A 99,720-nucleotide genomic window follows, 5' to 3' on the forward strand; every position below is an offset into this window, starting at 1 on the left:
GTCCGGATGAACGGCATCGAGCTGCTCGACCTGCCGGAGGGCAAGATGCGCAACCTCCGGGGTGCCGACATCGCCCTGATCCCCCAGGATCCGACCGGCGCGCTGGACCCGTTGCAGACCATCGGTTCCCAGATCGCCGAGGTCCTGCGGGTCCACCGGCTGGAGAGCACCAAGAAGGCCGCGGCCGCCCGCACGGAACTGCTCCTGGAGCAGGTCGGCATCCGCGAGCCCGGCCGGGTCGCCCGCAGCTACCCGCACGAACTCTCGGGCGGCATGCGCCAACGGGCGGTCATCGCCATCGCCGTCAGCTGCGACCCGCAGATCCTCATCGCCGACGAGCCGACCACCGCCCTGGACGTCACGGTGCAGGCGCAGATCCTCGACCTCATCGCCGATCTGCGCCGCGACACCGGCACCGCGGTGCTGATGGTCACCCACGATGTGGGGGTGGCGGCCGACTACGGCGACCACGTCGGGGTGATGTACGCGGGTCAGCTGATCGAGTCCGGCGCGGCGCGGGACGTCCTGCGCAACCCGCAGCACGCCTACACCGCCGGCCTGCTGGCCGCCCAGCCCCGCCCGGGGGTGCCCCGCGGCACCCTCCCGACCATGGTCGGCTGGTCCGCTGCCATCGACGGCGACCTGGTCGCGGTCACCCCCGCCACCGCCCACCAGAACGAGCAGGAGGTCGCGTGATGACCGGAACCACCGCACCCAGGATCCCGGCCCAACCCGGGCCGAAGGACACCGTGCTGCTGCGCGCCGACCACCTGGGCAAGACGTTCGGATCCGGCGACCGGGCCTTCAAGGCGGTCGACGACGTCTCCCTGTCCGTCGCCCCGGGCGAGATCCTCGGCATCGTCGGTGAATCCGGCTCGGGCAAGTCGACCACGGCCAAGATGATCCTCGGCCTGCTCACCCCGGACAGCGGCACGGTCACCTTCGAGGGCGCCGATCTGGCCACCCGGAGCAAGCGGGAGATGCGCCGCCTACGGGCCCGGCTGCAGGTGGTCCCGCAGAACCCACAGACCTCGCTGAATCCGCGACTGACGATCGCGTCGTCGATGGAGTTCAACATGCGCGCCCATGGCATCCCGGCCGACGAGCGCAGCCGGCGGGTGCACGACCTGCTCGAGCGGGTGGGCCTCACGGCGGCACACGCCGCCCGGTACCCCCACGAGATGTCCGGCGGCCAGCTGCAACGGGTGGCGATCGCCCGGGCGCTGTCCACCGATCCGCGGCTGGTGATCTGCGACGAAGCCGTCTCGGCGCTCGACAAGAGCGTCCAGGCCCAGGTTCTCAACCTGCTGGCCGACCTGCAGCGGGACACCGGCGTCGCCTTCGTCTTCATCTCCCACGACCTGGCCGTCGTCGAACACATCTCGGACACCGTCGTGGTGCTCTACCGCGGTCAGGTCGTCGAATCGGGCGTGGCCAGCGAGGTCTGGGCCCATCCGCAGCACGAGTACACCGCGGCCCTGCTCGCGGCCACCCCGGGCCGCTCGCTCTTCGCCGCCTGAGCCGCCCACCCCACACCCCACCACCGAACCTGTCGGCGGCCACCGGCCGTCCGACCGTCCCGTCGCACCCTCACCACGACCGACGGGACCCCGGCCGATCGACGGTGCACGGCCACCCCATCCTGCGTTCCCGATCACCCGAGAGGACAACCGCCCCCGATGGACGAGACCATCCGACCGCACGAGACCGCACCGCCACGTTCTCGTTCCACCTTCCGACGACGCACTCTGCTGCGGGTGGCCGCCACCGCCACCGCCGCCGTCGTCCTGACCAGTGGCCTCGCCGCCTGCGGCAAGGGGTCGGCCCAGGTCGCCGGCACCAGCGGCGGCAGTGCCGACAACACCCTGGTGGTCGCCATGACCGCCTCCGACATCCCCCTGCTGGACACCGGTCTGGCCCAGGGCCAGGGCTACGAGGGTCTGCGGTTCGTCGGTAACCAGCTCTACGACGGTCTGACCAGATTCGACCTCACCAAGGGCGACCAGATCCCGCCGATCGTGCCGGACCTGGCCGAGAGCTGGGAAGCGAACGCCGATCTCACCGAGTGGACCTTCAAGCTGCGCCAGGGGGTCACGTTCCACGACGGCACGCCGTGGAACGCCGACGCCGCGATCTTCAACCTCGAGCGCTACATCGACACCGGGACGGACCACTACTACCCCGATCTGAACGCCCAGGGCGGCCTGTCGATCTCGGGCATCGACTCCTTCTCCAAGGTCGACGACTCGACCATCGTCATCAAGACGAAGGGCCCGTGGTCGTACCTGCCCAACGACCTGGCGACCGTCTACTTCGGTAGCCCGACCGCCATCAAGAAACTGGGCAACGAGCAGTTCGGCCAGAACCCGGTCGGCACCGGGCCGTTCCAGTTCGTCTCGCTGGAGCGCGGCCAGCAGTTGACGATGAAGGCCAACGAGAACTACTGGAACGGACGACCGAAGGTCGACGAGGTCATCCTCCGGCCGATCCCGGACGCCACCGCCCGGGTCGCCGCCCTGCGCTCCGGTGAAGTCAACTGGATCGAGGTCCCGCCGCCGGACGACGTCCCCGCCCTGTCCGGTGAGGGTTTCCAGGTCCTCACCAACTCCTACGACCACGTGTGGCCGTGGGTCTACAACACCACCAAGGCGCCGTTCAACGACCCCAAGGTGCGCGAAGCCCTCAACTGGGCCATCGACCGTGACTCGCTGGTCAAGAACATCCTCAACGACACCGCCGAACCGGCCCTGCAGATCGCCCCGCACGCCAACGCCGCCTACCGGGCCGAGAACGACATCTACGGGTTCGACGCGGCCGAGGCGAAGCAGATGCTGGCCGACGCCGGGTACCCGGACGGCTTCACCATGACCTTGTCCTACCCGACCAGCGGCTCGGGCAACATGGTGCCGACCCCGATGAACACGGCCCTGCAGGCCGACCTGGCCAAGATCGGCGTCAAGGTCGAGCTGAAGCCGGTCGAGTGGGCCTCGATGCTGACCGACTTCTTCGCCGGTCGCATCCCCGACGACGCCGACGCCCTCAACATCTCGCTGTCCTTCCAGCAGGAGGGCTTCTGGTCGCTGTGGTTCGGCAGCCAGTCGGGCGTCAACGCCGGCAAGTACTCCAACCCCGAGGTCGACGCCCTGTTCGCCAAAGCCAAGACCGTCCTGGACGACAAGGAACGGTCCGACATCTACGCCCAGGCCGCCGTTCTCATGGGCCAGGACTCCCCGTGGCTGGTCGTCGTCAACGACAAGAACCCCCGGGTGCTCGCCCCGAACGTCACCGGTTTCGTCCAGCCGCAGTCCTGGTTCGCCGACCTGACCCAGCTGTCGGTCTCCTGACGCCCTTCGCAGTCCCCGGTGGGTGGCGGTCGCCGACCGCCACCCACCGGGCCCCACGTTCCATGTCCCCGAAAGGACTGGTCATGTCCCTGCCCCGCGGCCGCATCCGCGGCTTCATCCGGCGACCCACCCCCGACCAGGTCACCACGATCGCCGCCCAGGAGCACCTGACGCTCACGACGGCGGAAGCCCTGGCCTACGCCGAGGTGCTCGACGGCGCCTTCGCCGCCATCGACCGCCTGGACGAGCTCGCCGCCCCGCTCCCCCCGCTGCGTCATCTGACCCGTGACCCCGGTCGCACGCCGACCGACGCCGAGGACCCATTCCACGCCTTCACCCGTACCTGCCGGGTCGAGGGATCCACCGCGGGTCCCCTGGCCGGACTGACCGTCGGGGTCAAGGACAACCTGGCCGTCGCCGGCATCCCCATCACCAACGCCTCGCGCACCCTGTCGTACACGCCGACCACCGACGCGGTCGTCGTCGAGCGTCTGCTGGACGCCGGGGCCACGGTGGTGGGCAAGACCAACCTGGACGACTTCTCGACCTCCGGAACCGGTGAATCGAGCTGGTACGGCCCGGCCCGCAACCCGGTCGACCCGACCCGCTCGGCCGGTGGGTCCTCCGGCGGCTCCGGCTCCGCCGTCCGCTCCGGCGCGGTGGACCTGGCGATCGGGGTGGACGAGGGCGGCTCGGCTCGCATCCCCGCGTCCTTCAACGGGGTCGTCTCCATCAAACCCACCCAGGGTCTGGTGCCCTCGCACGGGCTGACCTACATGGACCACACCATCGACGCGGTCTGCCCCATCGCCCGGACCGTCGAGCAGACCGCCCTGATGCTCGACGTGATGAGCGGTCACTCCGACCGGGACCCGCAGTGGGTCCGCGCCCGTCCCGCGCCGACCAGCGCCGCCGAGACCGTCCACGACGGCATCGCCGGGCTGCGCATCGGCATCGTCACCGAGGGCTGCGATCCGCTCATCTGCGAGCCCGGCGTCCTGCGCGGGTTCGAGAACGCCGCGGAGGCGCTGTCCGCCGCCGGGGCCGAGTTGCGGCCGGTCTCCATCCCGCTCTGGTCGGAGGCCTGGGCGATCGAGACGTCGCTGCTGCTGCACCTGGCCTGGCTGACCGCGCAGAGCGACGGCGCGGGCTACGCCCATCTCGGGGAGGTCGACGTCGAGCGCACCCACGCCTTCGGGCTGGTGCGACGGCTGGAGGCGGACTCCTTCCCGCCCTTCCTCAAGACCTGGCTGATCGGCGGGAGATACCTGTCCGAGCAGTACTTCTCGACCTATTACGCCAAGGCGGCCAACCTCCGTCGCGCGCTGACCGCCCAGATCGACGAGGCGCTGCTCGACGTCGACCTGCTGATTACGCCGACCACTCCGCAGGTTGCCCCCAAGCTCCTGGACCGTCCGGCCGACGATCGGGAACTGCTGTCCCGGGGCACCACCATGGTGGCCAACACCTGTGTGCTCAACCTGTCCGGTCATCCCGGGCTGGCCGTGCCCAGTGGGGTCGATCCGGAGACGTCGATGCCCACGTCGATCCAGATCGCCGGTCGGTACTTCGAGGACGCGGTGACCTTCCGGGCGGGCCAGGTCGTCGAGAACGCCGTGGGTGTCACCCCCGGCGGCGTGGCGATCCGGACGGCTGCACTCGCGTGATCACCATCGCCGGCCGACGGGACAGGACGCGGCCGCCCACGGCCGCGGCCGGTCCCGTCGGCGCCGGCGCCTTCCAGGCCGTGGTGCTGGTCACCGGCATGGGCCTGGGTCTGACCGCCCCGTTCACCGCGGTGCTGGTGCTGGCCCTGGGCGGATCGACCACCGATGCCGCCCTGACGGTCTCGTCGATGGGCCTGTCCCTGCTGATCGTCGACCTGTTCGGTTCCCGGGTCCTGCCCCGGCTCGGTTCCCGGTGGGTGCTGTGCGGATCGTCGCTGATCTTCGGTGTCGGTGCGGTGATGACCGCTCTGTCCACCGTCTGGGTGGTGGCCCTCATCGCCCGGGTGCTGCAGGGTTTCGGCGCCGCGCTGTTCATGGCCGGCGGGATCCACCTGGCCGTCCGGCTCGGTCAGCAGCACCGACGCTCGTCGGCGGCAGCCATCGGCGGCTTCAACGCGGCCTGGTTCGCCGGTATCGCCATCGGGCCGCTGACCGGCGGTGTCGTCGCCGGTTGGGCCGGCAGCGCCGATCCCGCGGACGGCTACCGGCTGCTCTTCGCGGTCTGCGCCGGCGTCAACCTGCTGGCCGCCGGGCTGGCGTTGCTGCTACCGCGGGTGCCCGGGACCGGACGCCCCCGGCTGTCCCTGCCCCGCGGTCTCGGGCTGCGGGGGGCGCGTGTGTGGGCCGTCATGGGTCTGGCCGCCACCGGACAGATCGTCCGGTCCGCCATCGCCATGACGATGGTCCCGCTGGCCGGCGAGGCCGTCGGGATGGACAGCACCGCCCTCGGCGGCACGCTGTTCGCCCTGGCGATCACCGACATCACCGTCATGGCCTGGAGTTCGCGATGGTCGGAGCGGCACGGTCGCCGACCGCTGCTGATCGGCAGCCTGCTCTGGGGCGCCGCGCTGACCACGACATTGGCCCTGGTCGACCCGCCCCCGCTCGTCGTCGCCGCCTGCGCCCTGGGACTCGGGGTGACCGTCGGTGCGACCTGGACCCTGCCCACCGCGATGGCCGTCGACCTGATGGCCGACGCCGAGTCGGCCGTCTCGGCCTACCGCATCGCCAGCGACATCGGCATGGTCGCCGGCGGCGCGATGGCCGCCCTGGCCCTGGCCACCGTCGGGCTGTCCGGTTCGCTGCTCGCGGCCACCGGCGTCCTGCTGCTCGGACTTCTGCTCGCCCTCGTCGTGGGCGAGACCCGCATGCCCTCCACCACCTCCGCGAAAGGAACCCCCGCGCATGCCCCAGCCATCGATTGAGCAGTTCGCGGCGATCGCCGCCGACCTCGAGGTCGACCTGCAGCCGGCCCGCCTGGCCCAGGCCCACGCCACCCACGCCGCGCTGCGGGGCGACCTGGACCGCATCCGGCGACTGCCGCTGCCCTTCCTCGATCCCGTCGACGAGCCCACCCACGCACTGGCCTTCATCCGCTCCGGAGACGTCCGATGACCGACACCCTGCAGACTGCCGTCGATCTCGCCGATCTCAGCGCCACCGAGTTGCTGGCGCTCTTCGCCGACGGTCGGACCACCCCGACCGAGGCGGTGCAGGCCTGTCTGCGCCGGATCGAGTCCACCGACCGAGACGTCAACGCGGTCCTGACGCTGCTGGCCGACCAGGCGCTGGCCGCCGCGGCCGAGTCCGACCGCCGCTGGGCCGACGGCACCGCCCGGCCGCTGGAGGGAGTCCCCTACGGCCTCAAGGACATCGTCGCGACCGCCGGGATCCGTACCACCGGCGGCTCGGCCCTGTTCACCGACCACGTCCCCACCCAGGACGCGGTGCTGGCCGCCCGGCTCGCGCAGGCCGGCGGGATCCTGCTGGCCAAGCTGGGCACGTTCGAGTTCGCCTGCGGCGGGGCGGTCAACCGCACCTTCGGGCCGGTCCGCAACCCCTACGACCACAACCGGACCACCGGCGGATCCTCCAGCGGGTCCGGCGCCTCGGTCGCCCTCGGCCAGCTCCCGCTGGCCATCGGTACCGATACCGGCGGCTCCATCCGGATCCCCAGCGCCTTCTGCGGGCTGTCGGGGCTCAAGCCGACCTACGGCCGGGTGCCCCGGGCCGGGGTGATGGGGCTGTCCTGGAGTCTGGACCACGCCGGACCGATGACCCGTTCGGTGGCCGACTGCGCGGTGATGCTCGACGTCATCGCCGGGGAGTCGGCCGACGACCCGACATCCCTGCCCCTCCCGGAGCGACCGTTCGCCGCAGCCCTGGGCACGCCGGTCGCCGGTATGCGGGTCGGTCGGGCCCCGGCCACCTTCGAGACGCCCATGCACCCCGAGGTCGCCGACGCCTACCAGGCGGCCCTGGCCGAACTGGCCGACCTGGGGGTCGAGATCGTGGAGGTGGAGTTGCCCACCTTCGACCTGGCGGCGACGACGTCGTGGCTGATCATCTACGCCGAGATGCTGTCGCTGCACGGCGATCACGTCCACGACATCGAGAACCGCGACGAGATGGGCGCGACCCTGCTCGGGGCCGGACCGTTCGTCTCGGCGTCGGACTACCTGCGGGCCCTCCGGCTGCGGGTGGGCTTCCAGCGCGAGTTGGCCGCGGCGATGGACGGTCTCGACGCCCTGGTCACCCCGGCGATGACCGCCCTCCCGCCGCTCATCTCGCCGGCCATGGTCAGCGACCTCGGCGATCACGAGGTCGACTGGCTGGTCGCGGCGTGTCAGCCCATGGTGCCGTTCAACCTGACCGGCAACCCCGCGCTCGTGGTGCCGTCCGGCACGGTCCAGGGCCTGCCCGTCAGCCTGCAATTCGTCGGCCATCAGCGTGACGAGGCCACGATTCTCGCCCTGGGCTCGGCCTGGCAGGCCGCCACCGACCACCACCTCGTCCGACCCCCCGCCCTGTCCACCCTGCACGACTGAGAGAAACCGGGAGCACCATGTACACCTCCATCACCGACGCCGCCGCGGCCCTGCGGTCCGGCGAGACCACCTCGGTCGACCTGGTCCGTGCGGGCTACGCGCTGGCCGACGCCCACGATTCCGAACTGGGCGTCTACCTGGCCCGGTTCGACGAGACCGCGCTGGCCGCGGCCGAGAAGGCCGACGCCGAGCTGGCCGGCGGGGTCGATCGCGGCCCGTTGCACGGCATCCCGATCGGGGTGAAGGACATCATCACCACCGAGGAGGGCGAGACCACCGCTCAGAGCCTGGTTCTCGACCGGTCCTGGGGTGTCGGCGACGCCCCGGTGGTCGCCCGGCTGCGCGCCGCCGGCGCGGTCATCACCGGCAAGCTCACCACGATGGAATACGCCATCGGCATGCCCGACGTCACCAAGCCGTTCCCGCTGCCGCGCAACCCGTGGAACACCGCCCACTACTCCGGCGGATCGAGCTCGGGCACCGGCGGCGGCGTCGCGGCCGGGTTCGTGCTGGGTGGGCTGGGCACCGACACCGGCGGGTCGGTCCGTTGGCCGGCCGCGGTCGACGGGATCTCCGGGATGAAGCAGACCTTTGGCCGCGTGCCCAAGGCCGGCTGCGTCCCGCTGGGCTACAGCTACGACAACATCGGTCCGATGGCCCGGTCGGCCGCCGACTGCGCGGCCATGCTCAGCGTCATGGCCGGGCACGACCCGCGCGACGCCTGCAGCGTGGACCGTCCGGTCGACGACTACCTGTCCGGCCTCACCGGCTCGCTGGACGGGATGCGGATCGGTCTGGACACGCTGAAGGCGCACAGCGGCGAGTTCTGGGATCCGGCCCTGGACGGTCTGCTCGCCGACGCGGTGACGGCACTGGAAGCGGCCGGGGCGACCGTGGTGGAGGTGGACCTGCCGCTGTACGAGGAGTTGAAGACCATCACCATGTCCGGCTTCTGCGCCGAGGCCTACGCCTACCACCGCCCCGACCTGCAGTCGCGCTGGCCCGACTTCGCGGCCGGCACCCGGGCGGCGGTCATCGACGGCGCCCTGATCTCGGGCGGCGACTACGTGCAGATGCAGCGCGTCCGGCGGGTCGGCCAGCGGCTGCTCGGCGAGCTCTACGCCGACGCCGGCATCGACCTGATCGTCACGCCGACGACCAGCGAACCCGCTCCCCTGTTCGACGACATGAAGCTGGCCGACCTCATCCCCAGCCTGCACACGCCGTACTGGAACGCGGTCGGCAACCCGGCGATGTCGGTGCCGATGGGGTTCAGCGCCGCCGGGCTGCCGATGGGCCTGCAGCTGTGCGGCAAGCCGTTCGACGAGGCGGCCGTCTTCGCCGCCGGCCACGCCTTCCAGCAGCAGACCGACTGGCACACCCGGGTGCCGGCCATGATCACCGCCTCGTCCGCCCTCGCCGCCTGAGCCACCCCACCGAACCCGCACGTCCGAAGGGAAAGCCCATGTCCGACAACGTCGATCCCGCCGCTTTGGTGGCCGCTCAGCTGGCCGCCGCCGGTATCACCCCGTCCGCGGCGGAGGTGGCCACCATGGTCGCGGCCACCCCGGCCCGGTTGGCCGCCATCGATGCCCTCTACGCCGTCCCCGGCGCGCGTTACGAGGAGCCCTGCCTGGTCTTCTCGGCCGTCACCCCGGCCTGACCCTCCCCCGGCCGGCACCTTGCGGGTGTCGGCCGGGGCCGGGTCACACCACCCGGGCCAGGAACGACCGAGTCCGGTCCTGGGTCGCGTTGTCCAGCACCTGCTCCGGCGGCCCCTGCTCGAGGATCACCCCGTCGTCCAGGAACGCCACCTGGTCGGCCACCTCCCGGGCGAAACCGATCTCGTGAGTGACCACGATCATCGTCATACCGTCGGCGGCGAGATCCCGCATGACGGCGAGGACGTCGCCGACCAGTTCCGGGTCCAGCGCCGACGTCGGCTCGTCGAACAACATCAGATCCGGCTGCATGGCCAGGGCCCGGGCGATGGCCACCCGCTGCTGCTGGCCGCCGGAGAGCTGGCGCGGGTAGGCCGAGGCCCGCCCGGCCAGGCCCACCCGCTCGAGCAGCGTCAGCGAGCGTTCGCGGACGGCCGCCGGCTTCTCGCGGCGCACCCGCAGCGGCGCCTCCATCAGGTTGTCCAGCACCGACAGGTGCGGAAACAGGTTGAACTGCTGGAACACCATCCCGATGCGGCTGCGCTGCCGGGCGATGTCCCGGTCGCGGAGCTCGTACAGCTTGCCGTTACGCCGCCGGTAGCCGACCAGTTCACCGTTGACGCTGATCCAGCCGGCGTCCATGCGTTCGAGGTGGTTGATGCACCGCAGGAACGTGCTCTTGCCCGACCCGGACGCACCGAGCAGGCAGAGCACCTCCCCGGCGTTCACGTCGAGGTCGATCCCCTTGACGACCGGTGTGCCGCCGTACGACTTGCGGACGCCGCGGGCCATCAGCATGGGTGCGTCGCTCATCGGGACCGGTCCTTCGCCAGATCGACTGGCCCATCGATGGAGTCGTCGACGGCGGCCGTCGAATCGGTGCCGGCCGCGACGGGTCGGTTGTGGTCGCCGCGCCGCAGTCGTCGCTCCAGGAACGTCTGCCCGACGGTCAGGACGGTCGTCAGGATCAGGTACCACAGGCTCGCGGTGATGAGCAGCGGGATCACCTGGTAGGTCCGGGAGTAGATGATCTGGACGGCGAACAGCAGCTCCGGCAGGGCGATGACGCTCACCAGCGAGGTGGTCTTGAGCATCGAGATGGTCTGATTGCCGGTGGGCGGGATGATGACCCGCAACGCCTGCGGCAGGACGATGCGGCGGAACACCTGCCGGGCGGTCATCCCGAGCGCCTGAGCGGCCTGGGTCTGGCCGTGGTCGACGGATTGCAGTCCCGCGCGGACGATCTCGGCCATGTAGGCGGCCTCGTTGAGTCCCAGCCCGAGGATGGCCGCCACCAGCGGGGTGATGAGCGCGTTGGTGCTGCCGGAGACGAACGTCGGCCCGAACGGGATGCCCAGCGACAGCACCGGATAGAGCGCCGAGAGGTTGAACCAGAAGATCAACTGCACCAGCAGCGGGGTGCCCCGGAAGAATCCGATGTAGAGCAGCGCGGCGGTGGACACCAGCGGGTTCGCCGAGTCCCGGGCCACCGCCAGGACGATGCCCAGCAGCACCCCGACGACCATCGCGACGACTGTGAGCAGCAGGGTCATCCGCAGCCCCTCCAGCACCGCGGTGCTGGTGAAGTACTGGAAGACGATGTCCCACTGATAGTTCTCGTTGCTGACGAGCGAGGTGACCAACATGGCCACCAGGACCAGGACGACCGCGACGGCGACCCAGCGGCCGGGGTGCCGGAGCTTGACGACCTCGCCGGCCACTTCGACGTCCGCTCCCGGCGCGGTCCGATCAGCCACGGGCGACCGTCGGGTCCGTGATGGCGCCCGTCGACACGTTCCACTTCTGCAGCACCTGCTGGTAGGTGCCGTCGGCGATCAGGGCCTCCACGGCGGCCTCGATGGCCGGGGCGAGCTCGGAACCCTTGGGGACGGCGAACCCGTAGGGCGCCGGGTCGTAGTTGGCGTCCAGCACGGAGAACTGTCCGTTCGACTGCTGGGCGACGTAGGCCAGCGGGCCGTAGTCCGAGACCACGCCCACCGCCCGGCCGCTGCTGACCGCCAGGTTGGTCTGCGCCGCGTCCGGGTAGACGTCGACAGTGATCGCCGGCTGCCCGTTGGCCTCGCACGCCGCGGTGAGCTTCGGGAGCACGTTGTCGACGTAGATGGTGCCCTTCTGGGCGCCGATGGTGCGGCCGCACAGGTTGTCCAGGGTCAGCCCCTCCGGGTTGCCACCCCGGGTCAGCAGGGAAGCCCCGCCCTCGAAGTAGGTGACGAAGTCGACCACCTGGTTGCGTTCGGCGGTGACACCCATGGCCGCGGCGGCCATGTCGAAGCGGCCACCCTGCAGGCCGGGGATGATGCCGTCGAACTTCAGGACCTGCAGTTCCGGTCGCAATCCGAGGGTGCCGGCGATGGCCGCGACCATCTCCGGGTCGACGCCCTGCAGTGTGGTGCCGGCCTCGTCGTAGAACTCGAACGGCGGGTAGCCCTCCCCGGTGGCCACGACCAGGGTTCCGCGGTCGCGGATGTCCTGCGGGACCAGATCCCGGGCGGCCGGGACGACGGTGGCCGAACCGGCCGGCGCGGCGGCCGTGGCGGAGTCGGCGGGCCCGGCACCGGACGCCGAGCCGGCGGCGGAGTCGGAGCCGCCACAACCGGCCATCACGGCGGCCAGCGCGCCGATCAGTACGGCCACGATCACGCCCCGGCGCGCGCGTGCTTCATGGTGACGAACCTGCATGACTACCCTGCTCTCTGCCGCTTCCCCGGTCCGACCCCTGCCTCATTCGGCGATCGGCTCATCGGTGGGGCAGGGTTCCCGCTTCTGCAGGGTCGTAACGACACCGGTACGCCGCGATGCACGTCACGTGCGGCAGCGGTTCCGATGGCTGGCAGACACCGGACTCGTTCGGGCCCAACGGATGTCGGTATACCCGTGTCCGTCGAGGTGGTGCCGGTCCGGGCTACCCGGCGGATTCGGGTCCCACCCCGGCCACCGCGATGACCGGCTCGCCGGCCTCGTCGGAGGCGGCCAGGTCGACGTCCACCCGGATCCCCCAGTCCCGGTCGCCGGCCGGGTCGTCGAACGCCTGCCGCACGTGCCACACGTCCCGTTCCCGGTCGATGACGACGAGGTCGGACGCCCGCGCAGCCGGGCCGATGCCGAGATCGTCGTATTCGGACCAGTAGTCGGCCATCGACTCGCGCCACCGGTCGGCGTCCCACCCGGCCGTCCCGTCCAGTTCGGCGAGTTGGGCGAGTTGGGCGTAGGCCAGCAGTTCGACGCGCCGGAACACCGCGTTGCGGACCATGACGGTGAAAGCGCGCTCGTTGGCGGTGATGCCGCGGTCCGCGGTGGAGGCGCTGGGCGGGCGGACCGCCGTCGACCCGTCGGGTTCCGGATGCGCGAGGGCCTCCCACTCGTCGAGCAGGCTGGAGTCCACACCCCGGACCAGTTCGCCGAGCCAGGCGATGAGGTCGGACACCTCCTCGGTGCGGGCGTCCTGCGGGACGGTGCGGCGCATGGCCCGGTAGGCGTCGGCGAAGTAGCGGAGCACCACGCCCTCGGAGCGGGTGAGCTGGTAGTGGGCGACGTACTCGGAGAACGTCATCGCCCGCTCGTACATGTCGCGCACCACGCTCTTGGGTTCGGGCGTGTACTCGGCGACCCACGGGTGCCCGCGCTTGTAGTTCTCGTAGGCGACCTCGATGAGGTCGGCCAGCGGCTTGGGGTGGTCGATGTCCTCGAGCAGCGCCATCCGCTCCTCGTACTCGATGCCGTCGGCCTTCATCACGGCCACGGCCTCACCCCGGGCGGCGAACCGCTGCGCGGCGAGGACCGGCCCGGGCCCCTCCAGGATCGCCTCGACCAGCGACACCACGTCCAGCGCGTACCCCGGGTCGTCGCGGTCCAGCAGTTCCAGGGCGGCCAGCGCCAGCGGTGAGAGCGGTTGGTCGAGGGCGAAATCGAGTTGCAGTTCGTCGGTGAGCCGGTAGCGCCGGCCGGTCTCGTCCGGTTCGTCGAGCCGTTCGATCACGCCGGCGGCCAGTAGTGCGCGGGTGATGGCGATGGCCCGGCGGGCGTGCCGCAGCTGGCGGTCCCGCGGTTCGTGGCTGTCCTCGATGAGATGCCGCATGGCGACGAACGGGTCGCCGGGCCGGGTGATGACGCCGAGCACCATCGCGTGCGAGACGCGGAAGTGGGAACGCAGCGGCTCCGGTTCGGCGGCGACCAGCCGGTCGAAGGTGGCCTCGGTCCAGTTGACGAAGCCCTCGGGGGGCTTGCGTCGCACCACCTTCCGCTTCTTGGCGGCGTCGTCGCCGGCCTTGGCCAGGGCGCGTTCGTTCTCGATGACGTGTTCGGGCGCCAGCGCGACGACATCACCGGCGATGTCGTACCCGGCCCGTCCGGCGCGACCGGCGATCTGGTGGAATTCGCGCGCGCCGAGCAGGCGGGTCCGTCGGCCGTCGTACTTGCTCAGGCCGGTCAGCAGCACGGTGCGGATCGGCACGTTGATGCCGACGCCCAGGGTGTCGGTCCCGCAGATGACCTTGAGCAGCCCGGACTGGGCGAGCTTCTCGACCAGCCGCCGGTACTTGGGGAGCATGCCGGCGTGGTGCACGCCGATGCCCATCCGGACGAGACGGGAGAGGGTCTTGCCGAACCCGGCGGAGAAGCGGAAATCGGCGATGGTGTCGGCGATCTCGTCCCGCTGCGCCCGGGTGGCCACGTTGATCGACGACAGCGCCTGCGCGCGTTCCAGCGCGGCGGCCTGGGTGAAGTGCACGACGTAGACGGGTGCCCGCTGGGTGGACAGCAGTTCCTCGACCGTCTCGGTGATCGGCACCAGGGTGTACGAGAAGTGCAGTGGCACCGGGCGTTCCACGTCGGTGATGGCGGTGGTCGGACGTCCGGTGCGGCGGGTCAGGTCGTCGACGAAGAAGCGGACGTCACCCAGCGTGGCCGACAGCAGGACGAACTGCGTCTTCGGCAGGTCGAGCAGCGGCACCTGCCAGGCCCACCCTCGCTGCGGGTCGCCGTAGTAATGGAACTCGTCCATGACGACGATGCCGGGATCGGTCGGGTCCTGCTCCGGTCCCCCGGCCCGCAGGGCGACGCCGGCGAGGATCTCGGCCGTGCAGCAGATGATGGGGGCGCTGGCGTTGACGGCGGAGTCGCCGGTGATCATGCCGACCTTGCCGGCCCCGAAGATCTCGACCAGATCGAAGAACTTCTCCGACACCAACGCCTTGATCGGCGCGGTGTAGTACGCCCGGCGGCCGGTGGACAGGCCCGCGAACAGCGCGGCGGTGGCGATCATGCTCTTACCGGAGCCGGTGGGCGTGCCGACGATGACATTGGCGTCGGCGACGATCTCCAGCAGCGCCTCCTCCTGGTGCGGGTACAACTCGAGACCCCGCTCGGTGGCCCACCCGGTGAACGCGTCGAAGATGGCGTCCGGGTCGGCGGTCGCCGGATGGTCCGGCCCGCCCAGCCGCTCCTGCCAGGCCTCGGGGTTCTCGGCCGCCGGGACCAGGTCGGCGAGGGTCACGGCGTCCACCGGATGTCAGTCAGCACTCCCCCAGGGTGTCACGGCGGGGCCGCTCCCCGTGCGGTCCCGCCTGATCAGGTCGACCGACGGACCTCCGGGAGATCCTGGGCGTAGCTTGCCGTGGTGAAACTCGAACTCTGCGTTCTCCTGTGGGCCGTCGAAGACCAGGAGCAGGCGCTGACCGACTACGAGAACCAGGTGCTCGCACTCCTGCCACGACACGGCGGCGTCGTCATCAGCCGGGTCCGCCGTATCGGCGGCGGCAGCGGCCCCACGGAGGTTCAGGTCATCCACCTCCCGGACGACTCGGCCCTGCACGCGTTCATAGCCGACCCCGAACGGCTCGCCCTGGCCGACGAGCATCGCCGGTCGGTCGCCAAGACTGAGGTCCTGACCGTTCGGACGATCGTCTGAGCCGATCTACAGCTCCTTGATCAGCACCGCCTTGCGCCGCTCATACTCGTCGTCGTCGATGAGCCCGGCGTCGTGGACGGCGCGCAGTTCGGCGAGCAGCTTGAGCGGATCGGTCGGTGCGGCACCCGTCTCCGGGGTGGGCGGTGGGGCGGGGGCCCGGTTCGGGTCCTTGGCCGCGCCGACATCGGCGCAGAGCCACTCGGCCTGGGTGCCGAGGATCTGGTCGAAGACCGTCGGCTCCTCCTGGTCGCGGGTGGTGATCCGGACGGTGCCCATGCCGCGCCGCTGCTCCCAGGCCGTGTGGATGACGTCGGCCAGATCGATCTGCAGTTCGCTGTTCTTGATGCCACCGAGCGTGAGGAAGATCAGCCGACGACTGGTCAGCGTCAGCAGCCCGATGGCCTTGCCGTGACGGGCCTCCAGCAGGCGGATCACCCGCTCGTCATCGGTGAGGCGCTCGGCCAGATCGGCCAGCCCGCGGTCGCCCTGCCGACCGAACGCGGTGTTCTCCGCCGCGATCACCAGGTCCTCGCGGACGCCCCACTTGCGCAGCCGATCACCCAGCGACGGCATCTTGAACCACTTGGCGAACGGCGACGTCATGGCGCCAGTATCCCCGGCGGTCACCCGGGTCGGTATTGGCGTGAGGGACCGATCGGACGGCAGGCTGGCCCGATGGACAGTCGCGGGTGGGGTGTACGTACCGGGTGGACCATGCTGATCGCCGCCCTGGCCTGGACCGGTGTACTCCTGGCCATGGACGGCGAGCTCAGTCAGCTGCGGTACTTCTCCCAGGTCAGCACAGCCGTCAGCGCCCTGGTCATGACGGCGGTGGCCATCACGCTGATCGCCCGCCGGCGCCCGGGGCGGGTGCTCGACTGGTGCCGGGGGGCGGCCACGGTCTACGGGATCGTCACCCTGGTCGTCTACCAGGTGCTGCTGTCCGGGAACCTGTCGGAGCTCTACAGCCTGCTGGAACACGCCGTGGTGCCCGTGCTGATGGTGCTCGACTGGCTGCTGTTCCGGGCCCGGCTGCCGTGGTGGTCACCGGTGTCCTGGTTGCTGCCGCCCATCGCCTACCTGGGCGTCTACTACCCGGCCCGCACGTCGTCCGGGCGTTCGCTCTACCCGTTCCTGGACCCGGCCCAGAGCAACTTCTGGACGTGGGTGGTGATCCTGCTCGCCGTGTTCGCGGTGGTCGGCCTGGCCGCGTGCGCGGCCGGCCGGCTCGGCGCGAGCCGGGACCGTCCACGCACCGACCGCCCGACCACCCTCAGCTGAAGATGCGCCGGAAGACGTTGGTGTCGGCCAGGTCCAGGATCTCGTCGCCCCGACCGGACAGCACCGTGCGCATCGCCCACAGCGAGAAGCCCTTGGCCTGAGCCGCGGTCACCGTCGGCGGGATGGACAGCTCGTCGCGGGCCACCACCACGTCCACCAACGCCGGACCGGGGGTGTCGAGCGCGGTGGTCAGGGCGGCCCGCAGGTCGCCGCCCTCGTCGACCCGGATACCGGTCCAGCCCAGCGCGTTCGCGACGTCGGCGAAATTGGGGTTGGCCAGATCAGTGCCGTAGTTGACGATCCCGGCTGCCTTCATCTCGACCTCCACGAATGCGAGGGAAGCGTTGTTGAAGACGATGACGGTGATCGGCAGATCGTTCTGTTTCGCGGAGATCAGGTCGCCCATCAGCATGGTCAGGCCGCCGTCCCCGGCCAGCGCGATGACCTGCCGTCCGGGGTCGACCGCCTGCGCCCCCAGGGCCTGCGGCATGGCGTTGGCCATGGAGCCGTGGGTGAATGACCCCAGCAGCCGCCGGTCCCGGGTCATCGTCAGGTAGCGGGCCGCCCAGATCGTGGGCGTGCCGACATCGCAGGTGAAGACGGCATCATCTGCGGCGATCTCGTCGATCACCCGGGCCACGTACTGCGGGTGCAGCGGACGCTTGCCGTCGTCGTCGGCGAGGCCGTCGAGTTCCCGGCGGGTCTTGGCGTAGTGCTTGAGCGCGTCCTTGAGGTGCTTGTCGGACCGGCCGGTGGCCAACCGTGGGAGCAGCGCAGCAGCGGTCTCCCCGACGTCCCCGACCAGGCCGAGGTCGATCGGCGTGCGCCGACCCAGCTGCTCGCCGCGGATGTCGACCTGGACGATCGTCGCCTTCTCCGGGAAGAACTGTCGGTACGGGAAGTCGGTGCCGAGCATCAGCAACAGGTCGCAGTGCTCCATCGCCCGGTAGCCGGACGAGAACCCCAGCAGCCCGGACATTCCCACGTCGTACGGGTTGTCCCACTCGATGTGCTCCTTGCCGCGCAGGGCATGCACGATCGGCGCCTGCAACCGCTCGGCCAGCGCGATGACCTCGTCGTGGGCGCCGGCCACCCCGGCGCCGGCCAGGATCGTGATCTTCTTGGCGCCGTCCAGCAGCTCGGCCGCGGCCGCCAGCTCTTCGTCGGACGGCAGCACCCGGGGGGCGCTGGCCCGGATCGGCGCCGACGGCCGGCGGTCCGGGGCGTCGGCTCCGAGCACGTCCCCGGGGATGACGACGACGGCGACCCCCTGCCGCTCGACCGCCGCGCGCATCGCCGTCTCCAGCACCCACGGCAGCTGCGCCGGATCGCCCACCATCTCGCAGTACACGCTGCACTCGCGGAACAGCTCCTGCGGGTGGGTCTCCTGGAAGTAGCCGCTGCCGATCTCGGCGGACGGGATGTGCGAGGCGATGGCCAGTACCGGCACCCGGGACCGGTTCGCATCGAACAGACCGTTGATGAAATGCAGGTTGCCAGGCCCGCAGGATCCGGCGACCACGGCCAACTCGCCCGTCATCGCGGCGTCCGCACCGGCGGCGAACGCCGCCGACTCTTCGTGTCGGACGTGCAGCCACCTCAGCTCGCCGTCCTTGCGGAGCGCCTCGGTGAAGGCATTGAGCGAATCGCCGGGCAGCCCCCAGACGCGGCGCACCCCGGCCGCCTTGAGGGTGGCGACGAACAGGTCGGCGATGTTGTGGGCCATGCCCCCCTGGTACCCCTCCGGAGCGGATGCACCGACCCTGCGTGACAGTTCCGACACCGAACCCGGAATGCCAGGCCCCGGGGGTCGGCGTTGACCACTGACATGGGCCCAGCAGCGAACGGATCGACCAGCGTCGCGGTGACCTCGTCCTCGCGGCGGCCCTGGCGACCGCGCCGGGTGCTGGTCACCAGATCGGCCGCCGACCTCCCGCACGGGCAGCGCATTCTGCAGCGGTGCACGGCCGCCGGAGTGCCGGACGTGCAGGTGCTGACCGGTGACCGACTCCCGCCGGTACCCGGCGACAACCCCCGCGCTCGATACGCCGCCGCCAAGTCGACGCTCGCCGTGGTCGTCGCCCCGCCGTCCAAACGCAAGCTGCAGCCCATCCCGCCGAGCGCGGACTGGCGGTTCGATCTGGCCGAGGGCTGCCCGGCGCACTGTCAGTACTGCTACCTGGCCGGGTCGCTGAGTGGGCCACCCATCGTCCAGGCGTACGCCAACCTCGAGGAGATCCTGGCCGGGCTAAACGCGCACGTCGGCCGGGGCGCGGTCACCACCGGCACCGACCGGGACGACGAGGGCACCACGTTCGAGGCGTCCTGCTACACCGACCCGCTCGGCATCGAGGCGGTCACCGGATCGTTGTCGGCGACCATCGAGCATTTCGGGCGCCATGACTGGTCCGGCCCCGTGCAGCTCCGCGCCACCACCAAGTTCGACCAGGTCGAGCCGCTGCTCACGCTCGACCACGGCGGCCGCACCCGCATCCGGCTGTCGGTCAACGCGGCGTCGGTCGACGGCCGCTTCGAGGGCGGCACCGCATCGGTGGATCAACGGTTGACCGCGTTGGGCCGGCTGGCCCGGGCGGGCTACCCGGTGGGCCTGACGATCGCGCCGATCATGCCGGTGGACGGCTGGCCGAGCGAATACGGCGACCTGCTGGACGCCACCGCCCGCGAACTGGACGGCATTCCCGGTCTCGATCTGACGGTCGAACTGATCACCCACCGGTTCACCGCCAAGTCCAAGGACGTGCTGCTCGGCTGGTACCCGCAGACCCGGCTGGAGATGGACGAGGACCGCCGCCGGCAGAAGCGCACCAAGTTCGGCTCGGTGAAGTACGTCTACCCGACGCCGGTGCTGCACGAGCTGCGCGGATGGTTCACCGATGCCCTGACCGAGCGGTTGCCGGCCGCGCGAATCCTGTACTGGACCTGATGCCGCTTCACCTGACCCCGACACCGGGCACACTGGAGAGGTTGCCCACCGGAAGGACCCGCCCGTGACCGACGGCCCGCTGATCGTCCAGTCGGACAAGACGCTGCTGCTGGAGATCGCCCACCCGGATGCCCCCGCGGCCCGGGCGAACATCGCTCCGTTCGCCGAACTGGAGCGTTCCCCGGAGCACATCCACACCTACCGCATCACCCCGCTCGCCCTGTGGAACGCCCGCGCCGCCGGTCATGACGCCGAGCAGGTGGTCGACGCCCTGGTCCGCTGGTCGCGCTTCCCGGTGCCCCAGGCGCTGCTGGTCGACGTCGTCGACACCATGAGCCGGTACGGACGGCTGGTGCTGCAGGCCAACCCGGCGCACGGCCTGGTGCTGACGGCCCGCGATCGGGCGGTGCTGGAGGAGATCCTGCGACACAAGAAGATCTCCCCGATGCTGGGTGCCCGCATCGACAGCGACACGGTCATCGTGCACCCGTCCCAGCGTGGTCACCTCAAGCAGGCGTTGCTCAAGGTCGGCTGGCCGGCCGAGGACGAGGCCGGCTACGTCGACGGCGAGGCCCACGCGATCGACCTCGACACCCACGCCGGCTGGGAGCTGCGCTCCTACCAGGCCGACGCCGTCGAGGGCTTCTGGGCCGGCGGGTCCGGCGTCGTCGTCCTCCCCTGTGGTGCGGGCAAGACGATCGTGGGTGCGGCCGCGATGGCCAGGGCGAAGGCGACCACCCTGATCCTGGTGACCAACACTGTCTCGGGTCGGCAGTGGAAGCGGGAACTGATCGCCCGCACATCGCTCACCGAGGACGAGATCGGCGAGTACTCCGGCGAGCGCAAGGAGATCCGCCCGGTCACCATCGCGACCTATCAGGTGATGACGCGCAAGTCCGGCGGCCAGTACCGGCACCTGGACCTGTTCGACTCCCGCGACTGGGGTCTGGTCATCTATGACGAGGTCCACCTGCTGCCCGCGCCGGTGTTCCGGATGACCGCTGACCTGCAATCCCGCCGCCGGCTCGGCCTGACCGCCACGCTGGTCCGCGAGGACGGCCGGGAGGGTGACGTCTTCTCGCTCATCGGCCCCAAGCGATTCGACGCCCCCTGGAAGGACATCGAGTCGCAGGGCTGGATCGCCCCGGCCGAGTGCACCGAGGTGCGCGTGACCCTGACGGACGCCGAACGTCTCGGCTACGCGACGGCCGAGCCGGAGGAGCGGTACAAGCTGGCCGCCACCGCCCGCACCAAGATCCCCGTCGTGCACACCATCCTCGACCGGCACCCGGGCGAACAGGCCCTGGTCATCGGGGCCTACCTCGACCAGCTCGAGGAGCTGGGCGCCGAACTCGACGCCCCCGTCATCCAGGGGTCGACCCGCAACGCCGAACGCGAGCGGCTGTTCGACGAGTTCCGCAACGGCGAGATCACCACCCTGGTCGTCTCCAAGGTCGCCAACTTCTCGATCGACCTGCCCGAGGCCGCGGTGGCCATTCAGGTGTCGGGCACGTTCGGTTCCCGCCAGGAGGAGGCCCAGCGGCTGGGCCGCCTGCTGCGGCCCAAAGCCGACGGCCGGCAGGCCCACTTCTACACCGTGGTCTCGCGAGACACCCTGGATACCGAGTACGCCGCCCACCGGCAGCGCTTCCTGGCCGAGCAGGGGTACGCGTACCGGATCGTGGACGCCGACGATCTGCTGGGACCCGCCGTTCCCGGTGGCGAGGACTGAGCGCGGCGGAGCCGCCGGCGAGCTGCAGTAGCGTGACCCGGGTGCGGGCGGGCGGACGACGGGTGGGCAGCGCCCGACGGTCAGCGGCCAGCCTGGTACTGGTGGCCGTAGCGCTCGCCGGCTGCACCAGCGGCCTGGACCCGGTCGATCCGACGGTGTCGCCACCGTCCACCGCCACCTCGGTCGTCATCACCCCCGTCACCCCGGACGGGTTGCTGACCGGGCCGGGGGTCACCGACAGCACGATCCGCCTCGGCGTCCTCGTCGACGCCGGCCGCGACCGGGGGCTGGTCGACGGGATGCGTTTGTGGCAAAGGGGTGTCAACGCCTCCGGCGGGATCTGCGGTCGCACCGTCGAACTCGTCGTCAACGGCGCCGACGGTGTGCCCGCCGGAGTCGACGAGGCGTACCAGGAGATCGGACGATCAGTCCTCGGGCTCGTCGTCCTCCCCCCGGGGGACGGCTCGTCGGTCATCAACGCCGCCGTGGTCTCCGATCAGCTGCCCGCACTCACCCCGGCCGGGACGTCGGCGCAACTCGGCCCGCGACTGCCGGTCGTCACCGGCGCCCCGGCCGACATCCAGGCCATCAACGCCGCCGCGTACCTGGCCGAAGCCGGCCGACTGGCCCGCGGCTCCCGTCTGGGGGTTCTCGCGGACGGCACGGCGGTCAACGCGGACGCGCTCGCCGGCCTGCAGTGGTGGGCCGCCCGGAACGGGGTCGAACTGCAGGCCGGCACGATCGCCGAGCTGACGGCCGCAGGCGTCGGTCTCACCGCGATCATGGCCTTCGGTGACCCGGCATCCGTCTCCCAGGTGGTGGCGGCCACCCCCGCCGTGGTGGTCACCGACATCGACGGTTACGACCCGTCCCACTGGTCCCCGGAGGCGCTGGCGCGCACCGATCACGTCCTGGTGTCCGGCCCGACACCGGCGGTCGGCGCCGACGACGCCGCGGTGGGCGCAGTCACGGCGGCGTGGGCAGCAGGCAATTCCGGACCACCGGGTCCGCGCCTGCTGGCCGGTTTCGGCACCGGCACGGTGTGGTCGTCGCTGCTCGCGCCGGCCTGCGGGGACCTGGACCTGACTCGTTCGTCGGTCTCCGCCGTCATCGCCGGGCAGGACGACAACGAGGCGTCGGCCCTGTTGGGACCGCTGGACCTGGCGACCGTCGTGGCCAACGGACTGCCGGCCACCCGCGAGTCGGCGCTGGCGCAGGCCGAACCCGACGTACCCGGCGGTCTGCTGCCGCTGACCGAACTCGCCGCGGCTCCCGACATCGACGCCTACCGGCCCGGCTGAGGGCACGAGGACCCGCGCTGTCGGCAGCGTTCGGGTACCCCATCCGGCCCGGCCGGCGCCGTTGTTACGCCCGAATGCCAGTCCCCTCCGCGCGCTAATTTCGCGTTCTGCACGCTCTCCCACCACCCGGTTCACCCAACCGTTCCACATGCAACTCCACCGCTCTACCTCCTGTTCACCGTCAGTTAAGGTCGGCTGTCCGTTCTCCCCGATTCGGACCACGTCTGGACGACGGGAGCCGAATGTCCACCTCTGTCACGCGCCGCCACGCCACCCCCTCACCCACGCCCCGCCTGCTCGACCGGGCCATCCGCGACGATGCCGCGGCCGACGGCGTTCCGACTGCCGTGGCGTGGTCGGTCTTCTCGATCCCCCTGGTCGGCGCGGCCCTGCTCGCCGGCCTGTACCTGGTCTCCCGCGACGCCTACCACTTCGTGCTGAAGGAGGACCGCCCGGTCGAGTGGGGGCAGTTCGCTCTGCTGCTGCTCTGCACGCTGCTGGCCGCGGGCGGGACCATTGCTGCCGCCCGGCGTCGGAACTACCTGCCAGCGGCCGTGCTCGCCGTCGCCGCACTCTGCTTCCTCGGCCTGGCCGGCGAGGAGATCTCGTGGGCGCAAAGGGTTTTCGCCCTGGTGACGCCGGAGTCGCTGGCGACCGTCAACCAGCAGGCCGAGCTGAACGTGCACAACATCAACGCCGGTGGCCTGCGTCTGCAGGACCTGTTCAAGATCGGTTCAGCGCTGGTCGGCGTGGCCGGAGTGCTGTTGGCGCTGGCGCCACGCGCGCGCCGCTGCCCGCGGCTCCTGCGCACCTCGTTCGCGCGGCTGCTGACAGTCCCCCGCTACGCCGTGCCCGGCTTCGCGATGATGGCCCTGTACTGGCCCGTGCACCTGGTCGTCGACATCGCCCCGGTGTCACGGTTCCAGGAGTGGGTGGAGTTCTCGTTCTACCTCTCGGTCACCGCGACCCTGGCGGTCGTCCTGCTGCGCCTGGCCCCCGCCTCCACCCACTCGCGGGCCGGCCACCGATCCGGGGTCCGCCTGGTCATCGTCGCGTCGGCCGTGGTCGTCGTCGCCGTGACCATCGTCTTCGCCGCCCTCACCGCCTACCACGGCATCATCCCGATCAACGCGCAGTAGCGGCAGCCGCTGGGCTCACACACCGGGCCGCCCGGACGACTACCCGTCACGCGACGACCCACCCCTGCGGCAGGATCGTCCTGACGAAGGGATCACCGGATGACCGCACGCCACACCACCATCGCGACCCCGCTCGGCGATCTCCTGCTGCTGACCGACGGCCCGGCCGTCACCGGTCTGTACTTCCCCCAGCATCGCTACCCGCCGGCCGACGGCTCACTCGGCGCGGCCAGTACCGGCGATGACGTGGCGGCGGCCGTCACCGAACAGCTGGCCGAGTACTTCGACGGACGTCGCTCCCGGTTCGACCTCACGCTGGCGCCGGTGGGGTCCGCCTTCGACCGGGCGGTCTGGGATCTGCTGTGCGCCATCCCGTTCGGTCACACCACGACGTACGGCGACCTCGCCGAGCGGCTGGGCAACCGGAACCTGGCCCAACGAGTCGGCCAGTCCGTCGGCCACAACCCGATCAGCATCGTGGTGCCCTGCCACCGGGTGGTCGGCGCGGACGGCGGGCTCACCGGCTTCGCCGGAGGCCTGCACCGTAAACGCTTCCTGCTCGACCTTGAGACCCCGGTCGGCACGCACCTGTTCTGAATGGCGGATCCCGTCAGCGGATACGGACCACCAGATCGGCCCGGTCGGCCCCCGCGGCGATCAGGTCGGCGTTGCGCTGGTCCGTGCCGAGGGCCCACTGCCGGGCGTCCTGCGGGGACTTCCCGAACGCCTCGTGGCGCCGGATCAACCGGTCGTGCCGCAGGTCCTCGTCCGGCGCCAGGAACCACACCTCGTCGACACAGGCACGGGCCCGCGGCCAGGTGTCGCGGTCCAGGAGCAGGTAGTTGCCCTCGGTGACGACCAACGGGACATCGGGCCGCACCGGCAGCGCCGACCCGATGGGCTCCTCGATCTCCCGCCGGAACTCGGGCGCGTAGACGATCTCGTCGGCGCCGGGTTGCCCGGGGGCGACCCGCGACCGGTGCAGGCGCTCGAGCAGGTGCGTGTAGCCCGCGTCGTCGAAGGTGTCGTGCGCGCCCTTGCGGTCACGACGGCCCAGGGCGTGCAGCACGACATTGGCCAGGTGGTAGCCGTCCATCGGCACCAGCACGGCCAGATCCGGGCCCAGCTGCTCGACGATCGCCGCGGCGAGCGTCGACTTCCCGGCCCCGGGGGCACCGGTGATACCCAGGATGTGGCGGTCACCGGGGATGGCCAGCGCCCGCGCCCGTTCCACCAGTTCCGCCACCGTGTGGTCCACGACCACCGTCTCGGCCGGCACGCTCACTGTGTCGCTCCTTCTCGTTCCAGCTCGTTCCAACTTCGTCGTGATCATCCCGCGCCGCCGTCCGGGACAGGCAGGTCGGCCAGCCAGGCCCGTGGACCGATGCTCGCGCAGCGCCGGGCGGCCACCACGGCGGCCCGGCCCAGGCGGTCGGCGGCGGACCGGCCGGGCTGCGTCCGCCACCAGGCGTAGGCCCCGTGGAAGGCGTCGCCCGCGCCGAGTGTGTCGACCGCGGTCACGGCCGGCACCGCCACCTCACCGGCGTCCTCGCCCTCCCACCACAGGACCGGTGACGGGCCCCGGGTGACGGCGACCAGTCGGGCCCCGGCGGACACCCGAATGGTCTGTGCGGACGTGGACGGGTCCGCGGTGCCCGGCCACCGGAAGTCGGCCGAACACACCACGTCGTCGGCCAGCGGCAGCAGGTCCGCCATCACCGGCTTCCATCGGCCGGCGTCGACGACGACAGGGAGGTTCGCAGCCCTCGCCGCCCGCGCGGTCGCCAGCGCGACCGCGGGGTGGTGCCCGTCGATGAGCACGACATCGGCGTCCCCGACGAGCGGCATCGGGTCCGACGGCGCCGGGACCGTCTCGGTCCCGGCGTCGGGGGACACCACGGATCGCTCGCCGGTCGCATCGACCACGGTGATCGACGAGATCGACACCGGGGCGTCCCGGTGCGGCGTCAGATCGACGATCTCGACGCCGTTGCGTTCCAGATCGGACCGCACCAGGCCGGCCCCCGACGACCGGCCCAGTGCGGTCACCAGCCGGGCGCGCCCACCCAGCGCCGCGAAGACCACCGCGGCATTGGCCGCCGGACCACCGGCGGCGATGTCCTGGCGCAGGGCCGTGACCTTCTCGTTCGGCCCGGGTGGGCGCGAGACCCGTTGCACCACATCGAGAGTGGCCAGCCCGACGAACGTGCCCCGGACCGGCTCAGGAGCCACCGGCCCGTTCCTGCTCGGTCGGCTCGGTGGCGCCGGTCATCAACGCGACGACGTCCGACATGCTGCGTTCACCGGGCCGGACCACTGCGGCGCGCTGGCCCAGCCGGTGCACGTGGATCCGGTCCGCGACCTCGAAGACGTGCGGCATGTCGTGGCTGATCAGCACCACGGGGATGCCGCGGTCGCGGATCTGCTTGATGAGGTCGACCACCATGCCGGACTCCCGGACCCCCAGGGCGGCCGTCGGCTCGTCCATGATGATGACCCGGCGCCCGAACGCGGCCGAACGGACCACGGCCACCCCCTGCCGCTGGCCGCCGGAGAGTGTCTCCACCGCCTGGTTGACCGACTTGATCCCGATCTTGAGATCGGCCAGGTGCTCCGAGGACTGCCGACGCATCTCCGGCATGTCCAGGCGCCGGAAGAGCTTGCCGGCGAGGCCCTTGCGCCGGACCTCGCGGCCGAGAAAGACGTTGCTGGCGATGTCCAGGGCGGGGATGACGGCGAGATCCTGGTAGACGGTCTCGATCCCGTGGGCCCGGGCGTCCCGGGTGTTGCGGAAATGGACCGGTTCGCCACTCATCAGCAGCTGGCCGGAATCCGGGACCACCGCACCGGCGAGCACCTTGATGAGACTGGATTTTCCGGCGCCGTTGTCGCCGATGACGGCCAGCACCTCGGCCGGCCGGAGTTCGAAATCGGCCCCGTTGATGGCGGTGACGCTGCCGTACCGCTTGACCAGGCCGCGGGCCTCGAGCACCGGCGCCTGACCGGCCGTGGGCCGGTCGGCCGGCGGCTGATCGACCGGCGCGTTCATCGGTTCCTCCTGCGCGCCACCTGGTCCAGGGTCACCGCGAGGATGACCAGGACGCCGGTCGCGATGTTCTGGTAGAGGTTGTCGACCCCGGCCTGGGTCAGACCGTTGCGCAGGACCCCGACGATGAGCGTTCCGATCAGGGTCCCGATGACACTGCCCCGGCCACCGAACAGGCTGGTGCCGCCGATGACGACCGCGGTGATCGTCTCGAGATTGGCGTTCTGGTAGGCGTTCGGGTCCGCGTTCGGGATCCGACCCAGAGCCGCCCACGCGGCGATCGCGGCGATGACACCGGTGATCAGGTAGACGCTCAGCAGCACCCGCGGGCTCTTGATGCCGGACAGGCGCGCCGACTCCGGGCTGCCGCCGACGGCGTAGACGTGCCGGCCGCCGGCGGTCTGGGTCAGTGCGTACCAGGCGACGACATAGACCAGCAGCATCACCACGACGCCGTAGGTGGTGGTGAAAGTGCCGATCTTGAAGGTCTTCCCGAGGAACGTCAGCGGCCCCTGCTCGACCTGATAGGTCGCCGAACCGGCCAGCAGCTGGGTGGCCGAATACAGGATGGTGAAGGTGCCCAGGGTGACGATGAACGGTGGTAGTTGCAGTGCGGTGACCAGTGTGCCGTTGATCAGGCCGGCGAACGCACACACCACCAGCACCACCAGCAGGGCGGTGACCGCACCCGAGGCGCCGGCCACCTTGGCCATGACGATGGTGCCGAGCACCGCGACCGCGCCGATCGACAGGTCGATACCGCCGGTGAGGATGACCAGGGTCTGGCCGACGGCCAGGATCCCGATGACGACCGACTGCTGGAGGATGAGGGACAGGTTCTGCGGCCGCAAGAACGAGTCCGTGATGAGGCTGAAGACGATGACGGCCAGCAGCAGCGCCGCGAGCGGCCCCAGCAGCGGCTGACGGACGATCGAACTGAACGAGAACCGTCGCTGCGGTGGCGCTTTCGCCATGGTCGGGGACGGGCCGGGTGCGGTCACGGGTCCCTCCTTGCACGGGGGGTGTCAGTGAGGTGGTCGAGAGGGGTCAGCGGGGTGCGGCCGGCCGGGGTGGGTGTCCACCCCGGCCGGGCGCGGTCGGCGATCGACGCCGACGGGTCGGGGACGATCAGCCCCAGCAGTTCTCGGCACCCCAGGCGGTGTCCTTGGAGTCGACGCCACTGGCCGGCTTGTCGGTGATCAGCTGCGAACCGGTGTCGTTGAAGCCGCTGGGCTTGGTGCCGTCCTTGGCGAAGGCGATGACGGCGTCGACGCCGCCCTCGGCCATCTTGGCCGGGAACTGCATGACGGTCGCGCCGATCACGCCGTCCTTGACGTTCTTGACGCCTGTGCAGCTGCCGTCGATCGACCCGATGGTGATCTGGCTCTCCAGACCGGCGGCCTTGATGGCCTCGTAGCCACCGGCCGCGGCCGGCTCGTTGATCGTGTACAGCGCGTTGGCCTCGGGCGCGCGCTGGAGCAGGTTCTCCATCGCGGTCTGCGCCTTGGTCTGGTCGCCGTTGGTGTTCTCCTTGCCCAGGATCTCCGGGCTGTCGTCGGTCAGACCCATGCCGGTGAGGAAGCCGTTGTGGCGGAAGGTGTCGACGGTGCCGCCCGGGGTGCCGTCCAGCATCAGGACCTTGGGAGCGGTGCTGCCCAGGGTCGCCTTGACCCACTCGCCCTGCAGCTCGCCGGCCTTGGTGTTGTCGGTCGCGAACGTCGCGTCGACCGCGTCGGCCGGATCGGTCGCGGTGTCCAGGGCGATGACGACGATGCCCGCGTCACGGGCCTGGGAGATCGCGTTCAGCAGACCCGACGAGGAGTTGGGGGTGACGAGGATGCCCTGCACGCCCTGGCTGACCAGGTTCTCGATGGCGGCGACCTGGCCCTCGTTGTCACCGTCGAACTTGCCGGCCAGCGCGATGACCTCGGCGCCCTGCGCCTCGGCGCGGGCCTTCGCTCCCTCGCGGAGCTTGACGAAGAACGGGTTGGAGTCGGTCTTGGTGACGATGCCGATCTTGACGCCCTGCCCGCGGGTCGGGTCGACCGCCGCGGAGCTGCCGCCGGCCGTCGACGAGGACGCCGCCGACGAGGACGATCCGCCGGCCGCGGAGGTGGCCGACGAGACGGCGGACGCGGCGGCGCTGGTGGCGGCGCCGGCCGCGCTCGTGGCGGAGGAGGCGGCGGTACCGCTCCCGCCGCCGCAGGCGGCTGCACCCAGCAGCGCCAGACCCAGCGAGCCGGCCAGCAGAGGGCGGCTCCAGCGGGAGGAAGAGACGGGGACAGACGAACGCATGTGGACTCCTTCGGCCAAAGCGGTGATCCGGGTCACGACCCGTGGGCGACACGTTAGGAGGACGCAAGCGCTTGCGCAACCGCTTGCGGCCACGTATGACCATTTCGTGACCATGAGCAGACCACCGTCGATGGCCGACGTCGCGCGCGCCGCGGGCGTCTCGGTGACGACGGTGTCGCACGTGCTCAACGGCACCCGCGCGGTCAACGGCCAGACCGAGCAGCAGGTCCGGTCGGCCATCGACGAGCTCGGCTACCGCCGCAACACGGTGGCGCGCGCCCTGGCCACCGCGCGCACGATGATCGCCGGGATCTGCGTGCCCATCACCGGCAACTCGACCTTCCCCGTGCTGGTCGACGTCATGGAGCGCCTGCTCGCCGAACACGGCTACTCCGTCGTGCTGCACAACACCCGCGATGACCCCGGTATGGAGCACCGGGTCGTGGAGCATCTGCTGGACCTGCGGGCGGACGGCGTCATCCTGGCCCCGGCCCTCACCACCCTCCGCCCTCCCCCGCGTCTGCCCATGGTCCTGCTCGACCGCTTCGCCGACGCGGACTGTGACCAGGTGGCGTCCGAGAGCGTCAGCGCTGTCGCTACTCTCACCACCCACCTAGCCGACCGCGGCCATCGCCGGATCGCCGTGGTGGCCGGTCATCCCGAGCTGTCCACCACCGGGGACCGGCTCGCCGGGTACCGGCAGGCGGTCACCCGGCTCGGTCTCGACGCCGACCCCGCCCTCGTCGTGCGGGGTGAGTCGGAGGTGGCGACGACCCGCGAGGGCATCGTCCAGTTGTTCTCCCGGCCGGATCGACCGACGGCGGTGGTGAGCACCAACAACGTCATGACGATCGGGACCCTGAGCGGGCTCAAGGATCTCGGCCTGCAGGTTCCGGAGGACGTCGCCGTGGTCTGCTACGACGACTTCGAATGGGCCGACATCGCCACCCCGAGCCTGACGGCGATGGAGCAGGACCTGACCGGGATGGCCACCCGGGCTGTCGAACTGCTGCTGCGCCGCATCGCCGAGCCGGACGCCGAGATCGTGCGGGACCGGCTACCGGTCGCCTTCCATCATCGGACCTCCTGCGGCTGCGGTCCTTCCGTCAGTCAGTGAACAGCGCCCGGTAGGCGGCGGAGCCGGACTCGTAGTCGCTCCAGGCCACCGCGTCGACATCGGTGCCGTCCATCGCCGCGACCAACCGGTCCAGGTAGTACTCCCAGCCCGGTCCGACGCTGGCGACCATGTCCGGGCCCAGCGGCCCGTCGGCCAGCGCCTGCACGAACGTGAGGGTGGTGACGCCGTCCTTCTCGACGAGGTCGACCCGCAACGCCCAGTGCACGCGTTCACCCGAGCCGTCCTCGCTGAACGGGGCGGCCGCTCGACTCCGAACAGCGAAACGCCCTGGCGGCTCGCAGCTCTCGATGTCGTAGACCTCCTCCGGAACGTCGTCGCCCTCGGCCGTCATCCGGAACGCGATCGACCCGGCCGCAGGGTCCCCGCTCCACGTGCCGATCCAGCGCCGCATGCGATCGGGGTCGCTGACGGCGGCCCACACGTCCTCGATGCCGGCGCGGAACTTCCGCGTCAGCACGAGAACCTCCTGTCCGTCCCGGTTCTCGCGGCGTCCGGTGATTCTCATGCGGTGTCCTCCTGGGCGTGCGCGGTGGTGTGGACGCCGGCCCGGTGCTCGCGGACCGTGCGACGCACCTCCAGTTCGAGGCCGTCGAGCAGGTGGGCCGCGATGGGTGGATCCGCAGTCAGGGCGGCAATGAATGCCCGGACTGGCAGCAGCCCGTCGGGAGTGAGCCGGTAGTGCCGCTCCCGACCGCGGTCCTCGGCGGTCACCAGACCGGCCTGGCCCAGCACCCGCAGATGACGACTGACCGCGGGTCGGCTGATGCCGCCCGCGGCCGCCACGTCGTCCGTCAACTCCGCGGTGAGGTCGACGACCCGCTTCGGGCCGGAGCGCAGAAGGAACAACACGGCCCGCCGCACCGGATCGGCCATTGCCGTGAACACGTCCACGCCGCAAATGGTAACGCCGCGGTTACCGATCCGATAGGGGTCAGGAGGCCGAGCAGCGGGCCAGCTCCTCCTCGCTCAGCTGCAGGTGGGTGGCCTGCGCGGAGTCGACGATGGACGCCGGGCGGCGGGCCCCGGGAATCGGGATGACGTGCCCACCCAACGACAGCTCCCAGGCCAGCACGACCTGCTGTGGGCTGACGCCGTGGGCCTGCGCGATCTCGGCGAACGCCGGGAACCGTTGCCCCACCTCACGTCCGCCACCGCCGGTGCCACCGAGTGGGCTCCAGGGCAGGAACGCGATGCCGTGCTCGCCGCAGAAGTCCAGCTCGTCCTGGCTGCTGCGGAACCGCGGGGAGAACTCGTTCTGCACGCTGGCGAGGCCACCCTCGCCGAGCACCTCGACCGCGACCTCGATCTCCTCGACGTTGGCGTTCGAGATGCCGATGGCCCGGATCTTGCCCTCGTCCTGGAGGGTCTTGAAGTGGCCGATGACCTCGCCGTAGACCTTCCAGCGGTCCGGACGGTGCCACTGGTACAGGTCGATCTGCTCCACCCCGAGGTTGCGGAGCGACTTCTCCACCGCCTGCCGGAGGTAGGCCAGCGAACCGTCCCGCCCCCACGTCTCCCCCTCGCCACGGGTGATACCGCCCTTCGTGCCGACGACCACGCCGTCCAGGCTGCCGCCGTAGGCCTTCAGGGCCTTGCCGATGAGCACCTCGTTGTGCCCCATGGTGTCCCACGACGGGGCGTAGATATCGGCGGTGTCGATGAACGTGACGCCGGCGTCCAGCGCGGCGTGGATGGTGGCGAACGCGTCCTGCTCGTCGGGCAGCTTGTTGTCGTTGTTCATCGACATCGGCATACCGCCGAGCCCGATCGCGGAGACGGTGAAAGGTCCGAGGGTGCGGGTCTGCATGCCCCCACGCTAGACGCGGTTCGACTTCCGCCGGTGGCGCACCTGCACCTGCAGCTGTCATCCCCATTCCGGACCGTCATTCACATTCCAGGTCACGGGCTGGAATGTGCTGTTCGCCCACGTGACGCTCAGCCCATGCCGCCGGCCAGCCGTCCCGTTCCCCCACCCGTCATCTCTCTCGCACGACGCCAGGATGGGCTCGTCACGCGGGCTCAAGTGCTCGACGGCGGAATGACGAGGACCCAGCTCGACAGTTGCCTGAGGCACGGCCGGTGGTCATCCGTTCTGCCGAGGGTCTACCTCACGGCGGCAGCCGAGCTCACCGGTCGCCGCTGGACACGGGCGGCGGCGCTCTGGGCCGGGGCCGATGCGGTCCTGCTGGGCGTGACCGCTTTGCAGTGGCAGAGGCGGACGAGCGTGACCCCGGCCCGCATCGAAGTGGCGCCCCGAGATGTTTGCGAAATCCACCCACCGTCCCGCACGGACTCCCACCTGTCGTCGCTCGCCGGCTCCAGCTCGCCGAGGAGTGGTGCATCCGGTGGGACGGCATCTGGACCGTCCGCACCGAGTACGCCCTCGTGCAATCGATCGCTGCGTGCGGGGCGGAACTTCTGGACGAAGCGGTCCGCCGGCACCGCGTCGATGTCGCGATGGTGCAGGAGGCTGCTCTGGCCATGGGCCGACGACCGGGATCGGGAAGGGCCGGGCAGATTCTTCGGGCAGCAGCCGACGGCGGGATCTCGAAGGCGGAAAGGCTTCCGCACCGCCGTCTCCGTCGGTCGGGAATCGTGGGCTGGCGAGGCAACGCGTCGGTCACCCTGACGGCCGGTGGGAGAAACGAGACCAGGGTGGCCGACGTCCTGTTCGACGACGTCCCGCTCATCGTCGAAGTCGACGGGTTCGCCTGGCACACCGATCACGAGCGGTTTCAGGACGATCGGCACCGACAGAACCTCTTCGTCGAAGCCGGTTGGACCGTCCTGCGCTTCACCTGGCAGGACATCACCGGGTATCCGGATCAGGTGGTTGCGACCGTTCAGCACCACTCGACCCAGGAACACGACGAACGCCGAAGGGCGGCCCCTTGCGGGACCGCCCTTCGGATGGAACAGATCAAGCAGGAGCAGGACTCAGAAGTCCATGTCCCCACCGGGCATGCCGCCCCCGGCCGGGGCAGCGGCCTTCTCCGGCTTGTCCGCGACCACGGCTTCGGTGGTCAGGAACAGCGCGGCGATGGACGCAGCGTTCTGCAGGGCGGAGCGGGTGACCTTGGCCGGGTCGATGATGCCGGCCTTGAGCAGGTCCTTGTACTCGCCGGTGGCGGCGTCCAGACCCTCGCCCGAGGGCAGGTTCTTGACCTTCTCCGCCACGACGCCGCCTTCGAGACCGGCGTTGATCGCGATCTGCTTGAGCGGAGCCTCGATGGCGACCTTGACGATGTTCGCCCCGGTGGCCTCGTCGCCGGTCAGCGACAGATCGGCGAGAGCCTTGGTGCCGGCCTGCAGCAGCCCGACGCCACCGCCCGCGACGATGCCCTCCTCGACGGCCGCCTTCGCGTTGCGAACGGCGTCCTCGATGCGGTGCTTGCGCTCCTTGAGCTCGACCTCGGTGGCCGCGCCCGCCTTGATGACCGCAACACCGCCGGCCAGCTTGGCCAGGCGCTCCTGCAGCTTCTCGCGGTCGTAGTCGGAGTCGCTCTTGTCGATCTCGGAGCGGATCTGGGCCACGCGGCCGGCGATCTGCTCGGCGTCACCGGCACCGTCGACGATGGTGGTCTCGTCCTTGGTCACGACGACCTTGCGGGCGGTGCCCAGCAGGGAGATGTCGGTGTTCTCGAGCTTGAGGCCGACGTCCTCGGTGATGACCTGGCCACCGGTCAGGATCGCGATGTCCTGCAGCATGGCCTTGCGACGGTCGCCGAAGCCCGGGGCCTTGACGGCGACGGACTTGAAGGTGCCGCGGATCTTGTTGACCACCAGGGTGGCCAGCGCTTCGCCGTCGACGTCCTCGGCGATGATCAGGAGCGACTTGCCGGACTGGATGATCTTCTCCAGCAGCGGCAGCAGGTCCTTGACCGTGGAGATCTTCGAGCCGTACAGGAGGATGTAGGGGTCCTCCAGGACGGCTTCCTGACGCTCCTGGTCGGTGGCGAAGTACAGGGAGATGTAGCCCTTGTCGAAGCGCATGCCCTCGGTGAGCTCGAGCTCGAGGCCGAAGGTGTTGCTCTCCTCGACGGTGATGACACCTTCCTTGCCGACCTTGTCCATGGCCTCGGCGATGAGCTCGCCGATGGCCGGGTCAGCGGCGGAGATCGAGGCGGTAGCCGCGATCTGCTCCTTGGTCTCGACCTCCTTGGCGTCGGACAGCAGCTGCTGGCTGATGGCCTCGACAGCCTTCTCGATGCCCTTCTTCAGGGCCATCGGGTTGGCACCGGCGGCGACGTTGCGCAGCCCTTCGCGCACCAGCGCCTGGGCCAGGACCGTGGCGGTCGTGGTGCCGTCACCGGCGACGTCGTCGGTCTTCTTGGCAACTTCCTTGACGAGCTCGGCACCGATCTTCTCGTACGGATCGTCGAGCTCGATCTCCTTGGCGATCGACACACCATCGTTGGTGATGGTGGGCGCGCCCCACTTCTTCTCCAGGACGACGTTGCGGCCGCGCGGCCCCAACGTCACCCGCACGGCGTCGGCGAGGGTGTTCATCCCCCGCTCGAGGCCGCGACGCGCTTCCTCGTCGAAAGCGATCAGCTTGGCCATGAGGTGTGCATCCTCCGAGCTTGTGGCGTATGTGCTGCCGGCGGCGATGCCCGCGACGGACGAAGCTGCGGCCGGACCGTCAGGTGGCCCGACCGAGCGGCTTCTCACCGCACCGACCTGGCACTCAGGGTACCCGAGTGCCAACCCCGAGTCTGGCACTCGACCGGGTCGAGTGCAAGAAAGCCGATCACCTTCCCGGATGGGATCAGGCGGCCAGCGCCGCCCCGGCCGCCCCGACGAGATCGGCGCACCGCGCGAACCGGTCGGCGGGATCGACGGACAGCCCGACCGCGATGACCTCGTCCAGGGCGGTCGGCAGACCGGTCAGCGCGGCGAGCGACGGGGCCACGCCACCCAGGTGTCCGGTGACCACGCTGGGAACGTCCCCCACGTACGGCGGGCGACCGGCCAGGCACGCGTAGAGCAGGCAGGTCAGGGAGTAGACATCGGCAGCCGGCCCGACCCTCGCCCCGAGCAGCCGCTCCGGTGCGGCGTACCGGGGCGACCCGACGAACTGGTCCGGCGGGGCCGGTGCCTCCTGCACGCGGGCGCCGCAGCCGAAGTCGGTGAGCACCACCGCATCGGTGACGTCGACCGGCCGGCTCACCCCCGGGGCACGACACAACCGGCCGAGCAGCACGTTGGCCGGTTTGACGTCCAGGTGCAGGACGCCGCCGGCGTGGACGGAGTCCAGGCCCGCCGCCACCGCTCCCACGACGCGCAGGGCCGCGGTCGTCGCCAGTTCCGCGGCCGCGAGCCGGCGGGACAGGTCGATCCCCTCGACGAGCGGCATGACCAGGAACGGCCGACCGTCGACCTCCCCGCTGTCCACCACCGGGAGCACGTTGGGGTGGTCGACGCAGGCCGAGAGCCCGACCTGCACCTCGAAGGCGTCCGCAGTGGCGGCGTCCCCGCGGCGCTCGGGGTCGGCGATCTTCACCGCCACCGGGCAACCGGCCGGGGCCGGACCCGCGACCGCGCGGTACACCACGCTCGATCCGCCCCGGCCGATGCGGTCGCGCAGCCGGTAGCGGCCGAGCAGCGCGGGATCGGCGAAATCGGACACGGGTCGTCACCCTAACGAGCGATCCGGAGCGGGCCGGACCGGCGCGCGGACCGGGTCCTCGCCCCGAGGGCGCCACGATGTCGGGCTCTGGTTAGGTCAGGGCATGGCCGCGCCCACCCCCGCGCCGGACCGGGCCCCGGACGGACCCCGGGCCCTCCGTGTGCTCACCGGACCCAATCTGTACTTCACCCGACCGGCGGTGGCGGTGACACTCGACGCCACCGGCGTGCTGCGGGCCGACGCCGCCGAGGTGCTGGCCTGGCAACAGCCGCTGCGGGTGCGGCGGGTCGGGGTCGGTCTCCCCGATTCGCCGGCCCGGCACCGGGCGGCGGCGGATCTGGCCGCGGCCCTGGTGCGGCGGGCGGCGGTCGGGCTGACCGGCCGGCTGGCCGCGGTGGCCCGGATCGGTGACGACGAGACCGTCGTGGTCGCGTTCCCGTTCCGGCACCGTCAGCTGGCCGAGACGTTCGGGACGGCCGTCGGGCGGGCGTGGACGGCCATCACCCGCGACGGGGTCCCGGCCGCCACCGCGGTCGCCGACGCCACCGCCGCCGTCCGGGGAGCCGAGCCGGGCGAATCGGTGCGGCCCCGACGACCCGAGATCCCGGTGATCGCGGTCACCGGCACCAACGGCAAGACGACGACCACCCGGCTGATCGCACACCTGATCAGGACTGGTGGACGCATCCCGGGGTGGTCCTCGACGGACGGCATCGTCATCGACGGCGAGGTCGTGGAGACCGGCGACTGGTCGGGACCCGGCGGCGCGGCGCGGGTGCTCGACGACCCGCGGGTGCAGGTGGCGGTCACCGAGACCGCCCGCGGCGGCATCCTCCTGCGCGGGGTCGGCACCGCGGTCAACGACGTCTCGGTGGTCACCAACATCAGCGCCGACCACCTGGGCCTGCTCGGGGTGCACACCCTGGAGCAGCTGGCCGAGGTGAAGTCGGTCGTCGTCCGGATCACCCGCCCGGGCGGGTGGGCCGTCCTGAACGCCGACGACCCGCTGGTCCGGGCGATGCACGCGGTCACCCGCGCCCGGCCGTGGTTCTTCTCCCCCGATCCCGACTGCCCGCACCTGGACGAGGCGCTGGACGCCGGGGGCCGGGCGATCACCGTGGTCGACGGCACCATCGTGGTGCTCGCCCGCGGGCTCGACCCGGTGCCGGTCGCCCCGGTGCTCGAGGTGCCCATCACCCTGTCCGGGACGTCGCGGGTGAACGTGGCCAACGCGCTGGCCGCCACGGCTGCGGCCCTGGCGGTCGGGGTCGATCTGGCCGACGTCCGCGCCGGTCTCCGGTCGTTCGTCGCCGATGCCGACCACAACGCCGGCCGCCTGAACGTCTACGGCCTCGGCGGCCCCGACGGCACGGTCGTCATTCTCGACCTGGCCCACAACGAGGCGTCCCTGACGTCGCTGCTCGACGTGGCCGAGTCGTTCCGGCTGCCGGACGGGGTCCTCGGGGTGGTGCTGGGGACCGCCGGCGACCGCACGGACGACGCCATCCACGCGATGGGCGAGTTGGCGGCCCGGCGGACGGCGACCCTGGTCATCGCCGGCCAGGACCGGTACCGACGGGGTCGGGAACCCGGTGAAATGGAGGCGGTCTGGCGGGCGGGAGCGGCCGAGGTCGGGGTGGTCGACGTGCCGACCGTGGACGACGAGGCGCACGGGCTGCGCCACCTGCTCGATGCCGACCTGCCCCCCGGTTCGGTGGTCGCGGTGTGCGCGCTGGAGCAACGCGCCGAGATGGCCGCCGAGATCGCCCGGCGCGGCGGGGCGGCGCTGACCCCGGACCAGGTCGGCGAACGGGTCGGCCACGCGCGTCGTTGAGCCATCCCGGTCGGCGGGGTTGACACACCGGACCCACGGGAACACTCTCGGTCGATCCGCCGACGGGGGGAATGACGATGACCCACGACTCCACGGGATTCGGTCTGGCCGACGGTTTCGCCCTGGCCGGCGGCAATCTCGCCGAACTCTGGTGGCGGTACGTGGCGGTGGGCGGCCGGGCCGATCGGAACGAGCTGCACCGTCGGATGCACGCCGAGGTCACGGTCGACGGCCGGGAACACAATCTGATCGCCCAGGCGCTGAACGAGCTGTTCATGGATCGGCAGATCCCGACCTTCCCCGTGGCCTACCGGGCGGAAGCGGCCCCGCCCCGCCGGACGTCCCGGCCGTCCACCAGCAGCACACGAGCCCGACACTGGGCGGGCCTGGCCCGGCAACGCAGCGCGGAGGCCAATCGCCGTTCGGTCCACCTGCACCTGGTCGCGGCCCAGCTGATGCAGACCAGCGGCCAACTGCAGTTCGCCCGGGCCGCCCGCCACCGGGCGGATCAGGCTCTCGCCCGCTCCGGCCCCGGCTGACGGCGTCTGCTTCGTCTCACCCGGCGGCGTGCTCGGGCGCCGCCGGGTGCTCCAGCACGATCAGGGCGCCGGAGGACCGCTCGTCGCCGTTGACGAGGGCGGTGACCGTCGCGTGCAGGCGGACCGATCGTCCCCGCCGGTTGATCGCGTCGAGCGTGACCTCCGCGACGGCGGCGGGATCGGCCAGCACCTCCCGGATCAGGGGCTTGAGACGTTCCGTGGGGAGCCCACTGTCGAGGTTCAGCAGGTGCTGGCCGACGGTCTCGTGTTCGCGCAACCCCCACAGGTCCTCGGCCTGCCGGTTCCACACCTGCACGACGAACTCCGCGCTGACGACGATGACCGCGGCGCGCAGACTGCCGAGGACCGACTCCATGAAGTCGTTGAGGGTGCCGATCTGACCGGTGCGTTCGCGCAGCTCCTCGTTGGTCGACTGGAGCTCGTCGTTCATCGACTGCAGCTCCTCGTTCATGGTCTCGAGCTCCTCGTTGGTCGACTGCAACTCCTCGTTGGTGGTCTCGAGTTCCTCGACCGTCGACTGCAGCTCCTCGTTGGTGGTCTCGAGTTCCTCGTTGGTCGACTGCAGTTCCTCGTACGCGGTCTCCAGCTGCCGGTTGGCGGCCTCGAGTTCGTCCTGGAGCCGGCGGAAACGGGAGACGTCGTTCAGCATGATCGCCGTACCCAGCAGGCGTCCCCGGGGGTCGGTCAACGGGACCACCTGGATGTCGAGGATGAGGGTCTCGCTGGCCGAGCGATGCCACTCGACATCCCGCAGCCAGATGGTGGTCCGATTGTCCCGGGCGGCCGAGACCTGCGATCGCAGTTCCGCCGGTCGGTAGGACACCTCGAGATCCTGGAACAGGCGGCCGATGTCGCGCTCGCCGAGCGCGAGCAGGGTCCCGGCCCGGTTGTTCACCAGCGCCAGCCGGTCCTGCGGGTCGATCACCAGCTGGGCGACCGGGCTGGCCAGGAACGCCTCGGTCCGCAGACCGATCAGCTGCGTATCGCTGTCGGACCGCCGCTCCCCACCGCCGGCTCCGGTGGGCGCGCCCGCGGCGCGACCGGTATCGGCCCGGACCAGGCGGCGGAAGAACCGCCGCTTGAGGTCGATGGGTTCGAAGACCGACGTGTGGTTCAGCAGCATCTCGGCCTTGCCGAGGAACAGCACCCCGTCCGGCTTGAGGGCGAACCCGAGCCGGGACACGATGCGCGACTGGGTCTCGGCGTTGAAGTACATCAGCGCGTTGCGGCAGGCCAGCAGGTCGATGCGGGAGATGGGCGCGTCCTGCACGAGATCGTTGCGGCCGAAGATGACGTTCCGACGCAGTTCCTTGGCGAAGGCGAAACGTCCACCGACGGGCTCGAAGTACTTCTCCAGCAATCCCGCCGGCAGGCCCCGCATCTCCCGATCGGGATAGGTCGCCTGCCGGGCGACGGCCAGGGCCTCCTCGTCGACGTCGGTCGCGTAGATCTTCACGCGCTGCCGGAAGTCGTTGATGCCCATGGCTTCCGCGAACACCATCGCCAGGCTGTACGCCTCCTGCCCGGTGGCGCAGCCGGCACTCCAGACCCGGATGGGCCGCCCCTCCGACCCGGCGAGCAGGGCCGGAACGATGTCGCCGATCAGCTGGGCCCAGGCGTCCTCGTCCCGGAAGAAGCTGGTCACGTTGATGAGGATGGTGTTGAACAGCGCGGTGAATTCGTCGGGATGGACCTGCAGGTAGTCGTGGTACTCGTCGAACGTGGGCACGCCGACCTGTTGCATCTGGTGCCGCACCCGCCGGGTCAGGCTGGCCCGCTTGTACCCGGTGAAGTCGAACGCCCGGCTCTCCTTCAGGAAATCCAGCAGACGCTCGAAGCTCTCGTCGACCTCACCGTCGGCCGACGTGTCCGGGTGGGCCGGGCCGCGCGTCGCCCGGCGGCCCTCGTCCTGTGGCGAACCCTCGGTCATGGCCCGATCCGATCACGTCCGGCCCCGTGGGGCGCGGAACCCTCCGGTGCGCCGAGGTGGGCCTGTATCAACGTCCGGATCACGCCGGCGGCATCGGTCGCCTCCGCCGCCTGCTCGGCGAAACGCCCGGCGGTGACGGCGTTCCCCCGCTCGTCGGCCCGGTCGCGCAGGGTGACGGCCAGGGCCGCCTTCTCCTCCAGCACCCGCAGGGCCATCCAGAGGGCCCCGTCCAACTGCTCGGCCTGCTGTCCGAGCAGCCCCTCGGCCGACCAGGCGTGGCCGACCCGGCAGCGGTAGCGGACCAGCGTCGCGTCGGGTACCTCCCACAGGACCCCGCTGCAGTCCGGGCACGAGTAGCCCGACGGAGCACCTGATCCGCTGACCTCGGCGCGCGCGTCGTCGTCCATCAGGGCCACGTCCGCCTCCTCGTCCACCCGCCGCGCGACGACCGGGTCCTGGTCGCCGATGTCCTCCAGGCACAGACGCTGCAGCAGGGCGGGGATCTCGGCCGCCGGGAGGACGTGGTCGACCGGGACGCCGGCGAGGGCGTTGCTCGGCATGCCCTCGTACAGCGCGTCGGCCGGGTCCTGGACGACCGCGACCCCACCGCGCCCGACCACCGCGGTCAGGCCGGCCGTCCCGTCGTCGAGGGCCCCGGAGAGCACCACCCCGATCACCCGGGCCCCCCGGGCCCGCGCCGCCGTCCGGAACAGCACGTCGGCGGCCGGGCGCAGCCCGTTCTCGCGGGGTCCGCGGGTCAACGTGACGTGCCCGTCCAGCACGACCAGATGGTGATCGGGCGCAGCGACCCAGATGACCGATCGACCCAACGGCTCGTGGTCGGCCGGGTGGCGGGCCGGCAGGGCCCCGGACCGGGACAGGATGTGCGGCAGCACGCCGGCCCCATTGGCGGGGGTGTGCAGCACCACCAGAACGGCGGCGGGCAGGTCGGCCGGCAGACCCCCGACCACCGTGCTCAGGGCCTCGACACCGCCGGCGGAGGCCCCGATCACGATCACGTCGCGGTGCACGGGCCCACCTCCCGACCGGGTCGCCTCAGGACAGTTCCCCGGCGGCGATGAGGTGTTCGGCCACGTCCCGCAGGCTGCTCCGGGTGGCGGCCGACCGGTCGACGAGCAGGGCCAGCGCCCGGTCCGGAGACAGCTGCAGACGCTCCATCAGAATGCCCTTCGCCTGCCCGATGACGTCCCGGGTGCGGGCGGTCGAGCGGAAGTTGCGGTGGACCGCCTCGCTGTCCAGGGCGATACCGGCGTACAGGCCGAGCAGCCGGGCGATGCGGTCGCTGTCGACCGAGAAGGCAGCGGGCCGGTCGGCATAGACGCTGAGGACCCCCATCGGCCGGGTCTGGTGGCCCAGCCGGTGGCAGAGAGCGGCCCCCGCTCCCAGTTGACGGGCCAGCGGAGCAAAGCGTGGCCAGCGACGGTCGGCGACGAGATCACAGGAGTGCACGACCGCCCCGGGGGTCGCCGGGATGGTGATGACGGGCCCGTCGTCGGTGTCCTGCTGAGCCTGATCGATCAGCCGGGCCACCCGATCCGTCCAGGCCCGGGTGACCAGTCCGGACTCGTCGGCGACGGTGATGGTCGCCCACCGGGCTCCCTCGATCTCGGCGACCGCCGTCTGCACGATGCGTTCGAGGTGCCCGGTGGGTCGCAGGTCGAACTCTTCGACCAACCGGTGCAGGCCGGACATGCCCTGGGGTTCGACGAGGGCCAGGGTTCCGTGGTCGCCCCCGGTCGGGGGCGGGGTGGCGACAGTGCGATGTCGGATGAGGGCGCCGTGATCGGCGCGGGTCTCGTCGGCCACGACCGCTGACCTCCGGGGGGAAAGGACCGTACGTCGCATCGAGTTGAACGTGTACGGATCCGTCCCGAATCTTGCCCCTTCGACCGGTTTTTGACCAGTGGCCGACCGGCTGCAGCCCGTGACCCGGGGGGGTCAGCCCACCAGGCTGCGGACGTAGTCGGCGCTGGTCCGGACGTCGCGAACCGGCCCCTCGTCGGCCGGCTCGGCGTGCAGGATCGTGTCCTGCTCCAGGACGTACCAGCCGTCGTATCCGCGACCGCGCAGCGTCGTCACGATGCTGGCGATGTCCACGTCACCGGTGCCGAGCGGGCGGTACATGCCCTTGGCCACGGCCTCGGTATAGGTCAGGCGGCCGCCGCGGACCTGGGCGGCCAGCGTGTCGTCGACGTCCTTGAGGTGGGTGTGCGCGATGCGCTCCGGCGCCTGCCGGGTCAGCTCGGCCGGGTCGGTGCCGCCGATGAGCAGGTGCCCGGTGTCCAGGCACAGCGAGATCTGCGAGCCGGCCAGCACGCGCTCGACCTCGGGTCCGTTCTCGATCATGGTGCCGACGTGCGGGTGCAGCACGGCCTTGACGCCGACCTCGGCCGCACGGGCGGAGATCCGGTCGAGGTTGCCCAACAGCAGCTTCCAGCCCTGCTCGTCCAGCTCGGGCCGGCTGTCGTACCCGACCTGGCCGGAATCGGCCGAGAGCACCAGGGTGTGGGCGTCGGCGGCGGCGAAAGCGGTGAGCACGCGCTCGATCTCCGGCATCGGGTCGACGTCCGGCCGGTACATGACCACGGGGGTGAAACCGCCGACGGCGGTCAGGTGGTGGTCGGCCAGCACGGTGGCCATCTGCTGCGGGTCGGCCGGCAGGAAGCCGTCCGGGCCGAGTTCGGTCGCGGCCAGGCCGACGTCACGCATCTCGGCCAGCACCCGCTCGGGGGTGAGCTGGTAGCCCCACCCGGGCACCTCGCACACACCCCAGGAGATGGGGGCCCCCGCGATGCGGTTGGCCCCGGAGGGCGATGACGACGGCGTCGTTGCGGCGGTCATGAGGCATCCCGGAGGCTCGTGCGAACGGACGCTGATACGTCCTGATGTCGGGACAAACCTTAACCGGGCCGGTGGGTCGGCGCGACCGGTGAGGGCAAAATGAGGCCATGCGTACCGTCGCCGAGCACGCCTCGGCTCTCGCCGCTCTCGTCGGTCCGACCCCGGTGGTCGCGACTCCGCTCAACGAGGCCCTCGGGCTCGTCCTGGGCCGCGACCTCATCGCCCCCGTCGATCTGCCGCCGTTCGACAACTCGGCCATGGACGGCTACGTCGGCCGTGCCGCCGACCTGCCGGCGGACGGCACCTTCCCGCTGACCCTGCCGGTGAGCCACGACATTCCGGCGGGACGCTCCGACGGTCGCCCGCTGGCCGCCGGCACGCTCGCCCGCATCATGACCGGCGCCCCGCTGCCGCCGGGCGGCGAGGTCATCGTCCCGGTGGAACGCACCGACGGGGGCGTCGACCGCGTCCGCATCGACGGGGCCCCCGCCCCGGGTGTGCACGTGCGCCGCCGCGGCGAGGACCTGACCGCCGGCACCGTCGCCCTCGCCGCCGGTACCGTGATGGGCCCGACCCAGATCGGGCTGGCCGCCGCGCTGGGCCTGGCCACCGTCGACGTCCGGCGCCCCCTGCGGGTCACCGTGCTGTCCACCGGCTCCGAGCTGATGCCCCCCGGGAGCGCTCTGGAGCCCGGTCAGATCTACGAGTCGAACTCCCCGATGCTCGCCGCGGCCCTGCGGGCCGTCGGGGCCCAGGTCCGCATCGAACACTTCGTCGCCGACGACGTCCCCGCCCTGCTGGCGGCCCTGGAGCAGGCCGCCACCGGCGCCGATCTGCTGCTGACCTCCGGCGGGGTGTCGGCCGGCGCCTACGAGGTGGTCAAGGATGCGCTGACCGGCCCGGGCGGGGCGGACGGCGCTCCGGCCGTCGACTTCGTCAAGGTGGCCATGCAGCCCGGGATGCCCCAGGGCGCAGGGCGTTTCGCCGGCGTTCCCCTCGTCACCCTGCCCGGCAACCCGGTCAGTTCCTACGTGTCGTTCGAGGTCTTCCTGCGACCGCTCGTCCGGGCCGCGATGGGCCACCCCGACGTCATGCGGCCGGTACTGCGGGTGCCGCTGGCCGACGCGATCAGCTCACCGGCCGGTAAGCGGCAGTTCCGCCGCGGGCATCTGGACACCGAGGCCGGAACGGTCTCCGCCTGGGGTGGTCCCGGTTCCCACCTGCTGTCCTGGCTGGCCGGCGCGGACAGCATGATCGTCGTCGACGAGGACGCCACGAGTCTGCAGCCCGGCGACGAGGTCGAGGTCTGGCTGCTCGACTAGAGAGCCTGTCTCGCAAAAGCGGCGAGACAGGCTCACCTGTGCCTTCTGGCGCCCTCGCAAGCTCGGGCGGCCGCCCCGTCCACCGGGACAGGTGCCGCCCTGCCCGGCCCGGCAGGGCGACCCGGACGCCGCGACGGTTGTCCGAACCCGCCTGTCCCCGGCCGCCGTCCCGGTGTTGGCTGAGCAGGGGACGACACGGTGTCGTCGACCGCTCACAGCGCCGGTCCGGGTGGGAGTGCGAAACGATGGTCGTGACTGCTGACTCGTCCACCGTGACGCGGGCCCGGTTCCGGGTGGAGGACGACCGGATCCCCCGACTGACTCCCATCGATCCGTTCCGGGCGCTGGTCGACCACCGGTACGACGACGGCCTGGTCGTCGTCATGGCGCGCGACAGCCCGGTGTCGCCCGTCGACACCCGGCTCGTGCGGACACCGCACTTCGAGGTCTGGCGACATCAGCGGCAGTTGGTGGTGCGCCACTGGGTGTCCCCCGCGGAGGTCGACGACGGCCTGACGAGCGTCATCAACGACGAACTCTTCGGGCCCGGGTGGGTGACCGGCAGCGAGATGTTCGAACGCATCTTCACCGGCATCGTGCTGACCTCGGCCCCCACGGCCATCGAGGCCTGGATGCTGTTCTACCGCAACAGCCTTCGGCGGTACGACGGGGTCCGTGACCCGCGGGCCGGCGAGGTCGGCCGCAACGCCCTGGCCGATTTCGCCGCCATCCATCGGCACGCCGACGCGCTGGTCCCGCCCGATGCGACCGTGCTGGAGCTGGGGTGCTGCTTCGGTTTCCTGTCCTTGCGTCTGGCCCGCGAGACCGGCCGCACGGTCATCGCCTCGGACCTGTCCGCCGGGACCGTGTCCCTGCTGCGAGCCGTGGCCGATCGACTGGACGTGCCGTTGCAGACGCTCGTCGCCGACGCCGCCCGGATCCCACGTCCGGACGACAGTGTCGACGTGGTCCTCCTGGTCCACCTGCTCGAGCACCTGGAACCGGAGCACTGCCGCCGGGCGATCGACGAGGCCCTCCGGGTGGCGACCCGCCGGGTCGTCATCGCCGTGCCGTACGAGGACGAACCGACCCCCGCCTTCGGGCACCTGTGGACGCTCGACGAGAGCGATCTGCGGTCCTGGGGGCAGGCCACCACCGGCTGGAACTGGTCAGTGCATGAACATCTCGGCGGCTGGCTGGTGTTCGACCGGACGTAGCACCGGGGACCGGCAGGTCAGATCAACCCCATCTTCCCGGCCAGGTGCACGGCCTCGGAGCGTCGGGAGACCCCGAGCTTGCGCAGGATGTTGCCGACGTGGAACTTCACGGTCGTGTCGGAGATGAAGAGCTTGCGGCCGATCTCGACGTTCGACATCCCGCGGGCCATCAGCTCGAGGACCTCCTGCTCCCGGGCGGTCAGTTTGCTCTCGGTCTCGACCGGGGCCGCATGGATGCCCCGGACCATGGCGGCCGCACTCCGGGCGTCGAAAGCGCTGCCGCCACGGCTGATGTCGCGGATGGCCCGGATCAGCGCCGAGGTGTCCACATCCTTGACGACGTAACCCCGGGCGCCGTTCTGGATGGCCGCCATCACCAGGTGGTCGTCGATGAACGTGGTCAGCACGAGCACCCCGAGTCCAGGATGGTCGGCGACGAGGGTCGCGCACAGATCCAGGCCCTCGGTGTCCGAACCGGTCGACAGCTTCAGGTCCAGGACCACGATGGCCGGCCGGACCTCGTTCACCACCGCCCGGGCCGACTCGATGGACGAGGCCTCGCCGACCACCCGGAAGTCCGGCTCCCGCTCCAGGATCGACCGCAGCCCGTGCCGGACGATCGCATGGTCGTCGATGAGGACGATGTCGATCGAGTCCGTGCCGGTCGCGACGGTATCGGTCATGACGTCTCCTCGACGGTCTTGGGGTCCAGGGGCGGATAGGCCGGTTCCATCCGGACCGGCAGCGGGATGCGGACCTCGATCCGCACGCCGCCGATCCGGGCCCGACGGAAAGCGATCGTGCCGCCGACCTTCTCGGCCCGGGCCGCCATGTTGGCCAGCCCGCGGTGCCGGCCGTCGGTGACCGCGTTGCGCTCGATGCGCAGCAGTCGGCTGAGGGTCACCGGGTCACCGTTGCCGTCGTCGGCCACGGCCAGCAGCAGCTGGTCCGGCCGGTAGCGCAACCGGATCACCGCCCGAGTGGCGCCCGAGTGGTTGGCCACGTTGAACAGCGCCTCCCCCGCGATCCGCACCAGTTCGTGATCCGGCCGGGGCCCGAGTGACGCCTGCGGCCCGCCCTCCACCCGGACCTGCACGGGCAACCGGGGGCGGTACTGGCCGGCCAGCTCGGACAGCAGCTCCGGCAGCGACGCCGGGTCCTCCCCGCTGGCGGCGTGGTGCAGGGCGTAGATGGCCTCCCGCAACTGTTGGATCGCCTGCTGGGTCAGATCCTTGGCCCGGTCGAGCTGCGCCCCGAGGGCACGTGCGGACGGACCGAGACCGGCGGCGTCGCCGCGGGCCATCTCCACCGCCATGCCGGCGCTGAGCACGTACTGGCTGACGCTGTCGTGCAGTTCCCGGGCGATGCGGTGCCGTTCGGCGTCCAGCAGCTCGCGTTGCCGGGCGGCCAGGAGCCGCTGTTCGGTGGCCCGCAGCTCCCGGGTCCGTTCGGTGAGATTGCGGTTCTGCTCGGTGGCCTCGTCGTAGAGCCGCTGGGCCCGCTGGTGCAGCGCGAGGCCGGCCTGGTACTGCTCGGAGGTGTGCAGGGCGACGGCCGCCTGGTTGGCCAGCACCCGCAGGACGGAGATGTCGCCGGGTTCCGGCGCGGCCGGCAGGTCGTGGACGGCGACCAGCCCACCGACCAACTGGCCCTCGAGCGTCATCGGAATCCGCACCAGGGCATCATCCGGCCCGGCGGGCGGGACCGAACCGGACCGGATGCGGGCCACTTCGTCGGCGACCACCGGCAGACCGTCCGGGCGTTCCAGGGCCTGCCCCCTCCGGTCGACACCGACGACCCGCGGGCGGGCCCGCAGCAGGGCGCCGTCGCACAACGCCAGCACCACCCAGGGAGCGGAGAGGTGATTGCCGGCGGCCCGGGCGACCTCCTCCAACAGGGCGCGGGGCCCCTCCCCGGTGCGGACCAGGGCTCGCGAGATGGAATCCAGTGCGCGCACGGTCCGCTGCATCCGCTCGTCGGAGCGGACGAACTCCCGGTAGTAGGAACGTTTTCCGGAGCGGATCCCGGTCAATAGGGCCAGATCCGGTCGTTCGGGGCTCGGCTGTCCTGCCGTCATCGACGCCGACCGTCAGAGCGCGGCACGGAACAGGCCCTCGATGTCGACGGCGTCCGCGCTCCGCGGGTTGGTGGTCAGGCAGGCGTCCTGCATGGTCGACCGGGCGAGTCGGGCGATGTCGTCGTCCCGGACGCCGATCGCCCGCAGACCGCTGGGCACGCCGACCTCGTCGCCCAGTCGCCGGACGTAGGCCGAGAGCTGTTCGGCCACCTCGTCGGCCGGCGCACCGGCCACCGGCAGCCCCACCGCGGCGGCGAGAGCCCGGAAGCGCTCGGGGATGGCCCGGGCGTTGTACCGGATGACGTGCGGCAGCAGGATGCCGTTGATGACGCCGTGCGGCAGGTCGAGCAGACCACCGACCTGGTGGCTCATCGCATGAGTGGCACCCAGGATCGCGTTGGTGAACGCCAGGCCGGCCTCCAGGCTGGCCTGCGCCATCTGGGTCCGGGCGTCCAGATCCTGCGGGCGCTGGATGGTGGCCGGCAGGTAGTGGCTCACCAGCCGGACCGCGGACAGCGCGTGCCCGTCGGCGAGCGGATTGTGGGCCAGCGACACGAACGACTCGATGCCGTGGGTGAGGGCGTCGAGACCGGTAGCCGCGGCGAGCCACTCCGGCATGGTCGTCAGCAGGCGCGGGTCGGTGATGGAGATGTCCGGCACCAGCGCGCGGCCCATGATGGTCACCTTCACCGCGTCGGTGGTGTCCGAGACGATGCAGAACTGCGAGACGTCAGCTCCGGTACCGGATGTCGTGGGGATCATCAACAACGGCGGGATGGCGCGGGTGACCCGGTCCACCCCCGCGTAGTCCAGGATCGACCCCCCGTTGCCGGACAGGATGGCGATGCCCTTGGCCGCGTCCATGCTCGACCCGCCACCGATGCCGATAAGCACGTCGCAGCCGGACTCCAGGTAGCGCTGGTAGCCGGCCGCGATCTCCGAGTCCTTGGGGTTCGGGGTGATCCCGCTCCAGACCACCGGGTCGAGTCCGACGTCGCGGAGGTGACGGAGCAGTTCCTGCACCCACCCGGCCTCCTGGACGCCGTCGTCGGTCACCACGAACGGTCGGCGCGCGCCCAGGCGCCCGGCGGCGAACCCGGCTTCGGCCAGCGCACCGAGCCCGAAGACGACCTCGGGGGCGTGGAACTTGACCACCGGCGCGGGCCCGTGGGCGTGGTCTCGCCCACCGGTATCGGACCCGTGGGATCGGACCAGCTCGTCGTGTCCGATCACGGTGCCCTTCTCTCCGTCGCTCGCGGGTGCTGGCACGCTCCCCGCCGGTCGTCGTCGACCCGGACGGTCACGACCCGTCGGCGGGGGAAATGGTACGCCGGACCGGTGCGATGGCGTCGCACGGAAATCCGCCCCGGGCGGCATGCTCCCGGATGAGTTCTGGATCCTGCGCGTCGTAGACGCAGTACAGCTTGTCGTCCGTGACGTAGGACTCGACCCAGCTGACGCCGTCGCCCAACTCGGCCAGCACCTCGTTGGACCGGGTGGCGACGGCCCCGATCTGCTCGTCGGTCAACGCGCCCGCCCCGGGCAGCGTGCGCTCGATGACGTAGCGGTCCATCGGTGACTCCCATCGTCGACGTCCAGAGAACGCGCCCCGACGCCGCCGACTCCCGACCGGCGGCGCTCGGGTACGGCACCCACGCTACGGACACCGGCCTTTCGGGCGAACCGCCCAAGGGACAGGTTCGGACCTACCCGATCGGGGAGGTCACTCCGTCGCCAGCAGGGTGCGGACGCGGTCGACCAGCCGGGCGGCCATGCCGTCGAAGATGCTCGCCCCCTCCCGCGCCGACGCACCGGTGGGATCGCCGAGCACCCCGTTCGCGCTGACGGCCCGGACCCCGCCGGTCGCGAGCCGCGGGAGCAGTTCGGCCAGGTCGGCCGTCGCGCCGGGGGCGGCACGGTGAAGGCGCACGGTGTCCGGGGCGAGGTGGAGCATCAGGCTGGTCTCCCGGTGGCCGGCGTGCGGGTCCGCCCGGGGCCCGCCGCTGGCCGCGTGGAACACGTGCAACGACCGCCCCTCGTACCGGGTGAGCGTGACGGCCTGGGCCAGGGCGTCGGCGTTGCCCCCGTGCCCGTTGACCACCAGCACGTGCCGCCAGTCGCCGGCGGCGTGCCGGACGAATTCGATCAGCAGCTGGGCGAGCGCCGGGGTACCGATCGACAGGGTGCCGGGGAAGTGCGCGTGTTCCCCGCTGGCGCCGTACGGGATGGCCGGGGCCAGACCGACCTCGGGGAGACGGCGGTGCACCCAGGCGGCCAACTCGGCGGCCACCACGGTGTCGGTGGACAACGGCAGATGCGGTCCGTGCTGCTCGGTGGAACCCAACGGGAGCAGCAGCACCCGGCGTGGCGCGGCGGCCACCTCGGGCCAGGTCGCCGCGGCGAGGCCGGGCTCAGACATGGTCGGCACCGGTGTCACGCGTCCGACGCCGGCCCACCCGGAGCCGGGGCAGGTCCCGGACCCGGGGCAGCACCGGCTCCAGGTGCCGCCGACGCAGCACCCCCTGCCAGACCCCCACCCCGTAGGCGGCGTCGTCCAGGGCGTGGGCGGCCATCGACTCGGCCCCGTCCCGGAGCCGGGTCGTCCAGGGCGTCGGCCCGGCGGTCGCTGCGCGGGTCCGGACGTCCTGCACGGCCTGGTGCAGCAGGCCGGCCACGGCGGCGGCGGCCAACCGCCGCCCGATCCGCGGCCGCAGCACCGCGACGACCAGCGTCAGCGGCAGCATCGGTCGCAGCAACCAGCGGCCCAGGGCGGCCCCGGCCCGCACGTGCCCCAGCCCGGCCAGCTTGCGGGCATGGGCCGGCGTGAGCTCGCGCATCCCCCAGGGGGCGATCGCCGCGGTGATGCCGCCCGCGGCCGCGCCGGCCACCGGGTGCACCAGCACGGCGAGCAGCCACGGTCCGAGCGACCACGCCGACACGTCCACGTGCCGCAAGGCGCCGGCATGCCGGCCGGCCAGGTCGGCCGCGCTGGTGCCGTACAACCGGCGCCGATCGAGCGCGGCGCCGAGGGTGCCCCGCGGACGATGACCGACGCGGACGTCCGGGTGGTAGCGCACAGCACCGAGCCGCGCGATCCGCCAGACCAGGTCGACATCTTCGCCGACATGCATGTCCTCGTCGAAACCGCCGACGGCGGCGAAGGATTCGGCCCGCACGAGCAGCGCGGCGCTCGGGACGTAGGAGACCGGCCGGCCCGGCCCCACCTCGCTCGGGGTGTCGCCCAGGTCGAGGGCGCAGACGCGCTGCTCGAACCACCCTCCGGACCCGGACCCGTCCAGCGGCACGATCTGCGGGGCGGCCAGCACGACCGCCGTCGCCCCGTCGTCGACCGTCACCCGGGCCTTGAGCCGGTCGATCCACTGGCGGTCGGGGATGGTGTCGGCGTCCAGGAACGCGATCCAGGGGGTCCGGGCGGCGGCGGCCCCGGCGTTGCGGGCCGCGGCCGGCCCCCGTGACCGCTCGTGGCGCAGGACGGTGAGACCGGGGCGTTCACCGGCCAGCGGGGTCAGCGGCACGGGTGACCCGTCGTCGACCAGGATCACCGGAAGGTCATTCGGCAGGCAGGCCAACAGCTCCCGGACCGGTTCGGCGGCGGACCGAGCGGGGATGACCAGCGTGACGTCGTCGTGGTCGGTCCCCGCCGGGGCCGGGGCGAGCAGCAACCCGCCCCCCTGCAGTCGGTGCAGGAGACGGTCGACCGCGGGTTGATCGGCCGGTAGTGACCGACCGCCGACCACGTCGCGCACCAGGTCGGCCCCGCGGCCGGTGAGGGTGACCACCCGGTACGGGGCGCCGCCGGCCAGAGTGGTGGCGTCCAGCCACCGCACCCCGGGGCCGAGACGCCACCGATCCCAGCGATGGTCCCTGGTCAGCACACCGGCGCCGCCACTCCTGCCCTCGCTCATCGCCCATCCGCTCCCGTCTCGTGACGCGTCGGTCAGATCGCCCTGGCCGGAACAGCTCTCGTACGGGATCCGCCCACCGGCACCGCGGGGAGGTCCACCAGCCGCAGGGCCGCGTCCAGCAGGTCGATGAGATCGGTGTGCTCGTCGACGAGCCACTGTTCGTAGGCCGCCAAAGCGGCCCCCAGTGCGAGGTGGCCGAGCGTACGGGGGATCAGATCCTGCGGGGTAGCACCCAGCCGGGTGGCGGCGAACCGCGCGACCACCTCCCGCCACGCCTCGTACCTCAGGGTCGAGTAGGCCTGCAGGGACGGGGATCCCAGGATCAACCGCATCCGGTCGCGGACCGAGACGGTGGCCGGCCCGTCGAAGGAGTTAAACGCGATCACCCCGCGCCGGATCGCCTCGACGACCGGCAGGGCGTCCGGGCAGTCGTCGAACCACCGCGCGAACGCCTCCAGACGACCGTCGAAGTCGCCCCAGACCGCGTCGTTCTTGGACGCGAAGTAGCGGAAGAACGTCCGGCGACCGATGCCGGCCGCGGCGGCGATCTCGTCGACCGAGGTGGCGTCGAAACCCTGCGCGGCAAACATCTCCAGGCAGATCCGCTCCAGCTCGGCCCGACTGGTCACCGCCGGCCGACCGGGGACCGCCCCGTCCGGACCTGTTCTTCTGGCCACGAAGCACCTATACCTTCGGACAGTTGACCCGTGACACCGGGTGTCAATACCGTCGATTGTGGCATCGGGCACAGCCGTTGTCATCCCCCGCAGTATCGGACCATGGAGGTTGGTCATGCCGGAAGTCATTGTCGACGAGAAGGTTTCGGGCTCCGCGGACACCCAGGACGTCACGCTGGTGACCAGCGACCTGTTGGTCGAGGACGTCTCCATCGACGGTATGTGCGGCGTCTACTAGAGCGCCGCGCACCGTCCGTCGGGCGGTCGGGAACGGGGCCCGTCAAGGCGCCGCTGACCGACCGCCCGTCCGGTCCCCGGCCCGCTCCGGGAACCCCACTTCCGCATCCGATCCGCCTGTCCCCGCCCCGGAGGTTCGCCGATGACCGCCGCAACGAACGGTGCGCCCACCACGAAGGACGCGACCATCCCGCCCTTCGTGCCTGATCTGCCCTACGAACTGCACCCGGCCGTCGAGGTCAGACCGGAGCCGTTCGGGGCGTTGCTGTACTCCTTCACCACCCGGCGCCTGTCCTTCCTCAAGGACCGCGACCTGGTGACGGTGGTCCGCTCCCTGGCCGATCACCCCACGGCGAGCGCCGCCTGCCGGGCGGCCGGGATCACCGATCCGCAGCGGTTGACCATGTTCGAGCGGGCGCTGGCCACGCTGGCCGCGACCGAGACCATCAGGGAGCGTCACTCATGACCACAGCAGTGTTGCCGCTGGTCGACCACTTCGCCCTCGGCCTGGACTCCCCCATCTGTCTGACCTGGGAGCTCACCTACGCCTGCAACCTCGCCTGCGCCCACTGTCTGTCCAGTTCCGGACGGCGTGACCCCCGCGAGCTGTCCACCGCCGAGTGCAAGGCCGTCATCGACGAGCTGGAGCGGATGCAGGTCTTCTACGTCAACATCGGCGGCGGCGAGCCGACGGTGCGACCGGACTTCTGGGAGCTGGTCGACTATGCCACCGCGCACAAGGTCGGCGTGAAGTTCTCCACCAACGGCATCAAGATCACTCCGGACGTGGCGCGGCGCCTCGCCGCCAGCGATTACGTCGACGTGCAGATCTCCCTCGACGGCGCGACCGCCGAGGTCAACGACTACGTCCGCGGGCGCGGCTCCTTCGACACCGCCATCCGGGCCATGGAGAACCTGGCCGCGGCCGGCATGGTCGGTTTCAAGATCTCGGTCGTCTGCACCCGCCAGAACCTCGACCAGCTGGATGCGTTCAAGGCCATCGCCGATCGTTATTCCGCTCAGTTGCGGCTGACCCGCCTGCGCCCGTCCGGCCGCGGCGCCGACGTCTGGGACGAACTGCACCCGACCGCCGCCCAGCAGCGGGAGCTCTACGACTGGCTGGTGCGCAACGGCGAGAACGTGCTGACCGGTGACTCCTTCTTCCACCTCGCCGCCTACGGAGAGGCCCTGCCCGGCCTCAATCTGTGCGGCGCGGGCCGGGTGGTCTGCCTCATCGACCCGGTCGGTGACGTGTACGCCTGCCCTTTCGCCATCCACGACAAGTTCAAGGCCGGCAACGTCCGCGACGAGGGCGGCTTCCGCACGGTGTGGCGGGAATCGGAACTGTTCCGCGAGTTGCGGGAACCGCAGAGCGGGGGCGCCTGCCGCTCGTGCTCGGCCTACGACGCCTGCCGGGGTGGCTGCATGGCCGCCAAGTTCTTCACCGGCCTTCCCCTGGACGGACCGGACCCCGAATGCGTCAAGGGTTTCGGGGAGATGGCGCTGTCCAAGGTCACCCCGGGCGCCTCACCCAAGCCGTCCGAGGATCATTCGCACTCCCGGCAGCTCAAGAACGGGCCGGTGATGCTCACGCTGCGGACCCGACCCGAACGCAGTTGCGACGAGAACCCCCTGTCCGGGCTGACTCCCGTGCGGGAGCCGGCCGGAGCGGCGAACTGACGCAGCCGTGCGTGTGGCGCCGCACCCACCCACCGGTCCGGCGCCGACCCCATCCTCGCGACCCGTTCGTCCCCGTGCGGGCGCCCCCATCCCCTCGAGAAAGGCCTCGCTGTGGGTAACAAGTGGTTCGAAACCGTTGCCGAAGCGCAACGGCGCGCCAAGAAGCGCCTGCCCAAGTCCGTGTACATGGCCCTGGTCGCCGGCTCCGAGAAGGGCCTGACGATCGAGGACAACCAGGCCGCCTTCGGTGAACTCGGCTTCGCGCCGCACGTCGCCGGTCTGTCGGCCAAGCGTGATCTGTCGACAACGGTCATGGGACAGGACATCTCGCTGCCGGTCATCATCTCTCCCACCGGCGTCCAGGCGGTCGACCCGGACGGCGAGGTGGCTGTCGCCCGTGCCGCGGCAGCTCGGGGCACCGCGATGGGCTTGAGCTCGTACGCGAGCAAGTCGATCGAGGAGGTCATCGCGGCCAACCCGCAGACGTTCTTCCAGGTCTACTGGTCGGGTTCGCGCGATCAGATCAAGCAGCGCGTCGAGCGGGCCCGGGCCGCCGGTGCGAAGGGCCTGATCCTCACGCTCGACTGGTCGTTCTCCATGGGCCGCGACTGGGGCAGCCCGAAGATCCCCGAGAAGGTCGACCTCAAGGCGATGTGGGACTACGCCCCGGAGGCGATCACCCACCCGCGCTGGCTGTGGTCCTTCGGGAAGACCATGAAGATCCCGGATCTCACCGTGCCGAACCTGGCCGATCCGGGTCAACCGGCCCCGACGTTCTTCGGCGTCTATTACGAATGGATGCAGACACCGCCTCCCACCTGGGACGACGTCGCGTGGCTCGTCGATCTCTGGGGCGGGCCGCTGATGCTCAAGGGCATCTGCCGGGTCGACGACGCCCGGGCCGCGGTCTCGGCCGGGGTCAGTGCGATCTCGGTGTCCAACCACGGCGGCAACAACCTCGACAGCACCCCGGCGTCGATCCGGGCACTGCCGGCCATCGTCGACGCCGTCGGCGACCGGGTCGAGGTCGTGCTCGACGGCGGGATCCGCCGCGGCAGTGACGTGGTCAAGGCCGTCGCACTCGGCGCCCGAGCCGTCATGATCGGCCGGGCCTACCTGTGGGGGCTGGGGGCCAACGGCCAGGCCGGGGTCGAGAACGTCCTCGACATCCTGCGCAGTGGCATCGATTCCGCCGTCCTCGGCCTCGGACACTCGTCCGTGCAAGACCTCTCGCCGTCGGACCTGGTCATCCCCGACGGTTTCACCCGCACTCTGGGCGCGCCGGTCGACGCCTGAGCCCACCAGCACCCGGATCGGTTCCCACGAGCCGCCTTTCCTGCCGAACTGCAGGAAAGGCGGCCAGTGGTGCGTCCCCTCCCTCCCGACAGCGAGAAATGACGAACGGAAAAGAGGACTTGCGGCAGCCATCATCGGCTCATATGATCCGATAACCGGAAATCGAATGGGTCCGCGCGAACCGGACGGGACGTCGACCTGCCCATTCGGTCAGGTCGGTCTTGTATCCGGATAGTTTGCCGCGTGAGATCTATCTCCCACCGTCGACCGGTCGTAGGTTCGCAGGTGTCCGCCGAAGCCCTTTCTTTCCCAGGCTTCGATGTCGGCACATCCGGTGTCCGTCAGGCGATCTCGCCTGTGCGAAAGAGGAGTGACCAATGAAGGTCGAAGAACTGCTCAAGCCGTTCCCCATCAAGGAATTCCATCCGTTCCCCCGGGCGATGCTCGGGCCGGGTGCCTTCGAGATGGTCGGTCCGGAGGCCATCAAACTCGGCTTCCGCAAGCCCCTGGTGATGACGTCCGGGCTCCGCGGTTCCGGGCTGGTCGAGCAGCTGATGGGCTCGCTCAAGTGGCACGGGATCGAGGCCGTTCTGTACGACAAGGTCGAGTCCAACCCCAAGGACTACAACGTCATGGATTCCGTGGCGCTGTACCAGGAGAACGACTGCGACAGCTTCATCTCCATCGGTGGTGGATCCAGCCACGACGCCTGCAAGGGCGCCCGCATCTCGGTGGCCCACGACGGCCGGAACGTCAACGACTTCGAGGGCTTCAACAAGTCCGAGAACCCGCGGAACCCCCCGCACATCGCGATCTCCACCACGGCCGGCACCGGCTCGGAGACCTCCTGGGCCTACGTCATCACCGATACGACGACCGACCCTGACAACCCGCACAAGTACGTCGCGTTCGACGACGCCGCCGTGGCCACCCTGGCCATCGACGACCCGACGCTGTACTACACCTGCCCCATCGACTACACGGCGCAGTGCGGTTTCGACGTCCTGGCCCACGCGAGCGAGCCGTACGTCTCCCGGCTCAACTTCGAGCCGTCGCTCGGCAACGCCATCCGGGCCATCAAGCTGACCGCGGAGAACCTCCGGCAGGCCACGTGGAACCCGACCGATCTGGCCGGCCGCGAGGGCATGATGTACGCCCAGTACATCGCCGCGCAGGCCTTCAACTCCGGCGGTCTCGGGATCATCCACTCCACCTCGCACGCCATCAGCGCCTTCTACGACACCCACCACGGCCTGAACAACGCCATCGCCCTACCGCGGGTGTGGGCCTTCAACATGCCGACCCACTACAAGCGGTTCGCCGACATCGCCCAGGCGATGGGCGTCGACACCCACGGCATGACCGACGTGCAGGCCGCCGAGGCGGCGCTGGCCGCCGGCATCCGGCTGCTGCGGGACGTCGGGATCCCGGAGAAGTTCACCGACGTCACCAAGGACAGCTACTCCAAGAACCGTCTGGGCGAGGGCCCGACCGAGTACTACAAGAACGCTCCGGTCATCAAGGGCGACAAGGCCGACGTCGACCGCATCACCAACCACATCCTGGGCGATGCCTGCACGCCGGGCAACGCCAAGGAGTGCACGTTCGACACGGTCCGCCCGGTGGTCGAGCACTGCATGAACGGCGACCTGGACGAGCTTCTCAGCTAGGTCCGCGTCACCACGTCGGCCGGGTGGCCCGACCCCAGATCGGGCCGGGCCACTCGGACACCCACCACCGAGGAGCTTGTCGTGAGCACTTTCGCCAGCGTCGACGAAGTCAGTGCCGCTCTCGCCGAACACGGGTACATCCCGGACCGGCGCGTGGCCACCACCGTCTTCCTCATGCTGCAACTGGACCGGCCGGCCCTACTGGAGGGCCCGGCGGGCGTCGGGAAGACCGAGCTGGCCAAGGCCATCAGCGCCATCACCGGCCGCCGCCTGGTCCGGCTGCAGTGTTATGAGGGGCAGGACGAGACGAAGGCCCTCTACGACTGGGACTACGGCAAGCAGCTGCTCTACACCCAGCTGCTGCGCGACAAGATCGGCGAGATCGTCTCCGACGCCCCTGATCTGGAGTCGGCCGTCGACCTGCTCTCCCAGCACGACTCGGTGTTCTTCTCCGAGCGGTTCCTGGCCCCCCGCCCGCTGTTCGAGGCGATCAACGGGCAGGAGCCGGCGGTCCTGCTCATCGACGAGATCGACCGGGCGGACGAGGCTCTGGAGGCGGTCCTGCTGGAGACGCTGGGCGAATACCAGATCTCCATCCCCGAGATCGGCCGGTTCGAGGCCCGCACAGCACCGCTGGTGCTGCTCACCTCCAACAACACCCGGGACCTGTCCGCCGCACTCAAGCGGCGCTGCCTGCACCTGTTCCTGGACTACCCGGACGCCGACCGGGAGCTGGAGATCCTGCGGAGCAAGCAGACCGGTCTGTCCGACGCACTGGCCGCGCAGCTGGTCCAGGTGGTCCGCGGTCTGCGCGACCTGGAACTGCGCAAGGCCCCCAGCATCTCCGAGACCATCGACTGGGCGCGCACCCTGGCCGTCCTGGGGGCCACCGAACTGGACGCGAAAGTGCTGGCCGACACGGTGTCCGTCGTCGTCAAGTACGAACGCGACCACGCCCGCGCCATCAAGGCGCTGCCGACGCTCATCGACCCGAATGCGGTCGTGCCCGACCACCGGCCCGATCACTCCCACGGCCACGGGCATTCGCATTCCCACGGCGGCCACACCCACAGTCACGACGACGGCGATCACGACCACAGCCACGACGACCACGACCATTCGCACGGTCACCCGAAGGACGAGGTCGGCGTCGCCCGACGCGCCGAGAAGGACAAGCCCGGTCGGCACGGGCCCGGCCACTACGGCACCCCGCCGTACGCCGCCGGGGACGACGACCTGGTGCCCGAGGTCCTGCCCAAGACGGCGGTCGGACCGGATCGGGGCAAGCGGTCGTTCGCGGCCGGCCTCGGCCGCCGCCGCGCGATCTAGGCCCGGTCATGCAGGAGACCATCCACCGGTTCACCCGGTTCCTGCGGCTGGCGGGGATCCGGGTGTCGGTGGCCGAGGTGGTCGACGCGGTCACCGCGACGGGTCAACCCGGCGTCCTGGCCGACCGGGAGACCCTGCGCGGCGCGCTACTGGTCACGCTCATCAAGGACCGCCGTGACCGGGAGACCTTCGACACCGTCTTCGACGCGTTCTTCTCCCTGCAGCCGGTCTGGACCGCAGAACCGGAGGGGCACAGCCACGCCCACGACGACCTGGTTGACGAGGGCGAGTTGCGTCAGTTCACGCTCACCGAGGAACCCTCGCAGACACCGGGTTTCGGGCACAGCCACGAGAAGCCCAAGGACATCCGCCAGTACTTCGACCCGAAGGACATGGCGCAGCAGTACAACCTGCACCAGGACGCCGACAAGGTCGACATCGCCGCGCTCAGTGACGAGATGGTGCTCTCGGCCGACCAGCCGACCACCGAGAACGGCGCTCCCCGCGTCCAGATCGAGACCAGCCATCTGCACGGGGCGACCATGCCCCACGAGTTGACGACGGCGACCGGGGCCAAGCTCGACACCAACCTCTCGATCGCCGAAGAGGCCGCCCTGATGGACTGGTTGGCCCACGGGGACGACCAGGAACTGCCGGACGAGGTTCTCGCGCTGATGCGGTCCCAGGTCGCCGGGATCATGGACCAGCTGCCGGAGATGCTGCGCAAGCACCTCGCGGCGTTCGCCGCCCTGCGCGAGCAGGCCGTCGAGGAGGCCGAACCCGCGCGGCAGGCGGCGGTGCAGGCCATCTCGGAAGCCGACCGGGTGCGGCTGGAGGAGACGCTGCGCGAGCTGGTCCGCTCGATGAGCGGCGCGCTGACCCACCGTCGCCGCCCCGGCGCCCGGGGGCGGATCGACTCGGCCCGCACGATGCACCGCAGCATGCGCTACGACGGCATCCCGTTCCGGCCGGTGTCAGTGGTGCGCGCGGAAGACCGTCCGCGGCTGCTCATCCTGGCCGACGTGAGCCTGTCCGTGCGGCTGTCCACCCGCTTCACCCTGCAGGTCGTCCACGGTCTGCAGCGGCTGGTGCCCCGGGTGCGGACCTTCGCGTTCGTCGACGACATCGCCGAGGTGACCGACGTCTTCGCCGATCACGGCGTCGAGGAGGCGCTGGGGCTGCTGATGGGCGGCGACATCCTCGACGTGGACGCCAACTCCGACTACGGGACGTCGTTCGTCAACTTCCTGGAGCAGTACGGCGGCGAGATCAACCGCCGCACCACCGTTCTCATCCTGGGGGACGGTCGGGGCAACGGGAAGGACCCGCATCCGGAGGCGCTGGAGGAACTGGCCCGGCGGGCCCGGGAGGTCATCTGGCTCACCCCGGAGGCGCGCTACTCCTGGGTGCTGGCCGGCTCGGACATGGCGCTCTACGAGTCCCTCTGCAGCCGCGTGGAGGTCGTGCCCGATCTCGCGTCACTGGACAAGGTGGCCACCAAATACACCAACCGGACCCACGGAGGCGTCCATGCATATCCCTGACGGTTTCATCAACGCCCCGACCTGCGTGGTCGGCGGTGTGGTCGCCGCCGGTCTGATCGCGGTGTCGGTCCGCAAGGCCGCGGCGACGCTGGACGATCGGCAGATCCCGCTGGCCGGTCTGGTCGCGGCGTTCATCTTCGCCGTGCAGATGCTGAACTTCCCGGTGGCCGGGGGCACCAGCGGACACCTGCTGGGCGGGGTGCTGGCCGCCGTCCTCGTCGGGCCCTGGGTCGGCAGCCTGGCCCTGTCGGTGGTGTTCGCGGTCCAGGCCCTGGTGTTCGCCGACGGCGGGCTGACCGCGCTCGGACTCAACATCATCCTGATGGGGTACACCACGTGCTTCGGTGGGTACGCCGTCTTCCTGCTGGTCCGCAAGGTGCTGCCGAAGACGGCGACCGCGGTGGTCGGGGCCTCCGCCGTCGCCGCATGGTCGGGCGTCGTGCTGGCCTCGCTGGTGTTCACGTTCTACTACGCGGTCGGCGGCACGGGCGGTGCTCCGCTGGGGACGGTCGCGATGGCGATGATCGGTGTGCACATGCTCATCGGCATCGGCGAGGCCGTCATCACCGCCCTGACCGTCAGTGCCGTGCTCTCGAGCCGGCCGGATCTCGTCCACGGGGCCCGCGACCTGCGGCCCGCGCTCACCATCCAGACGCCCGCGGGCGCACCGGCCGCCGGGAGGGCCCGATGAAGCGGACACCGATCACCCTGTTCGTGCTGCTCGGCGTCGGGCTGACCCTGGTACTGGCCTTCTTTGTCAGTCCGCTGGCCAGTTCCGCCCCCGACGGGCTGGAACGGGTCGCCATCGACCAGGGCTTCGAAGGCCAGGCCACCGAGCACGCGATGGCCACCGGTCCGCTGGCCGACTACAGCGTCGCGGGGATCCACGAGACCTGGCTGTCGACCGGGCTGTCCGGCGTCATCGGGGTCGTCCTGTGTTTCGCGCTGGCCGCTGCCCTGGTGCTGGCGATCCGATGGGTGCGCCGCCGCCCGACCGTCCCGACGGCCTGAGGCACGGTCATGGGATCGGGCCCCGGGCACAGCCACGTGTTCTTCGTGCACACCGACTCCGGGGTGCACCGGCTGGCGCCGGAGTGCAAGCTCGTCGCCACCCTGCTGTTCGTCTTCGCGGTCGTCGCCACGCCGCGGGAGGCGTTCTGGGCTTTCGCGCTGGACGCCGCGATCTTGGTCGCCATCGCGCTGGTCGCGCGGGTGCCGCTGGGAAAGCTCGCCCGCCGCATGGTGATCGAGGTGCCGTTCCTGGCGTTCGCGGTGTTCCTGCCGCTCGTCGGCCACGGCCCGTTCGTCGACGTCGGGTTCCTGACCCTCTCCGAGCCGGGCCTGTGGGGCGCCTGGAACATCGTCGTCAAAGGCACGTTGGGCGTGGCGGCCACCTCGCTGCTGACCGCCACGACGACGGTGCCGGAGCTGCTGCTCGCCCTCCAGCGGCTGCGGGTGCCCCGGGCCCTGGTCGGCATCGCCAGCTTCATGCTGCGGTACGGGCAGGTGCTCACCGACGACCTCCGCCGCATGCGGATCGCCCGCCTGTCCCGGGGCGACGACCCCCGGTGGCTGTGGCAGGTGGCCGGGATCGCCCGGACCGCCGGGGCGCTGTTCGTCCGGTCGTACGAGCGTGGGGAACGGGTCTACGTGGCCATGCTGGCCCGCGGCTACGGCTTCGCCGCGGACGAGACCGCCGACGAGATCGCCAGCGGCCGGGCCCCCCGACGTTCCTGGCTCAGCGCCCTGACCGCCCCGGTGGCCGCCGGTGTCGTCTGCGGCGTGGCCCTGGCCGGTGCCCGATGACCGCCGCACCGCAGGCCCAGGGCCGGCTCCAGGGCCGGCTCCAGGTCAGTGAACTCGCCTTCGCCTACCCCGACGGCCGGCAGGTGCTGTTCGGCGTCGACCTGCTCGTCGAACCCGGGGAACGGGTCGCCATCCTCGGGCCCAACGGGGCCGGCAAGACCACGCTCGTCCTGCACCTCAACGGCACTCTGCTGGCCGGGGCCGGTTCGGTGACGGTCGACGGCGTGACCGCGGAGAAGTCGACGCTGCGGGAGATCCGCCGCCGGGTGGGCGTGGTGTTCCAGGACCCGGACGATCAGCTGTTCTCGCCGACCGTCCGGGACGATGTGGCCTTCGGTCCGCGCAATCTCGGTCTGCGTGGCCACGACCTGCAGCACCGGGTGCACGACGCCCTGCACGCGGTAGGGATGGAATCGGCCGTCGGCCGGGCCCCGCACCACCTGTCGTTCGGGCAGCGGCGGCGGGTGGCCGCGGCGACCGTGCTGGCGATGGATCCCACCGTGCTGGTGCTGGACGAGCCGTCGTCCAACCTCGACCCGCAGGCCCGTCGAGAGTTCGCCGACATCGTGCTCTCGCTCGGTCTGACGACGGTGATGGTCACCCACGACCTGCTCTACGCCCTGCAGCTGTGCCCCCGCTCGGTGATCATGGACGAGGGGCGGATCGTCGCCGACGGGCCGACCCGCGAGATCCTGGCCGACGGGGAACTGCTGGCCGCCCACCGTCTGGAACTGCCCGTCGGGTGCGTCCTGCCGGTCTGACCGGCGGGGCGTGAGGGTCGTTCGGCCGGGGAACGGTGGACCCATGGCCGACAAGAAGAGCACCGACGTCGACGACGTGTGGGACGACTGGAAGGACGCGGTCACCATGACCGCCTCCGAGATCGAGAAGTGGCTGGACACCGACGAATCGAAGGAGGTCGGTGACAAGAGCGGCGGTGGTGAGTCCACCGGCCATGAATCGGGTCGCAAGATCGTGAAGATCCTCGGCAAGAAGAAGGCCGACCTCACCGACGCGGACGTGGAGTGGATGCACAAGATGGTCGGGTACGTCCATCGGCACGCGGCCCAACGTCCGGACAAGTCGGCCGACGAGCTGAAGACCTCGCACTGGCGGTACTCGCTGATGAACTGGGGCCATGACCCGTTGAAGTAGGCCGAAGAAGGAGCGGCTGCCCCGGTCGGTCAACCGGTGGGAGTCAGAAGCGGAGGCCGGCCAGGACGGCCCGGTGGTCGCTGCCGCCCGCGTCGAGCACCGAGTCCGAGGTGACCGCCAGACCACGCACCAGCACGTGGTCCGGCCGGGTGAGCGGCAACCCGGCCGGCCAGGTGAAACCGAACCCGCCACCCGTGGCGATGCGGCTGTCGGTGAGTTCGCCGGTCAGGTCGCCGAACCGGGGGTCGGTCCCGGCCGTGTTCAGATCACCCAGCACCAGGACCCGCGGAGCGGGGTCGGCGGCGACGAGCGCGGCGAGCTCGGTCAGACCGGCGTCGCGGGCGGCGGTGTCGCCGGGCCGCACGGACGCCAGATGGACGACGTAGACGGCGATCTCGCCGAGCGGATGCTCGACCGGGACCCGCAGCGCGCGGGCCCAACCCAGGCCGAGCTCCAGCTGCTGGGTGTTCCCGAGGTCCCAGTTCGACCACAGACCCACCGTCCCGACGGTGCTCTGGTGCGGGTAGGCGCCGTCGAGCTGCTGCTGCGCGGCCGCGCCGGTGGTGGACGACAGCTCCTGCACGGCCACCAGGCCGGCCCCGGAGGCCGCCAGCGCATCGGCCGCCGCACCCGGCCGGGGATTGGTCGCTCCGATGTTCTGGGTGGCGACCAGCAGGTCGGGCGCCGCGCCCACCCCGTTGGCCTCCGCCGGCCGCGGCAGCAACTGCGGGACGAAGACGGCCGACCACACCAGGGCGGGGACCAGCACGGCCGCGAGCCCCCACCAGGCGCGGCGGACCAGGGCCAGCACCGCGAGCAGCGCCACCAGCACTGCGGACCACGGCAGGAAGCTGTTCCAGCCGGTACCCAGGCCCTGCCAGGACGGGGCGTGGGGGGCGAACCAGACGGCCAGGGACAGCAGGAGAGCCACTACCGCGATTCCCCAGCCCCGACGGCGCCGCCCTCGCCGCACCGGGCCGCGGGTCGGTGGCGCAGGCGGTACCGGGCTCATGGGCATGGTCGAGGTCACCGCACTGGACGCCGTGGACCCGCCGCGGGTTGCCCGTCTACGGCCCGTGGCACCCGACCCCGGGCCGCCCGGCAGTGAGAGGATCGGCCCGGTATGTCAGTGCGGCACCGTCGGATCACCCAGGAGGAACGTGATGGCCGGAGCGGACGGACCACAGAACCCGCCCCCGAAGTACGGCGTGCACACCCCCGACAACGACGATCTCGGACTCCCGTCGTTCAGCTCGCGGGACTGGGTGGCCACCGCCGCGGCCCTGGCCGAACGCCGACCCGACGTCGCGATCATGGGTGCCCCGTTCGACATCTCGACCACCTACCGGGCCGGGGCCCGCTTCGGGCCGCGCGCCATCCGGGCCAACACCTACGACCCGGGCACCTATCACCTGGATCTGGGCCTGGAGATCTTCGACTGGCTGGACGTCGTCGACGCCGGTGACGCGTACTGCCCGCACGGGCAGACCGAACGGTCGCACGCCAACATCGAGTCCAAGGTGGTCGACCTGCTGGCCGCCGACGCGTTCCCGGTGATCCTCGGCGGCGACCACTCGATCACCTACCCCGCGGCCACGGCCGTCGCCCGCAAGTACGGCTGGGGCAAGGTCGGGCTGCTGCACTTCGACGCGCACGCCGACACCGCCGACACCATCGAGGGTTCGCTCGTCTCGCACGGCACCCCGATGCGCCGGCTCATCGAGTCCGGCGCGATCCGCGGTCGCAACTTCGTCCAGGTCGGGCTGCGCGGCTACTGGCCGCCGCCGGAGGTCTTCGACTGGATGCAGGAGCAGGAGATGACCTGGCACCTCATGCACGAGGTGTGGGACCGGGGCAGCCGGGCCGTCATCACCGACGCCATCGCCCGGGCCGGCGACGGCTGCGACGCCCTCTACCTGTCGGTCGACATCGACGTGCTGGATCCGGGTTTCGCCCCCGGGACCGGGACCCCCGAACCGGGCGGCATGAACCCGGCCGATCTGCTGCGAGCGGTCCGATCCATCGCGCTGGAGACCCCGATCGTGGCGCTGGACGTCGTCGAGGTGTCCCCGCCGTACGACGTCTCCGACAACACCGCCAACAACGCCCACCGGGTGGTGCTCGAGGTGCTGGGCGCGCTCGCCCACAAACGCCGCCAGCAGGCCGGGGCCCCGGTCACCCGGCCCGGCTACGCGCCCGACCCGGCGACCGTCCGGTACGCCCCGCAACCCACCGAGTGGTCGCGGCCACCGGGTACCCCGGTGCCGGGCCCCGGTGAGCGCTGAGGACACCGTCGGCGCCACGTCTAGGATCGGCGCGCACCCGGCGTCGCCGCGTGCCCGACAGGAGGACCCCGCCATGACCGCTACTGCCGACGTCACCGCCGATCCGTCCGGCGGCTGGGCCCTGGCGATCGACATCGGCGGCACGAAGGTCGACGCCGCGCTGGTCTCGCCGACCGGAGAGGTGTTGCGGGACAGCCTGTCCCGCCGGCCCACCGGCCGGACGTCGAGCCGGGAGCAGCTCTCGGAAGCCATCCGGACGGCGGCCGCGGCCGCGCTGGCCGCCCTGCCGGCGGGTGACCGGGTGGTCGGTGTCGGCGTCGGGTCGGCCGGGCCGGTCGACATCCCGGCCGGCACGGTCGCCCCGATCAATCTGCCCGCCGCCAAGGACCTGCCGGTCGCCGGCCTGCTCGCCGACCTCGTCCCCGGCGCCCGGGTCGCCCTGGCCCTGGACGGCACCTGCATCGCGCTGGCCGAACACTGGCTCGGCGCGCTGGCCGGGTGCGACAGCGCGCTGGCCATGGTCGTCTCCACCGGCGTCGGGGGCGGTTTCATCACCGACGGCCGGCCGGTGACCGGGGCGACCGGCAACGCCGGCCACATCGGGCAGATCCGGGTGGGGCCGCGGAACGCCGAGGACCCGTCCGCCGGCACCGTCGAGGCGATGGGTGCCGGGCCGGGCACCGTGGCCTGGGCCCGGGCCCAGGGCTGGACGGGCGAGACCGGCGAGGACCTCGCCGCCGCCTACCGGGCCGGCGACGAAATCGCCCGCCGAGCCGTCGCCCGCTCGGCCCAGGCGGTCGGCGACGGCATCGCCACCGCCGCCACCCTCTACGAACTGCAGGCCGTCGCCATCGCCGGCGGCTTCGTCAACGTCGCCGACGACTACGTCGCCCAGGTGCAGGCCGCCGTGGAGGCTTCCGCGCTGCACGCCTATGCCCGGGCCGTCCGCGTCACCACGTCCGGACTGGGCGGCGACGGGCCCCTCATCGGCGCGGCCGCGCTGATCCTCCGTTCCTGAGGCGCTGCGCGTTCAGGCCACCCGGCGTCGGGTTCGGCGGGATGTCCGGGTCGTCGTATTACGGTGGCCGGGAGCGGCCGGCCACGCCCGTTCGCGTCCGGCCGACCGCACAGGAGCCCACCATGCGCAGAGGGTCGAACCTGCCTGCGGTGGGGACCTACAACCAGAGCCTGGTCCTGGACCTGATCCGCCGCGCCCCGGACGGGCTCAGCCGGGTCGAACTCGCGGCGCGGACCGGCCTGTCGGCCCAGACCCTGAGCAACGTGACCCGACGATTGTCCGACGAGGGCCTGATCGGCGAGGCCGGCAAGGTGATCGCCGGTCCGGGGAAGCCCCGGACGCTGCTCGCGTTGAACGCCGGATCGCGCTTCGCCGTCGGGGTGCATCTGGACCCCGCGGTCGACACCCTGGTGGTCATCGACCTCAGCGGTGCGGTGATCGCCCAGGCCGAGCACCCGCCGAGACTGCAGGGGTCCGGCCGCGAGCTGGTGGGGTCCATCGCCGCCTCGGTGTCGGCTCTCATCGACCGGGCCGGGGTGAGCCGGGAACGGGTGCTCGGGATCGGTGTGGCGGCGCCGGGACCGCTGGACGCCGAGCGGGGACGTCTGCTCAACCCGCCGCTGTTGACGCCCTGGCACGGCGTCGAGGTCCGGGACGAGCTGCAGGCCGCGTCCGGCCTCGCGATAGCGCTCGAGAAGGACGTGACTGCAGCGATTGTCGGTGAGATGTGGTTCGACCACGAGGACGATCTGGTCGATGCGACGTTCCTGTACTACGGGGCCGGGATCGGGGCCGGGTTGAGCGTGGCCGGGGCGCCGGTCCGCGGCCGCACCGGGAACGCCGGGAACATCGCGCATCTCATCGTCGACCCGACGGGACCACCGTGCAGCTGCGGGCTCCGGGGCTGTCTGGGACCGTCGGTCGATCCCCGCCGGTTGCTGGCCGACGCGGGGCTGGCGGGGCCGTCCACCGGCCCGCTGGGCGGCGAGGACGGTCCCCCGGCGCCCGACACCCGACGGGAGCTGGACCGGCTGTGCCGCCGGGCCGCGCGGGGCGAGCCGCGCGCTGTGGCCGTCATGGACCGCACCGCGCGTCACCTCGCCCGGGCGGTCGTCGAGGTCAACAACCTGCTCGACTCCAACGCGGTCGTCATCGGCGGGCCGGTGTGGGCCCGGTTGTCACCGGTGCTGTCCGAGCTGTTCGGCGACCGGCTCGCGTCCGGCGCGGCCGCTGGGGCGACGACCTCGACCCGACCGATCGCCGTGCGGCCGTCGCGGCTGGGCGTGGACATCGCGGCGGTCGGCGCCGCCTGCCTGGTCCTGGACCAGGCGTTCGTCGCGCGCCCCGCCGACCTGTTGATCACTACCTGATCGATGCAGTACCACCGCGGCCCAACCGGCCATTGACGTGATTAATCCATTTGATTTATAAAGCTCCTACCGACGTCCGATGGGGAGGTCGGCAGCAAGGGAGCTGGTGGATGAAGACCGCGCGAAAGTTGATGGCGACCAAGGTGTTGAGCCTGGGTATCGCACTCGGTGTGGCCGCGTCGCTGACCGCGTGCGGCAGCTCGGACTCGGCGTCCGGGGGTGACGCCAAGACGATCAAGGTCGCGTACCAGACCACCGCCACGTTCGACCAGATGCAGACGCTGATGGAGACCACGAAGAAGCAGTTCGAGGCGGCCAACCCCGGCGTCACCGTGGAGTTGCAGCCGGTACAGGCCGAGGGTGCGGATTACTACACCAAGCTCGCGCTGATGAACAAGTCGTCCGAGACCGCTCCGGACGTCCAGTACGAGGACACCTTCAAGATCCAGTCCGACGCCGCCGCCGGCTACCTGCTGCCACTGGACGACAAGCTCGCCGGCTGGGACGACTGGAAGCTCTACGCCGACGGCGCCAAGCAGGCCGGCCAGGGGCCGGACGGCAAGACCTACGGCGTCTCGCTCGGCACCGACACCCGTGGGATCTGGTACAACAAGGACCTTTTCGCGCAGGCCGGAATAGCCGTCCCGTGGCAGCCGAAGACCTGGGCCGACGTCATGACCGCCGCGAAGACGGTCAAGGAGAAGCTCCCCGACGTCATCCCACTGAACATGTACTCCGGCAAGACAGCCGGTGAGGCCGCCTCGATGCAGACCTTCGAGATGCTGATGTCCGGCACCCCGGACTGGCTGTACGACTACGACACGAAGAAGTGGGTCACCGGCAGCCAGGGCTTCAAGGATTCCCTGCAGTTCGTCTCCGACGTCTACCAGGGCGGCGTCGGCCCGTCGCTGCAGCAGGCGCTCGACCCGAACATCTTCACCAACGTCACCGCCGAGTGGCTGCCCAAGGGCAAGCTCGCCATGGCGCTCGACGGCTCCTGGCAGTCGGCCGCGTGGGTCGACGGCGGCACCGCTCCGTGGCCCCAGTGGGACCAGACCCTGGGCCTGGCCGCCATGCCGACCCAGAACGGGCAGGCCCCCGGCTCCACCAGCATGTCCGGCGGGTGGACCCTGGCCCTGGGCAAGAACACCGCGAACCCCGATCTGGCCTTCAAGTTCCTGACGACGGCCATGACCAAGGAGAACGCGCTCTCCTACGACATCGACAACAGCCAGATCGCCGTCCGTTCCGACGTCGCCGCCGATCCGTCGTACACCAAGGCCAACCCGAGCTTCGAGTTCTTCTCCCAGCTGGTCGACGTCACGCACTTCCGTCCGGCGACCGAGGACTACAGCCAGATCTCGAACGCCATCCAGGTCGCCATGGAGGCCGTCATGACCGGCCAGTCCAGCGTCTCCGACGCGGCCGCCGCCTACGACCAGGCCGTCATCAAGATCGTCGGCCAGGACAAGACCCAGGCCGCGAGCTGACCGTGACCACGCTCGCTCCGACACCGGAGAGCACCCGACCGGCTCCGCGCGCCACCGCGCGGGGCCGGTCGGCCCGGCGCACCTTCCCCCTGCTGCCGGCCACCATCCTGCTGGCCGTCTTCCTGCTCGGCCCGATCGTGGTGTCGCTGTACGGGTCGTTCACCGACGCCACGCTTTCCGGGACCACCGCCGTCAGTTCGAGCTTCGTCGGCCTGGACAACTACGTCTCCCTGTTCAAGGACGCCGACTTCCCCGTCGCGATCATCAACACCGTGCTGTTCGTGCTGTTCTCGGCGGTCGTCGGGCAGAACGTGATCGGGCTGGGCCTGGCCCTGCTGATGCGCAGCGCGAACCGGGTCGTCGCGGCCGTGGTCGGCACCGTCGTCGTCACCGCCTGGGTCCTGCCCGAGATCGTCGCCGCCTTCGCCGCCTACGCCTTCTTCCGCGACGACGGCAGTCTGAACACGGCTCTCGGCGCTCTGGGCGCGTCCCCGATCAGCTGGCTGTACGAGCACCCGATGATCATCGTCATCATCGCCAACGCCTGGCGCGGGACGGCCTTCTCGATGATGGTCTACTCGGCCGCACTCTCCGAGGTGCCGCCGGAGGTCACCGAGGCGGCCCAGATGGACGGGGCCAGCGGGGCCAAGCAGCTGTTCTGGGTCACCCTGCCGATGATCCGGCGGACCATCGCCACCAACTCGATGATCGTGACCCTGCAGACGCTCTCGGTCTTCACGCTGATCTTCGTGATGACCGGCGGTGGCCCCGGAGTCGCCAGCACCACCCTGCCCATCCTGGCCTATCAGGAGGCGTTCAAGTTCGGACAGCTCGGCTTCGGCACCGCCATCGCCACCATCATGCTCATCGTCGGGGCGATCTTCTCCGTCTTCTACATCCGCGCCCTGCGCACCGAGGTGAAGTGATGACCGCCCCCTCCCCGGACGTGGCCACCGCGGCCCTGGCGGACGCGACATCGCCCCGGCCAGTGTCGATGTCAGCACCGAACCGGCGAACCATGCGCTGGCTGTCCAACGGCGTGCTGATCGGTGTCGGATTGCTCTTCGCACTCCCGCTGGTCTGGCTGATCACCGCCTCCCTGGACGCCAAGCCGTCGCTGGCCATCGCTGTGCCGGACGTCATCACGTTCGACAACTTCCGGGCCATCTTCGACCCGAAACTGACGTTCAAGCCGCTCTGGAACAGCGTGCTGCTGTCCGGCGGAACGGCGATCCTCACGGTGATCCTCGCGGCGCTCGCCGCATACCCGCTGTCGCGCTACCGGATGCGGGTCACCCGACCCTTCCTGTACGCAATCCTTTTCGGCACCTGCCTGCCGATCACCGCGATGATGGTGCCGGTCTACAGCCTGTTCGTGCAGATCAAACTGATCGATTCGCTGCCCGGTACCACCCTGTTCATGACGGCCAGTTCGCTGCCCATCGCGATCTGGATGCTGAAGAACTTCATGGACTCGGTTCCGATCGAGCTCGAGGAAGCCGCGTGGGTCGATGGCGCGTCGTCCATGCGTACCCTCAGCCGCATCGTCCTGCCGTTGATGCGGCCCGGCATCGCCGTCGTTTTCATCTTCGTGTTCATCCAGGCCTGGGGGAATTTCTTCGTCCCCTTCGTGCTGCTGCTGTCGCCGAGCAAGCAACCCGCGGCGGTCAGCATCTTCAACTTCTTCGGCTCCAACGGTTCCATCGCCTACGGCCAGCTGGCCGCCTACTCGATCGTCTACTCGCTCCCGGTGCTCGCGCTCTACGTCCTGGTGCAACGCGGCCTGGGCGGGTCGTCCGCGCTGGCCGGCGCGGTCAAGGGCTGACCCTGCGCCCCGTCCGGGCCGACCACCTACCGTCGGAATCGTCCCGCTGTCGATCTTCCGTGCCCACCCACACCTGTTGAGGACTCTTCACCCATGCATGACCGTTCCCACCTGGTCGACCTGCGCATCGAGCGATTCCTGCGCGAGCGACTCCGTCCGGCAGTCCATCGCGCGCGTCACCCGTTGACGGTGTCCGTCTGGGAGGTCGACGGCGAACCGGTTCCGTTCGCCGACGCTCTGGCGGCCGACTATCTGCCCTTCTCGACCGATCGGCCGTGGGGACGTCCCTGGGGCACCACCTGGTTCGCCGTCCAGGGCGAGATCCCCGCCGCCTGGCGGGACGCCACCGGCGCGCTGCCGAGCGGCACCCGACCCGAGCTGGTGATCGACCTCGGCTTCACCGGCAGCCAGAGCGGGTTCCAGTGCGAGGCCCTGGTCTGGGGTCGCAACGGCGTGCCCATCAAGGGGATCGCCCCGTTCAACAGTGCGGTGGCGGCCGCCGTCGACGCCGACGGCCGGGTGGACGTGCTGGTCGAGGCGGCCAGCAACCCGGACGTGGGCAGCGACTGGGAGTTCCGGCCGACCGCGGTCGGCGACCCGGCCACCGTCGGCCGCGAACCGATCTACACGCTGCGGGCGGTCGACCTCGCGCTGCTCGACGTCACGGTGCACGAGCTGCTGGCCGACGCGGTCACCCTCTACGGCCTGGCCCGTCAGCTCGACCCGGCGTCACCGCGGCGGGCCGAGATCTTCGCCGCGCTCGAGAGGATGGCCGACGTCATCGACCCCGATGACGTGGCCGGCACCGCGGCCGCCGGCCGGGCCGCGCTGCAGCCCGCACTGGAACGGCCGGCGCACGCCAGCGCACACCTGCTGCACGCCGTCGGGCACGCCCACATCGACTCGGCCTGGCTGTGGCCGGTCCGGGAGACCGCGCGCAAGGTGTCGCGGACGTTCAGCAACGTCCTGGCCCTGATGGACTCCGACCCCGAGTTCACCTTCGTCAGCTCGTCGGCCCAGCAGTTCGCCTGGGTCAAGGAGCACTACCCCACCCTCTGGCAGCGACTGGTCGCCCGCGTCCGGGAGGGCCGGTTCGTGCCGGTCGGCGGCATGTGGGTCGAGTCCGACACCAACATGCCCGGCGGGGAGGCGCTGGCCCGACAGTTCGTCGAGGGCAAAGGCTTCTTCCTCGACGAGTTCGGCATCGACACGCCGGAGGTGTGGCTGCCCGACTCCTTCGGTTACACCGCGGCACTGCCGCAGGTGGCCCGGGCCGCCGGGGCCCGCTGGTTCCTCACCCAGAAGATCTCCTGGAACGAGATCAACCGGGTCCCGCACCACACCTTCCTGTGGGAGGGCATCGACGGGACGCGGCTGTTCACCCATTTCCCGCCGGTCGACAAGTACAACTCCGACCTGGACGCCGCCGATCTGGCCCACGCCGAGCGCAACTTCGCCGACAAGGGCCGGGCGACCATGTCGTTGCTGCCCTACGGCTACGGCGACGGCGGCGGCGGACCCACCCGGGAGATGACCCAGACGGTGGCCCGTACCGGGTCGCTGGAAGGATCCCCCCGCCTGCGGCACAGCACGTCGGAGGCCTTCTTCACCGCCGCCGAGCGGGAGTACACCAACCCCGAGATCTGGTCCGGTGAGCTGTATCTGGAGTTCCACCGCGGCACCTACACCAGCCAACTCCGCACCAAGCAGGGGAACCGGCGCAGCGAACACCTGCTGCGCGAGGCCGAACTGTGGGCGGCCACCGCCGCGGTCCGCACGGGCAAGGAATACCCGGCCGAACAGCTGCAGCGCCTGTGGCGACTGGTGCTGTTGCAGCAGTTCCACGACATCCTGCCCGGCTCGTCCATCGCCTGGGTCCACCAGGACGCCGAGCGGAACTACGCGGCCATCGCCACCGAGCTGAACGAGATCATCGACGGCAGCCTGCGGGCGCTGGTCGGCAACGGCGACCGGACCGTGGTCGCCAACGCCGCGCCGCACCCGCGGGACGGGGTGCCCGCGCTGGCCATCGGGGCCGCCGGCGGCGAGGCTGCGGTCGAGCTCACCGAGCAGAGCGGTGGTGTCGTGCTGGCCGACGAGCGGGCGCGGGTGGTGATCGACGGCTCCGGTCTCATCGTGTCCGCACGGGACTTGGTTTCCGGTCGCGAGACCGTTCCCCCGGGTCAGGTCGCCGGACTGCTGCAGCTGCACCGGGATACCCCCACCCAGTGGGACGCCTGGGACATCGACGAGCACTACCGGCGCACCGTGACCGATCTCGTCACCGCCGACTCGGTGACGGTCGACGGTTCGACGGTGGTGATCGAGCGCTCCTTCGGCGAATCCACCGTGCGGCAACGGATCTGGCTGGACAGCGGACCGGAGTCGTCCGTCCTGCGGATGGCGCTCGACGTCGACTGGCACGAGAAGCAGAAGCTGCTCAAGCTGGCGTTCCCCATCGACGTGCACACCGACCACGCCGCCTCGGAGATCCAGTTCGGCCACGTCGTCCGGCCCACCCACACCAACACGTCCTGGGACGCGGCCCGTTTCGAGACCGTCGCCCACCGCTGGGTGCAGGTGGCCGAGCCCGGCTTCGGCGCCGCGGTGGTCAACGACTCCACCTACGGGCACGACGTCACCCGCCACGCCCGCGAGGGCGGCGGCACGTACTCGACCATCCGGCTGTCCCTGGTGCGGGCGGCGCTGTTCCCCGACCCGCAGCAGGACCAGGGCCGTCACCACCTCGAGGTCGGGTTCGTCATCGGCGCGGACATCGCGGACGCAGTGCGCGAGGGCTACCGGATCAACCTGGCGCACCGGGTCGTCACCGACGCTGCGACCGGGACGGTCGAACCGCTGGTCACGGTCGACAACACCGGCGTGGTGGTCGAGGCGGTCAAGCTGGCCACCGACGGCAGCGGCGATGTGATCGTCCGGCTCTACGAGGCGCTGGGTCGCCGGACCACTACTGCGGTGACTGCCGGCTTCCCGGTCTCCGGGATCGTCGAGACCGATCTGCTGGAGCGGCCCGTGGACGGCGGCTTCGCCGCTCCGGACGGGGGCGCGGTCGACCTCGCGCTGCGGCCGTTCCAGCTCGTCACCCTGCGGTTCGGTCGCTGAGCCCAGAGGGACCACGAAGCCCCGGTGCCGCCGTGGATCGGACGGCGGCACCGGGGCTTGCTGTTGGCGGGAGCTCGGCGTCACCTGGAGCCGGCTCGGGGGCCGGGCCCTAGCGCAGGACGATCTCCAGGTCGGTGGCCTGCGGCCACAGGGCGTACCGGGGCAGCACGTCCGGGCCGCACGCCCGGGAGCCGAGGCCGTGCTGGGCGTGGTCGACCATCAGCACAACGCGGTCGGAATCCGGCAGCTCGTGGTGGTGGCCGGCGACCGAGAGCTCCTGCGGCGTCCAGCGACTCAGGCTGAAACCGGGACGGTGACCCTGTAGCGGCACGGTGGCCAGGTGCAGCGGACCCCAGTCGAGCTCCCGCAAGCCGGGGCGGTGGCCGCTCTCCTGCGGCCGGGCGTAGCGCACGGTCAGCTCATCGAGCCCAGCGGTGAAGCGACCCACGACCGCGGCCGACGCGGAGTCGGCGTACGACTCGTCGGGCCCGGTGCCGAACCAGCTCACCGGCTCGGCCGCCAGCGAGGCCGGCAGGTCGAACCGCAGACCCAGGCGCGGCCAGGTGCAGTCCCAGGTGCCGAACGGCACGACGACGGCGCGCAGGTGCAGGCCGTCGTCCCGCCGGGTCCAGGTGAGGATGCTGTCGACGCCGACGGCGGCGTTCGCGGCCATCGTGCGGACACGACGGACGACCGCATCCCCGGAACGCTCGACGGACAGCGTGCGGTGGGTGAGGCGGTGCAGGCCGCGCTCGCGCCAGCGGTCGGCCGAGGCCGGGGTCGACTCGTCCCCGCGGCCGTGGGTCAGGCCGGGGTAGGCCGTCTCGTAGGAGCCCTGCCCGTCCAACCGGTCGTTCTCGGTCGGCGCCCGCCACAGCTCGACGAGTGGACCGGCCACGGGCAGACCCCGCCAGGACACCAGCGAGCCGGCGCGGTCGAACTCGGCGTCGGCGAAGGACCCGGCGGCGGAGCGCCTGGACGGGACGGGGACCCGGGAACCGGCGACCGGGAACTGTTGCCGAGCCACGACATGGCCGGCGGAGGCCCAGGATTCGTCCTCTGTCGACGCGGCGGTGAACGTCAGGAACCGTTCTCCCGACTCCACGGCCAGCGCCCCCGCCGGCAGGGGAAGGGTGACCGAGGTGCCTGGCGCGACATCGGGTAGTACCAGCTCGCCGGAATCCACCGTCCGGCCGTCGGACTCAAGGGTCCAGCCGACCGTCAGATCGTCCAGGGCGCGAAAGCCGCGGCGGTTGGTCACCGTCAGCCGGTCACCGTCGAGGGCGAACCGCACCGGCGCCCACACCGCGGCCAATTCGGCCAGCGCCGGGCTGGGGGTGTCGTCGGACAGCACCAGGCCGTCCATGATGAAGATGCCGTCGTGCACGACCTCGCCGAAATCTCCCCCGTAGGCGAAGAACTCGGTGCCGTCGGGGGTGTGGGTGCGCAGACCGTGGTCGCGCCATTCCCAGATGAACCCGCCGTGCGAGCGGTCGAAGGTGTCGATCGCTTCCTCGTAGTCGGCCAGCGATCCGGGTCCGTTGCCCATCGCGTGGGCGTACTCGCACATGACGAACGGACGCGACCGCTGCCTCGCCCCGGCCGCGGGGCCGATCTCGTGGACGGCCATCGTCTGCTCACCACAGATCGACGAGATCTCCTCCAGTGTCGGGTACATCCGCGAGTAGACGTCGGTGTAGGAACCGTCGTAATCCCCCTCGTAGTGCACCGGGCGGGACGGATCGCGATCGTGCACCCAGGCGGCCATCTCGGCCAGGTTGCGGCCGGTGCCGGACTCGTTGCCCAGCGACCAGAGCACGATGCTCGGGTGGTTGACGTCGCGCTCGACCGTGCGGGAGATGCGATCCAGCAACGCTTCCCGCCACTGCGGGTCGTCGGCGGGGTTGTCCCGCCAGTCGACCTCCCAGAATCCGTGGGTTTCCAGGTCGCACTCCAGGACCACCCAGAGACCGAGCTCGTCGCAGAGTTCCAGGGTGCGCCAGTGCGGCGGCTGGTGCGAGGTGCGCAGGGCGTTGACGTTGTGCCGTTTCATCAGTTCGAGGTCGCGGCGGACGTGGGCCTCGTCGAACACCCGCCCGAGGTCCGGATGGGTCTCGTGCCGATTGACGCCGCGGAAGGTGAGGGGCCGGCCGTTGACCAGGAACCGGTCGCCGACGATCTCGACCCGGCGGAAACCGGTGCGCAGCGTGGCGATCTCGCCGGGAGCGGCGACCTGCACGTCGTACAGCCGGGGGGTCTCGGACGTCCACGCGTCGACCGGGCCGACCGCGATCGGGGCGACGTCGGCCGGCCCGGCCCACGTCTCCTCGACGCCGAGTTCGGGGATCCGCACGGTGATGGGGAACGAGCCGACCGCGTCGACCCGCAGCTCGCCGTGACCGGACGCCGGGTCGAGATCACCGATGACGGTGACATTGTCCAGACCAGCGGCCGGCCGCGCCAGCAGGGTGACGTCCCGGAAGATTCCCGGCAGCCACCACTGGTCCTGATCCTCCAGGTAGCTGGCGGCCGACCACTGGTGCACCCGGACGGCCAGCAGGTTGTCCCCCTCGACCAGCAGGTCGGTGACATCGAACTCGGTGGTCAACCGGCTGCCGGTGAACCAGCCCACGGGGTGCCCGTTCAGCCAGACGTCCGCCCGGGACTCGACCCCGTCGAACCGCAACCGCACCCGGGTGTCGCCCGCCACGAACTCCGCCGGCACGGTGAACATCCGGCGGTAGTCCCCGGTCGGGTTGGCGTCCGGGACGTGCGGCGGGTCGAGCGGGAACGGATACTGGATGTTGGTGTAGATCGGCCGGCTGTAGCGCTCGGTCGCCTCCGTCAGCACCCAGTGCGCGGGGACCGGGATCGACGCCCATCCGGTGAGGTCCGCGCCCGGGGTGGCGAAGTCCGGTCGGCCGTCGGTGTCACGGTCGGCCGGGTCGGCGGGGTGCAGCCGGAAGTCCCAGTCGCCGTTCAGGGAGAGGACTGGGGCGTCGGTGCGGAGGCGGGCGCGGGGGGCGAGCCGGGTGTCCGATCCGGGAGCGCGGTCGGAGAGCGGGGCGAATCCCGGGGTGGACATGCGGTGATCTTTCCTCAGGCGGTGGGAGCGGTGCGCCATGCGCCCGACAGGGCGTCGGGATCGGCCACGACGGTCACGTCGGGATGCCGCTGGATGACCGAGGCCGGCAGGTCGGTGGTGACCGGCCCGCTCAGGGCGGCGGCCAGGGCCGGCGCCTTGGCCGCTCCCGTGGCCACCAGCACCAGGGCGCGCGCATCCAGGATGGTGCCGATCCCCTGGGTCATCGCGTGGGTCGGAACGGCGGTCGGATCGTCGTCGAACCAGGGCGCGTTCGCCTGACGGGTGGACTCGGTGAGCTCGATGACCCGGGTCCGCGAATCCAGCTCCGAACCCGGTTCATTGAAACCGATGTGGCCGTTGCGGCCGATCCCGATGATCTGCAGGTCGACGCCGCCGACGGAGTCGATGGTCGCCTCGTAGGCGGCCGCATCGTCCGCGTCCGCGCCGGACGGCACGTGCACCCGCCCGGCCGGGATGCCCAGCGGCTCGGCGATGAGGGTCTGCACGTAGGCGCGGTAGGAACGGACGTCGGCGGCACTCAGCCCGACGTACTCGTCCAGCGCGACTAGGGTGAGTCCACTGGTGTCCAGGCCGGCCGCCCGGCGGCGGGCCAGGGCGGAGTACAGATCCAGCGGGGAGCCGCCGGTGGCGACCCCCAGGACCCCGGTCGGTTCCCGGCGGATGAACGCGGCCACGACGTCGGCGGCCACGTCGCCCACCTCGGCGGTCGGCGCGGTGACGACGCGCGGGGCGGTCGCGGTCCGGGCCGCCGGACTCACTTGACCGCTCCCTTGGCGATGTCGCCCATGAACTGCTTGGCGCCGACGAGGAAGACGACGAGCAGCGGCAGGACGGCGAGCAACGCTCCGGCCATCACCATGCCGTAGTCGTTCTTGACCGTCGTGTTCAGCTGGGCCATGGCGACCTGCAGCGTCAGCTTGTTCGGGTCGGTGAGGATGATCAACGGCCACATGTAGTCGTTCCAGGCGGCGATGAACGTGTAGATCCCGAGGAAGCCCAGGCCCGGGCGGATCAGCGGCAGGCAGACCGTCAGGTACTGCCGGAAGAACCCGGCCCCGTCGATCACCGCGGAGTCCATCAGCTCGTCCGGGACGCTGGACAGGATGTACTGGCGCAACCAGAAGATGCCGAACGCGTTGGCGGCGGCCGGCACGATGAGCGCCTTGAGATCACCGACCCAGCCGAAGTTCGTCATGATGATGAACTGCGGGATGACCGAGAGCTGCATCGGCAGCATGAAGGTCGCCAGCACGATGGTGAAAAGCGTCCGCCGGAAGGGGAACTCGTACTTGGCGAAGGCGAACGCGGCCAGCGAGTCGAAGACAAGCACCAGGAAGGTCACGGTCACCGCGACGATGATGGTGTTGAGCAGCGATCCGCCGAAATCGATGCGGTCGAAGACCTTGGCGACGTTCTCGAACAGATGCGGCCCGGGGACGAAGACCGGCGGCGACTTGTAGATGTCGGCCGTGGTGTTGCTGGCCATCACGACCAGCCAGTACAGCGGGAACAGCGAGATGAGCGCGCCCACGGTCAGCAGGGAGTACAGCACTCCGCGGGACAGGGTGGGCCGGCGCCGCCGGCGCGGGGCGACACGACGGTCGGCCGGGGCCGCCCCGTCCGCCTGCGGTGGATCTTCCAGGGTCGTCACCGGGTGGCCTTCCCATCGTTACGGCCGGGGCTGAAGCGCCAGCTGATGATCGTGAAGACGACGACGATGAGGAACACGCCCCAGGCGATGGCCGCGCCGTAGCCGAACTTGTTGTAGTTGAACGCCTGTTGGTAGAAGTACAGGACCATCGTCAGGCCGCCCTGACCGGCGCCGCCGCTGTTCGGGTTGGTGGTCGAGGAACTGGACGTCAGCACCTGCGCCTCGGTGAAGCTCTGTAGACCGGTGATGGTCGAGACGACCACGACGAACATGATGGTCGGCCGCAGCAGGGGCAGGGTGATCGACCAGAACTGACGGAACGCGCCGGCCCCGTCGAGCGAGGCGGCCTCGTAGATGTCCTCGCCGATGGCCTGCATGCCGGCCAGGAAGATGATCGCGTTGTAGCCGGTCCACTGGTAGGTCATCAGCACGGCGACGGTGACCTGGATGCCGAACGGCGTGGTCAGCCAGGGCACCGAATCCAGTCCGACCGCGTTGAGCAGCTGGTTCGCGATACCGAAGTTCTGGCCGAAGATCGACCCGAAGAGCACCGCCATGGCGACGACCGACGTGATGTTCGGGACGAAGTAGGCGATGCGGAAGAGCGTGCTGTAGCGAATGGAACTGTTCAGCATCGCTGCCAGGACCAGCGCCAGGATCAGCATCGGAATGGTCGACAGCGCGAAGATGATGAACGTGTTGCGGATGGCCAGGTAGAACGTCTCGTCCGTGAACAGGTCGATGAAGTTCTGGAAACCGACCCAGACCGGCGTGCCGAGCCCGTTCCATTTCTGGAACGACAGCACCAGCGAATAGACCGTCGGGTAGAGACCGAAGACGCAGAACAGGATGAAGAACGGCGAGATGGCCAGGTACATCGGCCAGGCCGGCCCCCGCCGGACCGACCGGGGCGCACCCCGGCCGGTCCGGCGGGACAGGCGCGCTCCGAGGGCGGTCGGAGTCGCGCTCGCCTTGGTCAGGCTCATTGAGCCGCGGCCAGGGCCTGCTTGGAGGCGGCGACCGCGTCGGTCCACGCCTGCTGCGGGTCCTTGCCCTGTGTGGCGACGTTGATCAGCTCGGTCGTGTACGGGGCGGAGGCCTCGCTCTCGTACGGGCTGGTGACCTTGGTCGGCATGGACTCGACGGCCTTCTCGAACACCGGCGCGGTGACCTGGCCGCCGAAGAACGCGTCGCCCTCCTTGAGCTGCGGCTCGTTCAGCGTCTGCGCGTTGGACGGGAAGTTGCCGACCTGGGTGTAGGTGATGGCCTGGTTTTTCGGGTCGAGCAGGTAGCGAATGACCTTGATGGCCTCGGCGGTGTTCGCGGTACCGGCCGGGATGGTCAGGAACGAGCCGCCGATGTTGGCCGGACCACCCGGGGTGGTCGTGACCGCCCACTTGCCGGAGGTGTCCGGCACGGCGCCCTTGATGTCACCGGCGTGCCAGGCGGCCCCGATGACCGTGGGGATCTTGCCCGAGCTGACCGCGGACGCCCAGTCGGGGCTCTCGTCGACCAGGTTGGCGACCAGACCGCGCTGGTAGGCCTCGACCGACAGGTCCCAGGCCTTCTTGACGGTCTCGCTGTCGCCCTGGAACTCACCGTTCGGGCCGACGATGCCGCTGGTCGACTGCCCCATCACCTTGGTGAAGACGTCGTCGATCGAGACCGAGATGAACGCGCCGGTCGCGGCCTTCAGCTTCTCGCCGAACGCGAAATAGTCCTCCCAGGTGGAGGTCTGGGCGGCGACCTCGGCCGGGTCGGTGGGCAGACCGGCCTGCGCCAGCACGTCGGTGCGGTAGAACAGCCCGGTGGGGCCGATGTCCATCGGCAGGCCGATCAGCTTGCCGTCGGCGGTGGTGGCCTCGGCCAGCTTCCACGACGGGTACTGGGCCAGGATGTCGTCGACGCCGAGGGTCTTCAGGTCGGTGAACAGCTCGCCCTGCTGCCGGAAGTAGGGCATGTCCTCGCCCTTGACCCCGGTGATCGACGGGACGCCGGACTTCCCGGTGAAGACGGTGACGAGCTTCTGCTTGAAGTTGTCGCCGATGGTGTTGAACTCGAGCTTGTCGCTCGCGAACTGGGTGGTGGCGGCGGACATGACGTCCTCGCCCATGGCGCCGGGCCACACCCAGGCACTGAGGGTGCCGCTGTCGCCGCCGGCCGCGGTGCCGCTGGCGGACTGGCCGCCACCCGCGCACGCGGTCAGGCTCAGCGCGGCGACCGTGACGGCGGCGATCGCGGCGGACAGCCGCGTGCGCTTACCGGTGAGTTTCATGCTGGGTGTCTCCTAGCGGGGGGTGGGGGTGGTGAGCGGTCGGTCCGAGGTGGAGCCGGGTCGGACGTCGGCAGGGGAGCCGGTGGGAGCACCGGCGCCGGGGAGGGGAAGACGTGAGGGGTCGCCGGCCAGGGCGTCGCGCAGGAAGCCGAAGCGGCCCCCGTCAGCATCGGGGTGCGCGTCGAGCCAGGGGACGAGCTCGTCGGCGCGCGGGGCGCCGGCGGCGCCTCCCGGACGCGACACGCAGATCGCCGCGACGAGAGCGGCGAGATCGACCCGCTCCCGCAGGGACCACCCGGTAAGGGTGGCGGTGGCCAGGGCGGCCCCGAAAACGTCTCCGGCGCCGGTGGTGTCGCGGACTGGGACGACGACGGGCGGGGCCACGACCTCTTCACCGGTGGACGAGTCGACGGCCAGCACCCCCCGTCCGCCGAGGGTGACGACGGACAGCGGAACCCGGTCGGCCAGCGCATGCACCGCGTCCCGCGCCGTCTCGGTGCGGGTGTAGGCCATCGCTTCGAGGTCGTTGGGCAGGAAGGCGTGGCACCCGGCGAGATCGTCCAGGACGGCGGTGTCCCACGCTCCGGTCGCGTCCCAGCCGAGGTCGGCGAAGACCTTGGTGCCGGCGGCCGCGGCCCGCGAGATCCACTGCCCCAGGCCCGGTTCGACATGCACGGTGGCCACCGCCGGGAAGTCGACGCCGGCCAGGACATCGGGCAGCGGCACCGGCGCCGGAACTCCCCCGGTGACCAGGGCCCGGTCACGTTCCCAGCCCAGGCCGGCGGTCACCGGAAGCTGCCAGCCCGGGACGGGACGCAGCGCGGTGGTGTCGATGTGCTCGACGGCGAGCACGGAACGCGCAAGATCGCTCAACGGATCGTGACCGACGGCGGCGGCGATGGCGGTCGGGCAACCCAGGCGGCTCGCGGCGATGGCGAAGTTCGCGATACCGCCCGGGCCCCAACCGAAATCGGATGTCCACTGCTCTTCCCCCAGGCGCGGGACGCCCGGCAGGCCGGCGAAGACGACATCCAGGAACAGTCCGCCGGCCGCGAGCAACCCACCGGCAGAGCCGTTCGCAGGAGGGTGCTGCCGGTCGTTCATCGTTGCTCCATCTGGCCGTCACGGACTGGATGACGCAGATATAACACCGTCCGCTCAAAAACGCGCAAGAGGTTCTGCATGACGGTCTAGTAAATGAGCGAAGTTGAGCGTTATGCTCAGCCACGTGAAAGATCAGCGCGATCTGACGATCCTCGACCGGCTGCGCCAGACCCGGGCGGCCACCGTCGCCGAACTGGCCGAGGTCACCGGGTCGAGCATCGCCACGATCCGGCGCGACCTGCAGCGTCTGGACGAGGCCGGGCTGGTCCGCCGCACCCACGGCGGCGCCGTGATCAACGAGCACGTCGACGGCGACGCCCCCTTCCCATCGGTGGTCTCGCACAACCTGGAGGCCAAGCAGCGCATCGCCCGCGCCGCGGCCGACAGCATCCAGGACGGCCAGACCGTCATCCTGGACATCGGCACCACCGTCCTGCAGCTGGCCACCCTGCTCCGCGGCCGGCACCTCACCGTCATCACCACCAACATCGCGGCCTTCGACGTTCTCCGGGACGATCCGGCCGTCCACATCGTCCTGCTGCCAGGGGATTTCGACTCGGTGTACCAGTCGGTGTCCGGCCACCTCACCACCGAGACCCTGCGGTTGATCCGCGCCGACCACGCCTACCTGGGAGTGAGCGGGGTGTCGGCCGCGGGCGACCTGCGCGACACCACCATCGCCCAGGTGCCCATCAAGCAGGCCATGGCCACCGCGTGCGACGCGGTCACGGTCCTGGCCGATCACAGCAAGTTCCCCGGCACCGGAACGGCCCGGGTCAGTCTCCCGTCATCGCTGGTCCGCGTCATCACCGACGCCGAACCGCCGGTCACGACATCCGCCGCCTTTGCGGCCCGTAGCGTGGAGGTCCTCGTCGTATGAAACTCACCATGGTCGGCGGCGGCGGTTTCCGTACCCCGCTCGTCTACGCGGCGCTGCTGCGCGACCGTGAGCCCGGCCGGGTCACCTCGGTGGCGCTGGTCGACACGGACGCCGGCCGGCTCGCCACCATGGCGCGGATCCTGGCCGACCAGGCCGCCGGAGTCGCCGACGCCCCCACCGTCACCACCCACACCGACGCGGCCGAGGGCCTGCGCGGCGCCGACTTCGTCTTCTCCGCCATTCGTGTCGGCGGGTTGCCCGGGCGCGCGACCGACGAGCGGATCGGCCAGTCCCACGGCGTCATCGGCCAGGAGACCGTCGGGTTCGGCGGCATCTCCTATGCGCTGCGGACCCTGCCGGTGGTGCTCGAGCTCGCACACACCATCGCGCGGGTCGCCCCGCAGGCCTGGGTCATCAACTTCACCAACCCGGCCGGCGTGGTCACCGAGGCGATGTCGACCGTGCTCGGCGAACGCGTCATCGGCATCTGCGACTCCCCCATCGGCCTCGCCCGCCGGGCGCTGTCCGCCCTGGACATCGACGAGAGTGTCACCAGCCCTGCGGTCGAGCTGGAGTACGCCGGCCTGAACCACCTGGGCTGGCTCACCGGTCTGCGGGTGCACGGCCGGGACGTGTTGCCCGACCTGCTGTCCCAGCCGGACCGCATCGAGTCCTTCGAGGAGGGCAAGCTCTTCGGCGCCGAGTGGATCCAGACGCTGGGCGCCCTGCCGAACGAATACCTGCACTACTACTCGTTCCGCCGGGACGTCCTGCAGGCCGACCAGTACGCGCCGCTCACCCGGGGCCGCTACCTGGTCGACCAGCAGCAGTCGTTCTGGACCGACGCCGCCACGGCCGCCCATCCGCTGCGGACCTGGGAGCAGTGCCGTCACGAACGCGAGGTGACCTACATGGCCACGAACCGCGACTCGGCCGGCATGGGTGAACGCGACGACGCCGACCTGGTGTCCGGCGGGTACGAGAACGTCGCCATCGCCCTGATGCGCGGCATCGCCCACGACCAGCAGGCCCGCCTGATCCTCAACGTCCGCAACAACGGCGCCCTGCCCGACGTGGACGCGGACGCGGTCGTCGAGATCCCCTGCACCGTCGACGCCAAGGGCGCCCACCCGGTGGTCGGCGCGGCCGTGCCCGACTTCGGCCGCGGCCTGGTGACGACCATCAAGTACGTCGAACGGCAGACGCTGGAGGCCGCCCTGGGCGGTAGCCGGTCCGCCGCCCTGCGCGCCCTGGCCAGCCACCCGCTGATCGACTCGGTGCGGGTGGCCCGGGCGCTGCTGGACGATGCCCGGTCCAGCTTCGCCGACGACCTGTCCTACCTGCGCTGACCCTCCGCTTCCTGAGCTCGCCCCGACCCGGCGTCCCCACCGCCGGCTCCCCGAGGAGAACCCTGCCGTGCATCAGAACATCAAGCTGGTCGAAGAACGCGTCGCCCGCGTCCTGACCGAGCGCATCGTCCCCGCGGTCTACTCCGCCCGGGTGCCCGTCACCCTGCGGGCCTGGGCCGTCCCGGACGAGCCGGTCCCGCCGGCCAAGGCCCTGGCCGCCGAGTACACACCGTTCGCGGTGGGCGACAAGTGGGGCCGGGCCTGGTCGACGTGGTGGTTCGAGATCACCGGCGAGGTGCCCGCCGGGTGGGCCGGTCGCACCGTCGAACTGGTCGTCGACCCCGGGTTCCAGGGCGACTGGCCCGGCAACCAGGCCGAGGGGCTGATCTTCACTCCCGACGGCACCACGGTGAAGGGCATCCACCCGCGCAACCAGTACGTCCGGATCGCCGACGAGGCCGCCGGGACAGAGAAGATCCACTTCTTCCTGGAGGCCGCAGCGAACCCGGACATCCTGGTCAACGACTTCGTGCCCACGAAGTTCGGCTCCAAGGAGACCGCGCCGACCACCCCGATCTACACGTTCCGCACCGCCGACCTGGCCGTCTTCGAGCCGGAGGTCTGGGCCCTGCGGTTCGACATCGAGGTGCTGTACCAGCTGCTGAAGGAACTGCCGGAGACCGAACCCCGCCGGCACGAGGTGCTGCGGGCGCTGGAGCGGGCGCTGAACGTGCTGCTGCTCGACGACATCGTCGGCACCGCCGCCGCGGCCCGGGCCGAGCTGGAGGACGTCCTGGCGCGTCCGGCATCGGCGTCGGCGCACCGGCTCTCGGCCATCGGGCACGCGCACATCGACACCGCCTGGCTGTGGCCGCTGCGGGAGACCAAGCGCAAGACCGGCCGCACGTTCTCCAACGTGCTGGAGCTGTTCAAGCAGTACCCGGACTTCCGGTTCGCCTGCTCGTCGGCGCAGCAGTACGCGTGGGTCAAGGAGCGCTACCCGCACGTCTGGCAGGGCATCAAGGACGCCATCGCCACCGGGCAGTGGATCGTCGTCGGCTCCCAGTGGATCGAACCGGACGGCAACCTGCCCGGCGGCGAAGCGATGGTCCGCCAGGTCACCCAGGGACTCCGCTTCTTCCGCGACGAGCTGGACGTCGAGACCCACGGCATCTGGCTGCCCGACTCCTTCGGCTACAACGCCTCTTTCCCGCAGATCGCCCGGCTGGCGGGCCTGGACTGGTTCCTGACGCAGAAGATCTCGTGGAACCAGACCAACACCTTCCCGCACCACACCTTCTGGTGGGAGGGCATCGACGGATCGCGGATCTTCACGCACTTCCCGCCGGCCGACACCTACAACTCGACCCTGGAGGGCGAGGAGCTGCACCACGCGGTGCGGCAGTTCCGCGACAAGGGCAAGGCGACAACGTCTCTCATCCCCTTCGGGTACGGGGACGGCGGCGGCGGGCCCATTCGCGAGATGATGGAGCGTCAGCACCGGACGGCGTCCCTGGAGGGGTCGCCGCGGGTGATCATGGAGCACCCGGACGACTTCTTCGCCCGGGCACAGGCCGAGTACGCCGACGCCCCGGTGTGGGTCGGTGAGCTCTACCTGGAACTGCACCGTGGCACCTTCACCTCGCACGCGCGGGAGAAGCGCGGCAACCGGGCCGCCGAGCACCGGCTGCGTGAGGCCGAGCTGTGGTGGACCGCGGCGGCCCTGAACGGCGCGAGCTACCCGTACGAACAGCTCGACCGGCTGTGGCAGGGCACCCTGCTGCAGCAGTTCCACGACATCCTCCCCGGCTCGTCGATCGCCTGGGTCCACCAGGAGAACGAGCAGGAGTACGCGGCCAACCTGACCGAGCTGGAGAAGGTGATCGGCGAGGCGCTGGCCGCCGCCGGTGCCGACGGCCTGGTCGTCAACTCCGCCGACCACGACCGCCGGTCGGTGGTGTTCTCCGAGGACGACCGACCGCTGGGTCTGGTGGACGTCCCGGCCCACGGGGCGGCCGCCCTACGCCCACTGGATCCGACCCACCCGGTCACCGGTGTCGCCGGCGACGACGGCGGAGCCGTGCTGGCCAACGGGCTGGTCACCGTCCGGGTCGACGACCGCGGTCTCATCACCTCGATCCACGACGAGACCGCCGACCGCGAGCTGGTCCCCGCGGGCCGGGTGGCGAACCTGCTCCAACTGCACCAGGACCTGCCCAACGCCTGGGACGCCTGGGACATCGACGCCCACTACCGCAACACCGTCACCGATCTCGTCCAGGCCGACGCCGTCGAGCTGGTCGAGACCGGTCCGCTGCGCGCCCTGGTCCGGGTCACCCGGTCGTTCGGCAAGCTCGGGTCGACCCTGACCCAGACGATCGCCGTGCACGCCGACAGCCCCGTCGTGCACCTGGCCGTCGACCTGCAGTGGCAGGAGAACGAGAAGCTGCTGAAGGCTTCGCTGCCGTTCGTCGTGCACGCCCAGCACCACAGTGCCGAGATCCAGTTCGGGCACCTGCGCCGGCCGACCCACACCAACACCTCGTGGGACGACGCCCGCTTCGAGGTGATGGCCCACCGCTGGGTGCACGTCGAGGAACCCGGCTACGGCATCGGTGTCGCCAACGCCGGCACCTACGGCCACGACATCACCCGCCAGGTCGGCGATTCCGGCGAGGTGCAGACCGAGGTGCGGCTGTCCCTGGTCCGCGCCGCCCGCTCCCCCGACCCCACCCAGGACCTCGGACACCACACGTTCGCCTACGTGGTGCACCCCGGGGCGGCCCTCACCGACATCGTCGCCACCGGCTACGAGACCAACCTGCCGCTGCGGGTCCTCGGGGGCGTCACCGACAACCCGGCGGTGCACGGCGACGCGGTGGCCACCTCCGACAACCCCGGGGTACGGATCGAGGCGGTCAAGCTGGCCGACGACCGCTCCGGCGACGTCGTCGTCCGGATGTACGAAGCGCTCGGCCGCCGCGCGAGCACGACCCTGCACCTCGGCTTCGGCGTGGCCGAGGCCATCCAGGTCGACCTGATGGAACGGCCGCTGTCGGACGCCGGCCGACTGGCCCGCTCCTTCGCGGTCGACGGTTCGAGCGTCACAGTCGGCCTGCGGCCCTTCCAGGTGGTCACCGTGCGGCTGCGCCGCACCGGCCAGGCCTGATCCCGAACACCCGGAGTACGCAACGGCGTTGGGGGCCGGTGCGTGCTCCGGGGCTCCACCTGGGCCGATGGCCGCGGTGAGCTGGGTGGCGCTGTCCGGCCCCACGCTCCCGCGGCCGTCGGCCGCTACCGTTTGTCGCATGAGCACCCTCGACGACTTCATCGCGGACGCCACCGCCGCTCTCGGTCTGCCCGCCGACTCGATCCCGACCCCGCTGCGCGACCAGCTGCTGGATGTCACCCGGGACGTCGCCCACGGCGTCACCCGGATCGCTGGGCCCCTCACCTGCTACCTGATCGGCGTCGCCGTCGGACGGGGCGCCGACCCGAGCACCGCCACCGCGGCCATCGGCGCGGTCCTCCCGCTGGACGAGGCCACCGCCGCCGCGGAAGCCGAGAAACACGGACACCACCATCACGGCCCCGACGGCCACTGATCAGGAGGGCAGGCCATGAGCTTTCTGGGTTGGATCTTCTTCGGCGCACTCGCCGGCTGGATCGCCTCACTCGTCGTCGGCGACCGGCGCGGCTGCTTCATGAACATCATCGTCGGCGTGCTCGGCGCGGTACTGGCCGGATTCATCTACCAGCTGTCGACCGGACGGTCCTGGTCGTTCACCTGGAGCTGGCCCAGCTTCGGCATCGCCTGCCTGGGCGCCATCGGTCTGCTGCTGGTCGTCAACATCATCACCGGGGCGGGTCGGCGCAACCGGCGCTGACGGGGGCACCATCCCTGGCGTGGGCCGTCCTGTGCTCACCGCCCTGGAGCACAAGTGGCGACCCAGGTCCCTCGTCCCGACGGATCCCGCTGGCGACCATCGACGGGTGACCCGATCCATGCGTGCCCGCACGGCCGCCACTGTTGCCGCCCTCACCGGGCTCGTCGCCCTGACCGCCTGTTCTCCGACGATGTCGTCAGGTGGCTCGACGAGCTCGTCGGCCATCTCCGCCGCGAGCCCCAGCTCGTCGGCGGCTGGGTCGACGGCGAGTTCGGCCACCACCTCCGGCGCCGCGACGTCGTCCGGCAGGGCCACTTCGCCGGCCTCCACCTGCGTGACCGATCCCGCCGCGGTCGTCGCCCGGCAACCGACCGCGCAGAGCACGACCGCCGACCTACCGGCCGACCTGGCCGGCCGGCTGGACGCCGCGGCGCAACAGGCCTTCGCCCTGGCCGCCGCACCAGGGGCCATCATCGGCGTCCGCACCCCCCAGGGGACCTGGACCGCCGCCTACGGTCTCGCGGACCCGGCGGCCGGGACGCCCATGGCCGTCGGTATGCACACCCGCATCGCCTCGCTCACCAAGATGTACACCGGCACCCTGCTGCTGCAGCTGGTGCAGGAGGGCAAGGTGTCGCTCGACGACACCATCGGTGAGTACGTGCCCGGCATCCCGAACGGCGATCGGATCACCCTGCGTCAGATCGGTGACATGACCAGCGGGATCGCCAGCTACACCGCCAGCGAGACGTTCGTCCAGCAGTTCCTGTCCGATCCGGCGGCCGTCCACACCCCGGACGAGCTGCTGGCGATCGGCGTCGCGGGGTCGCCGCTCTTCGAGCCCGGCACCGGGTTCAACTATTCAAACACCAACACCGTGCTGCTCGGGATGGTCATCGAGAAGGTCACCGGCCAGGACATCGCCACCGTGCTGCAGGAGCGCATCCTCACGCCGCTGCACCTGGACGAGACGACGTGGCCGGGTGACTCGGCCGCCATCCCGGAGCCCTACGCCCGCGGCTTCACCCTGCTCGCCCCCACCGCCACCCCCGACGCACCGGTCGACTCCACCGACTGGAACCCGTCCTGGGGCTGGACGGCGGGTGAGCTGATCTCGACCACGCCGGATCTGCTCACCATGGGCCGCGCCCTGGGCACCGGGCAGGGCATGCTCGACCCGGCCACGCAGACGCTGCGGCTGACCTCGTTTCCCGGGGCCTCCGGCTACGGCTTCCAGATGGGGTGCGGGAACGGCTGGGTCGGGCACACCGGTGACATCGCCGGCTACAACACCTCGCTGTTCTACGACACCGCCACCGACACCACCGTCAGCGTGCAGACGAACAGCGACATCTCCTCCGGGGACTGTGCGGTCTCGCCCACCCTGCAGGACAACCCGTCGGACGTGGTCTGCGCGGCCCCGGCGGTGCGGATCCTGGTCGCCCTGACCGGCGTGCTCGGCCGCACCTACGAACCGCCGCCGGCCCGCTGATCACCGACGTGACCTGACCGGTGATCCCCGTCGCGGGCTCCCGTAATCAGAATCGTTCCAGAAAGTGAGCTGTCTCCCAGCGGGAACCCAGGGTCCACCCAGTGCGTTGACAGGCCGACATTCCCACTCGTCCACCTGCTGACCGCCCCCGCCCGACGGAGATGCACTTGCTCGAGATCACGCCCCTCGCCTGGATCGTCACGATCGCTGTGATCGTCGGTCTCCTGGCCTTCGACCTCATCTACGCGGCCCTCCGGCCGCATCAGGTGGGCTTCAAGGAAGCGACCGCCTGGTCGATCTTCTACATCGCGATCGCGATCGCATTCGGCTTCGTCTTCATGGCGTTCGCCGGCGGCGACTTCGGCGCCCAGTACTTCGCCGGCTACATCGTCGAGAAGAGTCTGTCGGTCGACAACCTCTTCGTCTTCGTCATCATCATGGCGACGTTCGCCGTCCCCCAGGCCCACCAGCACAAGGCCCTGACCTTCGGCATCATCATCGCGCTGGTCCTGCGGGCGATCTTCATCGTCCTCGGCGCGACCCTGTTGAACGCGTTCGCCTTCATGTTCCTGCTGTTCGGCCTGCTGCTGATCTTCACCGCCGTGCAGCTGTTCCGGCATCGGGACGAGGAACCGGAGGTCCAGGACAACGCGCTGGTCAAGCTGACCAAGCGGGTCATCCCGGTCACCGAGGAGTACGACGGCGGCAAGCTGTTCACCCGGATCGACGGTAAGAAGCTGGCCACCCCGCTGTTCGTCGCGCTCATCGCGATCGGCAGCACCGACCTGCTGTTCGCGCTCGACTCGATCCCCGCCGTCTTCGGGGTGACCAGCGAGCCGTACATCGTGTTCGTCGCCAACGCGTTCGCGCTGCTGGGGTTGCGGGCGCTGTTCTTCCTGGTCAAGGGTCTGCTGGATCGCCTGGTCTACCTGTCGATCGGGCTGGCCATCATCCTGGCCTTCATCGGCGTGAAACTGATCCTGCACTGGGCCCACGGCATCTGGGACGGCGTCCCCACGGTCTCGACCAACATCTCGCTGATCGTCATCGGCGTGGTCCTGGCCATCACGACGGTGGCCAGCCTGATCAAGTCCAAGAACGACCCGGAGGCCAAGGCCAAGCCCGGTTCGCTCAAGGCCACCTCGCACAGCCACGACCAGGCCGACCACACCGCCTGACCGTCCGGCACCACCGCGACACCGCAGCCGGGGTCGCCGCGCCTTCTCGCGCGGTGGCCCCGGTTTCGTCGTTCCCGGGGGCTGGCGCGCCCCGGCCGGATCGGATAACTTACCAACCAGTTGATTATTACTAGGCGACCCGACTGCGAGAGGCGTTCGACGATGAGCGAAACGAACTACCGAGAGCTGATCGCGCGACTGGATCTTCCGGCCAAGGTGCGTCTGCTGACCGGCGGGGACGTCTTCACGCTGGCCGCCGAGCCGCGCATCGGCCTGGAACAGGTCGCCTTCTCCGACGGGCCCACCGGCGTCCGCGGTCTGAAGTTCACCGGCGGTCGAGTCGTCGCCAACTTCCCCAACGCCACCGTGCTGGCCGCCGCCTGGGACACCGACGCCGCCGAGGAGGTCGGGCGCCTGCTGGCCGAGGAGGCCATCGCCCAGGAGATCCACGTCGTCCTCGGGCCGACCATCAACCTGCACCGCAGCGCGCTCGGCGGACGGCTGTTCGAGCAGTACTCCGAAGACCCGCTGCTCTCCGGCAAGCTGGCCGCCGCCTACGTCCGCGGCATGCAGGCCCACGACATCGGCGCCTGCCTCAAGCACCTGGTCGGCAACGAGTCGGAGACCGCCCGCAACACCGTCAACAGCGTCATCGACGAGACCACCCTGCGCGAGCTGTACCTGCTGCCGTTCGAGATCGCCACCGACGAGGCCCACCCCTGGTCGATGATGGCGGCCTACAACGACGTCAACGGAGTCGCCGCCACCGAGCAGGACCACGTCATCAACGAGATCGTCAAGGGCGAGTGGGGCTTCGACGGGCTGGTGATGTCCGACTGGTTCGGCACCAAGACCGCCGCCCCCGCCGCCAACGGCGGGCTCGACCTCGTCATGCCCGGACCGGTCGGCCCGTGGGGCGACGCCCTGGTCGCGGATGTGCGCTCCGGACTGGTGGACGAGTCGGTGATCGACGACCACCTGGAGCGGCTGCTGCGGCTGGCCGACCGGGTCGGCGCCCTGAAGTCTCGACGGGAATGGCCCACCGACGTCCCCGCGCCGGACAGCGCCACCCGCCGCGAGCAGCTGACCCGACTGGCCGCCGCCGGCCTGACCGTGCTGACCAACACCGGCGACGCCCTACCGCTGCAGCGCGGCACCTCCGTCGCGCTCATCGGCCGGCCGGCCGTCGACACCATCGGCATGGGCGGCGGCTCGGCCCACGTCAACCCGCCCCACCAGGTGTCGCTGGCCGACGGCCTGACCGCGCTGCTCGGCGACGCGGTGACCGTGACCGACGGTGTGGAGGTCCGGGTCCGCCCGGTCCCGGCCGTCGCCGGGTTCGTCGTCGACCCCACCACCGGCGAACCGGGCGTGCGGGCCCTGGTGTGGGACGGCGACGGCAATCAGCTGGACGACAAGCACCTGGCCAGCGCGTTCAGCGTGTTCGGCATGGACGACGGCTACCCCGCCCCGGTCGGCCGGGTGCAGCTGCACGCCCGGGTCGAGCAGGGCGGCCCGAGCGAGGTCGGCGTCATCGGCCTCGGAGCCTGGACGCTCCGCATCGAGGGCCGCGACTGGCAGCGGGACTTCGTCAACCGCCCGGCCGGCACCGGGCTGGCCGAGGACATGCTCGTCCCGCCGACCAGTTCCACCGAGGTGGAACTGGGCGCCGGCGACGTGCTGGTGGCCGAACTGGTGCTGCCGGCCGACCGCCCGACCGGCAGCTTCGACACCGGCGGACTGATCGCCCGTCCGGTGATCCGGGACCAGGACGCCGTCATCGCCGACGCCGTCCGCGCCGCCGACTCGGCCGACGTCGCCGTCGTCGTCGTCGGTCTCACCGAGGAGCTGGAGACCGAGGCGGTCGACAAGAAGACCCTCGCGCTGCCCGGTCGGCAGGACGACCTCGTCCGCGCCGTCGCCGCGGCGGCCCGGCGGACCGTGGTCGTGGTCAACGCCGCCACCCCGGTGCTCATGCCGTGGATCGACGATGTCGACGCCGTGCTGTGGGCCGGTCTGCCCGGTCAGGAGGCCGGGCACGCGATCGCCGCCGCGCTGGTCGGCGACCAGGAACCGACCGGCCGGCTGGTCACCACCTTCCCGGCCGCCGACGGCGCCGCCCCCGCGTGGGGCGTAACCCCCGACGCGAACGGCGACCTCGTCTACACCGAGGGCACCTTCATCGGGTACCGCGGCCACGACGCCGGACGCGCCCCGGCGCCGGCGTTCTGGTTCGGTCACGGCCTCGGCTACGGACGGTGGGAGTACCCGGCGGCCGAGCTCGTTCCCGGCGCCGAGAACCGTCCGGACGTGCGGGTCACCGTGCGGAACATCGGCGCCCGCAGCAGCCGCGAGGTCGTGCAGGTCTACTTCCGCCCGGCACAGGCCGATCAGCCGGTGCGGCTGGTCGGCTGGGCCGCCGCCACCGTCGAACCGGGAGCGGAAACGACCGTCACCGTCACCCCGGAGGCGCGGATGTGGCGGCGCTGGGACGAGACCGCCGCCGGCTGGCGCGATCTCGGCCCGGGCGGTGAGCTGATCGTCGCCCGCGGGCTGGGTGACGTCCGCGCCACGCTGCCGCTGGCCTGAGCCCGGTGACCGCCCAACCCGTCCGCCGACGCCCGGGGCGACCCCGGGGCGCCGACCCGGCGGTCACCCGCGAGGCGGTGCTCGACGCCGCGGTCGAACTGTTCGGCAGCCGTGGCTACCGCGGCGCCTCGCTGGCCGAGGTCGCCGCGGCGGCCGGGTTGAGCAACGCCGGCCTCCTGCACCACTTCCCCAGCAAGGAGCAGCTGCTGATCGCCGTCCTGCAGCGGCGGGACGAGGTCGACGCCCATGATCTGGACCTCGGACGGGACGCGCCGCTGACCATCTGGCAGCGGCTGGACGTGATGGTCGATCTGGTGGCGCTCAACGCGCAGCGGCCCGGCCTGGTTCGCCTGTACTCCACGGTGGCCGGGGAAGCCACCCACGACGGCCACCCGGCGCACGACTGGCTGACCGGTCACCTCGACGGGGTCGTCGACGACCTGACGACGGCCTTCGAGGCCGGCAAGCGCGCGGGACTGGTGCGGACCGATGCCCCCTCGGGTCGGCTGGCGCGCACCGTGGTCGCCGTCCTGGACGGTCTGCAGGTCCAATGGCTGGCCGCGGGTGGGGACGACGCCGGCGGGGCCCGGATGACCGCCGACTTCCGGGGCCACGTCGAAGACGTCCGGGCCCGCTGGTCCACCGAGACCTGATCGCGGCAAACCGCAACGGCACTGTCCGATTCGCGTCGTATTGACTTCGCTGTCGGGGCTCATCTGCTGCGGGACGGGGTGACGGGAAACCCAGGAGGCATGTCGCTCTCCCGCCGCCGATTCCTGGCCACCGCCGGCGCCGCCGTTCCGCTGCTCGCCGGCTGCGGCTTCACCTCGTCGAGCTCCGACTCCGCACCGGCCTCCAGCGGCGCGGGCAGCGGGGGCACCATCACCTTCACCACCTGGGGCACCGAGGCCGAGCTGGCCGGATTCCGCAGCGCCATCGACGGTTTCCAGCAGGCCAACCCGGGCAGCACGGTCACCCTCAACGCCGTGCCGTACGAGCAGATGTTCACCAACATCGACGCCCAGCTGCAGGCCGGGAACCCGCCGGACGTGTTCCGGGTGCCGTACTACACGTTCGGCTCCTACGCCGGGCGCGGCCAGCTGCTGGACCTGACCTCCCACCTGCCCGGCGACATCTCGAGCCGGTTCACCCCGCAGGCCTGGGCCGCCGTGCAGAACAGCAGCAAGCCGTTCGGCGTCCCCCACCACACGGACACCTCGGTGATCCTCTACAACAAGTCCCTGCTCGACGCGGCCGGCATCACCAGCGTGCCGGACAGCCTGGACACCGCGTGGACATGGGACGAGTTCGGCCAGGTCGCCCAGACCCTGCGCGGCTCGCTGCCGTCGGAGAAGTACCCGTTCGTCTACAACTGGCAGGGCAACGGCGTCACCCGGTGGCTCTCCTGGCTGTTCGAGGCCAACGGCCGTTTCCTGGCCGAGGACCTTCTCACCCCGGCGATCGACTCGGACGCCGGCCGGGCGGCCGTCGACTTCACCAAGAGCTTCTTCACCAGCAACTGGGTGCCGCAGAACAACTCCATCAAGTCGACGACGTACGCGGCCGACACCTGGTACGCGCAGACCGCGGCGATGACGTGGGGCGGCGCCTTCCTCATCCCCGACGCGACCGAGACCCTGCAGTTCGAATGGGGCGCCACGTTCCCGCCGGTCAAGGAACGGCACGGCGGCGACTTCGGCGGCAACGCCCTGGTCGGTACGGCCGCGACGAAGCAACCCGACCTGGTGGGAGCGTTCCTGGAGTACGTCACCCAGGCCGACCCGATGCGGACTTTCTGCGCCGGCGCCTCGCTGCTGCCGACCCGGGCCGATCTGATCTCCGAAGGCATCCAGTTCGCCGTCCGGCCGGAACTGTCCCCGGTGTTCGTGCAGCAGGCCTCGCAGGTGCAGGCCAGTGACTCGGGACAGGTGGCCTCGCCGTCGATGTCGGGCATCATCACCGTGCTCAAGGACCAGCTGGACGCCGCGTTCGTCGGCGGTCAGGACACCGCGACGACCATCGCCGGCCTGACCCAGGGCATCGCGGCAGCCACCGCGCGGTGACGACCACCGTGCCCGCCGGTCCGCGGGAGAAGGTCGATCAGCGCCCGAACACCAGAGCGGCGGCCCACACCGGCGTCCCGAGCGAACGGCGACGAGAAGCGTTGGCCGCCTGGGTTTTTCTGGCTCCCACCATCCTGCTCCTCGGCCTGTTCGTGCTGATCCCCCTGGGCGGCGCCGTCGTCCTGAGTTTCCAGCGCACCAACGGGTTCGGGGACGGCACGTTCATCGGGCTGGACAACTACACCCGGCTGCTCGGCGACCCGGTGTTCTGGCGGGCGCTGATCAACACCATCGTCTTCACCGTGCTGGTCACCCCGGGGGCCATGGCCCTCGGTCTCGGGGCGGCCCTGCTGCTGAACTCGGCCCTCCCGGCCCGACCAGCGTTCCGGTCGGCGCTCATCCTGCCGATGGCGGTGTCCGGCGTGGCCACCGCGCTGATCGGTCTGCTCATGTTCGACGAGAACACCGGCCTGATCGACGCTCTGCTGCGCACCCTGGGCCTGCCGGACATCGACTGGCAGTCCAATCCGACCGCCGCGTTCGCCTCGATCGTGCTGGTCACGCTGTGGTGGCGGGTCGGCTTCAACATGCTCGTCTACCTGGCCGCGCTGCAGGGCATCGACGGGACCCTCATCGAGGCCGCCCGTACCGATGGCGCGTCGGGGGGTCAACTACTGCGGTACGTGACCATCCCCCTGCTGGGCGCGCCGACGTTCTTCCTGCTGGTCGTCAACGTCATCTATTCGTTCCAGGTGTTCGACATCGTCTTCGTGCTGACCGGCGGCGGACCGCAGAACGCCACCACCGTGCTCGTCACCTACGCCTACGACACCGGGTTCGTCAGCCGCGATCAGGGCTACGCGGCCGCCATCGGCATGGTGCTGTTGCTGTTCTCACTGTTCGTCACCGCGGTGCAGTGGCGGACCAACCGGGGCCGGGACGTGGCCGGATGACCGCCGCCACCCTCCGGTCGCACCCGTCCCGCGCCCGACGGACCGGGGTCATGCTCCGCACGGTCGCGGCGCTGGTCGTCGCCGCGATCGTGTTGTTCCCGCTGTACTGGATGCTCGTCGTCGCGTTCTCGCCGCGCTCGGAGCTGTTCAGCGGACGGCTGCGCCTGTGGCCGGAGTCGTTCACCACCGAGAACCTCGAGCGGGTGTTCCGCTCGTTCCCGGTGCTCACCTGGTTCGGCAACTCGGTGGCCATCGCCCTGACCGTGTCGGTGATGACCGTGGTGCTGAACCTGCTGGCCGGATATGCCTTCACGCACCTGCGGTTCCGCGGGTCGACGGCCGTGCTGCTGCTGGCCGTCGCCACCATCACCCTGCCCCTGCAGGTGATCATGGTGTCGCTGTTCCGGCTGGTGACCTCGCTGGGGCTGTACGGAACCTACTGGGCGGTCATCCTGCCGACCTCCGCGTCGGCGGTGGGCATCCTGCTGGCCCGGCAGTTCCTGGTCGGCATCCCCCGGGAGCTGTTGGAGGCGGCCCGGATCGACGGGGCCGGGCACCTGCGCACCTTCGTCTCGGTGGTACTGCCGTTGTCCCGGCCGGTGATCGCGGTGCTGTTCTTCCTGTCGCTGCTCGGCTCCTGGAACGACTTCGCCTGGCCGCTCATCGCGCTCAAGGAGAACCGGCTGTTCACCCTGCCCATCGGGCTGCTGTACCTGCAGAGCCAGAACGGCCCCGACTACGGCACGACGATGGCCTTCGCCCTCATCAACGTCGTCCCCATGGTCATCCTGTTCCTGGTGTTCCAACGCTGGTTCGTGCAGGGGTTCGCCCGGACCGGGCTGCGCTGACCCCTCCTGGCCGGGCCCGGCGGGCCTGGTGGGGGTCGGTAAAGAATGCCGCTTCAGCTCGCTGACAGCGGCACTCTTTACCGACCCACCCGGGGTGAGGTCCGGTCAGACCGGCGGCTGCGGGTCGTACTGGATGCCGCGGCGCACCTCTCGGGCCCGCTCCGGTCCGGCCAGTCGGGCGACCAGGTGCAGGGCCATGTCGATCCCCGCCGACACGCCCGCCGAGGTGATGACGTCGCCGTCGTCGACGAAACGGTCGTCCGGACGGACCTCGATCGTCGGGTCGAGTTCGGCCAGCCGGTCCAGCGTGCCCCAGTGGGTGGTGGCCGGTCGGCCGGCCAGCAACCCGGCGGCGGCGTAGACGAGAGACCCGGTGCACACGCTGGCCATCAACGGCACCGCCGCGCGCTGACGCCGCAACCAGGCCAGGTGCTCGGCGTCGTCGACCTGCGGGCGGGTGCCACGGCCGCCCGGGTGGATCAGCACCTCCAGCGGCGGGGCGTCGGCGAAGGAGTGCTGAGCCAGGATGGAAAGGCCCTTCGCGCACTCGACCCCGCCACCGTCGCGGGACAGGCAGGTGACGGCGTATCCGTCTTCCGGGTGGGTGCGCGTCCAGAAGGCCAGCACCTCCCAGGGCCCGACGGCGTCCAGCTCCTCCACCCCCTCGAAGAGCACGATGCCGATGTGGCGCTGCGGTTGGTCGCTCATGGCGGCCAGCCTGGCAGCTCCGCGTCGGAATCGACCATCCCCCGGTGGCGGGGGACGCTGGCGATGAGGCCATTTTGACGTCTCGCTGAGGCTTCTCGGTGTTCGCACCGCCTCCTACGCTGAGCGCATGACCACCGTCGCTCACTCGCCCGCCGCCACCCGTCAGGTGTTCCTGTCCCAGGACGACTGCCGCCTGGAGGACTTCACCGCCCTGATCGAGGCCGGCACGGACATCGCCGACTACCCGTACGCCGACGGCGTGAACAAGGGCGTGCTGATCTACTCCGACCGCCTCCGCTCGTACCTCGACACCGAGGCCGAGCGGCGGGACGTGCAGGCCGAGATCGCCCGTGCGCTGTCGGACGGGCCCGGCATCGTGGTGTTCAAGCGGGCCTTCGATCCCGACCTCATCGACCGGGCTACGGCGGCGTTCTTCGACCTGCTGGCCGAGGAGAAGAAGGCCGGCTTCGCCGCCGGCGACCACTTCGCCAAGCCCGGCGCGAACGACCGGGTCTGGAACGCCCTGGAGAAGCTGGCCGTCAGCGACCCGGCCCTGTTCGCCGAGTATTTCGCCAACGACTACGTCGCCCTGGCCTCCGGCGCCTGGCTCGGCCCGAACTACCAGATGACCGCGGCGCTCAACATCGTCAACCCGGGCGGGCAGGCGCAGGTCCCGCACCGCGACTACCACCTGGGCTTCATGCCGCTGGAGACCGCGGCCGCGTTCCCGGCCCACGTGCACCGTCTGTCCCCGGTGCTGACCCTGCAGGGCGCGGTGGCGCACTGCGACATGCCGGTCGAGACCGGACCGACGCTCTACCTGCCCCACTCGCACAAGTACCTGCCCGGTTACCTCGCGTTCTCGCTGCCCGAGTTCCAGGACTACTTCCGCCAGAACTACGTGCAGCAGGATCTGGAGAAGGGCGACGCCGTCTTCTTCAACCCGGGCCTGATGCACGGGGCCGGCACCAACCAGACCGCCGACGTCAAGCGGATGGCCAACCTGCTGCAGGTCTCGTCCGCGTTCGGGCGGGCCATGGAGACCGTCGACACCGCCCGGGTGTCCAAGGCCGTCTACCCGACGCTGCTCGAGAAGTCGCGCACCGCTGAGGCTTCCGGCCCCGAGACCGCCCGGTGGATCGACAACGTCGTGACCGTGGCCGCCGAGGGGTACCCCTACCCGACGAACCTCGACCGGGACCACCCGATCGGCGCCATGAACCCGGAGAGCCAGGCCGATCTGCTCCGTCGGGCGCTGCGCGAGAGCTGGGCGCCCGAACAGTTGAACGCCGAGGTGGACGCTCAGGTCGTGCGGCACCGGTCCGCCTGAGCCTGGCACCACCCCGTCGGGGGGGGGGGGGGGGGGGGCGCCCCCCGCGCGGGGCGGGGGCGGGGGGCGCCCCCCGGGGGGGG

Annotated in this window: 88 protein-coding genes and 1 pseudogene (1 of these 89 running past the window's edge); 54 read left to right on the plus strand and 35 right to left on the minus strand. The window is 70.8% G+C overall.

Going from position 1 to position 99,720, the window contains the following annotated elements:
* The 9 genes from FDO65_RS10660 to FDO65_RS10700 form a co-directional block, all read left to right on the plus strand.
* Positions 1-696 carry the 3' portion of an ABC transporter ATP-binding protein gene (locus tag FDO65_RS10660; protein ID WP_137449263.1) on the plus strand. It extends 213 nt beyond the left edge of the window, so only the last 696 of its 909 coding nucleotides appear in the window; the start codon falls outside the window, past its left edge; its stop codon occupies positions 694-696.
* On the plus strand, positions 696-1,520 hold the full coding sequence (locus tag FDO65_RS10665; RefSeq protein ID WP_137449264.1) for an ATP-binding cassette domain-containing protein: 825 nt from the start codon (positions 696-698) through the stop codon (positions 1,518-1,520). The genes FDO65_RS10660 and FDO65_RS10665 overlap by 1 nt, the downstream gene beginning before the upstream one ends.
* Before the next feature lie 159 nt (positions 1,521-1,679).
* A complete protein-coding gene (locus FDO65_RS10670; protein WP_137449265.1) occupies positions 1,680-3,344 on the plus strand; it encodes an ABC transporter substrate-binding protein in 1,665 nt (554 codons plus the stop codon).
* 83 nt (positions 3,345-3,427) lie between these two features.
* Positions 3,428-5,011 (plus strand): amidase family protein, encoded by a 1,584-nt coding sequence (locus tag FDO65_RS10675; protein WP_137449266.1) that lies wholly within the window; start codon positions 3,428-3,430, stop codon positions 5,009-5,011.
* Complete coding sequence (locus tag FDO65_RS10680) at positions 5,008-6,276, plus strand: MFS transporter (protein WP_137449267.1); 1,269 nt, start codon at positions 5,008-5,010, stop codon at positions 6,274-6,276. The genes FDO65_RS10675 and FDO65_RS10680 overlap by 4 nt, the downstream gene beginning before the upstream one ends.
* Positions 6,257-6,466, plus strand: coding sequence for a hypothetical protein (locus FDO65_RS10685; RefSeq protein ID WP_137449268.1), 210 nt, complete (start codon positions 6,257-6,259; stop codon positions 6,464-6,466). Before FDO65_RS10680 ends, FDO65_RS10685 begins: the two co-directional genes overlap by 20 nt.
* Positions 6,463-7,899, plus strand: a complete 1,437-nt coding sequence (locus FDO65_RS10690; protein ID WP_137449269.1) for an amidase — start codon at positions 6,463-6,465, stop codon at positions 7,897-7,899. The genes FDO65_RS10685 and FDO65_RS10690 overlap by 4 nt, the downstream gene beginning before the upstream one ends.
* A 17-nt stretch (positions 7,900-7,916) precedes the next feature.
* Positions 7,917-9,326: an amidase gene (locus FDO65_RS10695; protein WP_137449270.1), complete on the plus strand. Its 1,410-nt coding sequence runs from the start codon at positions 7,917-7,919 to the stop codon at positions 9,324-9,326.
* A 38-nt stretch (positions 9,327-9,364) separates the two neighbouring features.
* Positions 9,365-9,562 carry a hypothetical protein gene (locus FDO65_RS10700; RefSeq protein ID WP_137449271.1) on the plus strand — a complete coding sequence of 66 codons (198 nt, stop codon included), beginning with the start codon at positions 9,365-9,367 and terminating at the stop codon, positions 9,560-9,562.
* A gap of 43 nt (positions 9,563-9,605) precedes the next feature.
* Here the strand turns inward: FDO65_RS10700 and FDO65_RS10705 are convergent, their stop codons facing one another.
* The 4 genes from FDO65_RS10705 to FDO65_RS10720 form a co-directional block, all read right to left on the minus strand.
* Positions 9,606-10,358 (minus strand): amino acid ABC transporter ATP-binding protein, encoded by a 753-nt coding sequence (locus FDO65_RS10705; RefSeq protein WP_137449751.1) that lies wholly within the window; start codon positions 10,356-10,358, stop codon positions 9,606-9,608.
* Positions 10,359-10,369: 11 nt separating this feature from the next.
* Positions 10,370-11,317: an amino acid ABC transporter permease gene (locus FDO65_RS10710; RefSeq protein WP_240757533.1), complete on the minus strand. Its 948-nt coding sequence runs from the start codon at positions 11,315-11,317 to the stop codon at positions 10,370-10,372.
* On the minus strand, positions 11,310-12,215 hold the full coding sequence (locus FDO65_RS10715) for an ABC transporter substrate-binding protein (protein WP_137449272.1): 906 nt from the start codon (positions 12,213-12,215) through the stop codon (positions 11,310-11,312). Before FDO65_RS10715 ends, FDO65_RS10710 begins: the two co-directional genes overlap by 8 nt.
* 268 nt (positions 12,216-12,483) lie before the next feature.
* The gene (locus tag FDO65_RS10720; protein WP_205849975.1) at positions 12,484-15,015 is read right to left on the minus strand and encodes a DEAD/DEAH box helicase; all 2,532 of its coding nucleotides are present in this window, start codon (positions 15,013-15,015) and stop codon (positions 12,484-12,486) included.
* Between the two features lie 180 nt (positions 15,016-15,195).
* Between FDO65_RS10720 and FDO65_RS10725 the strand changes: the two genes are divergently transcribed.
* On the plus strand, positions 15,196-15,486 hold the full coding sequence (locus FDO65_RS10725) for a DUF1330 domain-containing protein (RefSeq protein ID WP_137449274.1): 291 nt from the start codon (positions 15,196-15,198) through the stop codon (positions 15,484-15,486).
* 6 nt (positions 15,487-15,492) lie between these two features.
* On the opposite strand, the gene FDO65_RS10730 is transcribed toward FDO65_RS10725, so the two are convergent.
* Positions 15,493-16,089 carry an SHOCT domain-containing protein gene (locus tag FDO65_RS10730; RefSeq protein ID WP_137449275.1) on the minus strand — a complete coding sequence of 199 codons (597 nt, stop codon included), beginning with the start codon at positions 16,087-16,089 and terminating at the stop codon, positions 15,493-15,495.
* A 72-nt stretch (positions 16,090-16,161) separates the two neighbouring features.
* On the opposite strand from FDO65_RS10730, the gene FDO65_RS10735 reads away from it, so the two are divergent.
* The gene (locus tag FDO65_RS10735; RefSeq protein WP_137449276.1) at positions 16,162-16,767 is read left to right on the plus strand and encodes a Pr6Pr family membrane protein; all 606 of its coding nucleotides are present in this window, start codon (positions 16,162-16,164) and stop codon (positions 16,765-16,767) included.
* Here FDO65_RS10735 and poxB read toward each other — a convergent pair.
* Entirely contained in the window at positions 16,760-18,493 is a 1,734-nt protein-coding gene (gene poxB / locus FDO65_RS10740) for a ubiquinone-dependent pyruvate dehydrogenase (protein WP_137449277.1), read from the minus strand. The genes FDO65_RS10735 and poxB overlap by 8 nt on opposite strands.
* Positions 18,494-18,595: 102 nt before the next feature.
* Between poxB and FDO65_RS10745 the strand changes: the two genes are divergently transcribed.
* From FDO65_RS10745 to FDO65_RS10765, 5 genes are all read left to right on the plus strand, one after another.
* The gene (locus tag FDO65_RS10745; protein ID WP_137449278.1) at positions 18,596-19,711 is read left to right on the plus strand and encodes a spore photoproduct lyase family protein; all 1,116 of its coding nucleotides are present in this window, start codon (positions 18,596-18,598) and stop codon (positions 19,709-19,711) included.
* Positions 19,712-19,775: 64 nt separating this feature from the next.
* The gene (locus FDO65_RS10750; protein ID WP_137449279.1) at positions 19,776-21,443 is read left to right on the plus strand and encodes a DNA repair helicase XPB; all 1,668 of its coding nucleotides are present in this window, start codon (positions 19,776-19,778) and stop codon (positions 21,441-21,443) included.
* A gap of 101 nt (positions 21,444-21,544) precedes the next feature.
* A complete protein-coding gene (locus FDO65_RS10755; RefSeq protein WP_137449280.1) occupies positions 21,545-22,744 on the plus strand; it encodes an ABC transporter substrate-binding protein in 1,200 nt (399 codons plus the stop codon).
* Positions 22,745-22,986: 242 nt separating this feature from the next.
* Entirely contained in the window at positions 22,987-23,883 is an 897-nt protein-coding gene (locus tag FDO65_RS10760; RefSeq protein WP_137449281.1) for a hypothetical protein, read from the plus strand.
* 99 nt (positions 23,884-23,982) lie between these two features.
* A complete protein-coding gene (locus FDO65_RS10765) occupies positions 23,983-24,480 on the plus strand; it encodes a methylated-DNA--[protein]-cysteine S-methyltransferase (RefSeq protein ID WP_137449282.1) in 498 nt (165 codons plus the stop codon).
* A gap of 13 nt (positions 24,481-24,493) precedes the next feature.
* Here FDO65_RS10765 and FDO65_RS10770 read toward each other — a convergent pair whose 3' ends face one another.
* From FDO65_RS10770 to FDO65_RS10790, 5 genes are all read right to left on the minus strand, one after another.
* Positions 24,494-25,162 carry a nucleoside/nucleotide kinase family protein gene (locus FDO65_RS10770; RefSeq protein ID WP_420847534.1) on the minus strand — a complete coding sequence of 223 codons (669 nt, stop codon included), beginning with the start codon at positions 25,160-25,162 and terminating at the stop codon, positions 24,494-24,496.
* Positions 25,163-25,212: 50 nt separating this feature from the next.
* Positions 25,213-26,115: a PfkB family carbohydrate kinase gene (locus tag FDO65_RS10775; RefSeq protein ID WP_137449284.1), complete on the minus strand. Its 903-nt coding sequence runs from the start codon at positions 26,113-26,115 to the stop codon at positions 25,213-25,215.
* Positions 26,105-26,932: an ATP-binding cassette domain-containing protein gene (locus tag FDO65_RS10780; protein WP_137449285.1), complete on the minus strand. Its 828-nt coding sequence runs from the start codon at positions 26,930-26,932 to the stop codon at positions 26,105-26,107. The genes FDO65_RS10775 and FDO65_RS10780 overlap by 11 nt, the downstream gene beginning before the upstream one ends.
* Positions 26,929-27,903, minus strand: a complete 975-nt coding sequence (locus FDO65_RS10785; RefSeq protein WP_137449755.1) for an ABC transporter permease — start codon at positions 27,901-27,903, stop codon at positions 26,929-26,931. The genes FDO65_RS10780 and FDO65_RS10785 overlap by 4 nt, the downstream gene beginning before the upstream one ends.
* A 154-nt stretch (positions 27,904-28,057) precedes the next feature.
* A complete protein-coding gene (locus FDO65_RS10790; protein ID WP_137449286.1) occupies positions 28,058-29,224 on the minus strand; it encodes a substrate-binding domain-containing protein in 1,167 nt (388 codons plus the stop codon).
* A gap of 112 nt (positions 29,225-29,336) precedes the next feature.
* Between FDO65_RS10790 and FDO65_RS10795 the strand changes: the two genes are divergently transcribed.
* Complete coding sequence (locus FDO65_RS10795; RefSeq protein ID WP_137449287.1) at positions 29,337-30,341, plus strand: LacI family DNA-binding transcriptional regulator; 1,005 nt, start codon at positions 29,337-29,339, stop codon at positions 30,339-30,341.
* Here the strand turns inward: FDO65_RS10795 and FDO65_RS10800 are convergent.
* The 3 genes from FDO65_RS10800 to FDO65_RS10810 are packed head-to-tail and all read right to left on the minus strand — an operon-like array spanning position 30,331 to position 32,169.
* A complete protein-coding gene (locus FDO65_RS10800; protein ID WP_137449288.1) occupies positions 30,331-30,867 on the minus strand; it encodes an SRPBCC domain-containing protein in 537 nt (178 codons plus the stop codon). The two genes, FDO65_RS10795 and FDO65_RS10800, sit on opposite strands and share 11 nt — an antisense overlap.
* Positions 30,864-31,253, minus strand: coding sequence for an ArsR/SmtB family transcription factor (locus FDO65_RS10805; protein WP_137449289.1), 390 nt, complete (start codon positions 31,251-31,253; stop codon positions 30,864-30,866). Before FDO65_RS10805 ends, FDO65_RS10800 begins: the two co-directional genes overlap by 4 nt.
* 40 nt (positions 31,254-31,293) lie before the next feature.
* Positions 31,294-32,169 carry an aldo/keto reductase gene (locus FDO65_RS10810; RefSeq protein ID WP_137449290.1) on the minus strand — a complete coding sequence of 292 codons (876 nt, stop codon included), beginning with the start codon at positions 32,167-32,169 and terminating at the stop codon, positions 31,294-31,296.
* Positions 32,170-32,843: 674 nt separating this feature from the next.
* On the opposite strand from FDO65_RS10810, the pseudogene FDO65_RS23315 reads away from it, so the two are divergent.
* Positions 32,844-33,200: pseudogene (locus FDO65_RS23315) on the plus strand (endonuclease domain-containing protein); the annotation flags it as partial.
* A 99-nt stretch (positions 33,201-33,299) separates the two neighbouring features.
* Here FDO65_RS23315 and groL read toward each other — a convergent pair.
* Both groL and FDO65_RS10825 read right to left on the minus strand, forming a co-directional pair.
* Positions 33,300-34,925, minus strand: a complete 1,626-nt coding sequence (groL, locus tag FDO65_RS10820; RefSeq protein WP_137449291.1) for a chaperonin GroEL — start codon at positions 34,923-34,925, stop codon at positions 33,300-33,302.
* A gap of 205 nt (positions 34,926-35,130) precedes the next feature.
* A complete protein-coding gene (locus FDO65_RS10825) occupies positions 35,131-35,991 on the minus strand; it encodes a serine/threonine-protein kinase (RefSeq protein WP_137449292.1) in 861 nt (286 codons plus the stop codon).
* A 103-nt stretch (positions 35,992-36,094) separates the two neighbouring features.
* On the opposite strand from FDO65_RS10825, the gene FDO65_RS10830 reads away from it, so the two are divergent.
* Positions 36,095-37,825 (plus strand): Mur ligase family protein, encoded by a 1,731-nt coding sequence (locus tag FDO65_RS10830; RefSeq protein WP_137449293.1) that lies wholly within the window; start codon positions 36,095-36,097, stop codon positions 37,823-37,825.
* Between the two features lie 77 nt (positions 37,826-37,902).
* Entirely contained in the window at positions 37,903-38,364 is a 462-nt protein-coding gene (locus tag FDO65_RS10835) for a hypothetical protein (protein ID WP_137449294.1), read from the plus strand.
* 16 nt (positions 38,365-38,380) lie between these two features.
* Here FDO65_RS10835 and FDO65_RS10840 read toward each other — a convergent pair whose 3' ends face one another.
* The 4 genes from FDO65_RS10840 to FDO65_RS10855 all read right to left on the minus strand — a co-directional run bounded on the left by FDO65_RS10840 (position 38,381) and on the right by FDO65_RS10855 (position 43,177).
* Positions 38,381-40,315, minus strand: coding sequence for a CheR family methyltransferase (locus FDO65_RS10840; RefSeq protein ID WP_137449295.1), 1,935 nt, complete (start codon positions 40,313-40,315; stop codon positions 38,381-38,383).
* The gene (locus tag FDO65_RS10845) at positions 40,312-41,346 is read right to left on the minus strand and encodes a chemotaxis protein CheB (protein ID WP_137449296.1); all 1,035 of its coding nucleotides are present in this window, start codon (positions 41,344-41,346) and stop codon (positions 40,312-40,314) included. The genes FDO65_RS10840 and FDO65_RS10845 overlap by 4 nt, the downstream gene beginning before the upstream one ends.
* 25 nt (positions 41,347-41,371) lie before the next feature.
* Positions 41,372-42,142 (minus strand): GAF and ANTAR domain-containing protein, encoded by a 771-nt coding sequence (locus FDO65_RS10850; protein ID WP_166442113.1) that lies wholly within the window; start codon positions 42,140-42,142, stop codon positions 41,372-41,374.
* Between the two features lie 132 nt (positions 42,143-42,274).
* Complete coding sequence (locus FDO65_RS10855; RefSeq protein WP_137449298.1) at positions 42,275-43,177, minus strand: sugar phosphate isomerase/epimerase family protein; 903 nt, start codon at positions 43,175-43,177, stop codon at positions 42,275-42,277.
* Between the two features lie 107 nt (positions 43,178-43,284).
* Here FDO65_RS10855 and moeA point away from each other — a divergent pair, with 107 nt between their 5' ends.
* On the plus strand, positions 43,285-44,499 hold the full coding sequence (gene moeA, locus FDO65_RS10860; RefSeq protein ID WP_137449299.1) for a molybdopterin molybdotransferase MoeA: 1,215 nt from the start codon (positions 43,285-43,287) through the stop codon (positions 44,497-44,499).
* A gap of 245 nt (positions 44,500-44,744) precedes the next feature.
* A complete protein-coding gene (mftM, locus tag FDO65_RS10865; RefSeq protein ID WP_137449300.1) occupies positions 44,745-45,716 on the plus strand; it encodes a mycofactocin oligosaccharide methyltransferase MftM in 972 nt (323 codons plus the stop codon).
* A gap of 17 nt (positions 45,717-45,733) precedes the next feature.
* On the opposite strand, the gene FDO65_RS10870 is transcribed toward mftM, so the two are convergent.
* The 7 genes from FDO65_RS10870 to mftR form a co-directional block, all read right to left on the minus strand.
* On the minus strand, positions 45,734-46,399 hold the full coding sequence (locus tag FDO65_RS10870; RefSeq protein ID WP_137449301.1) for a MadR family response regulator transcription factor: 666 nt from the start codon (positions 46,397-46,399) through the stop codon (positions 45,734-45,736).
* Positions 46,396-47,793, minus strand: coding sequence for a MadS family sensor histidine kinase (locus FDO65_RS10875; protein WP_137449302.1), 1,398 nt, complete (start codon positions 47,791-47,793; stop codon positions 46,396-46,398). Before FDO65_RS10875 ends, FDO65_RS10870 begins: the two co-directional genes overlap by 4 nt.
* 12 nt (positions 47,794-47,805) lie before the next feature.
* Positions 47,806-49,008, minus strand: a complete 1,203-nt coding sequence (locus FDO65_RS10880; RefSeq protein WP_137449757.1) for an iron-containing alcohol dehydrogenase — start codon at positions 49,006-49,008, stop codon at positions 47,806-47,808.
* Between the two features lie 85 nt (positions 49,009-49,093).
* On the minus strand, positions 49,094-49,366 hold the full coding sequence (locus FDO65_RS10885) for a DUF4242 domain-containing protein (RefSeq protein ID WP_137449303.1): 273 nt from the start codon (positions 49,364-49,366) through the stop codon (positions 49,094-49,096).
* A gap of 150 nt (positions 49,367-49,516) precedes the next feature.
* Positions 49,517-50,212 (minus strand): mycofactocin biosynthesis peptidyl-dipeptidase MftE, encoded by a 696-nt coding sequence (gene mftE, locus FDO65_RS10890; protein ID WP_137449304.1) that lies wholly within the window; start codon positions 50,210-50,212, stop codon positions 49,517-49,519.
* Positions 50,205-51,719 (minus strand): mycofactocin biosynthesis glycosyltransferase MftF, encoded by a 1,515-nt coding sequence (gene mftF / locus FDO65_RS10895; RefSeq protein ID WP_137449305.1) that lies wholly within the window; start codon positions 51,717-51,719, stop codon positions 50,205-50,207. Before mftF ends, mftE begins: the two co-directional genes overlap by 8 nt.
* A gap of 32 nt (positions 51,720-51,751) precedes the next feature.
* Positions 51,752-52,396, minus strand: a complete 645-nt coding sequence (mftR, locus tag FDO65_RS10900; protein WP_276606845.1) for a mycofactocin system transcriptional regulator — start codon at positions 52,394-52,396, stop codon at positions 51,752-51,754.
* Between the two features lie 115 nt (positions 52,397-52,511).
* Between mftR and mftA the strand changes: the two genes are divergently transcribed.
* The 12 genes from mftA (at position 52,512) to FDO65_RS10960 (ending at position 63,113) form a co-directional block, all read left to right on the plus strand.
* Complete coding sequence (gene mftA / locus FDO65_RS10905; RefSeq protein WP_137449307.1) at positions 52,512-52,634, plus strand: mycofactocin precursor MftA; 123 nt, start codon at positions 52,512-52,514, stop codon at positions 52,632-52,634.
* A gap of 141 nt (positions 52,635-52,775) precedes the next feature.
* A complete protein-coding gene (gene mftB / locus FDO65_RS10910; RefSeq protein ID WP_137449308.1) occupies positions 52,776-53,099 on the plus strand; it encodes a mycofactocin biosynthesis chaperone MftB in 324 nt (107 codons plus the stop codon).
* Positions 53,096-54,313, plus strand: coding sequence for a mycofactocin radical SAM maturase (gene mftC / locus FDO65_RS10915; protein ID WP_137449309.1), 1,218 nt, complete (start codon positions 53,096-53,098; stop codon positions 54,311-54,313). Before mftB ends, mftC begins: the two co-directional genes overlap by 4 nt.
* 111 nt (positions 54,314-54,424) lie before the next feature.
* A complete protein-coding gene (gene mftD / locus FDO65_RS10920) occupies positions 54,425-55,609 on the plus strand; it encodes a pre-mycofactocin synthase MftD (protein ID WP_137449310.1) in 1,185 nt (394 codons plus the stop codon).
* Positions 55,610-55,986: 377 nt separating this feature from the next.
* On the plus strand, positions 55,987-57,279 hold the full coding sequence (gene mdo / locus FDO65_RS10925; protein WP_137449311.1) for an NDMA-dependent methanol dehydrogenase: 1,293 nt from the start codon (positions 55,987-55,989) through the stop codon (positions 57,277-57,279).
* An 81-nt stretch (positions 57,280-57,360) separates the two neighbouring features.
* A complete protein-coding gene (locus FDO65_RS10930) occupies positions 57,361-58,608 on the plus strand; it encodes an AAA family ATPase (protein ID WP_137449312.1) in 1,248 nt (415 codons plus the stop codon).
* A gap of 8 nt (positions 58,609-58,616) precedes the next feature.
* Entirely contained in the window at positions 58,617-60,152 is a 1,536-nt protein-coding gene (locus FDO65_RS10935; protein ID WP_137449313.1) for a VWA domain-containing protein, read from the plus strand.
* Positions 60,139-60,843, plus strand: coding sequence for an energy-coupling factor ABC transporter permease (locus tag FDO65_RS10940; protein ID WP_137449314.1), 705 nt, complete (start codon positions 60,139-60,141; stop codon positions 60,841-60,843). Before FDO65_RS10935 ends, FDO65_RS10940 begins: the two co-directional genes overlap by 14 nt.
* Positions 60,840-61,163: a PDGLE domain-containing protein gene (locus FDO65_RS10945; protein WP_137449315.1), complete on the plus strand. Its 324-nt coding sequence runs from the start codon at positions 60,840-60,842 to the stop codon at positions 61,161-61,163. Before FDO65_RS10940 ends, FDO65_RS10945 begins: the two co-directional genes overlap by 4 nt.
* A gap of 9 nt (positions 61,164-61,172) precedes the next feature.
* Positions 61,173-61,958: a cobalt ECF transporter T component CbiQ gene (gene cbiQ, locus FDO65_RS10950; RefSeq protein ID WP_137449316.1), complete on the plus strand. Its 786-nt coding sequence runs from the start codon at positions 61,173-61,175 to the stop codon at positions 61,956-61,958.
* The gene (locus FDO65_RS10955) at positions 61,955-62,719 is read left to right on the plus strand and encodes an energy-coupling factor ABC transporter ATP-binding protein (RefSeq protein WP_137449317.1); all 765 of its coding nucleotides are present in this window, start codon (positions 61,955-61,957) and stop codon (positions 62,717-62,719) included. Before cbiQ ends, FDO65_RS10955 begins: the two co-directional genes overlap by 4 nt.
* A gap of 43 nt (positions 62,720-62,762) precedes the next feature.
* Positions 62,763-63,113 (plus strand): DUF3140 domain-containing protein, encoded by a 351-nt coding sequence (locus tag FDO65_RS10960; protein ID WP_137449318.1) that lies wholly within the window; start codon positions 62,763-62,765, stop codon positions 63,111-63,113.
* A 43-nt stretch (positions 63,114-63,156) separates the two neighbouring features.
* Here FDO65_RS10960 and FDO65_RS10965 read toward each other — a convergent pair whose 3' ends face one another.
* Positions 63,157-64,044, minus strand: a complete 888-nt coding sequence (locus FDO65_RS10965; protein WP_166442115.1) for an endonuclease/exonuclease/phosphatase family protein — start codon at positions 64,042-64,044, stop codon at positions 63,157-63,159.
* A 232-nt stretch (positions 64,045-64,276) separates the two neighbouring features.
* Here FDO65_RS10965 and speB point away from each other — a divergent pair, with 232 nt between their 5' ends.
* The 7 genes from speB to FDO65_RS11000 all read left to right on the plus strand — a co-directional run bounded on the left by speB (position 64,277) and on the right by FDO65_RS11000 (position 74,224).
* Positions 64,277-65,398 carry an agmatinase gene (gene speB, locus FDO65_RS10970; RefSeq protein ID WP_137449320.1) on the plus strand — a complete coding sequence of 374 codons (1,122 nt, stop codon included), beginning with the start codon at positions 64,277-64,279 and terminating at the stop codon, positions 65,396-65,398.
* A gap of 73 nt (positions 65,399-65,471) precedes the next feature.
* On the plus strand, positions 65,472-66,416 hold the full coding sequence (locus tag FDO65_RS10975) for an ROK family protein (protein WP_137449321.1): 945 nt from the start codon (positions 65,472-65,474) through the stop codon (positions 66,414-66,416).
* 122 nt (positions 66,417-66,538) lie between these two features.
* Positions 66,539-67,786, plus strand: a complete 1,248-nt coding sequence (locus FDO65_RS10980; RefSeq protein WP_137449322.1) for an ROK family transcriptional regulator — start codon at positions 66,539-66,541, stop codon at positions 67,784-67,786.
* Positions 67,787-67,896: 110 nt separating this feature from the next.
* Positions 67,897-69,276, plus strand: a complete 1,380-nt coding sequence (locus tag FDO65_RS10985; RefSeq protein ID WP_137449323.1) for an extracellular solute-binding protein — start codon at positions 67,897-67,899, stop codon at positions 69,274-69,276.
* 2 nt (positions 69,277-69,278) lie between these two features.
* The gene (locus FDO65_RS10990; RefSeq protein WP_205849897.1) at positions 69,279-70,202 is read left to right on the plus strand and encodes a carbohydrate ABC transporter permease; all 924 of its coding nucleotides are present in this window, start codon (positions 69,279-69,281) and stop codon (positions 70,200-70,202) included.
* Entirely contained in the window at positions 70,202-71,101 is a 900-nt protein-coding gene (locus tag FDO65_RS10995) for a carbohydrate ABC transporter permease (protein ID WP_205849898.1), read from the plus strand. Before FDO65_RS10990 ends, FDO65_RS10995 begins: the two co-directional genes overlap by 1 nt.
* 93 nt (positions 71,102-71,194) lie before the next feature.
* On the plus strand, positions 71,195-74,224 hold the full coding sequence (locus tag FDO65_RS11000) for an alpha-mannosidase (RefSeq protein ID WP_137449324.1): 3,030 nt from the start codon (positions 71,195-71,197) through the stop codon (positions 74,222-74,224).
* 109 nt (positions 74,225-74,333) lie between these two features.
* On the opposite strand, the gene FDO65_RS11005 is transcribed toward FDO65_RS11000, so the two are convergent.
* From FDO65_RS11005 to FDO65_RS11030, 6 genes are read right to left on the minus strand one after another with little or no spacing between them, the layout of a single operon-like run.
* Positions 74,334-77,309, minus strand: a complete 2,976-nt coding sequence (locus tag FDO65_RS11005) for a glycoside hydrolase family 2 TIM barrel-domain containing protein (RefSeq protein ID WP_137449325.1) — start codon at positions 77,307-77,309, stop codon at positions 74,334-74,336.
* Between the two features lie 14 nt (positions 77,310-77,323).
* A complete protein-coding gene (locus tag FDO65_RS11010) occupies positions 77,324-78,088 on the minus strand; it encodes a glucosamine-6-phosphate deaminase (RefSeq protein ID WP_137449326.1) in 765 nt (254 codons plus the stop codon).
* On the minus strand, positions 78,085-78,981 hold the full coding sequence (locus FDO65_RS11015; protein WP_205849899.1) for a carbohydrate ABC transporter permease: 897 nt from the start codon (positions 78,979-78,981) through the stop codon (positions 78,085-78,087). The genes FDO65_RS11010 and FDO65_RS11015 overlap by 4 nt, the downstream gene beginning before the upstream one ends.
* Positions 78,978-79,967, minus strand: coding sequence for a carbohydrate ABC transporter permease (locus FDO65_RS11020; RefSeq protein ID WP_137449327.1), 990 nt, complete (start codon positions 79,965-79,967; stop codon positions 78,978-78,980). Before FDO65_RS11020 ends, FDO65_RS11015 begins: the two co-directional genes overlap by 4 nt.
* Positions 79,964-81,256, minus strand: a complete 1,293-nt coding sequence (locus FDO65_RS11025; RefSeq protein ID WP_137449328.1) for an ABC transporter substrate-binding protein — start codon at positions 81,254-81,256, stop codon at positions 79,964-79,966. Before FDO65_RS11025 ends, FDO65_RS11020 begins: the two co-directional genes overlap by 4 nt.
* A gap of 12 nt (positions 81,257-81,268) precedes the next feature.
* On the minus strand, positions 81,269-82,360 hold the full coding sequence (locus FDO65_RS11030) for a carbohydrate kinase family protein (protein WP_137449329.1): 1,092 nt from the start codon (positions 82,358-82,360) through the stop codon (positions 81,269-81,271).
* Between the two features lie 124 nt (positions 82,361-82,484).
* Here FDO65_RS11030 and FDO65_RS11035 point away from each other — a divergent pair, with 124 nt between their 5' ends.
* The 12 genes from FDO65_RS11035 to FDO65_RS11090 all read left to right on the plus strand — a co-directional run bounded on the left by FDO65_RS11035 (position 82,485) and on the right by FDO65_RS11090 (position 97,599).
* The gene (locus FDO65_RS11035) at positions 82,485-83,240 is read left to right on the plus strand and encodes a DeoR/GlpR family DNA-binding transcription regulator (RefSeq protein WP_205849900.1); all 756 of its coding nucleotides are present in this window, start codon (positions 82,485-82,487) and stop codon (positions 83,238-83,240) included.
* Complete coding sequence (locus FDO65_RS11040) at positions 83,237-84,589, plus strand: 6-phospho-beta-glucosidase (RefSeq protein WP_137449330.1); 1,353 nt, start codon at positions 83,237-83,239, stop codon at positions 84,587-84,589. Before FDO65_RS11035 ends, FDO65_RS11040 begins: the two co-directional genes overlap by 4 nt.
* A gap of 67 nt (positions 84,590-84,656) precedes the next feature.
* Positions 84,657-87,758, plus strand: coding sequence for an alpha-mannosidase (locus FDO65_RS11045; RefSeq protein WP_137449331.1), 3,102 nt, complete (start codon positions 84,657-84,659; stop codon positions 87,756-87,758).
* A gap of 139 nt (positions 87,759-87,897) precedes the next feature.
* Positions 87,898-88,194 carry a DUF6457 domain-containing protein gene (locus FDO65_RS11050; RefSeq protein WP_205849901.1) on the plus strand — a complete coding sequence of 99 codons (297 nt, stop codon included), beginning with the start codon at positions 87,898-87,900 and terminating at the stop codon, positions 88,192-88,194.
* Between the two features lie 15 nt (positions 88,195-88,209).
* Positions 88,210-88,476, plus strand: a complete 267-nt coding sequence (locus tag FDO65_RS11055) for a GlsB/YeaQ/YmgE family stress response membrane protein (RefSeq protein ID WP_137449332.1) — start codon at positions 88,210-88,212, stop codon at positions 88,474-88,476.
* A 106-nt stretch (positions 88,477-88,582) separates the two neighbouring features.
* Entirely contained in the window at positions 88,583-89,968 is a 1,386-nt protein-coding gene (locus FDO65_RS11060; protein WP_205849902.1) for a serine hydrolase domain-containing protein, read from the plus strand.
* Between the two features lie 167 nt (positions 89,969-90,135).
* A complete protein-coding gene (locus FDO65_RS11065; RefSeq protein ID WP_137449333.1) occupies positions 90,136-91,146 on the plus strand; it encodes a TerC family protein in 1,011 nt (336 codons plus the stop codon).
* A gap of 162 nt (positions 91,147-91,308) precedes the next feature.
* Positions 91,309-93,735 (plus strand): beta-glucosidase family protein, encoded by a 2,427-nt coding sequence (locus FDO65_RS11070; RefSeq protein WP_137449334.1) that lies wholly within the window; start codon positions 91,309-91,311, stop codon positions 93,733-93,735.
* A gap of 5 nt (positions 93,736-93,740) precedes the next feature.
* Entirely contained in the window at positions 93,741-94,388 is a 648-nt protein-coding gene (locus tag FDO65_RS11075) for a TetR/AcrR family transcriptional regulator (protein WP_137449335.1), read from the plus strand.
* 99 nt (positions 94,389-94,487) lie between these two features.
* Positions 94,488-95,798: an ABC transporter substrate-binding protein gene (locus tag FDO65_RS11080; RefSeq protein WP_137449336.1), complete on the plus strand. Its 1,311-nt coding sequence runs from the start codon at positions 94,488-94,490 to the stop codon at positions 95,796-95,798.
* Positions 95,795-96,751: a carbohydrate ABC transporter permease gene (locus FDO65_RS11085; protein WP_205849903.1), complete on the plus strand. Its 957-nt coding sequence runs from the start codon at positions 95,795-95,797 to the stop codon at positions 96,749-96,751. Before FDO65_RS11080 ends, FDO65_RS11085 begins: the two co-directional genes overlap by 4 nt.
* Positions 96,748-97,599, plus strand: coding sequence for a carbohydrate ABC transporter permease (locus tag FDO65_RS11090; protein WP_137449337.1), 852 nt, complete (start codon positions 96,748-96,750; stop codon positions 97,597-97,599). The genes FDO65_RS11085 and FDO65_RS11090 overlap by 4 nt, the downstream gene beginning before the upstream one ends.
* 105 nt (positions 97,600-97,704) lie before the next feature.
* Here FDO65_RS11090 and FDO65_RS11095 read toward each other — a convergent pair whose 3' ends face one another.
* On the minus strand, positions 97,705-98,307 hold the full coding sequence (locus FDO65_RS11095; protein WP_137449338.1) for a DJ-1/PfpI family protein: 603 nt from the start codon (positions 98,305-98,307) through the stop codon (positions 97,705-97,707).
* A 127-nt stretch (positions 98,308-98,434) separates the two neighbouring features.
* On the opposite strand from FDO65_RS11095, the gene FDO65_RS11100 reads away from it, so the two are divergent.
* Complete coding sequence (locus tag FDO65_RS11100; protein ID WP_137449339.1) at positions 98,435-99,637, plus strand: phytanoyl-CoA dioxygenase family protein; 1,203 nt, start codon at positions 98,435-98,437, stop codon at positions 99,635-99,637.
* Positions 99,638-99,720: the final 83 nt, after the last annotated feature.

Source organism: Nakamurella flava, from assembly GCF_005298075.1.
GTDB lineage: Bacteria > Actinomycetota > Actinomycetes > Mycobacteriales > Nakamurellaceae > Nakamurella > Nakamurella flava.

Bases quoted from the DNA above. Each gene is read 5' to 3' on its own strand.
- FDO65_RS10665 (WP_137449264.1), top strand. From the start codon at position 696: ATGACCGGAACCACCGCACCCAGGATCCCGGCCCAACCCGGGCCGAAG.
- FDO65_RS10670 (WP_137449265.1), top strand. From the start codon at position 1,680: ATGGACGAGACCATCCGACCGCACGAGACCGCACCGCCACGTTCTCGT.
- FDO65_RS10675 (WP_137449266.1), top strand. From the start codon at position 3,428: ATGTCCCTGCCCCGCGGCCGCATCCGCGGCTTCATCCGGCGACCCACC.
- FDO65_RS10685 (WP_137449268.1), top strand. From the start codon at position 6,257: ATGCCCCAGCCATCGATTGAGCAGTTCGCGGCGATCGCCGCCGACCTC.
- FDO65_RS10690 (WP_137449269.1), top strand. From the start codon at position 6,463: ATGACCGACACCCTGCAGACTGCCGTCGATCTCGCCGATCTCAGCGCC.
- FDO65_RS10695 (WP_137449270.1), top strand. From the start codon at position 7,917: ATGTACACCTCCATCACCGACGCCGCCGCGGCCCTGCGGTCCGGCGAG.
- FDO65_RS10700 (WP_137449271.1), top strand. From the start codon at position 9,365: ATGTCCGACAACGTCGATCCCGCCGCTTTGGTGGCCGCTCAGCTGGCC.
- FDO65_RS10705 (WP_137449751.1), bottom strand. From the start codon at position 10,358: ATGCTGATGGCCCGCGGCGTCCGCAAGTCGTACGGCGGCACACCGGTC.
- FDO65_RS10730 (WP_137449275.1), bottom strand. From the start codon at position 16,089: ATGACGTCGCCGTTCGCCAAGTGGTTCAAGATGCCGTCGCTGGGTGAT.
- FDO65_RS10735 (WP_137449276.1), top strand. From the start codon at position 16,162: ATGGACAGTCGCGGGTGGGGTGTACGTACCGGGTGGACCATGCTGATC.
- poxB (WP_137449277.1), bottom strand. From the start codon at position 18,493: ATGGCCCACAACATCGCCGACCTGTTCGTCGCCACCCTCAAGGCGGCC.
- FDO65_RS10745 (WP_137449278.1), top strand. From the start codon at position 18,596: ATGGGCCCAGCAGCGAACGGATCGACCAGCGTCGCGGTGACCTCGTCC.
- FDO65_RS10760 (WP_137449281.1), top strand. From the start codon at position 22,987: ATGTCCACCTCTGTCACGCGCCGCCACGCCACCCCCTCACCCACGCCC.
- FDO65_RS10765 (WP_137449282.1), top strand. From the start codon at position 23,983: ATGACCGCACGCCACACCACCATCGCGACCCCGCTCGGCGATCTCCTG.
- FDO65_RS10780 (WP_137449285.1), bottom strand. From the start codon at position 26,932: ATGAACGCGCCGGTCGATCAGCCGCCGGCCGACCGGCCCACGGCCGGT.
- FDO65_RS10785 (WP_137449755.1), bottom strand. From the start codon at position 27,903: ATGGCGAAAGCGCCACCGCAGCGACGGTTCTCGTTCAGTTCGATCGTC.
- FDO65_RS10790 (WP_137449286.1), bottom strand. From the start codon at position 29,224: ATGCGTTCGTCTGTCCCCGTCTCTTCCTCCCGCTGGAGCCGCCCTCTG.
- FDO65_RS10795 (WP_137449287.1), top strand. From the start codon at position 29,337: ATGAGCAGACCACCGTCGATGGCCGACGTCGCGCGCGCCGCGGGCGTC.
- FDO65_RS10800 (WP_137449288.1), bottom strand. From the start codon at position 30,867: ATGAGAATCACCGGACGCCGCGAGAACCGGGACGGACAGGAGGTTCTC.
- FDO65_RS10810 (WP_137449290.1), bottom strand. From the start codon at position 32,169: ATGCAGACCCGCACCCTCGGACCTTTCACCGTCTCCGCGATCGGGCTC.
- groL (WP_137449291.1), bottom strand. From the start codon at position 34,925: ATGGCCAAGCTGATCGCTTTCGACGAGGAAGCGCGTCGCGGCCTCGAG.
- FDO65_RS10830 (WP_137449293.1), top strand. From the start codon at position 36,095: ATGGCCGCGCCCACCCCCGCGCCGGACCGGGCCCCGGACGGACCCCGG.
- FDO65_RS10835 (WP_137449294.1), top strand. From the start codon at position 37,903: ATGACCCACGACTCCACGGGATTCGGTCTGGCCGACGGTTTCGCCCTG.
- FDO65_RS10840 (WP_137449295.1), bottom strand. From the start codon at position 40,315: ATGACCGAGGGTTCGCCACAGGACGAGGGCCGCCGGGCGACGCGCGGC.
- FDO65_RS10855 (WP_137449298.1), bottom strand. From the start codon at position 43,177: ATGACCGCCGCAACGACGCCGTCGTCATCGCCCTCCGGGGCCAACCGC.
- moeA (WP_137449299.1), top strand. From the start codon at position 43,285: ATGCGTACCGTCGCCGAGCACGCCTCGGCTCTCGCCGCTCTCGTCGGT.
- mftM (WP_137449300.1), top strand. From the start codon at position 44,745: ATGGTCGTGACTGCTGACTCGTCCACCGTGACGCGGGCCCGGTTCCGG.
- FDO65_RS10870 (WP_137449301.1), bottom strand. From the start codon at position 46,399: ATGACCGATACCGTCGCGACCGGCACGGACTCGATCGACATCGTCCTC.
- FDO65_RS10875 (WP_137449302.1), bottom strand. From the start codon at position 47,793: ATGACGGCAGGACAGCCGAGCCCCGAACGACCGGATCTGGCCCTATTG.
- FDO65_RS10885 (WP_137449303.1), bottom strand. From the start codon at position 49,366: ATGGACCGCTACGTCATCGAGCGCACGCTGCCCGGGGCGGGCGCGTTG.
- mftE (WP_137449304.1), bottom strand. From the start codon at position 50,212: ATGTCTGAGCCCGGCCTCGCCGCGGCGACCTGGCCCGAGGTGGCCGCC.
- mftF (WP_137449305.1), bottom strand. From the start codon at position 51,719: ATGAGCGAGGGCAGGAGTGGCGGCGCCGGTGTGCTGACCAGGGACCAT.
- mftA (WP_137449307.1), top strand. From the start codon at position 52,512: ATGCCGGAAGTCATTGTCGACGAGAAGGTTTCGGGCTCCGCGGACACC.
- mftB (WP_137449308.1), top strand. From the start codon at position 52,776: ATGACCGCCGCAACGAACGGTGCGCCCACCACGAAGGACGCGACCATC.
- mftC (WP_137449309.1), top strand. From the start codon at position 53,096: ATGACCACAGCAGTGTTGCCGCTGGTCGACCACTTCGCCCTCGGCCTG.
- mdo (WP_137449311.1), top strand. From the start codon at position 55,987: ATGAAGGTCGAAGAACTGCTCAAGCCGTTCCCCATCAAGGAATTCCAT.
- FDO65_RS10935 (WP_137449313.1), top strand. From the start codon at position 58,617: ATGCAGGAGACCATCCACCGGTTCACCCGGTTCCTGCGGCTGGCGGGG.
- FDO65_RS10940 (WP_137449314.1), top strand. From the start codon at position 60,139: ATGCATATCCCTGACGGTTTCATCAACGCCCCGACCTGCGTGGTCGGC.
- FDO65_RS10945 (WP_137449315.1), top strand. From the start codon at position 60,840: ATGAAGCGGACACCGATCACCCTGTTCGTGCTGCTCGGCGTCGGGCTG.
- cbiQ (WP_137449316.1), top strand. From the start codon at position 61,173: ATGGGATCGGGCCCCGGGCACAGCCACGTGTTCTTCGTGCACACCGAC.
- FDO65_RS10955 (WP_137449317.1), top strand. From the start codon at position 61,955: ATGACCGCCGCACCGCAGGCCCAGGGCCGGCTCCAGGGCCGGCTCCAG.
- FDO65_RS10960 (WP_137449318.1), top strand. From the start codon at position 62,763: ATGGCCGACAAGAAGAGCACCGACGTCGACGACGTGTGGGACGACTGG.
- speB (WP_137449320.1), top strand. From the start codon at position 64,277: ATGGCCGGAGCGGACGGACCACAGAACCCGCCCCCGAAGTACGGCGTG.
- FDO65_RS10975 (WP_137449321.1), top strand. From the start codon at position 65,472: ATGACCGCTACTGCCGACGTCACCGCCGATCCGTCCGGCGGCTGGGCC.
- FDO65_RS10980 (WP_137449322.1), top strand. From the start codon at position 66,539: ATGCGCAGAGGGTCGAACCTGCCTGCGGTGGGGACCTACAACCAGAGC.
- FDO65_RS10985 (WP_137449323.1), top strand. From the start codon at position 67,897: ATGAAGACCGCGCGAAAGTTGATGGCGACCAAGGTGTTGAGCCTGGGT.
- FDO65_RS10995 (WP_205849898.1), top strand. From the start codon at position 70,202: ATGACCGCCCCCTCCCCGGACGTGGCCACCGCGGCCCTGGCGGACGCG.
- FDO65_RS11000 (WP_137449324.1), top strand. From the start codon at position 71,195: ATGCATGACCGTTCCCACCTGGTCGACCTGCGCATCGAGCGATTCCTG.
- FDO65_RS11005 (WP_137449325.1), bottom strand. From the start codon at position 77,309: ATGTCCACCCCGGGATTCGCCCCGCTCTCCGACCGCGCTCCCGGATCG.
- FDO65_RS11020 (WP_137449327.1), bottom strand. From the start codon at position 79,967: ATGAGCCTGACCAAGGCGAGCGCGACTCCGACCGCCCTCGGAGCGCGC.
- FDO65_RS11025 (WP_137449328.1), bottom strand. From the start codon at position 81,256: ATGAAACTCACCGGTAAGCGCACGCGGCTGTCCGCCGCGATCGCCGCC.
- FDO65_RS11030 (WP_137449329.1), bottom strand. From the start codon at position 82,360: ATGAACGACCGGCAGCACCCTCCTGCGAACGGCTCTGCCGGTGGGTTG.
- FDO65_RS11040 (WP_137449330.1), top strand. From the start codon at position 83,237: ATGAAACTCACCATGGTCGGCGGCGGCGGTTTCCGTACCCCGCTCGTC.
- FDO65_RS11050 (WP_205849901.1), top strand. From the start codon at position 87,898: ATGAGCACCCTCGACGACTTCATCGCGGACGCCACCGCCGCTCTCGGT.
- FDO65_RS11055 (WP_137449332.1), top strand. From the start codon at position 88,210: ATGAGCTTTCTGGGTTGGATCTTCTTCGGCGCACTCGCCGGCTGGATC.
- FDO65_RS11070 (WP_137449334.1), top strand. From the start codon at position 91,309: ATGAGCGAAACGAACTACCGAGAGCTGATCGCGCGACTGGATCTTCCG.
- FDO65_RS11080 (WP_137449336.1), top strand. From the start codon at position 94,488: ATGTCGCTCTCCCGCCGCCGATTCCTGGCCACCGCCGGCGCCGCCGTT.
- FDO65_RS11090 (WP_137449337.1), top strand. From the start codon at position 96,748: ATGACCGCCGCCACCCTCCGGTCGCACCCGTCCCGCGCCCGACGGACC.
- FDO65_RS11095 (WP_137449338.1), bottom strand. From the start codon at position 98,307: ATGAGCGACCAACCGCAGCGCCACATCGGCATCGTGCTCTTCGAGGGG.
- FDO65_RS11100 (WP_137449339.1), top strand. From the start codon at position 98,435: ATGACCACCGTCGCTCACTCGCCCGCCGCCACCCGTCAGGTGTTCCTG.